We start from the raw sequence: 113,920 nt of genomic DNA on the forward strand, positions 1-113,920 counted from the left end.
AGCGTCACGCCCGGCACGGAATAGCGCAGTTTGGCAATGTACGGCGTGACTTTATCACCCGGCAGCTGACCGCCTTCACCCGGTTTAGCACCCTGAGCGACTTTAATCTGAATCACGTCGGCGTTGACCAGGTACGCAGGCGTCACGCCAAAGCGGCCGGAGGCTACCTGCTTGATACGTGACACTTTGTTGGTGCCGTAACGCGCCGGATCTTCACCGCCTTCGCCGGAGTTGGAGTTGCCGCCGATGCTGTTCATGGCTTCCGCCAGCGCTTCGTGGGCTTCCGGGCTCAGCGCGCCGATAGACATCGCTGCGGTGTCGAAGCGTTTGAACAGTTCAGTGGCAGGCTCCACCTCGTCGATGCTCACGGCCTCGTCACCCGGGTTCAGGGCGATAAGATCGCGCAGCGTCGCCGCCGGGCGGTTGTTCACCAGCTCAGCGTACTGCTGGTAATCACTGTATTCACCGCTCTGAACCGCCTGCTGCAGCGTGCGCACCACGTCCGGGTTGTAGGCGTGGTATTCACCGCCGTGAACGTATTTCAGCAGACCGCCCTGATCCAGCGGCTTACGTGCCAGCCAGGCGCGTTTGGACAGGTTCACCAGATCCTGCTGGAAGTCAGCAAAGCCGGCCCCGCCGATGCGGCTGACCACGCCCTGGAAGCAGAGATTGGCGACTTCGTCATGCAGGCCGACCGCTTCAAACAGCTTCGAACAGCGGTAGGAAGCAATGGTTGAGATGCCCATTTTGGACATGATCTTGTACAGACCTTTGTTGATGCCGTTACGGTAGTTCAGCATCACTGCGCGGTAATCTTTGTCGATCGCACGGGTGTCGACCAGACGGGCCAGCGTTTCGTAGGCCAGGTACGGGTAGATCGCCGTCGCGCCAAAACCTAACAGCACGGCAAAGTGGTGCGGGTCGCGGGCGCTGGCGGTTTCAACAATGATGTTGGCGTCGCAGCGCAGGCTCTTATCCACCAGACGCGTCTGGATAGCGCCTACCGCCATAGGGGCAGGTACCGGCAGACGGTTTTTCGCGATATTACGGTCGGACAGCACCAGCAGAACGGTACCGTTACGTACCATCTGTTCGGCTTTGTCACACAGCGCATTCACCGTCTCTTCGAGGCTCGCTTCGGTCACGTCGAAGGTAATATCGAGCGTGTCGGCGCGGTAGTGCTCCTCTTTCATGGTGGTGAGCTGTTTGAAATCGGAGTACAGCAGGATCGGCGATTTAAAGGTCAGACGGTGCGCCTGGCCTTCGGCCTCGCAGAAGACGTTCATCTCGCGACCAATGCTGGTGGCCAGCGACATCACGTGTGCTTCACGCAGCGGGTCGATCGGCGGGTTGGTGACCTGCGCGAACTGCTGACGGAAGTAATCGTAAATGATGCGTGGCTGGCTGGAGAGCACGGCAAACGGGGTATCATCCCCCATGGAGCCGACCGCTTCCTGGCCGTTTTCACCCAGTACGCGAATAACAGAGTCCAGCTCTTCTGCGCTGTAGTTAAACTGTTTCTGGAAGCTCGCAAGCATATCGTCGCCCAGTTCGCGGCGACCCACTTCTTCATCCGATAAATCTTCGAACGGCACGAGGCGACGCACGTTCTTCTCCATCCACTCTTTGTACGGGTGGCGGCTTTTCAGATCGTGATCGGTTTCGGCAGAGTGCAGAATGCGCCCACCGCGGGTGTCGATAACCATCAGCTCGCCCGGACCGACGCGGCCCTTCTCGACCACTTCGTCAGGCTGGTAATCCCAGATACCGACTTCAGAGGCGCAGGTGATGAGCTTGTCTTTGGTGATGACGTAGCGTGCCGGACGCAGGCCGTTACGGTCCAGGTTACAGGCAGCAAAACGACCGTCGGACATGACGATACCCGCCGGGCCATCCCACGGCTCCATGTGCATGGAGTTAAAGTCGAAGAACGCGCGCAGTTCAGGGTCCATATCCGGGTTGTTCTGCCAGGCTGGCGGCACAAGCAGGCGCATGGCGCGCACGATGTCCATCCCGCCTGCCAGCAGCAGTTCCAGCATGTTATCCATTGAGCTGGAGTCAGAGCCGGTTTCGTTCACAAACGGCGCGGCATCATGCAGGTCAGGGATCAGTGGCGTCTGGAACTTATAGGTACGGGCGCGGGCCCACTGGCGGTTACCGGTGATGGTGTTGATCTCGCCGTTGTGCGCCAGGTAGCGGAACGGCTGAGCCAGCGGCCAGCGTGGAACGGTGTTGGTGGAGAAGCGCTGGTGGAACAGGCAAATGGCCGATTCCAGACGCAGGTCCGCCAGGTCCAGGTAGAAGCGCGGCAGGTCAGCCGGCATACACAGACCTTTATAGATGTTCACCAGGTTAGAGAGGCTACAAACGTAGAACTCTTTATCGTCCTGGAGACGTTTTTCAATGCGGCGGCGGGCGATAAACAGACGGCGTTCCATATCACGTGGACGCCAGCCCGCAGGCGCGTTGACGAAAATCTGTTCAATACGAGGCAGCGAGGAGAGGGCGATTTCACCGAGCACCCCTTCGTTGGTTGGCACATTGCGCCAGCCGACAATCGACAGGGTTTCACGCTGAAGTTCTTCTTCGACGATGCGGCGTGAGGCGGCAGCCTTTTCAGGATCCTGATTCAGGAACAGCATGCCGACAGCGTAGTTTTTGGCTAAACGCCAGCCGCGCTCTTCCGCCACGATGCGGAAGAAACGATCCGGTTTTTGCAGCAACAGGCCACAACCGTCGCCGGTTTTACCATCGGCAAGAATAGCGCCACGGTGCTGCATTCGGGCCAGTGCGTGAATAGCAGTACGCACTACCTTGTGGCTAGGTTCGCCTTCTATGTGGGCGATCAGGCCGAAACCACAGTTATCCTTCTCAAGGGATTTATCGTACAACATATCAGTGAACCTCCCCAGGCTCGTCGGGCTTCCCACTGAACTTTACCGTGGCGCACAGGCACAGAAAGAGCATGGCGACGGGGTTTGCGTTTCATACGCGGACCTCGCATTCGCCCTCTTTTTCATCCTTTCGCGCAGGTAAACAAGTTTGAGGACTTGCTTCAGAGGGAATCTCAATTACTGCATAAATATGATGAGCAGGCCGCTCATCCAGAAAGCTTCCAGCGGATTTCCAACTTATCGGGAATTGGTACACAGGTCAAATGGCAATCTTATTTATACAAAAATGTGCTAAATAGAGTTTATATTATTGTAATTAAAGGGTATTTAACTATTTTTACATTGATTGTATGCCCTGACAGGACGTAGCGGAGTGTGATCTGACTCACTATATGAAAGCGGTATTATCAATGTAGCGTGCTGAATAGCAGTTTTATAGCAGAATAATAATCTGGCATTGACTTCAAACCCGCATAAACCCACTGTTTTTAAGTGGCGACGCTATAAATGAAAAAAACAATCAGAACATAAGGAAAAGTAATCACGCGTGGCGTGAATGAAATTGCAGTAATCCTGAGTATTTATTCATATGGATAAAGGCCGTCCAGGGCGATTGATCCAGGTCATCGCCGACAGAGGCTAAAAGTGGCAGGCTTGTCCCCTTTCTCCGGGACGGTCTATCAGATTATGCAGTTACAGAAATTAGTCAATATGTTTGGTGGGGATCTTTTGCAGCGGTACGGGCAAAAGGTTCATAAGCTGACGCTGCACGGCGGATTTAGCTGCCCGAATCGCGATGGTACCATCGGGCGTGGCGGCTGCACCTTTTGTAACGTTGCGTCCTTTGCTGACGAAGCCCAGCAGCATAAATCTATCGCTGAACAGCTTGCCCATCAGGCCAGCCTGGTGAACCGCGCGAAGCAATATCTGGCCTATTTTCAGGCCTACACCAGCACGTGGGCGGAGGTGCAGGTGCTGCGCGCTATGTATCAGCAGGCCGTCAGTCAGGCTAACATCGTTGGGCTGTGCGTGGGGACGCGCCCGGACTGCGTACCGGACGCGGTGCTGGACCTGCTCAGCGAGTACAAAGAACAAGGCTACGAGATCTGGCTGGAGCTGGGCTTGCAGACCGCACATGACAAAACGCTGCACCGTATTAACCGTGGCCATGATTTCGCCTGCTACCAACGCACCACGCGCCTCGCCCGTGAGCGCGGGCTGAAGGTCTGCTCGCATCTGATTGTTGGGCTGCCGGGAGAAGGGCAGCAGCACGGGCTGGAGACGCTGGAAAGGGTAGTGGAAACCGGCGTGGACGGCATCAAGCTGCATCCGCTACACATCGTGAAGGGCAGCATTATGGCGAAAGCGTGGGAAGCGGGGCGGTTAAGCGGTATTGAGCTTGAGGACTATACGGTGACGGCGGGGGAGATGATTCGCCATACGCCGCCGGAAATTGTCTACCACCGCATCTCCGCCAGCGCCCGCCGTCCAACGCTTCTGGCACCGCTATGGTGTGAGAACCGCTGGACGGGGATGGTGGAGATCGACCGCTATCTCCAGGAGAACGGTGTGCAGGGGTCGGCGCTTGGCCGACCGTGGGTTCCCCGTCTACCGGCGACGGCCGCCTAATAAACTTCCCAGCATGCCGCGCACTATCTGATTGGTTACCTGCCGTGCAGCGCTTTTCGCCATGGTCTGTACCACGCCGTCGCGCTTGCCGCCGCGCGGCCCGGTGCTGCCGAACAGGATGTCTTTGAGCCCCCCGAGAATACCGTCATCCACGGCGACAGACTGCCCTTTAGCGGCAGGCGCATCCTGCGATTCCGTTGTTGCCTGCACCCCTTTTTGCAGCATCTCGAACGCGGACTCGCGATCCACCTCGTCTTCGTACTTCCCGTAGACCGGAGAGTGGTTAATCAGGCCGTTGCGTTCATCGTCGGTAACCGGCCCCATTCGCGAGCACGGCGCAATCACCATGGCACGCTCCACAATAGATGGACTGCCCTTGGCATCAAGGAACGAGATCAGTGCTTCACCGGTGCCTAACGCCTGAATCGCCGCTTCGGTGTCAAAGGCAGGATTGGCGCGCATGGTTTGCGCGGCGGCTTTCACCGCTTTCTGATCCTTCGGCGTAAAGGCGCGCAGGGCGTGCTGCACGCGGTTACCGAGCTGACCGAGCACGTTATCCGGGATATCCGACGGGTTTTGCGAGACAAACCAGACGCCAACGCCTTTGGAGCGGATCAGTCGAATGACCTGTTCAATCTTATCCAGCAGTACCTGCGGCGCGTCGTTAAACAGCAGGTGCGCTTCGTCAAAGAAGAACACCAGCTTCGGTTTTTCCAGATCGCCCGCTTCCGGTAGCTGCTCGTACAGTTCGGAGAGCATCCACAGCAGGCTGGCAGCGTAGAGCTTTGGCATCTGGTAGAGCTTTTCTGAACTCAGAATGTTGATGATGCCTTTGCCGCTGCTGTCGGTGCGCATCCAGTCTTTGATATCCAGCATCGGCTCACCGAAGAAGTGCTCGGCGCCCTGTTGCTCCAGGGTCAGCAACCCACGCTGAATGGCGCCCACCGAGGCGCTGCTGATGTTGCCGTACTGATTCTGGAAGGATTTAGCGTTATCGCCGATGTACTGCGTAATGGCGCGCAGATCTTTGAAATCGAGCAGCAGCAGCCCCTGGTCGTCGGCAATACGGAAGATGATATTCAGCACGCCAGACTGTACGTCATTGAGGTTAAGGAGCCTGGCGAGGAGCAGAGGACCCAGATCGGATACGGTCGCGCGCACCGGGTGGCCTTTTTCACCGAAGATGTCCCACACGACCACCGGGTTGCTGTGCGGCGTCCAGTCCGTGATGCCAATATTCTTCAGCCGTTCGAGCAGTTTTTCAGAAGCGGTACCCTCCTGAGCCACACCGGTTAAATCGCCTTTCACGTCAGCCATAAAGACCGGTACGCCAATCTCCGAAAGTGACTCCGCCAGCTTTTGCAGGGTGACAGTTTTCCCCGTCCCGGTGGCACCTGTGATCAGGCCGTGGCGGTTCGCCATCTCGGGCAGTAAATGCAGCTCTTTTTCCAGCGTCCGGGCAATTAACAATGGTGTACTCATGATGCGCTTCCTCTCTTAGTCCTGGGTGGAGTATAGGCAACCTGGTTGCAATTTGGTTGAGTAAATTCCTGACTTTGCGGCGCATTATCCAGCGCGGACTATGCTTTTGCATACGGTTCACAAAATAGTGGGAAACTATGTCCAGATTCTTCTTTAACGATCGCAAACAGCTGGTCAACGACGCCATTGAAGGCATACTGCTTTCTGCGCCACATGCAAATCTCGTCAAGCTTGATATCGATCCGGCCATCAGGATCGTCGCACGCGGCGACTGGGATAAAAGCCGCGTGGCGGTGATCTCCGGCGGCGGCTCAGGCCACGAACCGGCGCACGCCGGGTTTGTCGGCAAAGGGATGCTCACGGCGGCAGTGTGTGGCGACCTGTTTGCCTCGCCAAGCGTCGATGCGGTGCTGAATGCCATTGTGGCGGTCACGGGCGATCGTGGCTGCCTGCTGATTGTCAAAAACTACACCGGTGACCGCCTGAACTTTGGTCTGGCGGCAGAAAAGGCCAAACGCTACGGTCTTAAGGTGGAGATGGTGATCGTGGCGGACGATATCGCGCTACCGGATAACAAACAGCCGCGCGGTATTGCCGGTACGGCACTGGTGCATAAGATTGCGGGCTATGCGGCGGAGCACGGGAAATCGTTGAGTGAGGTGCGGGATATTGCGCAACAGGCCTGCGACAACCTCTGGAGCCTGGGTGTTGCGATGCAAACGTGCAACCTGCCAGGTAGCGACGAGGAAGAGGGGCGCATTAAGCAAGGCCATGTTGAGCTGGGTCTGGGCATTCACGGCGAGCCCGGGGCTTCCGTCGTGGATACGCAAAACAGCAAAGCGATTATCGACACGCTGGTGACGCCGCTACGCGCGCAGGCGGGAGAGGGGCGCTTTGCGGTATTGATTAATAATCTTGGCGGCGTATCGGCGCTGGAGATGGCGCTGCTGACCAAAGAGCTGGCGCATTCGGCGCTGAAAGAGGAGATCGCATACCTGATAGGCCCCGCGCCGCTGGTGAGCGCGCTGGACATGAAGGGCTTTTCGCTCACGCTGCTGAAGCTTAACGATTTCTTCGAAAAAGCGATTCACGCGGAGGTCGAAACGCTGGGCTGGCAGAAGCCCGTGGCGTTTGCGCCACTGCGCACCGTGGCGCTGAGCGCCATTCAGGATCGCGTGGAATACACCCCGTCGGCCAATCCGCAGGTGAGCGAACTCGTCTCCTCGGTGACGAATACATTGATCCAGCTGGAAAACCGGCTTAACGCGCTGGATGCGAAAGTGGGCGATGGTGATACCGGCTCCACCTTTGCGCAAGGGGTGCGGGACATTGCGCAGCGTCTGGAGGAGAACAACCTGCCCCTTAACGACGTGCCGACATTACTTCTGCTGGTGGGCGAGCGACTGGCAACCGTGATGGGCGGATCGAGCGGCGTATTAATGTCGATCTTCTTCACGGCGGCCGGGCAAAAGTTGCATGACGGACAATCGCTTCCGGATGCGCTGCTGAGCGGGCTGGCGCAGATGAAGCAGTACGGTGGGGCAGATCTCGGCGATCGCACGCTGATCGATGCTCTCCAGCCGGCGCTGGAGGCGTTACAGAAAGGCAATATTCAGGCGGCAGCGCAGGCCGCGCAGCAGGGCGCCGAAGCAACGGCGAAGATGATGAAAGCCGGCGCGGGACGCTCGTCGTATGTCAACAAAGAGAACCTGGATGGCGTGATGGATCCGGGAGCGGTTGCGGTGGCGGAAGTGTTTAATATTTTGGCGCGGTAGCAAAAGTAGGCCGGGTAAGGCGAAGCCGCCACCCGGCAAACTCACATCAGAAATCCGCTTTCAACACCACGCGGTAGCGGGCTTTGCCGTCACGCACGTGCTGGATCGCTTCGTTGATTTTCGACATCGGATACAGCTCGGTGGTTGGGGCCACTTTGGTGCGTCCGGCAAACTTCATCAGCTTGCGCAGTTCGTATGGCGTACCGGTCGCGGAACCGGATACGCTGCGATCCCCGCCGATCAGGGTAAACGCCGGAACCGGCAGCGGCTTCATCACGGCACCTACGGTGTGGAAGTTACCGCCGTAGGCCAGCGCTTCAAAGTACGGCTGCCAGTCGAGATCCACGTTAACGGTGTTGATGATCAGGTCAAACTGCCCTGCCAGCGCGTTCAGCGCGTTCGGATCGCGGCTGTTCACGACTTTATCTGCACCCATCGCCAGCACTTCTTTCTCTTTCGCCGGGTTCGAGCTGAACGCCGTGACTTCACAGCCCATCGCGTGCAGCAGCTTGATGGCGATATGCCCAAGGCCGCCAATACCAATGACGCCCACGCGGCTGGTGGCGGTGATATGGTGCATCAGCAGGGGTTTGAAGACGGTGATACCGCCGCACAGCAGCGGGCCTGCAGACTCAATATCAATGCTCTCTGGAAGTGGAATGACCCATTGCCAGTCGGCGCGCAGTTTGTCGGCAAAACCGCCTTTGTTCAGAATGGTGGGAACGGCGCCTTCGAGGCAGTTGATCTGGTTGCCGCTGATACAGGCGTCGCAGTGACCACAGCTGCGTGCCGTCCAGCCAATGCCCACGCGCTGGCCCACTTTCAGGCCTTTGTCCTGCGCAGCGCTACCGAGCGCCACAACGCGGCCAATGACTTCGTGTCCGGCCACCAGCGGATAGCTCGAGAAGCCCCATTCGTTGTCGATCATCGAGAGATCCGAGTGGCAGATCCCGCAGTAATCAACCTGTACTTCGACGTCTTCTGCTTTTAGTTCGCCCGCATCGTACTCGTACAGTTCAAGTTCTGCACCCGCCTGCGGTGCGGCGTAGCTTTTTATCTTCGACATCGTGTTTCCCCCGTTATGGTGTGAACTGAGAGTGTAGAGCATTCAGTTTACAGCCGCTTAACAGAAGAGGGCAGGAACGAAAGTTACAGACTTTTCAGCATTCGGACTTCGCAATCAACGTGGCCGGTACAGCCCAGCGGTGCATCAATATGCTCAAAGCCCAGATGTTCATACAGGCCGATGGCCTCTTCGAGGAAAGCGGTCGTTTCAAGGTAGCAGCGAGTAAAACCCTGCTTGCGCGCGTGGTCCAGAGCCATCAGCGCCAGCTTTTTCGCCAGTCCTTGCCCGCGCGCCGTTGGCAGGAAATACATTTTCTGTAGTTCGCAGATATCCGGCTCGCTGCAGCTGAGGGGCGCCACGCCGCCACCGCCCACAACCTGGCCGTTCTGCTCGATTACCCAGTAGGCATGCCCTGGCTGGCTGTAGAGCTGGAAAAGCTCGTCCAGGTTCGGGTCAGCAACCGTGTAGCCTTTGTCAGCCGTCAGGCCATATTCGGCAGAAACGGTGCGGATAACGGCAGCGATAGCCGGGTTATCCTGCTCAGTGATCCGACGCATCGTTGTCGCGACGGGGGTAATCACGCTCATAGCATTACTCATTACAAAAATTGACACGTAACTGCTGTTAATAGCACCGCAGAAAGGTGAGTGCAAGCGAGGAGTTTTCAGGAAGGTTACCCCTTACGCCCTGAAGCGTAAGGGGTAAAAGCATTACAGGGCGGCAATAACCGCCTGCTGCTCAATCAGCTTGGTCTTCGCATCGGCGAAGGCAACCAGACGCTCACGCTCTTTCGCGATGACCGCTTCCGGCGCGCGGGCAACAAAGCCTTCGTTCGCCAGCTTGCTTTCGATTTTGCCAATTTCCACGTCGACTTTCGCCACTTCTTTCGCCAGACGAGCCAGCTCAGCGTCTTTGTCGATCAGGCCCGCCATCGGGATCAGCAGCTCAGCGCCATCGATGATTTTGGTCACGGAAACCGGACCTTTGTCATCCGCAGGCAGCACGGTGATGCTTTCCAGACGCGCCATAGTCTTGAGGAAGGTGTTGTTCTCGGTGACACGACGAACAGCCGCTTCGCTGCAACCGCGCAGCAGCAGCTCCAGCGGTTTGCCAGGGGCGATGTTCATTTCAGCACGGATGTTACGTACCGCAACGATCGCCTGTTTCAGCCACTCGGTATCCGCGGACGCCGCTTCATCCACTTTCGCCGCATCGAATTCCGGGAACGGCTGCAGCATGATGGTATCTGCGTTGATGCCTGCAATCACCTTCACGCGCTGCCAGATGGTTTCGGTGATGAATGGAATGACCGGATGCGCCAGGCGCAGCAGACCTTCCAGAACGGTAATCAGCGTGTTGCGCGTACCGCGCAGTTCCGCTTCAGAGCCGCCGTTCATCACCGGCTTCGCCAGCTCCAGGTACCAGTCGCAGAACTGGTTCCAGGTGAATTCATACAGGATGCCTGCTGCGATGTCGAAGCGGTAGCTGTCCAGCGCGTCGCGGAAGGCTTTCACCGTCTGGTTGAATTCCGCCAGGATCCAGCGGTCTGCCAGAGACAGGGTCATCTCGCCGCCGTTGAAGCCGCAATCCTGATCTTCGGTGTTCATCAGCACAAAGCGACTGGCGTTCCACAGCTTGTTACAGAAGTTACGGTAACCTTCCAGACGCTTCATGTCCCAGTTGATGTCACGGCCGGTAGAGGCCAGCGCCGCCAGGGTGAAGCGCAGGGCGTCGGTACCGTGAGACTCGATCCCGTTCGGGAACTGCTTCTCGGTACGCTTGCGGATTTTCTCAGCCAGCTGCGGCTGCATCATGTTGCCGGTACGTTTTTCCAGCAGGTCTTCCAGAGAGATACCGTCAACCATGTCCAGCGGGTCGATCACGTTGCCCTTGGACTTGGACATCTTCTGGCCTTCGTCGTCACGGATAAGCCCCGTCATGTAGACGGTATGGAACGGAACCTGCGGTTTGCCGTCTTCGTCTTTGATGAAGTGCATGGTCATCATGATCATGCGGGCAATCCAGAAGAAGATAATGTCGAAACCGGACACCATCACGCTGGTTGGGTGGAACTGACGCAGCGCGTCGGTGTTTTCTGGCCAGCCGAGGGTGGAGAAGGTCCACAGCGCGGAGGAGAACCAGGTGTCCAGCACGTCTTCGTCCTGACGCAGGGCGACGTCAGCACTCAGGTTGTTTTCCTGACGGACTTCGTCTTCTGTACGGCCAACGTAGACGTTGCCTTCGTTGTCGTACCACGCCGGGATACGGTGACCCCACCACAGCTGACGGGAGATACACCAGTCCTGAATATCGCGCATCCAGGAGAAGTACATGTTTTCGTACTGTTTTGGCACGAACTGGATACTGCCGTTCTCAACCGCTTCAACAGCTGGTTTCGCCAGCACGTCGGCACGAACGTACCACTGGTCGGTCAGCATGGGTTCGATAACCACGCCACCACGGTCGCCGTACGGCACGGTCAGATCGTGAGGTTTGATCTCTTCCAGCAGGCCGAGTGCGTCGACGGCAGCCACGATGGCTTTACGCGCGGCAAAGCGTTCCAGCTTCTGGAACTCAGCCGGGATGTCGCTGGAGTAAACGTCAGACTCTTCGCCTTTGGTGTCATACACTTCTGCACTTTCGCGGATATCGCCGTCGAAGGTCAGGATGTTGATCATTGGCAGGGCGTGACGACGACCGACTTCATAGTCGTTGAAGTCATGCGCCGGGGTGATTTTCACGCAGCCGGTGCCTTTTTCCATGTCGGCGTGTTCGTCGCCCACAATCGGAATACGGCGGTTAACCAGCGGCAGCACCACGAATTTGCCAATCAGATCTTTATAACGTGGATCTTCCGGGTTAACGGCCACGCCGGTATCGCCCAGCAGGGTTTCCGGACGGGTGGTTGCGACCACCAGGTAATCTTTACCGTCGGCGGTTTTGGCGCCGTCGGCCAGCGGATAGCGGATGTGCCACATGGAGCCTTTCGACTCGCGGTTTTCCACTTCCAGGTCAGAGATGGCGGTGCGCAGTTTCGGATCCCAGTTTACCAGGCGCTTGCCACGGTAAATCAGGTCTTCTTTGTACAGGCGGACGAAGACTTCTTTAACGGCGTTGGACAGGCCTTCATCCATGGTGAAGCGCTCGCGCTCCCAGTCCACGGAGTTGCCGAGACGGCGCATCTGACGGGTAATGGTGCCGCCGGATTCCGCTTTCCACTGCCAGATTTTGTCGATGAACGCGTCGCGACCGTAGTCGTGGCGGGTTTTTCCTTCTTCTGCGGCAATTTTACGCTCAACCACCATCTGGGTCGCGATACCCGCGTGGTCAGTCCCCGCCTGCCACAGGGTGTTTTTACCCTGCATGCGCTGGTAGCGGATCATGGTGTCCATGATGGTCTGCTGGAAAGCATGCCCCATATGCAAACTGCCGGTGACGTTCGGCGGCGGGATCATGATGCAGAAGGACTCTTTGCTTTCGTCGCCGTTAGGCTTGAAATAGCCCTGCTGTTCCCAGTGCTCGTAAAGCGGCTGTTCGATATCGCGTGGGTTATATGTCTTTTCCATTATTTCCAGGTTGCCGTATTCAGGTTAAAACCAGCCAGGCGGTACGCTTTATAGCGTTCGCGCGCCAGTTGTTTCAAAGATTCTTCGTAAGGGACAAAGTCTACCACTTCTGTGAAAGCGGTGGCAAAATCTGCAAAATCTATCCGCAGGCTAATCAGAATATCGCGCGCGCTGCTGTTGCGCTTTTGCGGCCAGGCAATTTCGACCGGCGCCCCGCCGCGCGGACCTTCGCCCGAGAGGTTATGCGGCACGAAACTCTCCGGCGGGCGGGCCCACAACGCTTCATCAAGGCGAATCGCCTGCTGTTCATCTTCACAGGCAATCAGAACGCGTTTACCTGCGCGCCAACGTTCTGCGGCAATTTCACACACCAGTTGTTCTACGGCGCTGAGTCCGTCCTGATGGGTGTCGTTGTCCAGAAGGTAGAACGTTGCATTCTTCATATATGGGGCTTCTTGTCGTGGATTTAAATGCAAAGCCGGGTGGCGCTACGCTTACCCGGCCTACGGTTGAGTGACGTTGTAGGCCGGGTAAGGCGAAGCCGCCGCCCGGCGTTTTACATCACTCGTCGCCGTTAAAACCCGCACGATTGAGCAGGAACTGCGACAGCAGCGCCACCGGACGACCGGTTGCGCCTTTGGCTTTACCGGAGCGCCATGCGGTGCCCGCGATATCCAGGTGCGCCCAGTTGTACTTGCGGGTGAAGCGTGCCAGGAAGCAGCCCGCGGTGATCGCACCACCAGGACGTCCGCCAATGTTCGCCATATCCGCAAAGTTAGACTCCAGCTGTTCCTGATACTCGTCACCTAACGGCAGACGCCATGCGCGGTCCCCGGCCTGCTCTGAGGCACCAATAAGCTCGTGCGCCAGCGGATTGTGGTTCGACATCAGGCCGGTGATGTGGTGGCCCAGCGCAATCACACAGGCACCGGTGAGGGTGGCAACGTCAATCACCGCTTCAGGATCGAAGCGCTCAACGTAGGTCAGCACGTCACACAGTACCAGACGGCCTTCGGCGTCGGTGTTCAGTACTTCAACGGTCTGGCCGGACATGGTGGTCAGGACGTCACCCGGACGATAAGCGCGACCACCTGGCATGTTTTCGCAGCCCGCCAGAACGCCGATCACGTTGATGGGCAACTGAAGTTCCGCGACCATGCGCATCACGCCGTAAACCGCCGCCGCGCCGCACATGTCGTATTTCATCTCATCCATACCTTCAGCAGGCTTGATGGAGATACCGCCGGAATCGAAGGTCAGGCCTTTACCGACGAGCACGACAGGACGCGCGTCTTCAGACGGGTTGCCTTTGTACTCGATGACGGACATCAGGGATTCATTCTGCGAGCCGTTACCGACCGCAAGGTAAGAGTGCATCCCCAGCTCTTTCATCTGCTGTTCGCCGATGACGCGGGTAATGACGTTTTTGCTGTAGGCGTCGGCCAACTGACGCGCCTGAGAGGCCAGGTACGCCGCATTACAGATGTTAGGCGGCATGTTGCCGAGATCTTTGGCCGCTTTAATGCCGGCTGCGATCGCCAGACCGTGCTGGATCGCGCGTTCGCCGCTGGTCAGTTCGCGACGGGTTGGCACGTTAAAGACCATTTTACGCAGCGGACGACGCGGCTCGCTTTTATTGGTCTTCAGTTGATCGAAGCTGTACAGGCTCTCTTTTGCTGTTTCAACCGCCTGACGTACTTTCCAGTAGGTGTTACGCCCTTTGACGTGCAGCTCAGTCAGGAAGCAGACGGCTTCCATTGAGCCGGTATCATTCAGCGTATTGATTGTTTTCTGAATCACCTGCTTATACTGACGTTCATCCAGCTCGCGTTCTTTGCCGCAGCCAATCAGCAGAATACGCTCTGACAGTACGTTCGGAACATGGTGCAGTAACAGCGTCTGCCCAGGTTTGCCTTCCAGTTCGCCACGGCGCAGCAGGGCGCTAATATAGCCGTCACTGATTTTATCGAGTTGCTCGGCGATCGGGGAGAGTCGGCGTGGTTCAAAGACGCCCACAACGATGCAGGCACTCCGCTGTTTCTCCGGGCTACCGCTTTTTACACTGAACTCCATGCACTACGCTCCTGAATCTTAAAGACAACGGCGGCAGCTACGGATAGAATTGAAACCTTTCGTAACTCATGTCCGCTGTTGTGGTGACTTCGTGTTAATCTTACGTTACTACGGTTTCGACACGTCAGAAAAAGTCCTGAAGCGTGAATCCGCCGGATGTTTTAATCTTAGCGATGATTTCGACGACTCAAGAGAATAAATGACGTTTAAGCCATGAAACAAGCGAAATTCCTGCAAAGAGACGGGTTTTTACGGGCGTATTTAAAGTGATAATCATAAGATATCTGGTGCGGGAGACGCTCAAAAGCCAACTGGCGATCCTCTTCATCCTGCTGCTGATTTTTTTCTGTCAGAAGCTGGTTAAGATCCTCGGTGCGGCCGTTGACGGCGAAATTCCAACAAATCTGGTGCTTTCCCTGCTTGGTTTAGGGATCCCGGAAATGGCGCAGCTCATCCTGCCGCTAAGTCTTTTCCTTGGCCTGCTCATGACGCTTGGGAAACTCTACACCGAGAGTGAAATCACGGTGATGCACGCTTGCGGCCTGAGCAAAGCGGTACTGGTGAAAGCCGCCATGATACTGGCGCTGTTCACGGGTATTGTTGCTGCGGTGAATGTGATGTGGGCGGGCCCTATGTCTTCCCGTCATCAGGACGAAGTGCTGGCCGAAGCGAAAGCAAACCCCGGCATGGCGGCGTTAGCCCAGGGGCAGTTCCAGCAGGCGACCGACGGAAACTCCGTGCTGTTTATTGAGAGCGTTGACGGCAGTAAATTCAACGACGTATTCCTGGCGCAGCTGCGTCCCAAAGGTAATGCGCGTCCGTCAGTGGTGGTTGCAGACTCCGGTCAGCTTGCTCAGCGCAAAGATGGTTCTCAGATCGTGACGCTGAACAAAGGCACCCGTTTCGAAGGCACCGCAATGCTGCGCGACTTCCGTATTACGGATTTCCAGAACTATCAGGCCATTATCGGCCATCAGGCGGTGGCGCTCGATCCAACGGATACCGAGCAAATGGACATGCGTACCCTGTGGAATACCGATACCGACAGAGCGCGTGCTGAGTTCCACTGGCGTATTACGCTCGTCTTCACCGTGTTTATGATGGCGATGATTGTCGTTCCGCTGAGCGTGGTGAACCCGCGTCAGGGACGCGTACTCTCTATGCTGCCGGCGATGCTGCTTTACCTAATCTATTTCCTGCTGCAAACCTCGATTCGTTCTAACGGCGCGAAGGGTAAGCTGGACCCTATGGTCTGGACATGGTTCGTCAACAGCCTGTACATCTTACTGGCGCTGGGATTAAACCTGTGGGATACGGTGCCTGTGCGCCGCATACGTGCCCGATTCTCGCGTAAAGGAGCCATCTAATGCAGGCGTTTGGCGTTCTTGATCGCTATATCGGTAAAACCATTTTTACCACCATCATGATGACGTTGTTCATGCTGGTGTCGCTCTCCGGCATTATCAAATTTGTCGATCAGCTGAAAAAAGCCGGGCAGGGTAGCTATGACGCGCTGGGGGCGGGGATGTATACCCTGCTCAGCGTGCCGAAAGATGTGCAGATCTTCTTCCCGATGGCGGCCCTGCTGGGTGCGCTGCTGGGGCTGGGAATGCTGGCGCAGCGCAGTGAGCTGGTCGTTATGCAGGCCTCGGGTTTTACCCGCATGCAGGTTGCGCTGTCGGTAATGAAAACCGCGATCCCTCTGGTACTGTTGACCATGGCGATTGGCGAGTGGGTCGCGCCGCAGGGCGAACAGATGGCGCGTAACTACCGTGCTCAGGCAATGTACGGCGGCTCACTGCTTTCGACTCAACAAGGTTTATGGGCCAAAGATGGTAAAAACTTCGTCTACATCGAACGGGTAAAGGGGAATGATGAACTGGGTGGGGTGAGCATCTACGCTTTCGATGACCAGCGCCGCCTGGAGTCAGTCCGCCACGCCTCTTCGGCGAAATTTGACGCCGAACATAAACAGTGGCGTTTGTCCCAGGTAGATGAGTCTGACCTGACCGATCCGAAACAGATCGCCGGTTCTCAGACGGTAACCAGTACGTGGAAGACCAACCTGACGCCCGATAAGCTCGGAGTCGTGGCGCTGGATCCTGACGCGCTCTCCATCAGCGGTTTACACAACTATGTGAAATACCTGAAGTCTAGCGGGCAGGATGCAGGACGTTATCAGCTCAACATGTGGAGCAAAATCTTCCAGCCGATGTCCGTGGCGGTGATGATGCTGATGGCGCTGTCGTTTATCTTCGGCCCGTTGCGCAGCGTGCCGATGGGCATACGCGTCGTGACCGGTATCAGCTTCGGCTTTGTGTTCTACGTGCTCGACCAGATCTTCGGTCCGTTGACGCTGGTTTATGGCATTCCGCCGATAATTGGCGCGCTGCTGCCAAGCGCCAGTTTCCTCCTGATCAGCCTCTGGCTGTTGTTGAAACGCTCCTGAGTAACCTCTCCTCGCTTCCGGTTAACCGGGAGCGAGGCTAATCTCCTGTTTCACCCCGCACTTTTTCTCACAACCTTCAACGCCTCGCCCTGAATTTGAGTATTATTGAGCGATAAAGTCGTGAAGGGATCCTCTATGAAGCAAATTCGAATGCTTGCCCAGTATTACGTCGACCTGATGATGAAGCTTGGGCTGGTGCGTTTCTCCATGCTGCTTGCGCTGGCGCTGGTCGTTCTGGCCATTGTCGTGCAAATGGCCGTCACCATGGTTCTGCATGGTCAGGTCGAGAGTATCGACGTCATCCGCTCCATCTTCTTTGGCTTGCTCATTACTCCCTGGGCGGTCTACTTCCTTTCCGTCGTGGTTGAACAGCTGGAAGAGTCCCGTCAGCGTTTGTCAAAACTGGTCGATAAACTGGAAGAGATGCGCGAGCGCGACCTGAAGCTCAACGTCCAGCTCAAAGACAACATTGCGCAGCTGAATCAGGAGATTTCAGATCGTGAGAAGGCGGAAGCCGAGCGTCAGGCCACGCTGGAGCAGCTGAAAATCGAAATGAAAGAGCGCGAGGTCACGCAGATCCAGCTTGAGCAGCAATCCTCTTTCCTGCGGTCGTTCCTCGATGCTTCGCCGGATCTGGTGTTCTACCGTAATGAAGATAAAGAGTTTTCTGGCTGTAACCGGGCGATGGAGCTGCTCACCGGGAAAAGCGAGAAGCAGCTGATTCACCTGAAGCCGCAGGACGTTTACTCTGAAGAGGCGGCGGCCAAAGTCATGGAGACGGACGAAAAAGTATTCCGCCATAACGTCTCGCTGACCTATGAACAGTGGCTGGATTACCCGGACGGACGCAAAGCCTGCTTTGAGATCCGTAAGGTGCCCTACTATGACCGCGTGGGGAAACGCCACGGCCTGATGGGCTTTGGCCGCGATATCACCGAGCGTAAGCGCTACCAGGACGCCCTGGAGCGCGCCAGCCGCGACAAGACTACCTTTATCTCCACCATCAGCCACGAGCTGCGTACGCCGCTTAATGGCATTGTCGGGCTGAGCCGTATTCTGCTGGATACCGACCTGACCGCAGAGCAGGAAAAATACCTCAAGACTATCCATGTTTCAGCGGTCACGCTGGGTAATATCTTCAACGATATTATTGATATGGATAAGATGGAACGCCGTAAAGTTCAGCTTGATAACCAGCCTGTTGATTTCACCAGCTTCCTTGCCGATCTGGAAAACCTGTCCGGCTTACAGGCGCAGCAGAAGGGGCTGAGTTTTGTCATGCAGCCAACCCTGCCTCTGCCGCATAAAGTGGTGACTGACGGCACGCGCCTGCGCCAGATCCTGTGGAACCTTATCAGCAACGCGGTGAAATTTACCCAGAAGGGGCAGGTGGCGGTGCGCATCCGCTTTGACGAAGGCGATATGTTGCACTTCGAGGTGGAAGACTCCGGGATGGGTATTCCGCAGGAGGAGCAGGACAAAATTTTCGCGATGTACTACCAGGTGAAGGACAGCAACGGCGGGAAACCGGCTACCGGAACGGGCATTGGCCTGGCGGTCTCTAAACGGCTGGCGAAAAGTATGGGGGGCGATATCACCGTTGCCAGCCAGCCGGGTAAAGGGTCAACCTTCACGCTGACGGTCCATGCGCCGGCGGTGGCGGAGGAGGTTGAGGATACCTTTGAAAACGACGACATGCCGCTGCCTGCGCTGCACGTCCTGCTGGTGGAAGACATTGAGCTGAACGTGATAGTGGCGCGCTCTGTGCTGGAAAAACTGGGTAACAGCGTGGATGTCGCGATGACCGGTAAGGCCGCGCTGGAGATGTTTAAACCGGGCGAATACGATCTTGTCCTGCTGGATATCCAGTTACCGGATATGACCGGGCTGGATATCTCGCGTGAGCTGACGCGTAAGTACGCGGCCGACGAATTGCCGCCGCTGGTGGCGCTGACGGCGAACGTACTGAAAGATAAAAAAGAGTATCTCGATGCCGGTATGGACGATGTACTCAGCAAGCCGCTGGCGGTGCCTGCTCTGACCGCCATGATTAAGAAGTTCTGGGATACCCGTGATGAAGAGGAGAGCACCATGACGTCTGTTGATAGCGCAAAAGCCCAAACGATACTCGATACCGCGATGCTGGAGCAGTACATCGATCTGGTCGGCCCGAAACTGATTACCGATGGTCTGGCGGTGTTTGAAAAAATGATGCCGGGCTATCTGAGCGTGCTGGAATCAAACCTGACGGCACGTGACCAGAAGGGCATCGTGGAAGAAGGACATAAAATTAAAGGTGCGGCCGGCTCGGTTGGATTACGCCACCTGCAGCAACTGGGTCAACAGATTCAGTCGCCTGATTTACCGGCATGGGAAGATAACGTGGGCGATTGGGTTGAAGAGATGAAACAAGAGTGGCAAAACGATGTTGCGGTGCTGAAGGCCTGGGTCGATGCCAGAAAAAAATGACCCCGGTTAAACCGGGGTGCGCGAATACTGCGCCAACACCAGGGAAATCGTGGCTGCGCCTGTTTTTTTAAAGTTATTTTCGAAAGGGCGCCGCCTGAAAAATTTAGGCCGCACGCAGATAAGATAGCAAATCTTAAATGGTTTGTTACATGAATCAGTGAAATGTGTGAAGCATAGCGTTTTAATCAAAATTATTAATGTGCTTCAGCAAGTTGCAGAAAAGGATTGTCATGATGAAAAAGATTGGTGTCGTGCTGAGCGGATGCGGTGTTTACGATGGTTCTGAGATACATGAAGCCGTAATCACGCTGCTGGCCCTGGCTAGGCAGGGTGCAGAGGTTATTTGTTTTGCGCCAGACAAAAATCAGGCGGATGTGATTAATCATCTGACCGGTGAACCGATGGCGGAAACCCGTAATGTACTGATTGAAGCCGCGCGTATTGCGCGAGGTGATATCCATCCTCTTATTCAGGCAGACCCTACAGAGCTTGATGCGCTCATTGTGCCTGGTGGGTTTGGCGCGGCCAAAAATCTCAGTACCTTTGCTGTGCAGGGGGCGGAGTGTCAGATCGATCCTCATCTAAAAGCGCTGTCGCAGGCCATGCATGCGGCAGGAAAACCGCAGGGCTTTATCTGCATCGCGCCGGCAATGCTGCCCAGGATTTTTGATTTCCCGCTGCGCCTGACTATCGGGACGGATATTGATACCGCAGAGATCGTCGAGGAAATGGGGGGTGAACACGTTCCGTGCCCGGTTGATGACATTGTGGTTGATGAAGATAACAAAATTGTCACCACGCCAGCGTATATGCTGGCGAATAATATCGCTGAGGCTGCCTCAGGTATTGAAAAGCTGGTGGCCCGCGTGCTGGTGCTGACTGAATGAGCCGTAAATTTGCCGCAGGTGCAGGGGTAAAACGTATTCTCTTGCGTATCGTTCTTGTACTGGCGGTATTCTGGGGAGGCGGGCTGGCCGTATTCAGCATTTTGCCTGTACCGTTTTCAGCCGTTATGGTTGAGCGCCAACTTAGCGCATGGTTCTCCGGCGATTTCGGCTATGTCGCCCATTCTGACTGGGTGAGCATGGACGAGATCTCACCGTTCATGGGACTGGCGGTCATCGCGGCGGAGGACCAGAAATTCCCGGAGCACTGGGGGTTTGACGTTGCGGCCATTGAGAAGGCGCTAGCCCATAACGAACGCCATGAAAACCGCGTGCGCGGTGCATCAACCTTGTCGCAGCAGACGGCCAAAAATCTGTTCCTGTGGGATGGTCGAAGCTGGGTACGAAAAGGGCTGGAAGCGGGGTTGACCCTGGGGATGGAAACGGTCTGGAGCAAAAAACGCATTCTGACCGTCTATCTCAACGTCGCTGAGTTTGGCGACGGCATATTCGGTGTGGAAGCTGCCGCACAGCGTTATTTCAATAAGCCAGCTAGCCGTCTGAGTATGTCAGAAGCAGCGCTATTGGCCGCTGTTTTACCGAATCCCATCCGCTTTAAAGCCAGTGCCCCATCAGGATACGTGCGAAGCCGTCAGGCGTGGATTATGCGCCAGATGAATCAGTTGGGAGGGGAAGGGTTTATGGAGAGCAATAAATTAATGTAGGGCGGGTAAGCGCAGCGCCACCCGCCTGAATAGCAGACCTTAATCTTCATCAAACCCTGCATTAAACAGCGCAATCACCGCCGCCAGCGCTTCCTCTTCCTGAGGGCCGGTGGCTTCTACTTCAATCTGGCGCCCTTTGGCGGAATCCAGCATCAGCAGCGCGATCACGCTGTTCGCTTCCGCTTCGGTACCTTCGTCATTTCGCAGCAGAACCTCTGCATCGAAACCCTGCATCAGCTCAAACAGTTTCATCGCCGGGCGTGCATGCATACCCAGCTTATTGGTGATCTCAACGGTTTGTTTTACGGTCATGTTTTACGTTTTTCCAGCGTGCGATGACGGGACTGAACGTTCTTTCCGCGCGAGCGGAAATAGTCGGCCAGCTGTTCGGCGATGTAAACCGAACGATGTTTACCGCCGGTACAGCCAATCGCCACCGTCAGGTAGCTACGATTGTTTGTCTCCAGCATAGGTAACCATAGCTCAAGGTAGCTTCGCGTCTGGTAGATAAAATTGTGAACTTCTGTGTGCCGGTCGAGGAAGGCCGCTACGGGTTTATCCAGACCGGTCATTGGACGCAGCTTCGGATCCCAGTGCGGGTTCGGCAGGAAGCGCACGTCGAAAACGTAATCCGCATCAATCGGAATACCGTGCTTAAAGCCGAAGGATTCGAACACCATCGTCAGTTCACGCTCGCGTTTACCCAACAACCGGGTACGCAGCATTTCCGCCAGCTCGTGAACGGACATCTCGGATGTGTCGACAATCAGGTCGGCACGAGAACGCAGCGGCTCCAGCAGGTCACTTTCTTCATCAATAGCACTTTCCAGAGAGAGGTTCTTACTGGATAACGGGTGCAAACGACGGGTATCGCTGTAGCGGCGGATCAGCGTATTGCGGTCTGCATCAAGGAACAGCAGCTGAGGTGAGAACGCATCAGGCAGGTTGCTCATGGCCTGTTCGAAGATCTCTGGCGATTCAGGCATGTTACGGACGTCGATACTGACGGCGGCAGAGGTTTGTCTCTCCGCAAGCGTGCGGGCCAGGTCGGGCAATAACACGACCGGCAGGTTATCGACGCAGTAAAAACCCATGTCTTCCAGCGCGCGCAGAGCAACGGATTTCCCCGACCCTGAACGGCCACTGACAATCATCAGCACCATGTTCCGTTTCTCCTCAGGACAACAGATGTGAAGGCCATCTCCTGGTTATGCATCATCCTGATTGCCTTCTGCTTCAGTGATAATCTGATAGAGCTCTTCATCACTTTGGGCCGAGCGCAGTCGACGGCAAATGGTTTTATCGGCCAGACGTTTTGCGACCAGCGACAGCGTATGCAGATGGGTTTTCGTCTGATCGGCAGGCACCAGCAGCGCGAAGAGGAGATCGACGGGCTGGTTATCAATGGCATCGAAGGCGATAGGTGTTTCAAGCTGCACAAACACACCAACGGCACGCAGGGTATCCTCTTCCAGTTTGCCGTGCGGGATCGCGATGCCGTTGCCGATACCGGTACTGCCCATTTTTTCACGGGTCAGAATCGCTTCGAACACCACCTGCGGCGGCAGGCCCAGCTGTTTTGCGGCCAGTTCACTGATGATCTCCAGCGCACGTTTTTTGCTCTGGCAGTGAACCGCACTGCGGGTACATTCCTGGTTAAGGACATTGCTCAGTTGAAGAGTGGAATCGTTGTTCATCATAATTTCACCTAAGCGCTAACTGTACAAATGGCCTGTTGTGTTTCACAACAGGCCGTCCTGCACCCGTTAACTGCCCGGACAATTAGTGTTGTTTCAGTTTATCTTTATGTTTATTGAGCTGTCGCGCAAGCTTATCAATCAAGCCGTCGATAGCAGCGTACATGTCTTGCCCTTCCGCACTGGCATGCAGTTCACCCCCATTAACATGCAGGGTGGCATCCGAGATATGAGTCACTTTCTCCACTTTCAACACAATATAGACCTGATTGATCCTTTCGAAATACTGCTCGAGTTTTGCAAACTTCGCGTTCACGAAGTCGCGTAAAGCCTCAGTAATTTCGACGTTTTGTCCAGTGATGTTGAGCTGCATAGTGTCTTCCTTATCGGTTGTGTCAGACCAGCTGTTTACGCTGGTTGGACGGCGGAATGGATAAAGACTCTCGATACTTCGCAACAGTACGACGTGCCACCATAATACCCTGATCGGACAGTATGGTGGTTAACTTACTGTCGCTTAGTGGCTTCGCGGGGTTCTCCGCGGCGATCAACTTCTTCACCAGGGCACGAATGGCCGTTGACGACGCTTCGCCGCCGCCCTCGGTATTCACATGGCTGGAGAAGAAATACTTAAGCTCAAAAATACCGCGCGGACTGTGCAGATACTTCTGCGTGGTGACACGGGAAATGGTTGATTCATGCATTTCGACAGCCTGGGCGATATCCGCCAGTACCATCGGTTTCATATACTCTTCGCCCTGCTCAAAGAAAGCCTGCTGCTGTTCGACAATACAGCGACTAACGCGTAGCAGCGTATCATTTCGGCTCTCCAGACTTTTGATCAACCATCGCGCTTCCTGAAGATTGCTACGAATATATTGATTATCGGAGTCGTTACGCACGCTGGTGCACATGGAGGCATACTGCTGGTTGATTTGCAGGCGAGGAATGCTGTCTGAGTTCAGTTCAACGACCCAGCGGTCATTGTGTTTTCTGACCAGCACGTCCGGGATCACGTACTCGGGCTCGCTGGTCTGGATCGACTGTCCTGGGCGCGGATCGAGCGACTGGATCAGATTCACCGCTTCTTTCAGCACCTCTTCCTTCAGGCGCGTGACGCGCATCAGGGAGCGGAAGTCATGGTTAGCCAACAGATCCAGATGATCGCTGATGATTAAGCGCGCCTCGTCGAGCCATGGCGTCTCTTTGCTGAACTGAGAAAGCTGGATCAGCAGGCAGTCGCGCAGATCTTTTGCGGCCACGCCTACCGGATCGAAACGCTGGATGCGCTTCAGTACGGCTTCGATCTCCTCAAGTTCAATCTCTTCGTCGCCCATGCTTTCCAGGATATCGTCCAGCGTGACGGTTAAATAGCCGGTGTCGTCAACGGCATCGACAATTGAGGTGGCAATCGCGCGGTCGGTATCGGAGAAGGGGGTGAGTTCCACCTGCCACATCAGGTAATCCTGCAGCGACTGGGTGGTTTCTCCCTGATAGACCGGTAGCTCATCATCCTGGTAGTCTGCACGCGTACCGGAAGGGGTTCCGGCGGTGTAGATTTCATCCCAGCTGGCATCCAGCGGTAGCTCGTCGGGCATCTCTTTTTGTTCGAGTGCGTCCGCAGTGTCGAGCGCTTCTGTATCCTGCGATTGCTGGGTATCTACCTCGCCATGAAGATCGGTTTGTTCCAGCAGGGGGTTGCTGTCCAGCGCCTGCTGGAGCTCCTGCTGAAGTTCTAACGTGGACAGTTGCAACAGGCGAATTGCCTGCTGTAGCTGCGGCGTCATCGCCAGTTGTTGGCTGAGCCTTAATTGCAAACCTTGCTTCATGTTCAGAGCATTTTTCTCCGGTTCGGCGTTACGTTACCCCTACCCTATCAGAGTCTGAAGTCTTCCCCAAGATAGACGCGCTTAACATGATCGTCTTCGAGGATCTGTTGCGGCGTACCGTGGGCGATCAGATTGCCCTGGCTCACAATATACGCGCGTTCACACACGGCCAGCGTTTCACGGACGTTGTGGTCGGTGATCAGTACGCCAAGCCCGCTGTCACGCAGGTGTTCAATGATACGTTTAATGTCGATAACCGAGATCGGGTCAACGCCCGCAAACGGTTCATCCAGAAGGATAAATTTCGGGTTTGCGGCCAGCGCACGCGCAATCTCAACACGACGGCGTTCACCCCCGGAGAGTGCCTGACCGAGGCTGTCACGCAGATGCTCAATGTGGAACTCTTCCATCAGCTCGTTAGCACGGTCCTGACGCTGTTCGCTGGTCAGGTCGTTACGAATTTGCAGGACCGCCATCAGGTTATCGTAAACGCTAAGACGACGGAAAATAGAGGCTTCCTGCGGCAGGTAGCCGATCCCGCGACGCGCGCGCGCGTGCAGCGGCAGAAGACTGATGTCTTCATCGTCAATGACAATGTTGCCGGCATCGCGCGGCACAATGCCGACGACCATGTAGAAAGTGGTGGTTTTACCCGCACCGTTAGGGCCAAGCAGCCCTACAATTTCGCCGGAGTTGACGGTCAGACTGACATCTTCTACGACACGGCGGCCCTTATAAGCCTTTGCGAGATTTTTTGCAGTTAATGTTGCCATAACGAATTAGTTACTCTTCTTCTGTGCCGGGGCCTGGCCTTTGCCTTTGTCCTGCAGCTGTGACGGAACCAGTACGGTAGTGACGCGTTTGCCTTTCTCGCTGGAGGCCTGCATTTTCTGCTCTTTCACCAGATAGGTGATCTGGTCGCCGGTAATATTGCTGTCCAGCTGTTCCAGATACGCTTTTCCGGTCAGGATGACCAGGTCCTTCGCCAGCTCATAGTGCATATGCGTGGCGTGGCCTTTCACCGGCTTGCCGTTGTCCTGCATCTGGTAGAAGGTTGCCGGGTTGCCGTAACCATCAATGATCTCTTTGCCCTGCTCGCCACCCGGACGGGTAACGACCACTTTGTCGGCGTTAATTTTGATGGTGCCCTGAGTCATGACAACGTTACCCGTGAAGGTGACGACGTTACCCTGCATATCGAGAGACTGGGTATCGGACTCGATATGGATCGGTTGGTCGGTATCGCCCGTTACAGCAAGCGCGGGGAGACTGGTCGCCAGCATCGCGCTGGCGATAATTACTTTAAGGCTGAGTTTGTTTGTTTTGAATTTCATAGGAGGTTCTAACCTTTTCAATCAGCTCGGCGTTTTTGCTGCGTAAGTTCCCGCGCATTCTCAAACCGCTGGAATTAAATGTTGTGCCATACAGTGTGACCAGATCCTGCGAGGTCACGTCCTGGGTTACCAGGTTAATCTGGGCATTATCCGTCGTAATTTTTCGCAATTGCGAGTCAGCGGTCAGGGCGTTGACTTCAACATGTCCATACAGATAAAGCATACGGTCATTTGTCAGTTTTGCCCGGTCTGACTTAATTGACCACGTCGGCACTTTGTCCTTATCAAATGTGGTCATGACAGGCTGGGTAAACCACGAAACACCGTCATCTGAAAAATATTCAACATGCTGGGCAATCAGGCGATAGTTCAGCGCGCCTTCCGGGCTGTAGACCACGGTGTCGCTGTGATCGCTTTCATAGGTTGGATCGTTATTGTTGACCACTTGCGTTTGCGTATCGTCGCGATCGGCAAGGTTCACGCCAATCAATACCAGGGCGACAAGCGAAAGCAAAATGATAATCCAACGTCTGGTTTTACTCATATCGATTGCCCTTTGGCCTCATCAAGCTTGCCCTGCGCCAGCAAAAGCAGATCGCAGACTTCACGTACGGCGCCACGGCCCCCGTTAATATGGGTAACGTAGTCAGCGCGCGGGATCAGCAGCGGATGCGCATCGGCAACGGCGATGCTCAGCCCGACTTCAGCCATCACGGGCCAGTCAATCAGATCGTCCCCGACGTAGGCCACGTTTTCCGGTGCGATAGCCAGTTTGCCCAGTAAATCATTAAACGCCGCCATCTTATCGGATTGACCCTGATACAGATGGGTAATTCCTAAGGTTTCACAGCGGTCTTCTACCAGTTTAGCCTTTCGCCCGGTGATGATAGCCACCTCAATACCCGAGGTGAGCGCACAGCGGATACCGTAGCCGTCGCGAACGTTAAACGCTTTCAGCTCTTCACCATTATTGCCCATGTAAATCAGGCCATCGGAGAGTACCCCATCCACATCCAGGATGAGCAGACGAATGTTTTCCGCCTTTGCCATCATCTGGGTACTCACCGGACCATAACAGGTTGCAAGGGATGCACCCGCATTACTCATTGTCTTATCCTTCATTACACTACGCCTGCGCGCAGCAGATCATGCATATGTATCACACCCAGCAACTGGTCGCCATCGGCAACCATAACGGAGGTGATATGGCGGGACTGCATCAGGTTCAGCACATCCACTGCCAGCGTACCCGGACGCACGCGGATACCGCCCGGCGTCATCACATCGGCAATGCCGAGCGTGCGGACATCTACACCCATGTCGAACACGCGACGCAGGTCGCCATCGGTGAAGATCCCCTGAATTTTCATCAGATCGTCGCACACGACCGTCATACCCAGATTCTTGCGGGTGATTTCCAGCAGCGCATCACGCAGGGAGGCTTCTTTACTGACGTGAGGAATCTCATCCCCGGTGTGCATAATATCGTTTACCCGAAGCAGCAGCTTGCGCCCCAGCGCGCCGCCAGGGTGGGAAAGCGCGAAATCTTCCGGCGTAAAACCACGGGCTTCGAGCAGCGCGACGGCAAGCGCATCACCCATGACCAGCGCGGCGGTGGTACTGGACGTCGGCGCCAGGCCGAGCGGACAGGCCTCCTTGGGAACTTTCACGCACAGGTGAATATCGGCCGCCCGCGCCATGCTACTTTCCGGACGGCTGGTTATGCAAATAAGCGGCACCTGCAGTCGCTTCAGTACCGGGATCAGCGCCAGAATTTCATTGGACTCACCGGAGTTGGACAGCGCGATGACGATATCCTGCGGCGTGACCATACCCAGGTCGCCATGCGCGGCTTCCCCCGGGTGTACAAAGAAGGAAGAGGTTCCGGTGCTGGCAAACGTTGCCGCCATTTTGCGTCCAATGTGGCCGGACTTACCCATCCCCATCACCACGACTTTGCCGGCACAGTAGAACATCTTCTCACATGCCAGACTAAAATCCTGATTAATGTACTGATCTAACTGCGCCAGACCTTCACGTTCAATCTCCAGAACGTCTTTGCCTGCTTTCTGAAAGTCAAAACCCGGCTGCAATTCTATTTGCGACATAATGCGTTTCCGTTTACCCAGAGAGAAGAGGCGAGAGCCAGTACAGCATCGCCATCCATACGATAAATCCACCCGTCAGCAGCGCGCCTGCGCCTTTGCCGATCTGTCGTTGCCGCCGCCAGCAGAGCAGGGCAAATATCACGCTGACCAATAACATCACGCCGTAGTCGCGTGAGAACGCCAGGGGATTAAAGGGCCCTGGCGTAATCAGGGCCGGCAGACCCATCACAATGGCGATATTAAAAATGTTAGAACCGATGATATTACCAATGGCAATGTCATCCTCACCTTTACGTGCCCCCGCAATGGCCGTGGCCAGCTCGGGCAGGCTGGTACCGATGGCAATCACCGTCAGACCAATAGTCAGTTCACTGATGGCGAAATAGTTCGCCAGCACCGTCGCGTTATCCACGACCATGCGCGTTGCCATCGGCATGATGATTAGCGCAACGCCAAGCCAGAGCAGGGCAACAGGCAGCGTGCCTTCTCGCGGAAGTTCAGCGACCTGTTCACGCGTGAGGCTATCCTGGCCCTGCTTCTCAGCCAGACGGGCGATTTTAACACTATACAGCAGCCAAATGACGGCCAGCGCCAACAAGAAAATGCCGTCGCTGTAGCTCAGTACACCATCGTAAAATACGCAGCCTGCCAGCAGGCTTACGATTAACATTAGCGGCAATTCACGGCGCAGAACATCAGAATGCACGCGAAATGGATGGAGCAGGGCGGCCAGTCCTAAAATCAAGAGTATATTGACGATGTTAGAGCCAATCGCGGTGCCTACTGCCAGGTCTAACTGACCATGCAGCGATGCCGAGACAGAGACGATGATTTCAGGAAGTGACGTTCCAACACTGACAACGGTCATCCCGATGACGACAGGCGGTACGCCCGTCAGGCGACACAGGATAGATGCAGCAAACACTAAACGGTCAGCACTGTAGACTACCAAGAGTAAACCAATTATTAACAGTGCTGTTGCTAAAAGCATCAAAAGTCCTTTCTTCAGGTATACTCGTCGGTCCATCGCGCGGGAATGGCTGGACTGCATACAGTCTGAGGCGTAACGAATTCCTAATTTTGACTTTATGCGCCGGAAAAGTAAAACAAATGCCAGCTTTCGCTAACCTCAACGGCTATTATTCTGTAAAAATGCGGAGTTGAGGGCTGATTCAGGCGGCATGCCTTAACGTGAGCAGGGTAATAAAGGAACCATAAATGAGCCAAACGATGGCGAATTTAGTCGATGTTCGCGGTGTGAGTTTTTCTCGCGCCAACAGATTGATATTTGATGATATTTCGTTGACCGTACCGCGTGGCAAGATCACTGCCATTATGGGGCCGTCCGGGATCGGTAAAACGACCCTGCTGCGCCTTATTGGTGGGCAGATCCCACCGGATAGCGGTGAAATCCTCTTTGATGGCGAAAACATCCCGGAGATGTCACGCTCGCGTCTGTATACTGTCCGCAAACGCATGAGCATGCTTTTTCAGTCGGGTGCCTTGTTCACCGACATGAATGTCTTTGATAACGTGGCTTATCCGCTGCGCGAGCATACCAGCCTGCCGCCTGAACTGCTGAAAAGCACGGTGATGATGAAGCTTGAAGCCGTTGGCTTGCGGGGCGCCGCGAAACTGATGCCTTCGGAGCTGTCCGGCGGAATGGCGCGCCGCGCCGCGCTGGCGCGAGCCATTGCATTAGAACCTGATTTAATCATGTTCGACGAACCGTTTGTTGGACAGGATCCCATTACGATGGGCGTGCTGGTGAAGCTCATCTCTGAACTGAACAGCGCGCTTGGCGTCACCTGCATTGTGGTGTCTCACGATGTACCGGAAGTATTGAGCATTGCCGATTACGCCTATATCGTGGCGGACAAAAAGATCGTCGCACACGGTAGCGCCCAGGCGCTGCAGGAAAATTGCGATCCGCGCGTGCGACAGTTCCTCGACGGTATTGCCGATGGCCCTGTGCCGTTCCGCTACCCGGCGGGCGACTATCGTGACGATTTACTGGGAATAGGGAGTTAAGCCACTCATGCTGTTAAATGCGTTGGCCGCTCTCGGACACCGTGGCATAAAAACCATCAGGACGTTCGGGCGTGCCGGATTGATGTTATTCAACGCGCTGGTCGGCAAGCCGGAATTCCGTAAGCACGCACCGCTGCTGGTGCGGCAGCTTTATAATGTCGCCGTGCTGTCGATGCTCATCATCATTGTTTCCGGTCTGTTTATCGGTATGGTGCTTGGGCTACAGGGCTATCTTGTTCTGACAACCTACAGCGCGGAAACCAGCCTCGGGATGCTGGTGGCGCTCTCGCTGCTGCGTGAACTGGGGCCGGTTGTGGCGGCGCTGTTGTTCGCCGGGCGTGCGGGGTCGGCATTAACGGCTGAAATTGGCCTGATGCGTGCGACCGAGCAGCTCTCCAGCATGGAGATGATGGCGGTCGATCCATTGCGTCGCGTCATTTCGCCGCGCTTCTGGGCTGGGGTGATCTCTTTACCGTTACTGACTATTCTGTTTGTCGCCGTGGGTATCTGGGGCGGTTCGCTGGTTGGCGTGCACTGGAAAGGCATTGATGCCGGTTTCTTCTGGTCCGCGATGCAGGACGCCATTGACCTGCGAATGGATCTGGTTAACTGCCTGATTAAAAGCGTGGTATTTGCCATTACGGTCACCTGGATTGCATTGTTCAATGGTTACGATGCCATCCCGACGTCGGCGGGCATTAGCCGTGCAACTACACGTACAGTCGTACATTCGTCGCTGGCCGTACTGGGTCTGGATTTTGTGCTCACCGCACTGATGTTTGGGAATTGAGTTCATGCAAACGAGAAAAAATGAAATTTGGGTCGGTGTATTCCTGCTTCTGGCGCTGCTGGCCGCGCTGTTTATCTGCCTGAGAGCGGCGGATATCACGTCTGTGCGCACCGAGCCGACGTATCGCATCTATGCCACCTTCGATAATATCGGCGGGCTGAAGGCGCGTTCACCGGTCCGTATCGGCGGCGTGGTGATCGGTCGCGTATCTGACATTACGCTTGATGAGAAAACCTATCTGCCACGCGTCGCGATGGATATCGAAGAGCGTTATAACCATATTCCGGACACCAGTTCCCTTTCTATCCGTACTTCCGGCCTGCTGGGCGAACAATATCTGGCGCTTAACGTCGGCTTTGAAGACCCCGAGCTGGGAACGACTATCCTTAAAGACGGTAGCGTCATTCAGGATACGAAATCCGCGATGGTTCTGGAGGATATGATTGGTCAGTTCCTTTACAGCAGTAAAGGGGATGAGAAAAAATCCGACGCTGCCCCTGCGCAGAGCGAAGGTCATACCGACGTCGCACCGACACCTGGTGCTGCGAATTAATTTCAGGAGAAGTCATTCATGTTTAAACGACTGTTAATGGTTGCCATGCTGGTCATCGCCCCTCTTACCGCCGCCCACGCTGCGGATCAGAGTAACCCGTACAAACTGATGGACGAAGCGGCGAAGAAGACCTTCGACCGTCTTACAAACGAACAGCCTAAAATTCGTGCTAATCCTGATTATCTGCGTGATGTCGTTGACCAGGAGCTGCTGCCGTACGTGCAGATTAAATATGCGGGTGCGCTGGTGCTGGGACGTTATTACAAAGACGCGACCCCTGCGCAGCGAGATGCCTACTTTGCCGCGTTCCGTGAATACCTGAAACAGGCTTATGGCCAGGCGCTGGCGATGTACCATGGCCAGACCTATCAGATTGCACCTGAGCAGCCGCTGGGCGATGCGACCATCGTGCCTATCCGTGTGACGATCAACGATCCTAACGGTCGTCCGCCGGTTCGTCTGGATTTCCAGTGGCGTAAAAACAGCCAGACCGGTCACTGGCAGGCGTATGACATGATTGCCGAAGGGGTAAGCATGATCACCACCAAACAGAACGAATGGAGCGACCTGCTGCGCACCAAAGGCATTGATGGCCTGACCGCACAGCTGCAGTCTATCTCTCGTCAGAAAATTAGCCTGGATGAGAAGAAGTAATGTCGCAGCAACTCAGCTGGTCGCGTGAAGGTGAGACATTAAAGCTGTCCGGTGAACTGGATCAGGATCTGCTGAATCCACTGTGGGACAAACGCCATGAAGCGATGCAGGGCGTGACGCTTATCGACTTAACCGACGTCACGCGGGTGGATACGGCGGGTGTTGCGCTGCTTGCCCATCTGGTTGCTGTAGGGAAAAAGCAGGGGGCTAGCGTCACGCTTCACGGCGCGAGCGATAATGTCGTTACTCTCGCGCAGCTCTACAATCTCCCTCAGGACGTACTGCCTCGTTAATATTTTCAGTGCGTTACTTCCGAAAGCCCTGACAGTTTCATCGTCGGGGCTTTTTGCTTGTTTAAGACAACGCCACTTTGCTCTAAGATGTTGGGCTTGTTTTCACTATCAGATGATTAAGAGCCCATGGAAAATCATGAAATCCAGACAGTGCTGATGAATGCACTCTCCCTTCAGGAAGCCCACGTCACTGGCGATGGTAGTCACTTCCAGGTTATTGCTGTGGGTGAGATGTTCGACGGTATGAGCCGTGTGAAGAAACAGCAGGCTGTGTACGCGCCGCTGATGGAATATATTGCGGATAACCGCATCCACGCCCTGTCGATTAAAGCGTTCACCCCGCAAGAGTGGGCACGCGATCGCAAACTAAACGGTTTTTGAGCTGAGGGCGACAGGCCCGCAGCACGGTTGAATTTATAAGAGAGCACACAATGGATAAATTTCGTGTACAGGGGCCAACGCGTCTCCAGGGCGAAGTCACAATTTCTGGCGCGAAAAACGCCGCGCTGCCAATCCTCTTTGCTGCGCTGCTCGCGGAAGAGCCGGTAGAAATTCAGAACGTACCGAAGCTGAAAGATATCGACACCACCATGAAGTTGCTCACCCAGTTGGGCACGAAAGTCGAGCGTAACGGTTCCGTCTGGATCGACGCCAGCAAGGTGAACAACTTCTCAGCCCCTTACGATCTGGTGAAAACCATGCGTGCATCCATCTGGGCGCTTGGCCCGCTGGTGGCGCGTTTTGGTCAGGGTCAGGTCTCTCTGCCGGGCGGCTGCGCCATTGGTGCGCGTCCGGTTGACCTGCACATCTTTGGACTGGAGAAACTGGGCGCAGAGATCAAGCTGGAAGAAGGTTACGTCAAAGCGTCCGTCAATGGTCGTCTGAAAGGTGCGCACATTGTCATGGACAAAGTGAGCGTGGGCGCAACGGTCACCATTATGTCTGCGGCGACGCTGGCAGAAGGTACCACTATCATCGAAAACGCCGCGCGCGAACCGGAAATTGTGGATACCGCCAACTTCCTGGTGGCGCTGGGTGCGAAGATCTCCGGTCAGGGTACCGACCGTATCACCATCGAAGGCGTTGAGCGTCTGGGCGGTGGTGTCTATCGCGTACTGCCGGACCGTATCGAAACCGGCACCTTCCTGGTCGCTGCGGCGATCTCTGGCGGTAAGATTGTTTGTCGCAATGCACAGCCTGATACTCTGGATGCGGTGCTGGCGAAACTGCGCGATGCGGGTGCGGATATCGAAATCGGTGAAGACTGGATCAGCCTTGATATGCACGGCCAGCGTCCAAAAGCGGTCAATGTACGTACGGCGCCTCATCCGGCGTTCCCAACGGACATGCAGGCGCAGTTCACCCTGTTGAACCTGGTCGCAGAAGGGACTGGCTTCATCACTGAAACTATTTTCGAGAACCGCTTTATGCACGTACCGGAGCTGATTCGTATGGGCGCGCATGCTGAGATCGAAAGTAATACCGTGATCTGCCATGGCGTTGAGAAACTGTCAGGTGCTCAGGTGATGGCAACCGATCTGCGTGCGTCTGCAAGCCTGGTGCTGGCAGGTTGTATCGCGGAAGGCACAACGATCGTGGACCGTATTTATCATATCGATCGTGGTTATGAGCGTATCGAAGATAAGCTGCGCGCGCTGGGTGCCAATATCGAGCGTGTGAAGGGCGAGTAATCGTTCCGGCAGCCCCCTGCCAGCAATGACCGGGGGGTTGCTGTTCCTGTCAAAAAAAAGCGTTATTCCTTCGGTTCTTTCTTTGCCTTTCTCTGGCGAATCATGCGCGTTCTGTCGATAAACTCATGGGTAATGGGATCGTGGTAGCGTGAAGGCCAAATTACCCACGGATGCGTATCCAGCGCCATCGCGATAATTAATTCTCCCTTGGGCCAGGGGCGGGTGAGGGCATTTGCCAGGGTTGAAGAGCTCAGTCCATGGCGGCGGGACTCTGCTGCCAGTGAAGTGCCTCTTTTGCGCAGTGCGGCAATAATATCAGCCGTGTGCCAGTCGATAAATTTCGTATCCATAACGCTGTCCTTAAGTTCGGATTCACCTACGCCGTTTCTTCTGAAACGACGAGGTTACTATACCCATTTCAAACTCTTGTTCTAAAAAGTTCGCGTTACTTGAAGGGATATTCAGAATAAGACACGCCTTTATTCATGCGGTCTCTAAGCCGATGAATTTACATGAACGCGTAGTTTAAAGGAGTGTACTGGAATCTCCCCGCCATGGTCGCGGGGAGAAACAAGGGGGATTTAACGGTCGCGCTGAACGGCGATGTGGGCAAGACCAATCAGTGCCTCGCGCCACGGGCTGTCGGGAATAACCTGGAGAGCTTCGATGGCTTTGTCGGCTTCTTCTTCCGCACGCTGACGCGTCCATTCCAGCGATCCGCAGATAGCCATGGTTTCCAGCACAGGTTCCAGAAGATGGCGGCCATTTCCCTGCTCGATCGCTTCGCGGATCATTTTCGCCTGGTCGGCCGTTCCGTTGCGCATAGCATGGAGCAGCGGCAGGGTCGGTTTGCCTTCGTTCAGGTCATCGCCCACGTTTTTGCCGAGCGTCTCCCCGTCCGCACTGTAGTCCAGTAAATCATCAATCAGCTGGAATGCCGTGCCCAGATAGCGGCCATAGTCCTGCAGGCCTTTTTCTTGTGCTTCGGTACAGTCAGCCAGAATGCCGGAACACTGGGCAGCCGCTTCAAACAGGCGTGCGGTTTTGCTGTAGATCACGCGCATGTAGTTTTCTTCGGTGATGTCAGGGTCGTTGACGTTCATCAACTGCAGCACTTCACCTTCAGCAATAACGTTTACGGCTTCGGACATCACTTCCAGCACTTTCAGAGAGCCCAGACTGGTCATCATCTGGAAGGCGCGGGTATAGATAAAATCCCCCACCAGTACGCTGGCTGCGTTCCCGAAAGCGGCGTTTGCCGTGGCTTTGCCACGACGCATATCCGATTCATCCACCACATCGTCGTGCAGAAGCGTCGCCGTGTGAATAAATTCGATGAGCGCTGCGATAGTGATGTGAGCATTTCCCTGATAGCCAACGGCTCTGGCAGCCAGAATGGCGATCATCGGACGAATGCGTTTACCGCCGCCGCTGACGATGTAATAGCCCAACTGATTGATCAGCTGAACGTCAGAGTTGAGTTGCTCCAGGATTGCTGCATTCACACCCGCCATATCTTGCGCGGTTAACTCGTTGATTTTTTCTAAATTCATCGCAAAAGCCGGGCTTTTTATCCTGTTGATCCCATTTTAAATGGGGTAACGAAGGGTTTCGGTTTATCAATAGTAGTGCTGATTGTACTGAAAAAACGGCACAGATAAACGTTACCGTACGTGTTGTGTTTTTTTTCTTCATGTATTGACGGTAGCACTTGTCAAAGGCTCGCGTTTTGCGTAATATTCGCGCCCTATTGTGAATATTTATAGCGCACTCTGATTCATACGAGGACGTGCGCGGAAGCGGAGTTTATATGTACGCGGTTTTCCAAAGTGGTGGTAAACAACACCGAGTAAGCGAAGGTCAGACCGTTCGCCTGGAAAAGCTGGACATCGCAACTGGCGAATCTGTTGAGTTCGCAGAAGTTCTGATGATCGCAAACGGTGAAGAAGTCAAAATCGGCGTTCCTTTCGTTGATGGCGGCGTTATCAAAGCTGAAGTTGTTGCACACGGTCGTGGCGAGAAAGTTAAAATCGTTAAGTTTCGTCGTCGTAAACACTACCGTAAGCAGCAGGGCCACCGTCAGTGGTTCACTGATGTGAAAATTACTGGCATCAGCGCCTAAGACCTGAGGAGAGATTTAAATGGCACATAAAAAGGCTGGCGGCTCCACACGTAACGGTCGCGATTCAGAAGCTAAACGCCTGGGCGTTAAGCGTTTCGGTGGCGAATCCGTTCTGGCGGGTAGCATCATCGTTCGTCAACGTGGTACCAAATTCCACGCTGGCAACAACGTAGGTTGCGGTCGTGACCACACTCTGTTTGCTAAAGCAGACGGTAAAGTGAAATTTGAAGTTAAAGGCCCGAACAACCGTAAATACATCAGCATTGTTGCTGAGTAAGGTTTTCTCGGTCCGGTAACGGATTAAAGCCCCGCAACCTGTTGCGGGGCTTTTTACATTGGAAACCCGGTAATTTTTTCTGTAGGGAAAACGGGCATGAAGCAGCAGGCCGGCATGGGTATTCTTTTGGCGCTCACCACCGCAATGTGCTGGGGTGCGTTGCCAATTGCAATGAAGCAGGTACTGGAAGTGATGGAGCCACCTACGGTGGTCTTTTATCGCTTTCTGATGGCAAGCATCGGCCTCGGGGCCATTCTGGCTATCAAAGGTAAGCTTCCACCCTTGCGGCTCTTCCGTAAACCGCGCTGGCTGGTATTGCTGGCTATCGCGACGGGCGGTCTGTTCGGTAACTTCATCCTGTTCAGCTCTTCCCTGCAATATCTCAGCCCCACGGCGTCGCAGGTGATAGGTCAGCTTTCACCGGTGGGCATGATGGTCGCCAGCGTCTTTATCCTCAAGGAGAAGATGCGCGGTACGCAGATTATCGGGGCGAGCATGCTGTTGTGCGGTCTGGTGATGTTTTTCAACACCAGTCTGATAGAGATTTTTACCCGCCTGACGGATTACACATGGGGTGTAATTTTTGGTGTGGGAGCAGCAACGGTCTGGGTGAGCTATGGCGTCGCGCAAAAGGTGTTATTGCGTCGACTTGCCTCACAGCAGATCCTCTTTTTACTGTACACTTTATGTACAGTAGCATTGCTGCCATTAGCAAAGCCGGGCGTGATTACCCAGCTTAGCGACTGGCAACTGGCGTGCCTCATTTTTTGTGGGCTGAACACGCTGGTCGGTTATGGCGCGCTGGCCGAAGCGATGGCGCGCTGGCAGGCAGCACAGGTGAGCGCGTTAATTACGCTTACTCCGCTGTTTACGCTGTTATTTTCAGATTTGTTATCAATGGCCTGGCCCGATGTCTTCGTCAGACCGATGCTCAACCTGTTGGGTTATCTCGGTGCGTTTGTCGTGGTTGCGGGCGCGATGTATTCCGCCATTGGTCATCGTCTTTGGGGACGTTGGCGCAAAAATGAAGCGGTTGTAGTAGTCCCCCGCTCAGGCGAATGAGTTACGGAGAGTAAAATGAAGTTTGTTGATGAAGCGACGATCCTGGTCGTGGCTGGTGATGGCGGCAATGGTTGCGTGAGCTTCCGCCGTGAAAAGTATATCCCACGTGGCGGTCCTGATGGCGGCGACGGCGGGGATGGTGGTGACGTGTGGCTGGAGGCGGATGAAAACCTCAACACGCTGATCGACTACCGTTTCGAAAAATCTTTCCGTGCCGAGCGCGGCCAGAACGGCCAGAGCCGTGATTGTACGGGTAAACGTGGTAAAGACGTCAACATCAAGGTTCCGGTCGGTACGCGTGTGATTGACCAGGGCACCGGTGAAACCATGGGTGATATGACCAAACACGGTCAGCGCCTGCTGGTTGCAAAAGGTGGCTGGCATGGTCTCGGTAACAGCCGTTTTAAATCATCGGTTAACCGTGCTCCGCGTCAGAAAACCATGGGTACGCCGGGCGATACGCGCGAGCTGCAGCTGGAACTGATGCTGCTGGCTGACGTCGGTATGCTGGGTATGCCTAACGCCGGTAAATCGACGTTCATTCGCGCCGTCTCTGCGGCGAAACCAAAAGTGGCGGATTATCCGTTTACGACGCTGGTGCCAAGCCTGGGCGTTGTTCGTATGGACCACGAAAAGAGCTTTGTTGTCGCTGATATCCCTGGTTTGATCGAGGGCGCAGCAGAAGGCGCAGGACTGGGTATTCGCTTCCTGAAACACCTTGAGCGCTGCCGCGTATTGCTGCACATCGTTGATATTAATCCAATCGATGAGTCCGATCCGGTCGAAAACGCCCGTATCATCATCGGTGAACTTGAAAAATACAGTGAAAAACTCGCAGGTAAGCCACGCTGGCTGGTCTTCAACAAGATCGACCTGATGGATAAAGCCGAAGCGGAAGCAAAAGCCAAAGCGATTGCTGAAGCGATGGGTTGGGAAGATAAATACTACCTGATCTCTGCGGCAAGCCAGGTTGGCGTGAAAGATCTGTGCTGGGATGTGATGACCTTCATCATTGAGAACCCAATCGTACAGGCGGAAGAAGCGAAACAGCCTGAAAAAGTCGAATTCATGTGGGATGACTACCACCGCCAGCAGCTCGAAGAGCTGGAAGCGGAAGAGGATGATGAAGACTGGGACGATGACTGGGATGAAGACGACGAAGAAGGCGTCGAGTTCATCTACAAGCACTAATATCTGTCCAAAGCCCCCATTATGGGGGCTTTTTTTATTCCAGCGTTGAGGGCAGCCAGCAGCTGGCGATTAAACCACCTTTAGCGGCATTCTCAAGCGTCAACCTGCCGTGGTGGAGCTGAACGATGCGCTGCACGATACTCAGGCCCAGACCGCTGCCACCGTAGCGCTGGTCAAGACGGCGGAATGGCTCAGTAATTGACTGTCGGTGCGCTTCATCAATACCAGGACCCTGATCGATAACGCTGATCTGAGTACCGCCTTCAACTCCGGTTAAGGTCAACTCAATCGTTGTCCCTGGAGGGCTGTAACGTCCGGCATTCTCAAGCAGGTTGCGCAGCATCAGACGCAGAAGCACGGCGTCTCCCTGAACCGTGAGCGCGCTTTTAGCGGGCCATATCACCGTATGGTCTTTGGCTTCATGCTCCAGGCCAAGCGGGGTGATGATATTGTCCGTCCAGTTAACGGTTTCGTAGTGGCCGCTGGCCATTGCCTGTCCGGCACGGGCCAGCATCAGAAGTTGCTCAACGGTATGCATGAGCTGATCGATACGACTAATTAACGTCGCGGCCTGTGGCGCGCCTGACTGCGCCATGAGCTCCAGATGAAGCCGGATACCGGCAAGGGGCGTTCGAAGCTCGTGTGCGGCGTCAGCGGTGAAGAGACGCTCCTGCTGAATGGTATTGTCCAGCCGGGCGAGCAACTGGTTCAGGGAGGTTGTCACCGCGCCGATTTCCTCCATGTCGGAATACATAGGAAGTGGAGTTAAGTTATCCGCCGAACGGTTAGCCAGGCTGGCACGCAATTTATTCAGGGGCCGGGTTATCCAGGTGACCGCCCAGAATGAAAACAGCAGCGTGAAACCGACCATCACCAGAGAAGGGACGAGAAGGGAAGCAATCGCCTCGCGGATCTCTTTTTCGACATGGTTATTACGGGCTTTCGCCGACAGCGTTTCATTAACCAGAAAACCAATCTGCTCACGGCTTTCATGCCACAGCCAGATGACGCTTATCAGCTGGAAAAATAAGAGAATGACCGCCAGCAGCACCATCAAACGCCGACGCATGCTGTTCATTTCTGACTCTCCAGGCGATAGCCAACGCCACGGACGGTTTTGATTCTGTCCTTGCCGAGCTTGCGACGCAGGTTGTGAATGTGAACTTCAAGGGTATTTGACCCCGGATCGTCTTGCCAGGAGTAGATATCCTGCTGGAGCGTTTCTCTGTGCACCGTTTGCCCGCTGCGCATGATCAGGCGCGTCAGCAAGGCGAACTCTTTTGGCGTCACCTCTACCGCCTGATCCTGGCGCAGTACCTGCTGGGTTTGCAGATTCAGCGTAATATCGCCGTCGGTCAGTAAGTTATCACTATGGCCCTGATAGCGGCGAATCAACGCCCGCACCCGAGCCTGCAGCTCCGCAAGCGCAAAAGGTTTCACCAGGTAATCATCCGCACCTGCATCGAGGCCGGTGATACGATCCTCAATGGCATCGCGTGCCGTCAGGATCAATACCGGGTTGGCGATACCGCGGCGTCGCCACTGGCTGAGCAGCGTGGCGCCGTCTTTATCAGGTAAGCCCAAATCGAGGATCACCAGACTGTATTCTCCGCTCTGAATCAGAGCGTCCGCCTCTGCTGCGGTACCGGCACAGTCGAGGGCATACCCTTCACTGGCCAGCCCCAGCGCCAGCCCTTCCTGCAATAACAGATCGTCTTCAACTATGAGTAGTTTCATCGCTAGTTATTCTGGTAGATGTCCTTATAAAGCCTGCTTTCGAAGCGAACAAGCGGAATACGACGATTGCGCTGGTCGGTTGGTTCGACGGCATAGCCGGAAAGATACTGCACGAATGCCATGCGTTGTCCGCTGGCGGTAGTGATGAAGCCTGCAAGGTTGTAAACCCCCTGCAGTGAGCCTGTTTTAGCGGATACTTTGCCATCCACACCGGCAGCATGAAGCCCGGCGCGGTACTGCAGTGAACCGTCATGCCCGGCCAGCGGCAGCATTGAAATAAAGTTTAGCTCAGTGTCATGCTGTGCAATGTACTGAAGCACCTGCATCATCGTGGCCGGAGAGATCAAATTATGACGCGATAATCCGGAGCCATCGACGGCGATAGTATTACCCAGCTCGATCCCGGCCTGCTGGCGCAGGATCTGACGAACGGCGTCTGAACCCGCGCGCCAGGTTCCCGGCACGCCGAAACGTGCGTGACCAATCATGCGGAACACGGTGTCGGCAATCATGTTGTCCGACTTTTTCAGCATGATTCGCAGTAAATCGTGCAGCGGCGGAGACTGTTTGCTGGCGATGACCGTGCCGGGCTGGTTGACCTGCGTCTGGCGAAGCAGCGTGCCGGAGTAGGTTATTCCCGCTTGTTTCAGTTCATCTTTCAGAATGGCGCCCGCGTAGCTGGCACCGTCCTGTATCGCAAAGGCCAGCGGCAGCGGATCGGCGCGCTGCGTCAGGCAGCCGGTAAGCGTGAAGCGGTTAAGATCGCCTGGCACGACGTCCAGCTCACAATATTGCGCATCCGGGGAGCCTTTCGCCAGCGTGCGGACCTGGCTAAACATCGTGACCGGGTAGTAGGACGCTATGCGGATAAACGCTAAATCATCTGCCTTTGGCGCGCTGTAAAGCGAAACCGAGAAGCAGTTACGGTCGACAATCGCGGCGGCAGGCGGGGCGCTAAAGCACTGGGTCATGTCGTTCCACGGCCAGCCAGGGGCTTTATCGTGGCTGGCAAAGATGGACGTATCGATCAGCACATTGCCATCAATTTTCTGCACGCCAGATTTTTTCAGCACCGCAACCATATTGCGGATATCCTGGCGCTTAAAGGTTGGATCGCCGCCAAAACGGGCGATAAGATCGCCTTTCAGCTCACCACCTTCGACGTTACCCCTGGTCTCGAGTGTGGTTGTAAAACGGAAGTCAGGCCCGAGCTGGAGCAGGGCGGCGAGGGCTGTGATCACCTTTTGGGTACTGGCAGGCAGCGCCATCTGTTGACTGTGATAGTCAATCTCGGGAGCCTGTGCGCCAACCTTCTGCACCATCAGGGCAAGGTTCGCGCCTGCGGGGAGCTGATTAATGTACTCATCAACATTCGCGGCCTGGGCGGTGAACGTTATACTGGTAGTCAATCCGATGATAAATCTGGAAAATCGCATAATCTCGCGCTAACAACCCGAAAACAAACCGTCATACTACGGTGCATGGCACTGCAAAGTAAACGATGACCCATAGTGAACTTCGCGGTAAAATGCATATCAAATTGAAAAATTGCTGCTGACCTGGGCATTGCTCCCGGGTCGGTTTTCTTTTTGCTTCTTGCCCGCTTAGGGGGGCAGGAGCAGGGAACACTGCTCCCAACAGGAATGTTTAAGAGGTATAACAAATGCAAGCTATTCCGATGACCTTACGTGGTGCCGAAAAACTGCGCGAAGAGCTGGATTTTCTGAAATCCGTGCGTCGCCCTGAAATCATCGCCGCTATCGCGGATGCGCGCGAGCATGGCGACCTGAAAGAGAATGCTGAATACCACGCCGCGCGTGAGCAGCAGGGCTTCTGTGAAGGCCGTATTAAAGATATCGAAGCAAAACTGTCCAATGCACAGGTTATCGATATCACCAAAATGCCTAACAATGGGCGTGTGATCTTTGGTTCTACCGTGACCGTGCTGAACCTGGACAATGACGAAGAGCAGACCTATCGCATCGTGGGTGATGATGAAGCAGACTTCAAACAGAACCTGATTTCAGTGAACTCTCCGATTGCTCGCGGCCTGATTGGCAAAGAGCAGGACGATGTTGTCACCATCCGCACCCCTGGCGGTGAAGTGGAATATGAAATTATTAAGGTTGAATACCTGTAATTCGCTTCTCTACTAAGATGTTGATACATTGTAAAGAAAAGAAAAAGGCCGCATAGCGGCCTTTTATCAACTCAAGGAGCATGGCATTTTGCTCGCCTGCTGACAGAAATCCCTCGTTTCACACAGAAAATGTGTTTGATTCAGGATATCCTTAGCGTGGCAGCGAGATTTTACGCTCTTTAGATGGGCGGTAGAGCACCAGCGTTTTACCGATGACCTGTACATTACAGGCGCCGGTTTCGCGCACGATGGCTTCCACGATCAGGTTTTTAGTGTCTCTGTCTTCAGAGGCGATTTTCACCTTGATCAGCTCGTGGTGTTCCAGCGCTTGTTCAATCTCGGCAAGCACCCCTTCGGTCAAACCATTGTTGCCAAGCATCACTACAGGCTTGAGCGGATGTGCCAGACCTTTAAGGTGCTGTTTTTGTTTAGTACTCAGATTCATCGTATATTTTTGCTTACGTTGGGATTGAAAACGGTTCATTCTACCGCCATCTCCCTTATATCGCCAAATAGCAGCGTAGAAATTTACGTCAAAAGTAGGCAACGATGAACCCGGACGGAAAAGTTAAATGACAGGTAAAAAGCGTTCTGCCAGTTCCAGCCGCTGGCTTCAGGAACACTTTAGCGATAAATATGTTCTGCAGGCGCAGAAAAAGGGGTTACGTTCCCGCGCCTGGTTTAAACTTGATGAAATACAGCAAAGTGACAAACTTTTTAAGCCGGGGATGACGGTTGTTGACCTCGGTGCGGCACCTGGCGGATGGTCCCAGTATGCGGTAACGCAGATTGGCGGAGCGGGTCGAATCATCGCATGCGATCTTTTACCAATGGATCCCATCGTCGGTGTCGACTTCCTTCAGGGCGATTTTCGTGATGAATTAGTGCTGAAAGCGTTACTTGAACGTGTGGGTGACAGTAAGGTTCAGGTTGTCATGTCTGATATGGCACCAAATATGTGCGGAACACCGGCGGTGGATATCCCCCGCGGCATGTATCTGGTGGAGCTAGCGTTAGAAATGTGTCGTGATGTACTAGCGCCTGGTGGTAGTTTTGTTGTGAAGGTGTTTCAGGGCGAAGGTTTCGAGGAGTATCTTAAGGAAATTCGCTCCCTGTTTGCGAAGGTTAAAGTTCGTAAGCCGGACTCTTCCCGGGCCCGTTCCCGTGAAGTGTATATTGTAGCGACCGGGCGAAAATGATAACCGGTAGATTTCAGGCGAAAGTTTGAATGAAACTGGATATAGAGTATCCTGACGCTGTTTTTAACACAGTTGTAATGTGAGGTTAATCCCTTGAGTGACATGGCGAAAAACCTAATTCTCTGGCTGGTCATTGCCGTCGTGCTGATGTCAGTATTCCAGAGCTTTGGGCCCAGCGAGTCGAATGGCCGCAAGGTGGATTATTCTACCTTCCTGCAGGAGGTCAATCAGGACCAGGTTCGCGAAGCGCGTATCAACGGACGTGAGATCAACGTTACCAAGAAAGATAGTAACCGTTACACGACTTACATCCCGGTGAACGATCCTAAGCTGCTTGATAACCTTCTGACCAAAAACGTCAAGGTGGTTGGCGAGCCGCCAGAAGAACCAAGCCTGCTGGCTTCTATCTTCATTTCCTGGTTCCCGATGCTGCTTCTTATCGGCGTCTGGATCTTCTTTATGCGCCAGATGCAGGGCGGCGGTGGCAAAGGTGCCATGTCGTTCGGTAAGAGCAAGGCGCGTATGCTGACGGAAGACCAGATCAAGACCACATTCGCTGACGTTGCCGGTTGTGACGAAGCGAAAGAAGAGGTGGGTGAACTGGTTGAATACCTGCGTGAACCGAGCCGTTTCCAGAAACTGGGCGGTAAGATCCCGAAAGGCGTGCTGATGGTTGGCCCTCCGGGTACCGGTAAAACCCTGCTGGCGAAAGCCATCGCAGGTGAAGCGAAGGTGCCGTTCTTTACTATTTCAGGTTCTGACTTCGTCGAAATGTTCGTGGGTGTCGGTGCATCTCGTGTGCGTGACATGTTCGAGCAGGCCAAGAAGGCAGCACCGTGCATTATCTTCATCGATGAAATCGACGCCGTAGGCCGCCAGCGTGGCGCAGGTCTGGGCGGTGGTCACGATGAACGTGAACAGACGCTGAACCAGATGCTGGTTGAGATGGACGGCTTCGAAGGTAACGAAGGTATCATCGTTATCGCGGCGACTAACCGTCCTGACGTACTTGACCCTGCGCTGCTGCGTCCAGGCCGTTTCGACCGTCAGGTTGTGGTGGGGCTGCCGGATGTTCGTGGTCGTGAACAGATTCTGAAAGTTCACATGCGTCGCGTACCGCTGGCACCAGATGTCGACGCGGCAATCATTGCGCGCGGTACCCCGGGCTTCTCCGGTGCGGATCTGGCGAACCTGGTCAACGAAGCTGCACTGTTTGCCGCTCGCGGTAACAAGCGCGTCGTATCGATGGTGGAGTTTGAGAAAGCGAAAGACAAGATCATGATGGGTGCGGAACGTCGCTCCATGGTGATGACGGAAGCGCAGAAAGAATCCACGGCATACCACGAAGCAGGTCACGCGATTATCGGTCGCCTGGTGCCGGAACACGATCCGGTGCATAAAGTGACGATTATTCCGCGCGGCCGTGCGCTGGGTGTGACCTTCTTCCTGCCTGAAGGCGATGCGATCAGCGCCAGCCGTCAGAAACTGGAAAGTCAGATTTCTACCCTCTACGGTGGTCGCCTGGCAGAAGAGATTATCTACGGTGTGGAACATGTTTCTACCGGTGCGTCCAACGACATCAAAGTCGCGACAAACCTGGCGCGTAACATGGTGACGCAGTGGGGCTTCTCCGACAAACTCGGTCCGCTGCTGTATGCAGAGGAAGAGGGTGAAGTCTTCCTGGGCCGTTCTGTGGCTAAAGCGAAACATATGTCCGATGAGACGGCACGTATCATCGACCAGGAAGTAAAATTGCTGGTAGAGCGTAACTATGCACGTGCTCGCCAGATCCTGAACGACAATATGGACATCCTGCATTCGATGAAAGATGCGCTCATGAAATATGAGACCATCGATGCACCGCAGATTGACGACCTGATGGCGCGTCGTGAAGTGCGTCCGCCAGCAGGCTGGGAAGACCCAGGCGCTTCCAATAATTCTGACAACAATGGCACCCCGCGTGCGCCGCGTCCGGTTGATGAACCGCGTACGCCAAATCCGGGCAACACCATGTCAGAACAGTTGGGCGACAAGTAAGTCACTGCAGTTGACGCGTTTGTCTGTACTTCAAACCCTGGAGCTTGCTCCGGGGTTTTTCATTTCTGTTTAACCATATATATCAGGGATTTCGCCATGAAATTATTTGCTCAGGACTCGCATCTCGATCTTTCACATCCCCATGTGATGGGGATCCTGAATGTTACTCCTGACTCCTTCTCTGACGGCGGCACGCATAACACGCTTATCGAGGCGGTTAAGCACGCGAATTTAATGATTAATGCGGGTGCCACCATCATTGACGTTGGTGGCGAATCGACGCGTCCTGGTGCGGCGGACGTGTCTGTGGAAGAAGAGCTGGCGCGCGTGGTGCCGGTGGTTGAAGCGATTGCGCAGCGTTTTGAAGTATGGATCTCCGTTGATACCTCTAAACCAGAAGTGATTCGTGAAGTGGCGAGTGTGGGTGCTCACATTATTAATGATATTCGTTCACTCACTGAGCCTGGCGCACTTGAAGCCGCGGCAGAGACGGGGTTACCGGTATGCCTGATGCACATGCAGGGTCAACCGAAAACCATGCAGGAAGCACCGAAGTATGACGATGTCTTTGCCGACGTTAATCGCTTCTTTATTGAGCATATTGCGCGCTGTGAACGTGCCGGTATCCCAAAAGAGAAATTGCTGCTCGACCCGGGGTTCGGTTTCGGTAAAAATCTCTCACACAATTATGCGTTGCTTGCGCGCCTGTCGGAATTCCATCACTTTGGCCTGCCGCTGTTGGTGGGTATGTCGAGAAAGTCGATGATTGGGCAGTTGCTGAACGTGGGGCCGAGCGAACGCCTGAGCGGCAGCCTGTCCTGCGCGGTGATTGCGGCGATGCAGGGCGCGCACATAATTCGTGTCCATGACGTCAAAGAAACAGTAGAAGCCATGCGTGTGGTGGAAGCCACACTGGCAGCGAAGGAAAACAAACGCTATGAGTAATCGTAAATATTTTGGTACCGATGGTATCCGTGGGCGTGTAGGCGATGCTCCCATCACCCCTGATTTTGTCCTGAAGCTCGGCTGGGCTGCTGGCAAAGTGCTGGCGCGTCATGGTTCACGTAAGATCATTATCGGTAAAGACACCCGTATTTCGGGCTATATGCTGGAATCAGCGCTGGAAGCGGGTCTGGCGGCTGCTGGACTGTCCGCCTCCTTTACGGGCCCAATGCCAACGCCTGCAGTCGCGTATCTGACGCGCACCTTCCGTGCGGAAGCGGGGATTGTCATCTCGGCTTCTCACAACCCGTTCTACGATAACGGCATTAAATTCTTCTCCATTGACGGCACCAAGCTTCCGGATGACGTGGAAGAGGCTATTGAAGCCGAAATGGAAAAAGAGATCACCTGTGTTGATTCCGCAGAGCTGGGTAAAGCGAACCGTATCGTTGATGCGGCGGGTCGTTATATCGAATTCTGTAAAGGTACCTTCCCGAATGAGCTGAGCCTGGCTCACCTCAAAATTGTGGTGGACTGTGCTAATGGCGCGACCTATCACATCGCCCCGAATGTCTTCCGCGAACTGGGTGCGAAAGTGATCACCATTGGCTGCGAGCCGGATGGCCTGAACATTAACGAGCAGGTGGGTGCAACTGACGTTCGTGCCCTGCAGGCGCGTGTTCTGGCGGAGAAAGCCGATCTGGGTATTGCGCTGGACGGCGACGGTGACCGCGTGATCATGGTCGACCACGAAGGTAACAAGGTCGACGGCGATCAGATCCTCTACATCATTGCACGTGAAGGTCTGCGTCAGGGCCAGCTTCGCGGTGGTGCGGTGGGTACGCTGATGAGTAACATGGGCCTGGAACTGGCGCTGAAACAGCTCGGTATTCCGTTTGTCCGCGCGAAAGTGGGTGACCGCTATGTGCTGGAAAAATTGCAGGAGAAGGGCTGGCGCATCGGTGCAGAAAACTCGGGTCACGTGATCCTGCTCGACAAAACCACCACCGGCGACGGTATCGTGGCCGCGCTGCAGGTGGTTGCTGCCATGGCGCGCAACCATATGAGCCTGCACGATCTGTGCAGCGGCATGAAAATGTTCCCACAGATCCTGGTGAACGTACGTTTCACTGCCGGTAAAGGCGATCCGCTGGAAAATGAGAACGTGAAAGCGGTAATGGCTGACGTTGAAGCGGCCCTGGGCAATCGTGGACGCGTGCTGCTGCGTAAGTCCGGTACCGAACCGCTGATCCGCGTGATGGTGGAAGGTGAAGACGAAGCGCAGGTTAATGAGTTTGCACACCGTATTGCGGATGCTGTAAAAGCTGCATAGTCTTGCACGCTAAATGTTTAAAAAGGCGACTTTTGTCGCCTTTGTTTTGAGCAACTAATGGCTTTTTGCTGTTTTTTTCCGCAGTTGATACAATGCGTCAAAATTGCCCTTGCGAAGGCCATTCGCTTTGGTTAGTATTCACACCCGCTTCAGTGGGAAACAAAAATCCTGCTAATTGGTCGAAGCATTGGTATGCGGCAAATCCGCAAGGAACAGGTTGATTATGTACGAAGCTCTTTTAGTTATTTTCCTTATTGTAGCCATCGCTCTCGTAGCGCTGATTATGCTGCAGCAAGGTAAAGGCGCTGATATGGGAGCCTCCTTCGGAGCAGGCGCTTCCGGTACGCTGTTTGGTTCAAGTGGTTCTGCGAACTTCATGACCCGCACAACGGCGATTCTGGCTACGCTGTTCTTCATCATCAGTCTGGTGCTTGGCAATATCAACAGCAACAAGACCAGCAAAGGAAGCGAGTGGGAAAATCTGAGCGCGCCAGCGAAAACTGAGCAGACTCAGCCAGCTGTACAGGCTAAGCCAACCAGCGATATCCCGCACTAAGTATTCTGTACCGAGGTGGTGGAATTGGTAGACACGCTACCTTGAGGTGGTAGTGCCCTAACGGGCTTGTGGGTTCGAGTCCCATCCTCGGTACCAATATTCCAGAAGAAAGACGTCGAAAGACGTCTTTTTTTTCGTCTGTATATTGTGTGGCGGGCAAAATGGCGGGTGGCGCTGCGCTTACCCGCCCTACAAACACCAAACAAAAAAGGCGCCGGTTGGGCGCCTTTTGCATGACTTACTGTCAATTATTTCTTATCGCTGTGTTCCAGGTTTTCAACCTGTGGCAGACCATTACCGGAACTGGCGGAGAGCAGGCCATTCTCAATATAGTTGAACAGCTTCTCGCGGGTATCGGTGATATCCAGGTTACGCATGGTCAACTGACCAATACGATCGTCCGGTGAGAACACGGATTCACCTTTCTCCATGGTCAGACGCTCTGCTTTATAGGTCAGGTTGTCAGACACCGTATTCAGGATGGAGTAGTCGTTACCGCGACGCAGCTCCAGGGTCACTTCACCAGTGATCGCGCTTGCCACCCAACGCTGCAGCGCATCACGCAGCATCAGTGCCTGTGGATCGAACCAGCGGCCCTGATACAGCAGTTTACCCAACTGACGGCCATGAGAGTGGTACTGCTCAATAGTGTCTTCGTTGTGAATGCCGGTCAGCAGACGCTCGTAAGCGATGTGCAGCAGCGCCATTCCCGGGGCTTCATAGATGCCACGGCTTTTCGCTTCGATGATACGGTTTTCAATCTGATCGCTCATGCCCAGACCGTGACGACCGCCAATACGGTTAGCTTCCAGCATCAGCTCAACATCATCAGAGAAGGTTTTACCGTTCAGCGCAACCGGGTGGCCGCGTTCGAAACGCACGGTCACTTCTTCTGCCGGGATCTTCACGTTCTCGTCCCAGAACTTCACGCCCATAATCGGGTTAACGATCTTCACGCTGGAGTTCAGGAATTCCAGGTCTTTCGCTTCGTGCGTCGCACCCAGCATGTTGGAGTCGGTGGAATAGGCTTTCTCGACTGACATCTTATAGTCGAAACCGCAGGCGATCATAAACTCGGACATCTCATGGCGGCCACCCAGCTCGTCGATGAAGTCGGTGTCCAGCCACGGCTTGTAGATCTGCAGTTCGGCGTTGGTCAGCAGGCCATAACGATAGAAACGTTCAATATCGTTACCTTTATAGGTGCTACCGTCACCCCAGATGTTGACGCCGTCTTCTTTCATCGCTGCAACCAGCATGGTGCCGGTGACTGCACGGCCCAGCGGGGTGGTGTTGAAATAGGTCAGGCCGCCGGTGGTGTTATGGAATGCACCACACTGAATAGCCGCGATACCTTCAGCGACCAGTTGCTTACGGCAGTCAATCAGGCGCGCGTTCTCCGCGCCATACTCTTTAGCGCGACGAGGAATGGCATCATAGTCGTCCTCATCCGGCTGACCCAGGTTCGCAGTATAGGCATACGGAACCGCTCCCTTCTGGCGCATCCACAGCAGTGCAGCGCTGGTATCCAGGCCGCCTGAGAAAGCGATGCCAATACGTTGTCCTACCGGAAGATGCTTGAGAATCGTCGTCATAGAATAAAACCCTGCTTGATTGACTGATTAGAGACCGCTTTCGCTCTCTTGTGCATTTTTATGCAAAATAAGTGAGTATTCATTTAATCATCTTTTGGCGAAGACCGGAAGAGAGTCGTGCGTTTTTTGTAAAAATTTTGGTCTGATTGATCTGGCGGAAGTCGCCTTGACAGGTGGGGTCAACTATCAATATACTAAACGCCGATTTTACGTCCCGTCTTCGGTACCAAATCCCAGCATTATTTGCAAATTCTGTCCAAAACGCGTAGAATTTGCCACGTTTCAGGCGCGGGGTGGAGCAGCCTGGTAGCTCGTCGGGCTCATAACCCGAAGGTCGTCGGTTCAAATCCGGCCCCCGCAACCACTTTCCCATAAAGTTCTTTTTCAAATATACTGTGAAGACTTAGAGTCTTCGTAGCTGGATTTGAAAAAATTCTTTCAGAAAGTGCTCCAGGCCACAGTTGTGGCTATAGGGTTCAGTTATCTAAAGCCCCGATTTATCGGGGTTTTTTGTTATCTGACTACAGAATAACTGGGCTTTACGCCCTTTTTTTATGTCTTGGGGGTGGGCTTGTCCACATTAGAGCAAAAATTAACAGAGATGATTACTGCACCGGTCGAAGCACTGGGCTACGAACTGGTCGGCATCGAATTCGTTCGCGGCCGTACATCGACGCTGCGCATCTATATTGATAGTGAAGATGGCATCAATGTTGATGATTGTGCTGATGTCAGCCACCAGGTGAGTGCGGTTCTTGATGTTGAAGACCCGATTACCGTTGCGTACAACCTGGAAGTTTCCTCACCTGGCCTCGATCGCCCGATGTTCACGGCCGAGCACTATGTGCGCTTCACCGGTGAAGAAGTGGCTCTCGTTCTGCGTATGGCCGTACAGAACCGCCGTAAATGGCAGGGAATTATCAAAGCCGTTGATGGTGAAATGATCACGGTGACAGTCGAAGGCAAAGATGAAGTGTTCGCGCTGAGTAATATCCAGAAGGCGAACCTGGTTCCCCACTTTTAACAGTCTGGATTGAGGTGAAAAGCCCGCGATGAACAAAGAAATTTTGGCTGTTGTTGAAGCCGTCTCCAACGAGAAATCACTGCCGCGCGAGAAGATTTTCGAAGCGCTGGAAAGTGCACTGGCTACAGCAACCAAGAAAAAATACGAACAAGAGATCGATGTTCGCGTAGAAATCGATCGTAAAAGCGGTGACTTCGATACATTCCGTCGTTGGGTAATCGTTGAAGAAGTGACCCAGCCGACCAAAGAGATCACGCTGGAAGCGGCGCGTTATGAAGACGAAAGTCTGAACGTGGGTGAGTACGTTGAAGATCAGATTGAATCTGTCACCTTCGACCGTATCACCACCCAGACCGCTAAACAGGTTATCGTGCAGAAAGTTCGCGAAGCCGAGCGCGCGCTGGTTGTCGATCAGTTCCGCGATCAGGAAGGCGAGATCATCACCGGCGTGGTGAAGAAAGTGAACCGCGACAACATCTCCCTGGAGATCAAATCCGAAGGGTTGCCGGGTAACGCTGAAGCCGTGATCCTGCGTGAAGATATGCTGCCGCGTGAAAACTTCCGTCCAGGTGACCGTATTCGCGGTGTTCTGTACGCCGTTCGCCCTGAAGCGCGTGGTGCACAGCTGTTCGTGACCCGTTCTAAACCAGAAATGCTGGTAGAACTGTTCCGTATCGAAGTACCGGAAATCGGTGAAGAAGTTATCGAGATTAAAGCGGCGGCTCGCGATCCGGGCTCCCGTGCGAAAATTGCGGTGAAAACCAACGACAAGCGTATCGACCCGGTCGGTGCTTGCGTCGGTATGCGCGGTGCGCGTGTCCAGGCAGTTTCTACTGAGCTGGGCGGCGAACGTATTGATATCGTTCTGTGGGATGACAATCCGGCGCAGTTCGTGATCAACGCAATGGCTCCAGCTGATGTGGCGTCTATCGTTGTTGACGAAGACAAACACACCATGGATATCGCTGTTGAAGCGGGCAACCTGGCGCAGGCAATCGGCCGTAACGGTCAGAACGTACGCCTGGCGTCACAGCTGAGCGGCTGGGAACTCAACGTTATGACCGTTGATGACCTGCAGGCTAAGCATCAGGCTGAAGCCCATGCGGCGATCGATACCTTCACTAAATACCTGGATATTGACGAAGACTTCGCCACTGTTCTGGTTGAAGAAGGTTTCTCTACGCTGGAAGAACTGGCCTATGTGCCAATGAAAGAGCTGCTGGAAATTGACGGTCTGGATGAACAGACTGTTGAAGCCCTGCGTGAACGCGCTAAAAACGCACTGACCACCCTGGCGCTGGCTCAGGAAGAAAGCCTTGGCGATAAGAAGCCGGCTGATGACCTGCTGAATCTGGAAGGTCTTGATCGTGCGATTGCGTTCAAGCTGGCTGCCCGTGGTGTTTGTACGCTGGAAGATCTCGCTGAGCAAGGCGTTGATGACCTGGCTGATATCGAAGGTTTAACCGACGAGAAAGCCGGCGAGCTCATCATGGCCGCACGTAATATTTGCTGGTTCGGCGACGAAGCGTAATAAACTGTAGCAGGAAGGAACAGCATGACTGATGTAACTGTAAAATCGCTGGCTGCTGAGATTCAGACCTCCGTGGACCGCCTGGTACAGCAATTTGCTGATGCAGGGATCCCGAAGTCCGCTGATGACTCGGTGACCGCGCAAGAAAAACAAACCTTGTTAACGCACCTGAACCGTGAACACGGTTCTACGCCTGACAAGTTAACGCTGCAGCGCAAAACGCGTAGCACGTTAAACATCCCTGGTACCGGTGGCAAAAGCAAATCGGTACAAATTGAAGTCCGCAAGACGCGCACCTTTGTAAAACGTGATCCGCAAGAGGCAGACCGCCTTGCCGCGGAAGAGCAGGCACAGCGTGAAGCGGAAGAACAAGCTCAGCGTGAGGCGGAAGCAACCGCCAAACGTGAAGCAGAATTAAAAGCTGAACGTGAGGCCGCAGAAAAAGCGAAACGCGACGCAAGTGATAAAGTGAAGCGTGACGCTGCGGAAAAAGACAAAGTGAGCAATCAACAGACAGACGAAATGACCAAAACCGCCCAGGCTGAAAAAGCCCGCCGTGAAAATGAAGCTGCCGAGCTGAAGCGTAAAGCGGAAGAAGAAGCCCGCCGTAAGCTGGAAGAAGAAGCTCGCCGCGTCGCCGAAGAAGCGCGCCGTATGGCAGAAGAAAACGAGAAGAATGGTGTGAATACCGCTGAACCGACTGAAGATACCAGCGATTATCACGTGACCACTTCTCAGCATGCGCGTCAGGCTGAAGACGACAACGACCGTGAAGTTGAAGGTGGTCGTGGTCGTACTCGCAGTACTAAAGCTGCGCGCCCTGCGAAAAAAGGCAATAAGCACGCTGAATCCAAAGCTGACCGTGAAGAAGCACGCGCTGCCGTTCGCGGCGGTAAAGGCGGTAAGCGTAAAGGTTCCGCTCTGCAGCAGAGCTTCCAGAAGCCTGCTCAGGCCGTTAACCGTGACGTCGTAATTGGCGAAACCATCACCGTTGGCGATCTGGCGAACAAGATGGCGGTTAAAGGCTCTCAGGTCATCAAAGCGATGATGAAACTGGGCGCCATGGCGACCATCAACCAGGTGATCGATCAGGAAACAGCACAGCTGGTTGCTGAAGAGATGGGCCACAAAGTTATCCTGCGTCGTGAAAACGAGCTGGAAGAAGCAGTGATGAGCGACCGTGATACTGGTGCTGCGGCTGAACCGCGTGCACCGGTTGTGACCATCATGGGTCACGTTGACCACGGTAAAACCTCTCTGCTTGACTACATTCGTTCTACCAAGGTTGCCTCTGGTGAAGCGGGTGGTATTACCCAGCACATCGGTGCTTACCACGTAGAAACCGAAAACGGCATGATCACCTTCCTGGATACCCCAGGCCACGCAGCGTTTACCTCAATGCGTGCTCGTGGTGCTCAGGCAACGGATATCGTTGTACTGGTTGTTGCCGCAGACGACGGCGTGATGCCACAGACCATCGAAGCTATCCAGCACGCAAAAGCGGCGCAGGTGCCTCTGGTTGTTGCAGTCAACAAAATCGATAAGCCAGAAGCCGATCTGGACCGCGTGAAGAACGAACTGTCTCAGTACGGCGTTATGCCGGAAGAGTGGGGCGGCGAAGCGCAGTTCATCCCAGTATCTGCTAAAGCGGGTACCGGTATTGACGACCTGCTGAACGCGATCCTGCTGCAGGCCGAAGTTCTGGAGCTGAAAGCGATCCGTAATGGTATGGCGAGCGGCGCGGTGATCGAATCCTTCCTGGATAAAGGTCGTGGTCCGGTTGCAACCGTTCTGGTTCGTGAAGGTACCCTGAACAAGGGCGACATCGTTCTGTGTGGCTTCGAATACGGCCGCGTTCGTGCGATGCGTAACGAACTGGGTCAGGAAGTCCTGGAAGCGGGTCCGTCCATTCCAGTGGAAATCCTGGGTCTGTCCGGTGTTCCGGCTGCCGGTGACGAAGTGACCGTTGTGCGTGACGAGAAGAAAGCGCGTGAAGTGGCACTGTACCGTCAGGGCAAATTCCGTGAAGTTAAACTGGCTCGTCAGCAGAAATCTAAACTCGAGAACATGTTTGCGAACATGACCGAGGGCGAAGTTCACGAAGTGAACATCGTTCTGAAAGCTGACGTTCAGGGTTCTGTGGAAGCGATTTCCGACTCCTTGCTGAAACTGTCTACCGACGAAGTGAAAGTGAAGATCATCGGTTCTGGCGTAGGTGGTATCACCGAAACCGACGCGACCCTGGCTGCTGCGTCCAACGCTATCCTGGTCGGATTCAACGTTCGTGCGGATGCATCAGCGCGTAAAGTGATTGAAGCTGAAAGCCTGGATCTGCGCTACTACTCCGTCATCTATAACCTGATCGACGAAGTGAAAGCAGCGATGAGCGGCATGCTGTCTCCTGAGCTGAAACAGCAGATCATCGGTCTGGCTGAAGTACGTGACGTGTTCAAATCACCGAAATTCGGTGCGATCGCGGGCTGTATGGTTACCGAAGGTAACATCAAGCGTCACAACCCAATCCGCGTACTGCGTGACAACGTGGTTATCTACGAAGGCGAGCTGGAATCCCTGCGCCGCTTCAAAGATGACGTTAACGAAGTCCGTAACGGCATGGAATGTGGTATCGGCGTGAAGAACTACAACGACGTTCGCGTTGGCGATATGATCGAAGTGTTCGAGATCATCGAAATTCAGCGTACCATCGCTTAATTACCGATTGTAAGCCGGGATCGCCTCGCGCCACCCGGCAATAATTTTAAAAGGGGCTTTTAGCCCCTTTTTTGTCTGGAGATTTTATTATGGCGAAAGAATTTGGTCGCCCTCAGCGCGTAGCGCAGGAAATGCAGAAAGAGATCGCACTCATTCTGCAACGTGAAATTAAAGACCCGCGTGTCGGCATGATGACCACCGTTTCCGGTGTCGAAATGTCCCGCGATCTGGCGTATGCAAAAGTGTTCGTCACCTTCCTGAACGATCAGGACGAAGCGGCAGTGAAAAACGGCATTAAAGCGCTGCAGGAAGCCTCAGGTTTCATCCGCTCTCTGCTCGGCAAAGCGATGCGCCTGCGTATCGTGCCTGAACTGACCTTCTTCTACGACAACTCGCTGGTCGAAGGTATGCGCATGTCCAACCTGGTGACCAGCGTGGTGAAACATGACGATGAGCGTCGTGTTAACCCGGCGGACGACAGCAAGGAGGACTAATGAGTCGTCCTCGTCGTCGTGGTCGCGACGTGCATGGTGTGCTGCTGCTGGATAAACCCCAGGGCGCTTCCAGCAACGACGTGCTGCAAAAAGTTAAGCGTATTTATAACGCCAACCGTGCGGGTCACACCGGCGCGCTCGATCCGCTGGCAACCGGCATGCTGCCGGTCTGCCTGGGAGAAGCGACAAAGTTTTCCCAGTACCTGCTCGACTCCGATAAGCGATACCGCGTTATCGCTAAACTAGGGCAGCGCACGGATACCTCCGACGCGGATGGCCAGGTGGTGGAAGAGCGTCCGGTGACGTTCAGCGCAGAACAGCTTGATGCTGCGCTGGAGAGCTTCCGTGGGGACACGATGCAGGTGCCGTCGATGTATTCGGCGCTGAAATATCAGGGAAAAAAACTCTACGAATATGCGCGCCAGGGCATTGACGTCCCGCGTGAGGCCCGTCCGATAACCGTGTATGAGCTGCTGTTTATTCGCCATGAAGGTGATGAGCTGGAGCTGGAAGTGCACTGTTCGAAAGGGACCTATATTCGCACCATCATCGACGACCTCGGTGAAAAACTGGGCTGCGGCGCGCATGTGATCTATCTGCGCCGTCTGGCAGTGAGCAAGTACCCGGTGGAGCGGATGGTGACCCTGGAACATCTGCGCGAGCTGGTAGAACAGGCGGAAGTGCAGGGGATCGCGCCGGCAGATTTGCTGGATCCCTTGCTGATGCCGATGGACAGTCCGGTCGCGGACTTCCCGGTAGTTAATCTTCCTTTAACATCGTCCGTTTACTTTAAGAACGGTAACCCGGTTCGTACGGCACAAGCGCCGCTGGAAGGACTGGTACGCGTGACCGAAGGTGACGAAGGGAAATTCATCGGTATGGGCGAAATGGATGGCGAAGGGCGCGTTGCGCCGCGTCGTCTGGTCGTCGAATATCCGGTCGACGCGTGACGGTGATAACGGCTCACCTTGCGATAAGCAGGGGAGACGAGTAGAATATCGCCGCTTAACGCCTGGTAAATTGTTTAACAATCTGCGGGGCGTACATTGGATTGCTGAATTAGAGATCGGCATCCTTACATTCTTTATACTTTGGAGTTTGAAAATGTCTCTAAGCGTTGAAGCTAAAGCTAAAATCGTTTCTGAGTTTGGTCGTGGTACTAACGACAGCGGTTCTACCGAAGTTCAGGTTGCACTGCTGACTGCACAGATTAACCACCTGCAGGGTCACTTTGCAGAGCACAAAAAAGATCACCACAGCCGTCGTGGTCTGCTGCGTATGGTTTCTCAGCGTCGTAAACTGCTCGACTACCTGAAACGTAAAGATGTTGCACGCTACACCGCGCTGATCGAGCGTCTGGGTCTGCGTCGCTAAGTCTTGCGAGTTTCAGAAAAGGGGGCCTGATGGCCCCTTTTTTCAACCAGACGGCAGCAATTCACTGGAAACTATTGTATTGTTGCTATAAATGATCTTCATTGCAGAGGTTCGCGCGGCTAATGAGAGGCTTCACCCATGGGGGTGTTGGTTGTCATTAGTCGCGAGGATGCGAAGAAGATCGGGTTAAATCGACAGCACACCGGTGGTGTGCTGTCAAACATTTAAGAAAGGACAGAACTTTGCTGAATCCGATCGTTCGTAAATTCCAGTATGGTCAACATACCGTCACGCTGGAAACCGGCATGATGGCTCGTCAGGCTACTGCTGCCGTTATGGTAAGCATGGATGACACTGCGGTATTCGTTACCGTTGTTGGCCAGAAAAAAGCTAAACCAGGTCAGGACTTCTTCCCGCTGACCGTTAACTACCAGGAGCGTACCTACGCTGCCGGTAAAATCCCGGGTGGTTTCTTCCGTCGTGAAGGCCGTCCAAGCGAAGGCGAAACCCTGATTGCGCGTCTGATTGACCGCCCGGTTCGTCCGCTGTTCCCGGAAGGCTTCGTTAACGAAGTACAGGTTATCGCGACCGTTGTTTCCGTTAACCCACAGGTTAACCCGGACATCGTTGCCATGATCGGCGCATCCGCTGCCCTGTCACTGTCTGGTATTCCATTCAATGGCCCAATTGGTGCCGCGCGCGTTGGCTACATCAATGACCAGTACGTGCTGAACCCAACTCAGGAAGAGCTGAAAGAAAGTAAGCTGGACCTGGTTGTTGCGGGTACTGAAGCCGCTGTACTGATGGTTGAATCTGAAGCTGAACTGCTGAGCGAAGACCAGATGCTGGGCGCTGTGGTATTTGGCCACGACCAGCAGCAGATCGTTATCCAGAACATCAACGACCTGGTGAAAGAAGCCGGTAAACCACGTTGGGACTGGCAGCCAGAAGCGGCAAACGACGCGCTGAATGCCCGCGTTGCAGCCCTGGCAGAATCTCGTCTGAGCGATGCATACCGCATCACTGACAAACAGGAGCGTTACGCTCAGGTTGACGTGATCAAGTCTGAAACTATCGCGACCCTGGTTGCTGAAGACGAAGCGCTGGACGCTAACGAACTGAGCGACATCCTGCACGCTATCGAGAAAAACGTTGTTCGTAGCCGCGTACTGGCAGGCGAGCCGCGTATCGATGGCCGTGAAAAAGACATGATCCGTGGTCTGGATGTGCGTACTGGCGTTCTGCCACGTACTCACGGTTCCGCGCTGTTCACCCGTGGCGAAACGCAGGCGCTGGTTACCGCGACCCTGGGTACTGCACGTGACGCACAGAACATCGACGAACTGATGGGCGAGCGTACTGACAGCTTCCTGTTCCACTACAACTTCCCTCCGTACTCCGTAGGCGAAACCGGTATGGTTGGCTCGCCGAAGCGTCGTGAAATTGGTCACGGTCGTCTGGCGAAGCGCGGCGTACTGGCAGTAATGCCAGAAGCAGACAAATTCCCGTACACCGTACGTGTGGTGTCTGAAATCACCGAATCCAACGGTTCCTCTTCTATGGCTTCCGTGTGTGGTGCCTCTCTGGCGCTGATGGATGCAGGCGTGCCAATCAAAGCCGCCGTTGCGGGTATCGCAATGGGCCTGGTGAAAGAAGGCGACAACTTCGTTGTTCTGTCTGACATTCTGGGTGACGAAGACCACCTGGGCGATATGGACTTCAAAGTGGCGGGTTCCCGCGACGGTATCTCTGCGCTGCAGATGGATATCAAAATTGAAGGTATCACCAAAGAGATCATGCAGGCTGCTCTGAACCAGGCTAAAGGTGCGCGTCTGCACATCCTGGGCGTGATGGAACAGGCGATTAACGCGCCTCGTGGCGACATTTCTCAGTTCGCTCCACGTATCCACACCATCAAGATCAATCCAGACAAGATCAAAGATGTTATCGGTAAGGGCGGTTCTGTGATCCGTGCGCTGACCGAAGAGACTGGCACCACGATCGAAATCGAAGATGACGGTACTGTGAAGATCGCAGCAACCGATGGCGAGAAAGCGAAATTCGCGATCCGTCGCATCGAAGAAATCACTGCAGAGATCGAAGTGGGCCGCGTCTACGCAGGTAAAGTGACCCGTATCGTTGACTTTGGCGCGTTCGTTGCCATCGGTGGCGGTAAAGAAGGTCTGGTTCACATCTCTCAGATCGCTGACAAGCGCGTTGAGAAAGTGACCGATTACCTGCAGATGGGTCAGGAAGTACCGGTTAAAGTTCTGGAAGTTGATCGCCAGGGCCGTATCCGTCTGAGCATTAAAGAAGCAACCGAGCAGTCTCAGCCAGCTGCTGCGCCAGAAGCACAGGCAGCAGAACAGCAAGGCGAGTAAGTTGCCATTTGCCCTCCGCTTTGCGGAGGGCCTATTATCAGGCAGGACGCCTTGTTAAGCCGCCGGGGGACAGGACGTTCATCCAATAGTTGTCTTCGGGAGTGGGAAATGAAGCCTTTTTTGCGCTGGTGTTTCGTTGCGACAGCTTTAACGCTGGCAGGATGCAGCAACTCTGCCTGGCGTAAGAGCGAAGTCCTCGCAGTGCCATTGCAACCGACTTTGCAGCAGGAAGTGATTCTGGCACGCATGGAACAAATACTTGCCAGTCGGGCTTTAACCGATGAAGAACGCGCACAGCTTTTATATGAGCGCGGAGTGTTGTATGATAGTCTCGGTCTGAGGGCATTGGCGCGAAATGATTTTTCACAAGCGCTGGCTATCCGACCTGATATGCCTGAAGTATTCAATTACTTAGGCATTTATTTAACGCAGGCAGGCAATTTTGATGCTGCCTATGAAGCGTTTGATTCTGTACTTGAGCTTGATCCAACTTACAACTACGCGCACTTGAATCGCGGTATCGCATTGTATTACGGCGGTCGTGATAAGTTAGCGCAAGATGATCTGCTGGCGTTTTATCAAGACGATCCTAATGATCCTTTCCGTAGCCTGTGGCTTTACATCGTTGAGCGGAAGCTCGATGAGAAGCAGGCAAAAGAGGCACTGAAACAGCGCTTCGATAAATCGGACAAGGAACAGTGGGGATGGAACATTGTCGAGTTCTACCTGGGCAACATTAGCGAAGCAACGCTGATGGAACGCCTCAAGGCGGACGCAACGGATAACACCTCGCTCGCTGAGCATCTCAGTGAAACCAACTTCTATTTAGGTAAGTACTACCTAAGTCTGGGGGATATGGACAGCGCTACGGCACTGTTCAAATTAGCGGTTGCTAACAACGTACACAACTTCGTTGAGCACCGTTATGCATTGTTGGAATTATCGCTCTTGGGCCAGGAGCATGACGACCTGGCAGAATCGGACCAGCAATAGCTGACGACATAAACATCAGCCCGTAATCTTTTGATTGCCATCACCTTAACTGGTGAGGGCGTTGTTGTTCGTCAATACACCTACTTTGAGCCGGTTCACACTTTTCAATGAAAATTGCTAATCATTTTCACGATGAGCTAAGTAGACTGGCCGCCATTAATATCGAGGCACTTGTACTACATGGCTGAATTCGAAACCACTTTTGCAGATCTGGGCCTGAAGGCTCCTATCCTTGAAGCCCTTAACGATCTGGGTTACGAAAAACCATCTCCGATCCAGGCTGAGTGTATCCCACACCTGCTTTCTGGTCGTGACGTGCTGGGCATGGCCCAGACTGGTAGCGGTAAAACTGCAGCATTCTCGCTGCCGCTGCTGAACAACATTGATCCGGACCTGCGTGCACCGCAGATCCTCGTCCTGGCTCCAACCCGTGAACTGGCTGTTCAGGTTGCAGAAGCAATGACGGAATTCTCTAAACATATGCGCGGCGTAAACGTGGTAGCCCTGTACGGCGGCCAGCGTTATGACGTGCAGTTACGCGCCCTGCGCCAGGGCCCACAGATTGTTGTCGGTACGCCGGGCCGTCTGCTGGATCACCTGAAGCGCGGTACTCTGGACCTCTCTAAACTGAGCGGCCTGGTACTGGATGAAGCAGATGAAATGCTGCGTATGGGCTTCATCGAAGACGTCGAAACCATCATGGCGCAGATCCCGGAAGGTCATCAGACCGCGCTGTTCTCTGCCACCATGCCAGAAGCGATTCGTCGTATTACCAAACGCTTCATGAAAGATCCTCAGGAAGTGCGTATTCAGTCCAGCGTAACCACTCGCCCGGACATCAGCCAGAGCTACTGGTCTGTGTACGGCATGCGCAAAAACGAAGCGCTGGTACGTTTCCTGGAAGCGGAAGATTTTGATGCGGCGATTATCTTCGTACGTACCAAAAACGCGACCCTGGAAGTGGCTGAAGCGCTGGAGCGTAGCGGCTACAACAGCGCAGCGCTGAACGGCGACATGAACCAGGCCCTGCGTGAGCAGACTCTGGAGCGTCTGAAAGACGGTCGTCTGGATATCCTGATTGCAACCGACGTGGCAGCACGTGGTCTGGACGTTGAGCGTATCAGCCTGGTTGTTAACTACGACATCCCGATGGATTCCGAGTCTTACGTTCACCGTATCGGCCGTACCGGTCGTGCGGGTCGTGCTGGCCGTGCGCTGCTGTTCGTTGAAAACCGCGAGCGTCGTCTGCTGCGTAACATCGAACGCACCATGAAGCTGACCATTCCAGAAGCGGACCTGCCAAATGCAGATCTGCTGGGCAAACGCCGTCTGGAAAAATTCGCCGCGAAAGTACAGCAGCAGCTGGAAAGCAGCGATCTTGATCAGTACCGTGCGCTGCTGTCGCAGATTCAGCCTACCGCTGAAGGCGAAGAGCTGGACATGGAAACCCTGGCAGCAGCACTGCTGAAAATGGCTCAGGGCGAACGTAGCCTGATTGTGCCACCAGATGCGCCGATGCGTCCTAAGCGTGAATTCCGTGACCGTGACGATCGCTTCGAACGTCGTGGCGACCGTAATGACCGCAATGACCGTGGCCCACGTGGTGACCGTCCAGAGCGTGGTGGTGAAGACCGTCCACGTCGTGAACGTCGTGACGCGGGTGATATGGAACTGTACCGCATTGAAGTGGGCCGTGATGATGGCGTTGAAGTTCGTCACATCGTTGGCGCGATCGCTAACGAAGGCGACATCAGCAGCCGTTACATCGGTAACATCAAGCTGTTTGGTACCCACTCCACCATCGAACTGCCGAAAGGTATGCCGGGCGAAGTCCTGCAGCACTTTACTCGCACTCGCATCCTGAACAAGCCGATGAACATGCAGCTGATGGGTGATGCACAGCCTCGCACTGACCGTGGCGGCGAACGTCGTGCCGGTGGTCGCAGCTTCGGTGGCGAACGTCGTGAAGGTGGTCGTAGCGAAGGTCGTGGTGAACCTCGTCGTTTCTCCGGCGAGCGCCGTGAAAGCCGTGGCCCACGTCGTGACGAAGGCACCAGCCGTCGCCGTGACGCGTAAGCCTTACGCAACTGACGTAAAGTAAAATATACAGCCCCGATACACGCTATCGGGGCTTTTTTTATTCCTTTTGTACTCTTGTACTGGTACAGTGCGTCGCATTAACATGCAAACCGCATGATTGACTGGAGAAAAGGCTGTATGGCGACACTAACCACCACCCAAACGTCACCTTCGCTGCTTGGCGGCGTGGTGATCATCGGCGGAACCATCATTGGTGCCGGGATGTTTTCCCTGCCTGTGGTCATGTCCGGTGCGTGGTTCTTCTGGTCGCTGGCCGCGCTGGTCTTTACCTGGTTCTGCATGCTCCATTCCGGGCTGATGATCCTTGAAGCAAACCTGAACTACCGTATTGGCTCCAGCTTTGACACCATCACCAAAGACCTGCTGGGCAAAGGCTGGAACCTGGTGAACGGGCTGTCCATCGCGTTTGTGCTCTATATCCTGACCTATGCGTATATCTCGGCAAGCGGCTCAATTCTGCATCACACCTTCTCGGAGATGTCGCTGAACGTTCCGGCGCGTCTGGCGGGGCTGTGTTTTGCGTTGGCTGTGGCGTTTATCGTCTGGATGAGTACAAAGGCGGTGAGCCGTATGACGGCGATTGTATTAGGCGCTAAGGTCATCACCTTCTTCCTGACCTTCGGCAGTCTGCTGGGGCACGTAACGCCTGCCACGCTGTTTAACGTCGCCGAAGTGAACACCTCCTACACGCCGTACCTGCTGATGACGCTGCCGTTCTGTCTGGCGTCGTTCGGCTACCACGGCAACGTGCCGAGCCTGATGAAGTACTACGGCAAAGATCCGCGCACCATTGTGAAGTGTCTGGTCTACGGCACGCTGCTGGCGCTGGGGCTGTATGTCATCTGGCTGCTCGGAACGATGGGCAACATCCCACGTCCGGAATTTATCGGCATTGCGCAGAAGGGCGGTAATATTGACGTGCTGGTGCAGGCGCTGAGCGGCGTGCTGAATAGCCGCAGCCTGGATCTGCTGCTGGTTATCTTCTCTAACTTTGCGGTGGCGAGCTCTTTCCTCGGCGTAACCCTGGGCCTGTTTGACTACCTGGCGGATCTGTTTGGCTTTGATGATTCTGCGATGGGGCGCTTCAAAACCGCGCTGCTGACCTTCCTGCCACCGATTGTGGGCGGCCTGCTGTGGCCGAACGGCTTCCTGTACGCCATCGGCTATGCCGGACTGGCGGCAACCATCTGGGCGGCGATTGTGCCGGCGCTGCTGGCACGTAAATCACGTAAACGCTTTGGTAGCCCGAAATTCCGCGTCTGGGGCGGCAAGCCGATGATTGCGCTGATCCTGGTGTTTGGTGCTGGCAATGCCCTGGTACACGTGCTGTCGAGTTTTAACCTGCTGCCTGTTTACCAGTAAATACATTGCCCGGTGGCGCTACGCTTACCGGGCCTACAGGGATCGCGTAGGCCGGATAAGGCGAAGCCGCCATCCGGCAAAAAGGCTACCCCACCAACTCTTCTTTCACCTGCATCGCCAAATCAAACGAATGCAAACGCGCCTGGTGATCGAAAATCTGGCCGTTAACCATAATTTCATCCGCCTGTGTTTCGCGCAGCACCGCGTCCAGCCCGTGACGCACTTTCGCTTTATCGCCTACCAGCGACATACTCAGCGCCTGCTGAACGCCATACTGTTCGGAGGCTGACCACAGCTGATGCATATTCTCCACTGGCGGCGGAAGCTGGCCCGTCTCACCGCGTCGCAGCTTCACAAACGCCTGCTGCATGGAGGTAAACAGGAATTCCGCGTCGCGATTGCTGTCGGCGGCAATGATGTTGATACATACCATCGCGTACGGCTTCTCCAGACGCTCGGACGGTTTGAAGTTCGTGCGGTAAAGATGCAGCGCCTGATGCAGCATATCTGGTGCGAAGTGCGAGGCAAACGCAAATGGCAGCCCCAGCTGTGCGGCGAGCTGTGCGCTGTAAAGGCTTGAGCCTAACAGCCACACCGGGATCTTCTCACCGTATCCAGGTACGGGGCGCACGTGGGGGTTCGGGTCACGCGCGTCGAACCAGTCCACCAGCTCAGCCACATCGCATGGGAAGTTGTCGATATCGCCGCTCATATGGCGGCGCAGGGCACGCATGGTTGGCTGGTCACTACCAGGTGCACGACCAAGACCCAAATCAATACGCCCCGGATAGAGGGTATTCAGGGTGCCAAACTGCTCGGCAATCACCAGCGGGGCGTGGTTAGGCAACATCACGCCACCCGAACCAAGGTGTAAAGTCGTGGTGTTTGCAGCCAAATAGCCAATCAGTACCGAGGTGGCGGCGCTGGCGATGCCCACCATGTTGTGGTGCTCGGCCAGCCAGTAGCGGTGATAGCCACGCTTTTCGGCCAGCTTAGCCAGATCCAGAGAGTGCGAAAAGGCTTCTCGTGCCGAGGAGCCTTGTGGGATCGGCGCCAGATCCAGCACCGAAAACGGAATGGTTTTGTCAGTCATAACAGCTCACTTTGTCGACGGTGAATCTTTAATACTGCATTAAAAAATGATAACCGTTGTTAACAAAGTGAGCCTTTTTTACGCCTGCAATTCCAGCCCGGCGAGCCGTCTCCAGTAGCCGTTGCAGTCGCTGTTTGCCGTCAACGGTAGCGGAGCGGCACCGTTTTCATTGGCGCGGAAGGCGTCCAGCATCGCGAACACGCCGGTATCCAGCGGCGACAGCCGAACCATATCCACCAGCCCGTCCATCGACGCCAGCTCGTTGCCGAGGTTATAGACATAGCCGCTCATGGTTTGAATACCGTTCAGGACAAACACCTGCTGATTCTCCTGTGACAACATGCTGCGTCCGTTCGGGTACTTGATGCAGCAGGTTTCGCACTCGTCTTTCGGGCGGTCTTCCGATCGCGCGGTAAAGCAGCGGGCGGAGTAGGCCAGCGGCAGATGACCATAGCTCAGCACTTCCACTTCAAACTGATTACGAATGCCCAGCTCTTCGCACTGAGTCAGCAGGTTTGCCAGCCAGTCGCGGGAGAGCTCTACCGGCATACACCAGCGCGTCATCCCCTGTTTGAGCAGCAGACGCAGGGTCACGGCGTTGTAGCAGTTCAGGGCATGACCCGCGACAAACGGCAGTTTACGCTCGGCGCACATGTTCACCACGCCCAGGTCGCTCGCCTCCAGCAGGAACTCGCCGTTCTCAACGTAGCGCTTCAGCTCGCCCAGTTCGGAAGAAGCCTGCACCAGCGCAAGCGTGGAGAGCACCACCTGCTTGCCGCTCCCCGCCAGGCTTTTCGCCATATCCAGCCAGTCGCCCACTTTGGTGGCGCGGCGCTTGCTGCACACCGCTTCGCCGAGGTAAATCACATCGGCGCTGCTGGTGGCGGCCTGTTGGTAAAAATCTTCCAGCGTCTCTTTTGGCCAGTAGTAGAGCACCGGTCCTAATGAATATTTCATGATTATCTCACTGCCATTTACGGTGATACGCGCCCAGCGTGGTTTGCGTGCCTTCGGACATCGATCCGAGCGTCTCCATCCAGGACTGCTGTGGAGCGTAGTTCTGCGGATCCGCCATGCAGCGGTCGATGGCCTGACGCCAGACTTTGGCTACCTGGCTCACGTAGGCCGGGCTGCGCTGACGACCTTCGATTTTCACCGAGGCAATATTGGCCGCCAGCAGCTCCGGCAGCAGCTCCAGCGTGTTGAGGCTGGTGGGCTCCTCCAGCGCGTGGTAGCGCTCGCCGTCGACCAGATAGCGGCCTTTACACAGAGTTGGATAACCGGCGTTTTCACCGTCCTGATAGCGGTCAATCAGTACCTCATTCAGGCGAGACTCCAGCCCCTGAGGGGTCTGCTGCCAGCGGACAAAGCGGGCAGGGGAGCAGGCCCCGACGGTATTCGGCGATTCACCGGTTAAATAAGAGGAAAGATAGCAACGCCCTTCGGCCATGATGCACAGGCTGCCAAAGGCAAAAACTTCCAGCGGCACTGGCGTGACGCGCGCGAGTTGCTTAACCTGATGAATAGAGAGCACGCGCGGCAGCACCACGCGGGCCACGTCAAAGTGTTGATGATAAAAACGTACGGCCTCTTCGTTGGTGGCGGATGCCTGAACAGAGACGTGGCGCTCAATATGGGGATAGCGTTCTGCCGCATACTCAAGCATGGCGAGGTCGGCCAGGATCAGCGCATCGGCACCCAGCTGTGCTGCCATATCCACCGCGCGCTGCCAGCGGGCATAGCCGTCAGGATGAGCAAAGGTGTTGATGGCGATATGCAGTTTGCGGCGGTGCTGGTGAACGAAGTTAACGGCTTCCTGAAGCTTTTTCTCCGTAAAGTTGAGGCCAGCAAAATGGCGGGCATTGGTGTCATCTTTCAGCCCGATATAGACCGCATCGGCCCCATTTTCGATGGCCGCCTTAAGCGCCGGAAGATTTCCGGCAGGGCAGAGCAGCTCCATAATTTATCCTGATGTAGTCGATCGCAAAATTGTTAACGAGCTGGGATTTTAATTAACCCATACGCGACAATTTTTGATTTAAGGCAGCTAATGGCGTATTGATGGCACCAATAATGAGGGTTAACGGACGACGGTTTGTTGATTTACGCCGCTATGTTGCGCTTCGGATATGGCAAAATAGCAGGACTATAGATATCAGGGAGTAAAGCTCGTGCTGGATAAACTGCGTTCACGTCTCGTACAATTTGGTCCATCAATGCTGAGCGTGCCGGTCAAGCTGGCGCCGTTCGCGCTCAAACGCCAGGTGCTGGAGCAGGTCCTGAGCTGGCAGTTCCGCCAGGCGCTGCAGGATGGCGAGCTGGAATTCCTCGAAGGCCGCTGGTTAAGCATTGAAGTGCGTGACATCGGGCTGCGCTGGTTTACCTCCGTTGAGAATGACCAGCTGATCGTACGCGAATCCGCCGAGGCGGACGTGAGCTTTAGCGCCAACGCCAGCGATCTGCTGATGATCGCCGCGCGTAAGCAGGATCCGGATACGCTCTTCTTCCAGCGCCGTCTGGTGATTGAAGGCGACACGGAGCTGGGCCTGTACGTTAAGAATTTAATGGATGCCATTGAGCTGGAGCAGATGCCGAAAGCGCTGCGCGTGATGTTAATGCAAATGGCAGATTTTGTTGAGGCCGGGCTTAAAACCCCGCCGGACGGTAAACACACTTCAGTAGGTGAGCCATGCTGATTCGAGTCGAAATTGGGATTGATGCGCCGGGGATCGATGCGTTGTTACGCCGCGCCTTTGCGAGCGATGCCGAAGCCCAACTGGTCCACGACCTTCGCGAAGACGGCCTGATTACGCTGGGGCTGGTTGCCACCGATGACGAAGGTCAGGTGGTGGGCTATGTTGCCTTCAGTCCGGTCATCGTTCAGGGCGAAGATCTGCAGTGGGTAGGCATGGCACCGCTTGCGGTAGATGAAAGCTATCGCGGGCAGGGGCTGGCACGTCAGCTGGTCTATGAAGGGCTGGACTCGCTCAATGAGTTTGGCTATGCCGCTGTGGTAACGCTGGGCGATCCAGCGTTCTATGGCCGATTGGGCTTTGAGCAGGCCGCGCATTACGATCTGCGCTGCCGCTGGCCGGATACGGAATCCGCTTTCCAGGTCCATCGTCTGGCGGACGATGCGCTCAACGGCGTCAATGGTCTGGTCGAGTACCACGACCATTTCAATCGCTTTTAATCAGGCTCTCGCGTAGCGCCTCAAAGGAGCCGTCTCCGGTCACGAGGCGCTCTTTCTGGCGCTTCGTCAGCTGCTTGATGCGGTATTCCAGCCTGAGCGCCAGCGATCGGTCGCCCACCGCGGCTGAAAATGCCAGTTGCAGTTCCCCTTTACCCCGCAGTGCCTTTGCCCCTTTCCCCGTTTGATGTTGTAAAAAACGCCGCGCCACATCGGTGGTGATCCCGGTGTAGAGTGCGTTATCAGCGGTTCGGATAAGATAGAGAAACCAGCACACGGTAAACAGATTCAGTATGTTAAGGTGAACGCACCATAGCATGAGAGAGAACGAAAATGGAAACACTGGCCGCCATTAACCGCTGGCTGGCGAAGCAGCATGTTGTCACCTGGTGCGTCTATGACGAGGGGGAGATGTGGTGCGCAAACGCGTTTTACTACTACGACCCTGAGCGCGTGGCTTTTTATGTCATGAGTGAAGACAAAACGCGTCATGCGCAGATGACCGGCCAGCAGGCAAAGGTGGCAGGCACGGTGAATGGTCAACCGAAAACGGTCGCGCTGATCCGCGGCGTACAGTTCAAAGGGGAGATCCGTCGTCTGGACGGCGAAGAGAGCGACGCGCGCCGTAAGCACTATACGCGCCGCTTTCCCGTTGCCGCTGCGCTAAAAGCCCCGGTGTGGGAAATCCGCCTCGATGAGCTGAAATTTACCGACAACACCCTGGGCTTTGGCAAGAAGCTGCACTGGTTACGCGCCGAGCAGGCGTAGCGCTTCGCGGTTAAACGCCGGGAGATCGTCCGGGGTTCGGCTGGTGATCAGCTGGTCTTTGTCGTTGACCACCTCCTGATCGTAAAACTCGGCCCCCGCATTTTTCAGATCGATAACGATCGGTTTCACAGCGGTCAGCTTACGTCCGCGGACCACTTCTGCGCTGATGAGCAGCTGCGGGCCGTGACAGATGGCAAAGACCGGTTTGCCGGTAGAGACAAAGTCCCGGGTGAAGGTCACGAAGCGCTCGTCCCCGCGCAGGGAATCCGGGGAATGGCCGCCGGGTAACAGCAGAGCGTCGAAATCTGAGGGGCTAACGTTATCAATGGTCTCATCAATGGTCACGGTCGCCTCGCCCTTATGGCCTGTCACCGTTTTGCCCGCTTCTTTCTCAATGGTGATGACCTCATGTCCCGCCTTGCGGAACGCCTCGGCGGGAGAGGTGAATTCTGAATCTTCAAACTCGTCGGTAATCAAGACTGCGATTTTCTTGCCCATGCTTCCTCCGTTGTTTTGGCTTCAGACTGATTTTTCTCCGCTTGTGGTAAATACTTACCTGTAACAGACTTCTAAGTGTGGTCGACGACGCTGAGTTCGCAAACGGACAATTCTGTAAAGGGGATAAGATGAGTCAGGTATTGATTACGGGTGCTACCGGGTTAGTGGGCGATCATCTGCTGCGGCTGCTGATTCAGGATCGCCGCGTGAACTACATCGCCGCCCCGACGCGTCGACCGCTGGCGGACTTATCTGGCGTCTTTAATCCGCACGATCTTCAGCTGACGGATGCGCTGGCGCAGGTGCAGGATCCCATTGATATCGCCTTTTGCTGTCTGGGCACCACGCGGCGGGAGGCGGGCAGCAAAGAGGCATTTATCCATGCCGACTATACGCTGGTGGTGGACACTGCGCTCACGGCGAAAAAGCTGGGGGCCAGACATTTTCTGGTGGTCAGCGCGCTCGGCGCCAATGCCGGATCGCTTTTCTTCTACAACAAGGTGAAGGGCAAGATGGAGGATGCACTGATTGCGCAGAAATGGGAGCAGCTGACGATTGTGCGCCCTTCGATGCTGATCGGCCACCGGGATGAACGCCGATTTAACGAGTCGATACTGGCCCCGCTGTTTCGGATCCTTCCCGGCAACTGGAAATCCATCGAGGCGCGGGATGTCGCCCGCGCGATGTTAAAAGAGGGACTGGCCCCGTCGAAAGCGGGCGTAAACATTATCCCCTCGGCAAAACTGCGTGAAATCGCGCAGGGCGAGGCGTAAACTCCCCCGGCTAATAACCTAATACTCTCCGGGGAATGCTATGACTGGTCAGTCTTCATCTCAGGCGGCAACACCTGTTCAATGGTGGAAGCCCGCACTCTTCTTTCTCGTGGTCATTGTTGGCCTCTGGTATGTGAAATGGCAGCCGTACTACGGTAAAGCCTTCACCGCCGCTGAAACGCACAGCATCGGTAAATCTATTCTCGCGCAGGCCGATTCCAGCCCGCTTCATGCGGCGTGGGATTATGCCATGGTCTACTTCCTTGCCGTCTGGAAGGCTGCCGTCTTAGGCGTGATCCTGGGTTCACTGATTCAGGTGCTGATCCCGCGTAACTGGCTGGTAAAAACCCTCGGACAGCCGCGCTTTCAGGGCACGCTGTTGGGCACGATTTTCTCCCTGCCGGGCATGATGTGCTCCTGCTGTGCCGCGCCTGTGGCTGCAGGGATGCGTCGTCAGCGCGTGTCGATGGGCGGCGCGCTGGCGTTCTGGATGGGGAACCCGCTGCTCAACCCGGCAACGCTGGTGTTTATGGGCTTTGTGCTGGGCTGGCATTTTGCCGCGATCCGCCTGGTTGCGGGTCTGGTGACGGTGTTGGTGGTAGCGACGCTGGTGCAACATATGGTGAAGGACAACGCGCCTGAGTCTGCGTCTGTAGAGCTGGACATCAGCGAGCCGCAGGGCGGATTCTTCGCCCGCTGGGGTAAAGCGCTGTGGCAGCTATTCTGGAGCACCATCCCGGTCTATATCCTGGCGGTACTGGTTCTGGGCGCGGCGCGCGTCTGGCTCTTCCCGCATGCGGATGGCGCTATCGACAACACGCTGATGTGGGTCATTGCGATGGCCGTTGCAGGCTGCCTGTTTGTGATCCCAACGGCGGCGGAGATCCCGATTGTTCAGACCATGATGCTGGCCGGTATGGGCACCGCACCGGCGCTGGCACTGCTGATTACGCTGCCGGCGATCAGCCTGCCGTCGCTTATCATGCTGCGTAAGTCGTTCCCGGCGAAAGCGCTGTGGCTGACCGCAGGGCTGGTGGCGTTGAGCGGGGTGATGGTGGGGAGTATTGCGTTGATGTAAAAAAAAGCCCGGTGGCGCTAGCGCCTACCGGGCCTACAGTCAGGTGTGGATTACTTAATGTAAGTAAACGCGGTGGTGACGTGCTTCACGCCGCTCACCCGGCTGGCGATATCGGCCGCCGCTTTCCCTTCACGGTCGGTCACCAGACCCAGCAGGAACACTTCGCCGTTTTCAGTCGTCACTTTCACGTTGGAGGATTTCACCTGGTCCGAGCCCAACAGCTGGGAACGCACTTTGGTGGTGATCCAGGTATCGGAAGAGGCGTCACCCAGGCCAATTGGCTTGCCCTGACGCACTTCGTTAAACACCTCTGTTGTCCCTTCAACGCCCATCGCAATCTGTTTCGCGCGAGAGGCGAGCTCCAGATTCGGGGCCTGGCCTGCCAGCAGCACTTTGCCCTGATAAGCCGTCACGTTGATACGCGCTTCTTTCTTGATCTGTTCGTCTTTCGACAGCGCACTGTTGACGCGCAGTTCCAGCGTACCGTCATCCACCTGCGTCCCCACAGTGCGTGGATCGGTTGCCGCTTTGGTGCCTACCGCCGCAGTACCCACAACGGCCGCTGCGATACATCCCTGAAGCAGTAATGCAGACATAAGGACTGCGAGGGTCGATAAAGCCTTCATAAGAACTCCTTAATCATCCTGGTGAGGGAAAAGCGTGTTATCGATCAAATCACATAAGCAGTTCACCGTGAGCATATGCATTTCCTGAATACGTGCGCTCCGGTGAGAAGGAATGCGGATTTCCACATCCTGCGGCCCAAGCAGACCCGCCAGCTCACCACCGTCATAGCCGGTTAAGGCCACGATTGTCATGTCGCGGGTGACGGCGGCTTCAACGGCTTTGACAATGTCCCGGCTATTGCCGCGCGTGGAGATGGCCAGCAGCACATCTCCGGCGTGACCCAGGGCTCGCACCTGCTTTGCGTAAATTTCGTCATGCAGACGATCGTTAGCAATCGCCGTTAAGACCACATTATCGGTATTAAGTGCAATGGCAGGTAAACTTGGGCGTTCTGTTTCAAAGCGATTGATCATGCTGGCAGCAAAATGCTGTGCGTTGGCGGCTGACGTGCCGTTGCCACAACAGAGGATTTTGTTGCCATTAAGCAGGGATTGCACCAGCGTCATTGCGGCACGCGAGATAGCATCCGGAAGGGCTTCCGCCGCGGCAATCTGAGTCTGGATGCTTTCTGTGAAGCACACTTTAATTCTTTCGAGCACGTTATCCCTTTTAAATCTTAATTATGCGTCTTCGCCAAAAGCGTTTTTAAGCCATTCGATCTCATTTCCGGTGAAGGCTATCACATCGAACCGGCAATCCACAGTATCAAAGCTCCCATTATGGCGGGCAAGCCACAAGTGGGCAGTCTGTAATAATTTATGTTGTTTGGCGAGCGTCACGCTGGCGGCAGCACCGCCAAAACGGGAGGACTGTCGAAAGCGGACTTCTACAAACACGATGACCTGACCGTCTTTCATGATCAGATCAATTTCGCCACCGCGCCCGCGGACGTTAGCGGCGATAAAGCGCAATCCTTTGCCTTCAAGCCAGCGACGCGCCTTTAACTCCCACGCATCGCCGGTCTCTTTACGGCTTAACTGGCCGGGACGATTTGCCCCTGCTGGTATTTGAGCCATGATAACTTCCTGTTGATGACGCAGTCCTGAGTTGCGGTCAGATCGCCGGTGTTGCCGTTAAGCTCAAAGCCCGGTACCTGACGCATCTGGGTAAAGTGGTTCGCCAGCGCCCATGCATCGACACCCATCGCATACAGACGCGCCAGCGAGTAATCGTTACGTACGGTACTCAGCGCCTGCTGCATCAGCGCCGGGTTGCTGCCTGCCAGCATCGGGATTTCACTGTACTGCAGACCGTCCATTTCCAGACGGAAATCCGGGCCTGCGGTGCCCTGCGCGCTGCGTGAGCTGGCGTAGAGGGTTGCGCCACTCTGGCTGCCGTTACGCATCGCGATCATCGGTTTGATAAAGGCGATCTCCTGCGGCGTGGCAACGATATAGGCCGCATCCACTTTACCGCCACCGCTAATCTGCGCGTCGGTAGGTGGGGCAGGGATCGTCAGGCCGCCAATCGTCACGCCCTGCTGCTGTGGCAGGCTCGCGGTGACAGGACTACCGTTAAGCGCGATACCCGCTCCACCGTTGACGCCAGCGCGCAGTTCAGAGACGGAACCGAATTTCTGCTGCAGCACCACGCCGCCGCCCAGCTTCTGCCACTCATCGGCAAAAGCATTGGCCACGCGATCGCCCAGCGCGCTGCGTGGGATGAGCAGCAGCGGAGCCTGTTTACCCTGCTCGTGAATATGACGCGCCGCATCGCGGGCTTCATCTTCAGGGGAAAGCGCGAAGTAGCAAATATTGGCCCGGTTCTGAACCTGCTCAGGCTGGTTGAGTGCCAGCACGTTCAGCGTGGTATTGCTCTTCATCAGCTCTTCCACGTTGTTTTTCAACAGCGGACCGACAACGATGCTTGCACCGTCCTGTTGAACCTGCGCCAGAACCTGATCAAGCGGTTGCGAGCTGGTGTCGTAGATTTTCAACTCAGCGCCCGGGTTGGCGCTGGTGGTTGCCACGGCCTGCGGCTGCGCAGCAGGTTGGGCTGCGGGTTGTGCAGGCTGCTGTTGAGGCTGTTCTGCCGTTGTGCCAGGAGCAGGTGCCGCTTGCGTCTCGGCCGGAGCCTGGGTCGCAGGTGCTGCTGTAGCCGGCGGCGTCGTCGGAGCCGTCACCGGGTTTTGCATCGTACCTTGCGCTGGAGCTTGTGCCGTGGTCAGGTCGCTGGTCTCTGCTGCTGACGGGCTGACAACATCATTCACGTTAGCCGCCTGGGCCGCCTGCGCGGGAACTGCGCTGCCGGTTACCGACGCAGTGCCGTTTTTCGCTGCTTCAAAGCCCTGCTGAATGGTACGGCCGAACACCGCCGCCTGGCCGTTGAGCGGCAGAAGCAGGGCGATTTTGCTGGTCGAGGCGGGCTTAAAGTTCTGCACGTTCACCAACTGGGTTGGCAGCATTTTCGCACCCGGGTTTTGCGGGTAGCGTGTCTGCCAGTCCGTAATACCGGCCTTCAACATTTTTGGATCGCTGCGGTTGTTAAACCACATCTGCTGCAGATCCAGCCAGCCCTGCAGGACGTTTTCATCGGCGTTGATGACCAGTGCCTGCGCCTGTTCCTGGGTCATAGAGGCAAGCGCTTGCCAGGTGGCATCAATATTTTTCTGCTTATCGGCACCGCCGAGCAGCGGCTCTTGCGCGACGAGGGCGCGGAGCAGCGTCAGGGAAGGACGCCCCTGCTCTGCGGTAATGCCCGCCTGCCAGAAGCGAGCCTGCTGATTTTTATCCAGCGCGCTCACGTCAATGTCACCGAGGATCTTCTTCGCGGCGGCGTAATCTTTCAACGCGACTTTCAGCTCGGCAGAGAGCAGGCTCTGCTCACGACGCTGGGTGTCGTTAAGATCTTTCGGCAACTGGTTAAACAGTTCGGCAGCCTGCTGGGTTTTACCTTCTTTCAGCAGTGCACGAATGGCGAGTAATTGCCAGTTGGTCTTGGTATCATTTGAACTCTGCGACATTTGTTGCAGATAAAAGCCAGAATCAGCCTGAGCAGAACCCTGAAGATGGGCGGTGCTCTGGTCAGGTGCCTGGGTGCCACAGCCTGCAAAGATCAGGGCTGCCAGCAGAAGCGGCACGCTGCGCGTGGCTTTTTTTCGAAGAAACGTTAACGGTACCATACTGTATCCAGTGATTTTTTTTACGCAATGCTCAATATTAAATCGGCAATACGGACGAAACAATGAAACAACACGAAACGGCAGATAATTCTCAAGGCCAGCTTTATATTGTACCTACTCCTATCGGGAATTTGTCTGATATTACCCAACGTGCGCTCACTGTACTGCAAGCTGTTGATTTAATTGCTGCTGAAGATACCCGCCACACTGGCCTACTGCTGCAACATTTCGCGATTAACGCCCGTTTGTTTGCTCTGCACGATCACAATGAGCAACAAAAAGCCGAAACGCTGGTGGCGAAGCTGAAAGAGGGGCAGAACATTGCGCTGGTCTCCGACGCCGGGACGCCGCTGATCAACGATCCTGGCTATCACCTGGTGCGTACCTGTCGCGAAGCCGGTATTCGCGTTGTGCCGCTGCCGGGTCCGTGCGCCGCGATTGCTGCGTTAAGTGCCGCAGGTCTGCCGTCCGACCGTTTCTGCTATGAAGGTTTCCTGCCTGCCAAATCCAAAGGCCGTCGCGACGTGTTAAAAGAACTGGAAGCGGAACCGCGCACCCTGATTTTTTACGAATCCACTCATCGCCTGCTGGAAAGTCTGGAAGACATGGTGACCGTCTGGGGCGAAGCCCGCTACGTGGTGCTGGCGCGCGAGCTGACCAAAACCTGGGAAACCATCCACGGCGCGCCGGTGGGCGAACTGCTGGCGTGGGTGAAGGAAGACGAAAATCGCCGCAAGGGTGAAATGGTGCTGATTGTCGAAGGACATAAGGCGCAGGAAGACGCGCTGCCTGCCGACGCGCTGCGCACGCTGGCGCTGCTGCAGGCGGAACTGCCGCTGAAGAAAGCGGCAGCATTAGCGGCGGAGATCCACGGTGTGAAAAAGAATGCGCTCTATAAGTATGCGCTGGAGCAGCAGGGGGAGTAATCCAAATGAGCTGCTATCAGCCTCCGTTCACCATCACACCCTTTATCCTCAATCAGGTGGTTGAGATTGGTGAGCTATTGGGGCATTGGGCGGCACATTCAGGTAGAACGTCTCCACTTCTCCGTAAAGAGAACCGTATTCGAACCATTCAGGCATCGCTAGCCATTGAACACAACTCGCTGACGACAGGGCAGGTGACGGCAATCATGGATGGCAAGCGCGTGCTTGCACCTGAAAAAGATATTCAGGAAGTACGCAACGCTATCCTGGCATATGAAAAATTGCCCGAATGGAAGCCCTGGAAGCTCAATGACTTACTCAATGCACACCGATTATTGATGATGGGTCTGGTCGATCATCCCGGAAAGCTCAGAAATGGAGACGTAGGGGTGTACCGTGGAAACCAGTTAGTCCACATGGCTCCGCCAGCCTCGCAGATGAACCGCCTTATCGACGATCTTCTTTCCTGGCTTAAGCAAACCGATCTTCACCCGCTGATTGCCAGCTCGGTATTTCATTACGAGTTTGAGTTTATTCATCCCTTTTCGGATGGAAATGGCCGCATGGGGCGGCTGTGGCAAACGTTGATCTTAAGCCAGTGGCGTGCAGAGCTTGCATGGCTGCCCGTGGAGACACTCATTCACTTCCAGCAAGCGCGCTATTACCAGATTTTAGGACAATGCGATCGGGCCAGTGATTGCACGGCCTTCGTGGCGTTTATGCTGCAAAATTTGGCCGAAGCTTTGCGGGAAGGCATCGATATGACATCCGTCATGTCGGAAAAAATGTCGGAAGAATTGTCGGAAAAGGAAAATACGATCCTTGAGCTTCTTACCGTTCAACCGCAAATGACCGCGGTGATGCTGGCCTCTGCACTGGGCGTGACTTCGCGCACTGCGGAACGTTATCTCCGTTCTTTGCAAACAAAAGGTAAATTAAAACGCCTGGGGGCAAGGAAAGGGGGAAGCTGGCAGGTCATGGCTTAACCTGCCAGCTGAACACTTTTTATTTTCCTGGCATCGCCTCAAACACCAGCGTTTCCAGCGGCTGCAGCGTAATCACCACCGCGTTTTTGTACTCTTCCGGTACGGTTGAATTACTGCCGTACACCGCTTTCAGACGAAACTGCGCCGCGTTTCCTGTCGGAATTTCGAAATCTTTCGCTAAATCCAGGTAGTAGCTTTGCGGTTTATCCGACGGGTTACGCAAGCCGAGAATCGCTTTGTCCTTGCTCCAGGATGCCCAGCCGTAAACCTGCAGTGCGGTCGGGTCCCCGCCGATCCAGTGGGTATCCACCAGCACGCTGGCGTTATCCCGCGACCATTTCGCCGCCTGTGCCAGGGTATCCCACTTCGCCTTGTTGAGCATGGATGGGGTGATATACAGCTCCTGCAACTGGGTGCCGGTCGCGAAGTAGCTCCAGACCTGATCGGCAAAATCGCTGTCCGTTTGCACTTTCTCCAGTCCGTAATAGGCATTTTCCGCGCTGACGATCCCGTGGTACATCAGTGAGTTCAGCGGGAACAGCGGGCCTTTGCGCACAATGGAGCGGTACGTTTCTGCATCGCGGTAGGTCATCCACTGCTGCACCGGCGTGCCGGGGCCGTACAGGTTGATGTCATCGCCCTGGCGCCAGATAGAATCAGCGTAGAACAGCCAGGATGGGCTGGCATTGGTACCGGTCGTCAGGTTGATAAACAGATTTGGGTTGGCGCTGCGCATGTTGTGCAGTAGAGCGATGGAAGCGTCAAAATCCGAGGCATAGGGACTGCCCTTGATATGTGAATTGGCATTACCCATCCCGTCCAGCTTGAATGAGGTAATGTGTTCGTTTTTGATAAGCTTAACGATCTGCTCATTGAAGTTCTTAAAGTAGTTCGGCCCTGACAGCGCCAGCTTCCCGTCGACGGTTTCGAACCCATACTCTTTTGCATGCGAGACGCGAACGTCGCGCGGCTTGTTGTAACCTCCCCACGGTGAGAGCCACAGTCCTACCGAGCTGTGCAGGCTGTCGGCTTTCACCCGTACCTTGCCAAAACCGTTGCTAAAAGCCGGGCCAAACAGCCAGCGCCCGGTCAGGTCATCCCAGCCATCGTCAAGCAGGAAGGCATCCAGCGCCACGCCGCGCCCGGTGATAAATTCCTTATTCCATTCATCCATCCGCCCCAGCACGTCCTGCTCGGAGTACGGGGTAAAGAAGCCGATATCCATCCAGCTGTTGTAGTGTAAATAAGGCTTATATGGGCGAGGACGCACGGCATCGATGAACTGGTTCACGCTGCGGCGTAGCTGGTTGGTCTCCGGGAAGGTACCGAAATACATGGTGTAGCTGACCGGCGTTTCAGGCTGAATGGGGGTTTTCAGCTCTACGTTGAGATTGGTGGTCGCTTCATAGGCGTAAGTATTAACGATGGGCTTGTCCGGCAGAATAAAGAACGAATCAGCAACGATCGGTGAGCTGTTGATTGCCCCGTTAACATAGGGTGCCTGAGACTGCTTTTTCGTCGGGAAGAAGGTCATTTTCGCCACGTCTCGCGGCTGGCCGACTGCGGCAACGGTGTAGTCGATGCTGGCGTATTTCCCCTTCACCAGGTTCAGCTTCACCGTCACGTTAAAGTCCGGATGGGTGAAATCAATGACAATCCCGCTGTTCTGCTTTTCGACATGCTTGATTTTAAAATCAGCGGTGTGGATTTTTGTCTCGTCCGGCAGCGTCAAAAAGAACAGCTCCTGCGGCGTGAGCGGATGGTTAGCCTTGCTGTCCTTAACCACTACCGTTGAGTTTGCGTCATCAAATGACAGGGCAATATTGTCGTTATTGAGCACGTAGTTCGCGGCCACCGCGCTATGGGAAACGCACAGGGCAAGCATAGAGAGTGCGAGGATTTTTTTCATCAGGATAAGCTCCTTTTTAATCAGGCTTCTGCCGGAAGCAGCAATCGGTTTGCCGAGCCGCACACGGTAATTTTGCTTCTGACCACCTCTTTCATGGCGTCCATTCCGACCCGCATGTAGAAACGCGGATCGTTACCCTGCGGGTTTTCGGCAAACCAGGCTTTAACCGCGTCAGAGAAGGCAATTTTCAGCTCGGTCGCCACGTTGACTTTGCACACGCCCAGCTCGATGGTGCGGCGCACAAACTCATCCGGCACATCGCTCGCGCCGTGCAGCACCAGCGGCACGGTGACCACTTCGCGGATTTCCGCCAGCCGCTGGAAGTCGATTTTCGGGCGTTTGGTATACAGGCCGTGCGCGGTGCCGATGGCGACGGCGAGGCTATCGACACCGGTCAGTTCGACGAAGCGTTTGGCTTCCTGCGGATCGGTGAGGAACGCGCTTTCGGCGTCCACGCTCATGTCATCCTCCACGCCGCCCAGGCGGCCCAGCTCGGCTTCGACGCTGCAGTCGTTGAGGTGGCAGAAATCGACTACCGACTTCACCAGCTTCACGTTCTGTTCAAACGGATAGTGGCTACCGTCTATCATCGCGCTGCGCACGCCCGCGTTGACCTTGCGACGAATATCGTCCAGCGATTCGTGGTGATCGAGATGCAGCGCCAGCGGCATGTCGTAGGTTAACGAGTACGCGCTGCACAGGGCGTAGATCTCTTCCAGCGCAATGTGCTTAAAGGTGCCCGGCGTGCCCGCGAGGATCACCGGCGATCGCATTTCGCTGCACACTTCGAGGATCGCCTGGATCGTCTCCGCGTTGTGGATGTTGAACGCCGGAACGGCGTAGCCTTTTGCCTGCGCGTCCTGCAGAAGATATTTCGTCGAGATAATACTCATAATCAGATCCTCTTAAGCCTGCCACGGATGAATAACAACGCCCTGCACCACGCGGTTGACCGTCCCACTGGCAGATGGCGTATCGGGCGTATTGCCTACGCTGAGTGACTGTGTGAGTGCAAAGACCTGGGCATACATCAGGAAGCAGAACGCCTGTTCCATATCGATAAACCGACGTGAAGGCGGCAGCAGAATGTGCGGACCCGCTTCAATGACCGGATCGTTTTCAGCGGCGATGGCGACGACGCGCAGGGCCTGGCGATCGCGGCGCAGCTCGGCCAGCAGATCCAGATCGTACTGACGCGTGTACGGATGGCTGGAGATAAACACCACCACCAGCGTTTCGTTATCGACCAGCGACTTAGGCCCGTGACGGAAGCCCGTCGGGGAATCGTAAAATGCCGCCAGCTTGCCCGCGGTGAGCTCCAGCACCTTCAGCGCCGATTCGCGCGCCGCGCCCTGCAGGCCGCCGCTTCCCAGATACACGATACGTTTCCACGGTTCGCTGCCAAAGACGCCGTGGCTGAAATCGCCGAGCGTAGTGAGGATCGCCTGACAGCGTTCGGCGACGTCGCGAAAGGTGTGGCTATTGATCGTTTCCGGGGCGAACACCGCCAGACAGCTCGCCATCATGGTGGTGATGCTGCTGGTCATGGCAAATCCGCGATCGTGCGTTTCGGCAGGCATCAGCAGGGCACAGGCGTTATCGCTGTCGACGGCGTTCTGGTACAGACTCCCCGCCTCGTTGCAGGTAATCGACAGGTGGTAGCACTCCGGCACGAACTGGTTTGCCAGCTCAACGGCCGCGACGCTTTCCGGGCTGTTGCCGGAGCGGGCAAACGAAATCAGCAGCAGCGGATGCGCAGGGCTGAAGTAGTCCATCGGGTTTGTGACCAGATCGGTTGTCGGAACGGCAGTGAAGTTTTTCCCGGTGTGGCTCGCGAGCCAGGGAGAAACGATATCGCCGATAAAGGCGGACGTGCCCGCGCCGGTCAGGACGATCCGCAGATCGTCCTTGCGCAGCAGCGGCGTCAGGAAACTGTCGATCGAAGCACGCAGGTTATCAATATTGTTGAGCGAGCGGATCCAGCTGGCAGGCTGCTGGCGGATCTCTTCCTCGGTCCAGGTGCCGGTTGTGGCGGCGGTAGTGGTTTGTGGCATAACTCAGTCCTTAGTCGTGTGAATTCCACATCAGACGCTGGCAATCGTGTCGCTATCTTTCGTTTCGTTTCACTTGTTCGCTTAAGCAGTTAAATAAAATCTATAGAAAAGAAATCGAAACTTCAATGAAAGAAAAGAAATAAAACGAAAAGTGTGATCGTGAAAGGAAAGGGAAAGTTTAAGGAAAGGAAAAGAAAGGCCTTACGATCGGGTGCCGTAAGGCCAACAGGAGACACAATGAAAGGGCTAAAGGGGGAGAGCCTGGCCCTGAATCCAGATCTGCTGGAGGTGTAAACCACCGTCCAGCGCAATGACATTGGCGCGTTTACCCGGGGCTAAGGATCCGAGCTGACCGTTAATGCCCAGCAGCCGGGCTGGGTGCAGCGAGGCCATATGGATAGCGTCTTCGGCGGTTACGCCCGCATGCTCCACCATATTCCTGACCGCGGCATCCAACGACAGCGTGCTACCCGCCAGTCCGCCGGAGCCGGTTCGAACCACGCCGTTTTGCATCGAGACCTCTTCACCGCACAGGGTATACCGTCCGTCCGGCATACCTGCCGCCTGCATGGCATCGGTAATCAGCACCACGCGATCCTGCGCGCAGCAGCAGCATAAGCGCATCGCCCCCGGATGAACGTGGTGGCCGTCGGCAATCAGCTCAAGCCACGCCCGTTTGTCCGTCAACCCTGCGCCGACCATGCCGGGCTCTCTGTGATGCAGCCCCGTCATGCCGTTGTAGCAGTGAACCAGCCCGTCGGCACCCGCATCAAACGCGGCGACGGTTTGCTCGTAAGTTGCAGCGCTGTGGCCCAGAATCACGCGTATACCGCGCTGTTTAAGATGGTGAATTGCCTGCAGCGCGCCGGGTTTTTCTGGCGCGAGCGCCACTACCCGTAGCGTGCTCTGTGAAACGTCAATCAGCCTGTTCAGCTCGGGGATATCCAGCTCCCGGAACAGCTCCGGCGGATGCGCCCCTTTGTTCTGAGGCGTAAAGTACGGTCCTTCCAGATAACTGCCCAGGATTTGCGCACCGGGTCCGCCAGACCGACAGCGCGCAGCAATTCGCATGAGCGCGCCGTGAATAGCCTCCAGTGGCGCGGTCACGGTGGTGGGTAAAAATGCGCCCACGCCTTCGCATGCTTTATGCACTGCCAGAGTGTCCAGCACGTCAGGCGCATCATCCATGACGTCCACGCCAGCGCCGCCGTGGACGTGAGTATCGATATAAGCCGGGCAAAGCAGTTCCGTGTCGCGCGTCGTCACGCCCGCCGGGATGGGTTCAATCGCCACAACCGCGCCGTTTTCAATGCGTAGCTGGTGGTCATCCAGCCAGCCCAGTTCGGTAAGAATCCGTCGCGCGCGCAGCAGTTGGCTCATATCCCTTCCTCGGCAGGGGCTTCCTCGCGACAGCGCCCCAGCTCGTCCACCAGGCTCGTCAGGCCGCGGTGTCCGCACTCCAGCGCCTGCAAACGAAACGCTTCACTGCTTAATCCGTCGCGCTCCAGCACCATCTCCAGCAGCAGCTGCAGGTTGGTGCCGGTAATCACTTCGCTGCCCGGCCTTTGCATGGCGAGCGTTGACGCCACGCGGAACGGCGTGCCGCCGAGCAGGTCGGTGAGAAACACAATATCGTGCTGCGCATCAAGTTCGCTCACCGCCTGCTCAAGCTGAGCGGTCAGCCGCGCGGTGGTAGACGTTTCAGGAAAATCGATGGCGATAAACTGCGGCTGCTCGCCAAGGATCTGCTTCATTGCCTGTTCAAGCCCGCTGGCAAAACCGCCGTGACCCGTCAAAATAATGCCTAACATCGCAACCTCTTTGCTTTTACAGGAAGTGACAGAATTTACCGACAACGCCCAGCAGCACGGTGATACCGATAAGCCGCAGCGGGCTCCAGCCGCGGCGTACCAGCCAGAACATCGTCAGGGTGTAGACCAGCGGCAGGAATGCGGGCATCAGCTTGTCGATAACGTCGGCCTGCAGTTTGACAACGGCATCACCCGCCTTGATTTCGAGCGTGGTATTGAGGCGGACGTAGGTTGCCACCAGCGCGCCGATTACCGTCATCCCGACGATAGACGCCGCGTGGCCGACTTTTTTGGTGTTGGCCTTTATCAGCGGAATGGCCGCGACGCCCATCCGGTAAGCGTAGTGCGCAAGACCAAAACGCAGGCCGAGGTGTACCACGTTAAACAGCACGATAAAGACCACTGCGCCCAGAATCGACCCTTGCAGCGCCAGGCTGGCACCAATACCGCCGCAGATGGGTAACAGGGTTAGCCAGAACATGGCGTCGCCAATACCGCCAAGTGGCGCGCCGACGGCAATTTTAGTGCTCTGGATGCTGTTCACATCCTGCTTGGATCGCTCCATCGCCAGAATGATGCCAATAACAAAGGTCACCAGGAACGGGTGGGTGTTAAAGAAGCCCATATGGCCTTTCATCGCCCGCGCCAGGTCCCGCTTGTTGGTGTGGATCTTTTTCAATGCAGGCAGTAACCCATACAGCCAGCCGGAGGCCTGCATACGTTCGTAGTTAAACGAGGCCTGAAGCAGCATGGAACGCCAGGCCACACGGTTAATATCCTTTTTCGTCAGCTCGGCACCGATGCTTTGGTCTTCGTAGACGTTTTCATTCACGCCGGTTAGCAGCGTCTCTTCGCTTTCAGACACGCCCGGCAGGGTGGTTTGGTTAGATGCCATCTTCGAATTCCTCTTTCTGAGCTGCTGGAGCCGTCGGTTCAGGTGATTTACGCATCAGGTCGATCAGCGCCATGGCCAGCGCGGCCGCCGCAATCGCCAGCACCGGAAGCTTGAGCCAGGCCGCAGCGACAAAACCGATAATGAAGTAAGGGATGTAGACGTTTTTCATCATGATCTTCAGCAGCACGGCGAAGCCGATGGCTGGCATGATGCCGCCCGCAACGCCGAGGCCGTCAATCAACCGTGCTGGCAGAACATCAATGGCGGTTTTCGCATGTTCCGCACCGAAGTAGATCGGCAGGAACGCGCACAGAAAATAGAAGATGCCGAGCGCCAGCAGCGCCAGATAGTTAACCCGTTCAATACCGTGAGTATCTGCATTAGCCGCCATGCGATCGCAGCGTGACATCACGCCGGACATCACCGAGAAGAGGAACGTAATCCCCATCTGAACCGCAACGGCAAACGGCACGGCGACGCCAACCGCAACCTCTGGCTTCACGCCCGTGCTGATGGCAAATGCGGTACCCACGATGGTGCCGATAATGACGTTAGGCGGTTGGGCTCCGGCGAGTGGGGCCAGCCCCATCCAGACCAGCTCTAACGTACCGCCGGTCAAAATGCCGGTGTGCAGATCGCCCAGAATCAGGCCGACCAGTGGCCCGAGTACCACCGGGCGGTGCATGTGCGTTAACCCGTTAAACATATCCAGACCGGCGATAAAGGCGAGTATGCCCAACCCTAGCGCCTGCAACAGACTGATTTCCATTGTGAATCCCTCAGAGCAGTTTAAAGAGATCCAAAGCAGTTTCTGTTGGAACGCCCTGAACGAAGCATTCCACTCCGGCCGCTTTCAGGCCGTTGAACGCGGCGATATCGTTCGCGTCGACAGAGACCGTTTTGGCAATTTGTTGTTTGCCACTGGCGTAGTGCATGTTTCCGACGTTGATACGGGTGATGGGCACGCCGCCTTCAACCAGCTTCAGAAAATCGGCGGGTGATTTGCAGACCAGCAGGATTTTCTGGCGGTCAGCGGCGCGGTGAATGTTGTCGATCACTTTTTGCAGCGACCAGAAGCGCACGGCGATCCCTTCCGCGAGCACCATTTCCATCAGGTTCTGTTGAACCGGATCCTCAGCGACCTCATCGTTAGCGACCAGTACCAGGTTTGCCCCCGCAAACCCTACCCACTGCACGCCGACCTGACCGTGGATCAGGCGTTCGTCGATGCGGCATAAAACAATGTTTGGCATAGCGTTTTCCTCTTTTTTAATTATGCGTTTTGAGTCGTTACGCCTTCGCAGGCGGCGTGGTACTGCTGGAGTATGTCCTGAATGTGGTCGATGATGAGTTCCCGTGGCGCTGACTTGAGAGCGCCCTCGCGAACTTTGCTGTACTGCAACGGCAGGTACTGGCTGATCAGCGGCAGAGGAACAGGCTCGTCTGCCAGATTGCGCACCAGCCGTTCAAAGGCGTCGTCGATCTGGCTGTCCGGCCAGTAGTAGCGCACGCGGTCAGAGTAGCTGTAGCCACGCGCCAGGCGACGCGCATTGCCGTCACCGTGGTAATGGCTTTGCCAGTATTCCGGGCGATCGAGCATGACGTTTTCCAGCACGTGACGCAGGCCCGAGCTGGCTTTTGCCGGCAGCAGCTCCTCTTCTATGGCGGCCAGCGAGAACAGCGCTTCGCGCAGGGCGAAGGTCAGGGCAGGGCCAACTTTCAGAATGGCAAAGTGATCGTTGACCAGCTGGCGCAGCGCCTGCGGCGTCTGGTAGTCGGTGGAGTGCGCTTCAAACACCAGCGTATCGTAGGCTTCAACCATTTTGCTCAGGGCAACGGCTTTCTGCGGCTGATAGTCGCAGACGTGCGCATGGTCGAACTCCACGCCAGGCTGGACCACCAGGCCAATAATGCGCGGCCAGATGTCGCTTAAGCCTTCCTTTTCGAACGCGTGGCGGTGCGCTTCAAGCGTGGCGCGGGCCGCGTCCGGCGTGGTGATGGCAAGTTCGGTGAGCGTCTCGTGCGCGCCACCGGGAACCGGCACTTCCGTGCCGATAACGTAGACCAGATCGGATTCACCAAACTGCTCACGACAGGTCGATTCGGCAATCTTCGCCAGACGTGCGGCGCGCCCGGCGACGATCGCGTCGGTCAGGGGAACCGGGTCGTCCTCGCATGACATGCTGCAGTCGAGGTGGATCTTTTTGAATCCGGCAGAAACATAGCTTTTGATCAGATCGTCGGCATTGGCCATCGCCTGTTCCGAAGGTAGATTTTGCCAGCGGTTAGGGCCCAAATGATCGCCGCCGAGGATCAGCTGCGACGTCGGGAAACCGAGTGACTCGGCCAGCTGGCAGACAAACCCGTGAAAATCCGCAGGCGTCATGCCGGTATAGCCGCCAAATTGATCCACCTGGTTGGAGGTGGCCTCGATCAGCAGCGGCGACTGATGCGAATGCGCGTAACGAATTGCAGCTTCAAGTACCAGCGGATGTGCGGAACAGACGGCATAGATCCCGTATGTATTCCCCCGTTTATGGTGTTCCACCATTTCTGTCAGATGTTTCACTTTCCTCTCCATTTCGGATGGTAATGATATCTATCTTTCGTTTTGTTTCATTTAATCCTGCATCATGGTGGTATAAAAATAAAACGAAAGATAATAGATTTCCGATCTGTTTCACAAAAGAAACATAATGAAAGGTTTCAGCGCAGTGCCGTCTTGCGTAGGGTCGCCAGACAGGGGTTGCATTCCCGTAAAGGAAAGGCCTTAATAGACAAAAAGAAATGAAACGAAAGACTATTTATTAAGGAGCTCGTATGAGCAGCACCGATTCATCCTCGGAAAAGCGCATCACCGGCACCAGTGAAAGGCGAGAGCAGATCATTCAGCGGTTGCGGGCGCAGGGAAGCGTGCAGGTTAACGATCTGTCTCATCTTTATGGCGTATCGACGGTGACGATCCGCAACGACCTGGCGTTCCTGGAGAAGCAGGGCATTGCCGTTCGCGCTTACGGCGGGGCACTGATTTGTGAAGGCAACATGCCGGGCGCTGAGCCTTCGGTGGAGGATAAAAGCTCGCTGAATACGGCGGTTAAGCGCAGTATCGCGCAGGCCGCTGCCGCGCTGATCAAACCCGGGCACCGTATTATTCTGGACTCCGGCACCACGACGTTTGAAATCGCCCGCATGCTGCGCCAGCACACAGACGTCATTGCGATGACCAACGGGATGAACGTGGCGAATGCGTTGCTGGAAGCGGAAGGGGTGGAATTGCTGATGACCGGCGGGCATCTGCGTCGTCAGTCGCAATCCTTCTACGGTGACCAGGCAGAACAGTCGCTACAGAATTACCATTTTGACCTGCTGTTCCTGGGCGTTGACGCCATCGATCTCGATCGAGGCGTGAGCACGCACAACGAGGATGAAGCCCGTCTGAATCGCAAAATGTGCGAGGTGGCGGAGCGTATTATCGTTGTCACTGACTCCAGCAAGTTTAACCGCTCAAGTTTGCATAAAATCATTGATACACAGCGGATTGATATGATTATTGTCGATGAAGGTATTCCGGCGGAGAGTCTGGAAGGATTACGGAAAAGCGGGATTGATGTGGTGTTGGTTTAAGTTTTTTACCCTCTCCCCGATGGGGAGAGGGCAGGATGAGGGAAATCACGTCACCGGTGCCGGGTTAAACACCGCCAGCTGGTTATGTAATCCCCATTGATCGGAGAAGGTTTTCTTCCGTCCGCTCGCCACGTCAAGAATGAAGTGGAACAGTTTCCAGCCCACATCCTCAATGCTCTCTTCTCCGGTGGCGATGGTGCCCGCGTTGATGTCCATTAAGTCATACCAGCGGTTTGCCAGCTCGGTGCGGGTCGCCATTTTAATCACCGGAACCGCCATCAGGCCATACGGCGTGCCGCGCCCTGTGGTAAAGACCTGTACCGTAATGCCGGATGCCACCTGCTGCGTGCCGCAAACGAAATCGCTGGCAGGTGTTGCGGCGTAGATCAGGCCGCGCTTGGTCGGTCGCTGGCCCGGAGAGAGCACTTCCACAATCGCGCTCTGACCGGATTTGGCAATCGACCCGAGGGCTTTTTCCACCACGTTTGCCAGGCCGCCTTTTTTGTTCCCCGGAGAGGGGTTGGCGCTGCGGTCGGTTTTGCCCATATCGAGATAGTTATCGTACCAGGCCATCTCTTCCAGCAGGCGTTTGCCCACCTCTTCATTAACGGCGCGTGGCGTGAGCAGATGGATGGCGTCACGCACTTCTGTCACCTCGGAAAACATCACCGTGGCGCCGCAGCGAACAAGCAGATCGGACGCATAGCCCACCGCCGGGTTGGCCGTCACGCCGGAAAATGCATCGCTGCCGCCGCACTGAGTGCCCACCACCAGTCCCGAAGCCGGGCACGTTTCACGCTGGCGGCGGTTAAGTTTGTCGAGATGGCGCTCTGCCACCTGCAGAATATCGTCGACCATTGAGCGGAAACCAACGTGGCGTTCGTCCTGCAGGCGCACGATGCTGGCCTCGTCTGCCGGAATGGCTTTGACATCTTCGGTGCCCTGCAGCAGGCGCTCTGGCTGCAATTTTTCACACCCCAGACCGATGACCATCACCTCGCCGCCAAAGTTCGGGTTCAGGGCGATATTGTGAATGGTACGGATAGGCACCACGGCAGCGGGTGCGTTAATCGCCACGCCGCAGCCGTAGAGGTGGTTCAGGCCCACCACGCCGTCGACGTTCGGGTATTTCGGCAGCAGATCGCGTTCGATGATTTTCACCACGTAATCCACTACGCCCGCCACGCAGTGCACGCTGGTAGTGATGCCGAGCAGATTCTTGGTGCCGACGCTGCCGTCCGCATTGCGGTAGCCTTCGAAGGTATAGCCCTCCAGCGGAGGAAGCGGTTCCGGCACGCGGGTCGCCAGCGGAAGCGTGTTCAGCGGCGGCGCTTCTGGCAGCGTCACCAGTGATTCCTCAACCCAGGTGCCCTGTGGTATAGAGCGAACGGCATAGCCGATGACTTCACCGTAACGTACGATTTCGCTTTTAGCAGGGATATCCACCAGGGCGACTTTATGTCCCTGTGGAATATGCTCACTCAGTTCCAGCCCGTCCGGGAAGCGGGTACCCGCCTTTAAGCCATTGTCGTTGACAATAATCGCCACATTATCGGTGTCGTGTACTTTTATATAAAACGCCGTCGGCGATGCCTGTCGAATTTCAATGTCGGCCATTGTTCAGTATTCTCCAGCAAAGTGTCTGATAATAAATTCAGCCAATTTTCTAATGGTAGAAATAAATACGCGGCTTTCAGAAATAAAGCATGTCAGCATAGGGGGCATGAAAATGTGATCTCGATCGCTCCCGAACCAGTAATCCCTGATTCTGTGCATTAGCGCCCAGTGCCTTGTGCATATGCAAAAATTTTTATCAAAATGTACCGCAATGCTTGAGCATTAAAACAATGTGCGGGCGTGGATTGCGTCTTATACTGAATGACGATTTTATAACGCCAAAATACGTCAGAATAATAAATATAATGCTGGCGCGGTGTCTGAATAAATAAAATGATACTGAAAAAGGCTGCGGAATAAAAAAGGTAAATACGATGAGTAACGATATCTTCCCGAATAAATTTAAAGCGGCCCTCGCGGCGCACCAGATTCAGATTGGCTGCTGGTCCGCGCTGGCAAATCCTATCAGTACCGAAGTGCTGGGCCTGGCCGGTTTCGACTGGCTGGTGCTGGACGGTGAACATGCGCCGAACGATATCAGCACGTTTATTCCGCAGCTGATGGCGCTGAAAGGCAGCCACAGCGCCCCTGTGGTGCGTGTTCCAACCAACGAGCCGGTGATCGTCAAGCGACTGCTGGATATCGGCTTCTACAACTTCCTGATCCCGTTTGTGGAAACGGAAGAACAAGCGGCACTGGCCGTAGCCTCAACGCGCTATCCGCCAGAAGGGATCCGCGGCGTTTCCGTTTCGCATCGCGCCAATATGTTTGGCACCGTGCCGGACTACTTCGCGCAGTCTAATAACAACATCACCATTCTGGTTCAGATTGAGAGCCAGCAGGGCGTTGATAACGTCGACGCCATTGCAGCCACAAACGGCGTGGACGGTATCTTCGTCGGCCCAAGCGATCTGGCTGCCGCCTTTGGCCATCTGGGTAACGCCAGCCATCCTGACGTGCAGCGTGCGATCCAGCACATCTTTGCCCGCGCTAAAGCACACGGCAAACCCTGCGGCATTCTGGCGCCGGTTGAGGCTGATGCCCGTCGCTATCTGGAGTGGGGAGCCACGTTTGTTGCCGTCGGCAGCGACCTCGGCGTATTCCGCTCGGCCACGCAGAAATTAGCGGACGCTTTTAAAAAATAACCATCATTGAGGAAACAGATTATGACGCTGAAAGTGGGTTTTATTGGCCTGGGGATCATGGGTAAACCAATGAGTAAGAACCTCATCAAAGCGGGTTACTCACTGGTGGTATCCGATCATAATTCGCAGGCCGTGGCGGAGGTGATGGCGGCGGGTGCAGAAACGGCCACCACCGCCAAAGCCATTGCCGAGCAGTGCGACGTCATCATCACCATGCTGCCAAACTCCCCGCATGTTAAAGAGGTTGCGCTGGGTGAAAACGGTATTATCGACGGTGCGAAGCCGGGCCTGGTGTTAATCGATATGAGCTCTATTGCGCCGCTCGCAAGCCGTGAAATCAGCGAGGCGTTAAAAGCGAAGGGCGTCGATATGCTGGATGCGCCGGTCAGCGGGGGGGAGCCGAAAGCGATCGACGGCACGCTGTCGGTGATGGTAGGCGGTGATAAAGCCGTTTTCGATAGATTTTACGACCTGATGAAAGCCATGGCGGGTTCCGTGGTGCATACCGGGGACATCGGGGCGGGTAACGTGACCAAGCTGGCAAACCAGGTGATTGTGGCGCTGAACATTGCCGCCATGTCTGAAGCGCTGACGCTGGCAACCAAAGCGGGCGTAAACCCGGATCTGGTCTATCAGGCCATTCGCGGTGGTCTGGCGGGCAGTACCGTGCTGGATGCCAAAGCGCCAATGGTTATGGACAGAAATTTCAAACCCGGTTTCCGCATCGACCTGCATATCAAAGATCTGGCGAACGCGCTGGATACGTCACACGGCGTGGGCGCTCAGCTGCCGCTGACCGCGGCGGTCATGGAGATGATGCAGGCGCTGCGCGCCGATGGCCTGGGCACGGCCGATCACAGCGCGATTGCATGCTACTACGAAAAGCTGGCGAAGGTGGAAGTGGCGCGTTAATCACGTCTGGCCCACACCTGAGGGTGACAGCGGCGCGCAAACCCTCTATACTGCGCGCCGAAGCTGACCAGACAGTCGCCGCTTCGTCGTCGTCCCTTTCGGGGGAGACGGGCGGAGGGGAGGAAAGTCCGGGCTCCATAGGGCAGGGTGCCAGGTAACGCCTGGGGGGGAAACCCACGACCAGTGCAACAGAGAGCAAACCGCCGATGGCCCGCGCAAGCGGGATCAGGTAAGGGTGAAAGGGTGCGGTAAGAGCGCACCGCGCGGCTGGTAACAGTCCGTGGCACGGTAAACTCCACCCGGAGCAAGGCCAAATAGGGGTTCACATGGTACGGCCCGTACTGAACCCGGGTAGGCTGCTTGAGCCAGTGAGCGATTGCTGGCCTAGATGAATGACTGTCCACGACAGAACCCGGCTTATCGGTCAGCTTCAACTTCTTAGAAAACCCCGCTTCGGCGGGGTTTTTGCTTTCTGGGGTTGTAGACCAGGGTAAGCGCAGCGCCACCCGGCACCGGACAAACGACATCAATTCTCATATTTGCGATGTTAAGCACATTTCACTGTTTTTATCCCTTCAGTATCGCTCCTGCATCTGTAGACGATCGCCATCACAAAATTTCACGCTAAAAAACAGACGATTTTCAGTATTGGTAATTTGTTATGATTGTTACTTTAATGATCGCGAAACTTTTCTCGTTTGATATGCATATATTGAATTCAGATACATTTCTCCCGTGAATATGTGACGTATTCCACTCTTTTCCGTCAGCCTGAAAATTCGCGTCGGAAAAAATTGATAAATTGAAAGAATGTTTCAAACAAATAGCGGTTATTTATTGGCCTTTAATTGCCTGAAATATCGTCTTTATTGATTTTTTCCAGACGGTAAAATTTATCCGGGTTATCGCCATAAAATAAATTTATTACCGCTATTTTTGTTGATCAATATCAGCGTGGTAGCATATTTATTACTATGTATCTTTTTGATAGGTAAGGGTTTTAATGGTTTATTGCTGTGCGGGGTAAGGGTCCTGGAAAGCAAATTGTGAGTAACAGCACATACCCCTTCAAACATTATTTAGTAGAATTCACCCCGTCATAGGGAAATAAGCGCAGAATATTATGAACACTATTATTCTACCGAAAACACAGCACCTCGTGGTATTTCAGGAAGTCATTAAAAGTGGCTCCATAGGTTCTGCAGCAAGACAGCTGGGCCTGACGCAGCCCGCCGTCAGCAAAATCATCAGCGATATTGAGTCCTACTTCGGCGTGGAAGTGATGGTGCGTAAAAATACCGGCGTAAAACTCACTGCCGCGGGCCAGGTTCTGCTCTCGTACTCAGAGTCGATCACCCGCGAAATGAAAAATATGGTGAGTGAGATTAACAGCCTGAGTTTCAGCACCGTTATGGACGTCTCCTTTGGTTACCCGTCGCTGATCGGCTTTACCTTCCTGTCTGAGATGATCAAAAAATTTAAGGAAGTGTTCCCGAAAGCACGCGTCTCGATGTATGAAGCCCAGCTCTCATCTTTCCTTCCGGCCATTCGCGACGGTCGTCTGGATTTCGCTATCGGCACGCTGAGTGATGAAATGCTGTTGCAGGATCTGCACGTCGAACCGCTGTTTGAGTCCGAGTTTGTGCTGGTCGCCAGCAAAACGCGAACGTGCACCGGCCCGACGACACTGGCATCACTCACGCACGAGCAGTGGGTGATGCCGCAAACCGATATGGGCTACTACAAAGAACTTCTGACCACCCTACAAGACAACCACATCAGCATCGAAAACATCGTCCAGACCGATTCCGTCGTCACCATTTATAACCTTGTGCTGAATGCCGATTATCTGACGGTCATTCCCCGCGACATGATTGCTCCATTCGGTTCTGACCAGTTTATTGTGCTGCCTGTGGAAGATGAATTACCCGTGGCGCGTTATGCCGCCGTGTGGTCAAAAAATTACAGGATTAAGAAATCGGCGTCAGTATTAGTTGAGCTGGCAAAACAATATTCGTCGATGAATATCGAAAGACGACGATGAATAATTAGTATCCATTTTAAAAACACCCAGAGCGTTAATGTGTTAACGCGCTGATACCCTGACTTTGCCTGAAAAGAATGAATTATTATAACGAGGATATTATGCATATTACCTACGATCTCCCGGTAACGATTGAAGATATTCAGGACGCCAGAAAACGACTGGCAGGTAAAATATATAAAACCGGTATGCCACGCTCAAATTATCTCAGCGAACGTTGTAAGGGCGAAATATTCCTGAAGTTTGAGAACATGCAGCGTACCGGCTCGTTTAAGATCCGCGGCGCGTTTAACAAATTAAGCTCGCTGACCGACGCTGAAAAACGCAAAGGCGTTGTCGCCTGCTCCGCAGGAAACCACGCTCAAGGTGTATCCCTCTCCTGCGCCATGCTTGGTATCGACGGCAAAGTGGTGATGCCGATGGGCGCGCCGAAATCCAAGGTTGCTGCGACGCGCGACTACTCGGCGGAAGTGGTGCTGCACGGCGAGAACTTCAACGACACCATCGCCAAAGTCAGCGAAATCGTCGAGATGGAAGGGCGTATTTTTATTCCACCTTATGATGATGCCAAAGTGATCGCCGGGCAGGGCACCATTGGTCTGGAAATTCTCGAAGATTTATACGACGTGGATAATGTCATTGTGCCTATCGGCGGTGGTGGTTTAATTGCCGGGATTGCGACGGCAATTAAATCCATCAACCCCACCATTAATATCATCGGCGTGCAGTCAGAAAATGTTCACGGCATGGCGGCATCGTATCAGGTCGGAGAAATAATGAGCCATCGCGTTACCGGCACGCTGGCCGACGGTTGTGATGTTTCTCGTCCCGGTAATTTACCGTTCGAAATTGTTCGCGAGCTGGTTGATGACATTGTGCTGGTCAGCGAAGACAACATTCGCGACAGCATGATCGCGCTTATTCAGCGAAATAAAGTGGTGACGGAAGGGGCCGGCGCGCTGGCCTGTGCCGCGTTATTAAGCGGCAAACTTGATCACTATATTCAGGGGCGTAAAACCGTCTGCATTATTTCCGGCGGCAATATCGACCTTTCCCGTGTTTCCCAAATTACCGGCTTCGTTGACGCATAAAGGTGACCTATGAGCAACACAGAAAGCATTATCGTTGGCCAGACAAAAACGTCCTCCTGGCGTAAGTCTGATACCACCTGGACGCTTGGCCTGTTTGGTACCGCCATTGGCGCAGGCGTGCTGTTCTTCCCCATTCGCGCAGGCTTTGGTGGATTGATCCCTATCCTGCTGATGCTGGTTCTCGCGTTCCCGATTGCGTTTTACTGCCACCGCGCGCTGGCGCGTTTGTGTCTGTCCGGCAGCAACGTCTCCGGCAACATCACCGAAACGGTGGAAGAGCACTTTGGTAAAACCGGCGGGGTGGTGATCACTTTTCTCTACTTCTTCGCCATTTGCCCGCTGCTGTGGATTTACGGCGTCACCATTACCAACACCTTTATGACCTTCTGGGAAAACCAGCTCCAGATGCCTGCGCTGAACCGCGGCGTGGTGGCGCTGTTCCTGCTGCTGCTGATGGCCTTTGTTATCTGGTTTGGTAAAGACCTGATGGTGAAGGTCATGAGCTTCCTGGTGTTCCCGTTTATTGCCAGCCTGGTGCTGATTTCCCTGTCGCTGATCCCTTACTGGAACTCGGCAGTGCTCGACCAGGTCAACCTGAGCGATATCGCCTTCACCGGTCATGACGGCATTCTGGTCACGGTGTGGCTGGGTATCTCCATTATGGTCTTCTCCTTCAACTTCTCGCCTATCGTCTCCTCGTTCGTGGTCTCCAAGCGCGAAGAGTACGAGCCGGAGTTCGGGAAAGAGTTCACCGAGCAGAAATGTTCCAAAATCATCGGTCGCGCCAGCCTGCTGATGGTGGCCGTGGTGATGTTCTTCGCCTTTAGCTGTCTGTTTACGCTCTCTCCGCAGAACATGGCGGACGCCAAAGCGCAGAACATTCCGGTGCTCTCTTACCTGGCAAACCACTTTGCGACAATGTCGGGAACCAAATCGACGTTCGCGACGGTACTGGAATACGGTGCCTCCATCATCGCGCTGGTGGCTATCTTCAAATCCTTCTTCGGGCACTACCTGGGCACCCTGGAAGGGCTGAATGGCCTGATCCTCAAGTTCGGCTACAAGGGCGATAAGAAGAAAGTCTCTGTTGGCAAACTGAATACCATCAGCATGGTGTTCATCATGGGCTCCACCTGGGTTGTGGCCTACGCCAACCCGAACATTCTGGACCTTATTGAAGCCATGGGCGCACCAATCATCGCCTCTCTGCTGTGCCTGCTGCCGATGTATGCCATCCGCAAAGCACCGGCGCTGGCGAAATACAAAGGGCGTACCGAGAACATTTTTGTTACCGCGGTCGGCCTGCTGACCATTCTGAATATCGTTTACAAACTGTTCTAACCCATTGCTCAGGAAGAGCGGAGTCACATGATGATTGAGTTTCCGGTTGTACTGGTTATTAACTGCGGATCGTCCTCTGTTAAGTTTTCGGTGCTCGACGCCAGCAGCTGTGATGCCCTGATGACGGGCATTGCAGACGGTATCAATACTGAAAAGGCCTTTATTTCCGTGAACGGGGGTGAGCCAGCCAGACTGGCTCACCAGGACTACGAAGGGGCGCTGGCTGCCATCGCCCTGGAGCTGGAGAAGCGGAACCTGATGAGCAGCGTGGCCTTAATTGGCCACCGCATTGCGCACGGCGGCGACCTCTTCAGCGAGTCGACCCTGATCACAGAACAGGTTATCGAGCAGATCCGCCAGGTCTCACCGCTGGCACCACTGCATAACTACGCCAACCTGAACGGCGTGGAAGCGGCAGAGCGCCTGTTCCCGGGCGTGCAGCAGGTGGCGGTATTTGATACCAGCTTCCACCAGACGCTGCCGCCGCAGGCGTATCTGTACGGATTGCCGTACCGCTATTTTGAAGCGCTGGGCGTGCGTCGCTACGGTTTCCACGGGACCTCTCACCGTTACGTGGCCGCGCAGGCGCATACGCTTCTCGGGCTGTCCCCCGATGACAGCGGCCTGGTGATTGCCCATCTCGGCAACGGGGCGTCCATCTGCGCGGTGCGCAATGGCGAAAGCGTCGATACCTCTATGGGGATGACGCCGCTGGAAGGGCTGGTGATGGGTACGCGCTGCGGCGACGTGGACTTCGGCGCGATGGCGTGGATTGCCCAGCAGACCGGCCAGTCGTTCGAGGATCTGGAGCGCGTGGTCAATAAAGAGTCCGGGTTGCTGGGGATCTCCGGCATCTCCTCCGATTTACGCGCGCTGGAGAAAGCCTGGCACGAAGGCAATGAGCGGGCGCAGCTGGCTATCCATACCTTCGTTCACCGCATTGCGCGACATATCGCCGGGCACGCGGCGTCGCTGCACCGCCTGGATGGGGTGGTCTTTACCGGCGGCATTGGCGAAAACTCGAAACTTGTCCGCGGGCTGGTGGCGGAGCATCTGAAAGTGTTCGGCATCCGCCTCGACGACGCCAAAAATGCCCTGCCGGGCAGCGCGGGTGAGCGCGTGATCTCCACCGAGTCGTCCCGCGTGGCCTGCGCGGTTATCCCTACCAACGAAGAAAAAATGATCGCGCTGGACGCCCTCCGTCTTGGGAAGGTTACTCCGGCCGCGGCTTACGCCTGATAAAGCGAGAATCAAATGAAAGTTACAATCGATACGGGCGTCGCGCCCTACAGCGACGCATGGGCCGGGTTTCGCGGTGAAGAATGGAAAAATGCCGTCAACGTCCGCGATTTTATTCAGCATAACTACACCCCTTATGAAGGCGATGAAGCTTTCCTCGCGCAGGCGACGCCAGCAACGACGGCGCTGTGGCAGAAGGTAATGGTTGGCATTCGCCAGGAGAACGCCACCCACGCCCCGGTGGATTTTGACACCAACATTGCCACCACCATTACGGCCCACGGGCCGGGCTATATCGACCAGGATCTGGAGACGATCGTCGGCCTGCAAACCGATAAGCCGCTCAAGCGCGCGCTCCATCCGTACGGCGGGATCAACATGATCCGCAGCTCGTTCGAAGCCTATGGTCGGGAGATGGATCCGCAGTTCGAATACCTGTTTACCGACCTGCGCAAAACCCACAACCAGGGCGTGTTTGACGTCTATTCGCCGGAGATGATGCGCTGTCGTAAATCCGGCGTGCTGACCGGTTTGCCGGACGGCTACGGACGCGGACGCATCATCGGTGACTATCGCCGCGTGGCGCTGTACGGGATCGCTTATCTGGTGCGCGAGCGGGAACTCCAGTTTACGGATCTGCAGGGCAGGCTGGAGCGCGGTGAAGATCTGGAGGCGACGATCCGCCTGCGTGAAGAGCTGGCGGAGCACAAACGCGCGCTGCTGCAGATCCAGCAGATGGCGGCGAACTATGGCTTTGATATCTCGCGCCCGGCGATGAACGCCCAGGAAGCGGTGCAGTGGGTCTATTTTGCCTACCTTGCCGCGGTGAAATCCCAGAATGGCGGTGCGATGTCGCTGGGGCGCACGGCCTCGTTCCTCGATATCTACATTGAACGCGATATGCAGGCGGGGCGGCTGAATGAAGTCCAGGCCCAGGAGCTGATCGACCACTTCATCATGAAGATCCGCATGGTACGCTTCCTGCGCACGCCTGAGTTCGACACGCTCTTCTCCGGCGATCCGATCTGGGCAACGGAAGTGATCGGCGGGATGGGGCTGGACGGGCGCACGCTGGTGACCAAAAACAGCTTCCGCTATCTGCATACCCTGCACACCATGGGGCCTGCACCGGAGCCGAACCTGACGATCCTCTGGTCTGAACAACTGCCGATCGCGTTCAAGAAATACGCCGCGCAGGTGTCGATCGTCACCTCGTCGCTGCAGTACGAGAACGACGATCTTATGCGTGCGGACTTCAACAGCGACGACTACGCCATTGCCTGCTGCGTCAGCCCGATGGTGATCGGCAAGCAGATGCAGTTCTTTGGCGCGCGTGCCAACCTCGCCAAAACGCTGCTGTACGCGATCAACGGCGGGGTGGACGAGAAGCTGAAGATCCAGGTCGGCCCAAAAACCGAGCCGCTGCTGGATGACGTGCTGGAATACGACACCGTGATGGCGAGCCTCGATCACTTTATGGACTGGCTGGCGGTGCAGTACATCAGCGCCCTGAATCTCATTCACTACATGCATGATAAGTACAGCTACGAAGCCTCGCTGATGGCGCTGCACGACCGGGACGTCTTTCGCACCATGGCCTGCGGCATTGCCGGGCTGTCGGTGGCGGCGGATTCCCTGTCGGCCATTAAATATGCCACGGTGAAGCCGGTGCGCGACCATACCGGTCTGGCGGTCGATTTCGTGATTGAAGGGGACTATCCGCAGTACGGCAACAACGACGACCGCGTGGACAGCATCGCCTGCGACCTGGTGGAGCGCTTTATGAAGAAAATTCAGGCGCTGCGGACCTACCGCAACGCGGTGCCAACCCAGTCGATCCTGACCATCACCTCCAACGTGGTTTATGGTCAGAAGACCGGGAACACGCCGGACGGACGACGCGGCGGCACGCCGTTTGCGCCAGGTGCGAACCCGATGCATGGCCGCGACAGAAAAGGGGCGGTGGCCTCGCTAACGTCGGTCGCCAAACTGCCGTTTACCTATGCGAAAGACGGGATCTCCTACACCTTCTCCATTGTGCCGCAGGCACTGGGCAAGGACGAGCTGGTGCGCAAAACCAACCTGGTGGGGTTGCTGGACGGGTACTTCCATCACGAAGCGTCCATTGAGGGGGGGGCAGCATCTGAACGTCAACGTCATGAACCGGGAAATGCTCCTCGATGCCATCGCGCATCCCGAGCATTACCCGAACCTGACGATCCGCGTTTCAGGCTATGCGGTGCGTTTTAATGCGCTGACGCGCGAGCAGCAGCAGGATGTGATTTCGCGAACGTTTACCCAATCCATCTAAAAGTGAGTTCTCATGCCCCCTCAACGCAGGGGGCATTTTTTTGCCCGCTAAACATACAAAATTGTTTATATAATTACTCACACATATTCATCCGCTCTTGAAAAACAATACGTCTGCTTTTCCCTATAACAGCATGTAAGGACAGTAAGATGATGAAAATGACCCGTATTGCGCTGGTCGCCGCCTCGCTGGCAGTGTGCAGTTTTACGGCACAGGCCGCGAACGTTGAGGCTGCCCCGTCTCCATCCCAGGATCCGCTGGTACAGCACCTTAAGCTCAGCAATGAGCAGGTTAAGAAGATTGAAGATCTGCATAAGCAGCTGGAACAAAATGTCAGCAAGATCCCGATGACGGGCGTGAAGGACGGCGCGCTGATCGACATGTTCCAGGCGGGTAAATGGGACGAAAGCACGGTGAAAAGCCAGCTTACTGCCTTTAGCAAAATTGAAGAGCAGACCCGTTATTACCGCGTGAAATATTACTTTGACGTCAGTCAGGTATTGACGCCGGAACAGCGTAAGCAAATTAGAACGGATATGGCTAACGCGCTGGCTGAGTGATCCAGGAATCAATCATTTAAAATGAAACCTCACAGAATCGCTTCAATTGGATTCTGTGAGGAATTATCCTGATCATCATGCCGATGCCCGTTCATTCCATGCATCAGAGAATTGAATATTCCCGTCACAATAGGTCCAGGTCGCTTTTTCGTAGCGCAATTGAATAGATTCAAGGTGACCAGTACCAGGGCAGTTACGAGTATCGTTAACAATAGGGGAGATAGAGACGACTTTCACCCCTTCCAGAACTGTTCTAAAATATTCGACCTCCCAGCCCGCATCGTTAATTTGGTAATATTTAATCTCAACTTTTTTAAGGTTTTGCCCTGTAGCGACTGCCTTATAAAGGTATGGAGATGAGCTATCAATTTCTTTCTCGAAAAGGAAAGGTGCGTGTTTTCGCGTTCCGGCTAATCTTCCGGAGAGTGGATCGGTTGGAATAGTCAAATTATGGGTTAAACCTCTAATTTCAACACTCCCTTCACGATCCTGAACATCACATGAACCTTTAATGAGTGAGCCACCGTCGTCATAGAACCAAATGTGAACAGGTACGGCCATTATAAAAACTCCTTCTATAAATCAATCGTGTATCCATTTACCTGCTTTTACCGCTTCAGCAAACATTCTTACGGTCAATGGTTTTGATGTTTGCTCAACAGCTTTTTTTGTAAACCATTTTCGGAAAAACCATGTTTGAGTCCATGGGAAATAGTTCTCCGTATTGACTTCGATAAGGTATTTTTTCTCAAATCTCTCAATTGCATACACAACATCGTCCAGATCGGTGTAATCCTGTAAAACATCATCCAACTCGAGGGGGATTCTTTTACCCGTAAATGTCCCTTGTTCAGGTAAGTTGTCCCTGAAGAATTCCAAAACATCAGATTCACTGTTCATCTTTACCAAATCCGATCTTTAGGGTGAGCAATCGTGTTATAGCGCGACAATGTTTTGTAACTTATTATTATAACATCAGCAGCAAGGATAGTTATCCCCAACGTGGGGATCCATCGACCAATGAAAGCCCCTAAGTTGCGTGTATACATAGGTTTCCTGTATTTGAAACTTACAAGCGTGATGGTTGGCAATCGGTGTGGTAGGTTTACGTTCAGGATATCTCGAAGGTATTTAGATGCCACGGATGTCCCTATTGTTGCTGTTTCCGGTTTAGTCCTGGTTTCAAGTATTGGTAAACCCAGGATAATCGTAGCCATCATTACTACATCCTTTAATCCACCGAACTGTTCATCGGTAGTATCAAGGAAAATCCAAAAAAAAAGCTCAGATGCTGAGATATTACATATACCTTTGTAGAAATATGTTCCATTAAGCTCTTCAACTGTGTCCACAGTATAGCCATTTTTAGAGTGTGGTTATTGGTGATCTCATCTTATAAAATATAGGGAAGAGAGAGTAGTGCCTTAATCTTTATAAATTCCGAAAAATGTACTCTTTTCTTCTGAGGGCATCATTCTTTGAACTCGATCTCTTTTAGAAAAAAACACGCATAATATCTCAACCAAGAAGTAAATTTTTCTCCAACATCAGAAAAACCATATGAAACTTGTGACTTTTTTCTCCCTCTCTCCGGATATGATCTTCTCACACCAATAACACACACCTGCTGCTCCCTGAATCGCCATCACTGGCGATCGGAAACCTATAAAAACAATTGTTTACCCTACAAAATAAGCGAGTGCCCAATGGATACGGCAACAAACAGCAGTGTGATTATGAGTGATTCCCCCGCGGCAAGGCGGGCAGGAATGAGCGAAAGCGAGTGGCAAGAGGCCATTAAATTCGACAGCACCGACACGGGCTGGGTCATCATGAGTATCGGGATGGCTATTGGCGCGGGGATTGTTTTTCTCCCGGTGCAGGTGGGATTAATGGGGCTGTGGGTATTTTTGCTCTCATCAATAATCGGCTATCCGGCTATGTATTTATTCCAGCGTCTGTTTATTAATACGCTGGCGGAATCGCCGGAGTGCAAAGATTACCCGAGCGTAATTAGCGGTTATTTGGGTAAGAACTGGGGCATCTTATTAGGCGCGCTCTATTTCGTGATGCTGGTGATCTGGATGTTTGTCTATTCCACGGCCATCACCAACGACAGCGCCTCGTATTTGCACACCTTCGGCGTAACCGACGGTTTACTCTCGGAAAATCCGTTTTACGGTTTATTCCTGATTTGCATTCTGGTCGCCATTTCTTCACGCGGTGAAAAGCTGCTGTTTAAAGTCTCCAGCCTGATGGTGTTGACCAAATTATTCGTGGTTGCGGCGCTGGGGCTGTCGATGATTGGCCTCTGGCATTTAGCCAACGTCGGCATGCTGCCGCCGATGGGGCTGCTGATTAAAAACGCCATCATTACGTTGCCCTTTACCTTAACCTCCATTCTGTTTATTCAGACCCTGAGCCCGATGGTGATCTCGTACCGTTCACGGGAAAAATCCGTGGAGGTCGCGCGCCATAAAGCGCTGCGGGCGATGAATATCGCCTTTGGGGTGCTGTTTGTGACGGTCTTTTTCTACGCCGTCTCTTTCACCCTGGCGATGGGGCATGACGAGGCGGTTAAAGCCTACGAACAGAATATTTCTGCCCTGGCAATTGCGGCGCAGTTTATTAGCGGCGACGGCGCGGGCTGGGTCAAAATCGTCAGCGTGATCCTCAATATTTTCGCCGTGATGACCGCGTTCTTCGGCGTCTATCTCGGCTTCCGCGAGGCTACGCAGGGGATCGTGATGAACATCCTGCGCCGCAAAATGCCGACGGAAAAAATCAATGAAAACACTGTCCAGCGCGGGATCATGCTGTTCGCCATTTTGCTGGCCTGGAGCGCGATTGTGTTAAACGCGCCGGTGTTGAGCTTCACCTCCATTTGCAGCCCTATCTTCGGCATGGTGGGTTGTCTGATCCCTGCATGGCTGGTCTACAAGGTACCGGCCCTGCATAAATATAAAGGCGTATCGCTGGTGATTATCGTCATCACCGGGCTGCTGCTTTGTGTTTCTCCTTTCCTCGCATTCTCCTGAGGGTAATTAAGGTCGTAACGATGTCTGAGCAAACTCATCCTTTATGGAATCAATTTATTCGCGCGGTGCAGGAAGAAGTGAAGCCTGCCCTTGGGTGCACTGAGCCTGTCTCTCTGGCATTGGCCTGTGCGATGGCCGCAGACCTTCTGCCGGGGGAGGTCACGCAAATTGAGGCGTGGGTATCGCCAAACCTGATGAAAAACGGGCTGGGCGTGACGGTGCCGGGCACCGGCATGGTCGGGTTACCCATTGCGGCGGCGCTGGGCGCGATTGGCGGTAACGCAAACGCCGGGCTGGAGGTGTTGAAAGATGCCACCGCCGGTGCGCTGGTTCGCGCCAAAGCTCTGCTTGCGGCAGGGCGAGTGCAGGTAAAATTGCAGGCGCCGTGCGCTGAGATCCTTTACTCCCGCGCCTGCGTTCACGCAGGAGATGCCTCGGCGATGGTGACCATTGCCGGTGGGCATACGCGTGTTGTGGAAGTGGTGTGCCAGGGCGAAACGCGTTTCACGCTGGGTGAGCAATTGACCGGGGAAAGTGACGATCCGCTGGCAGTGCTATCAAACGCCACGCTGTCGCAAATCCTTGAGTTTGTGGAACAGGTTCCCTTTGAGGCGATCCGTTTTATTCTGCAAGCAGGGAAACTGAACGATGCGCTCTCCCGTGAAGGGCTTAGCGGTAAATGGGGGCTGCACATCGGCGCGACGCTCAATAAACAGCGCGCACGCGGATGGATGGCGCAGGATGTTGGCTCAGACATTGTTATTCGTACCAGCGCAGCTTCGGATGCCCGGATGGGCGGCGCAACGCTGCCAGCGATGAGCAACTCTGGCTCCGGGAATCAGGGGATCGCTGCCACGATGCCGGTGGTGGTGGTGGCTGAGCACGTTCAGGCCAATGACGAACGGCTGGCGCGAGCGCTGATGCTTTCGCATCTTTCGGCGATCTATATCCATCACCAGCTTCCGCGTCTGTCGGCGCTGTGTGCGGCGACAACGGCAGCGATGGGCGCTGCGGCGGGGATGGCGTGGCTGATGGGGGGGTCATACCAGACCATTTCAATGGCGATAGGCAGTATGATCGGTGACGTCAGCGGGATGATCTGCGACGGGGCGTCTAACAGCTGCGCCATGAAGGTTTCAACCAGCGTCAGTAGCGCCTGGAAAGCGGTGATAATGGCGCTGGATGATTCGGCCGTGACGGGCAACGAGGGGATTGTGGCGCACGATGTGGAGCAGTCGATCGCGAACCTGTGCGCGCTGGCGTGCCGCTCAATGCAGGAAACGGACCGGCAGATTATTGAGATTATGGCGAATAAGGTGTAGCGCGTTTCCCTCTCCCACAGGGCTGAGGGTTCCCCAGTAATTTTTTTACCTGAAGCGATGAACGTTGCATCAGTAAAATTAATGACTTACAGCGATGCCCTGGTCCGGCTGTAAATCGCCGAAGCGTTTCCGCAAGGCCGGGGCGAGGCGCAGGGATGCGCCGAGAGGGCGTGGCCTGCAGGGATGCAGGCTCATGCCCGACCCGATAGCCTGAAGGAATAAGCTGAGGGCACCGCGAAGCGGCGATTTACCGCCGGGAGCCCGGGTCGCCAGGGTGGTGGCGATTGAGCCACCCTGGCACGTTCACCGGTCAAGTCGTTACAGAGTAGCAAGAAACATAAAGTGAACGGAATGACCACAACAGCCGTATGTTCCCCCTCACCCCAGCCCTCTCCCTCAAGGGAGAGGGGGTTGTCCGTGCAGGCATTATTTTGTGGGGAACCCTCAGCCCTGTGGGAGAGGGTATTCTTTAAACCGGCAAATCAATCAGCAGCGCGCGCAGCGGCGTATCTGCCACCAGGGTGATATTCGCTTCATCACGAATAAACGCCCCGTCGCCGCAGGTGAGCGCTTCTTTCTCTTCCGTGTGCGTCACCGCATGCACCGTACCGTGAATAGACTGCAAATAGGCGCGCGGACCATGAAGCTGGAAGCTCGCCTGTTCACCTTTCTTCAGCTCGATATGGTGCAGCCACACCTGCTGACGCAGTTGCAGACTATCTTTGCTGCCGTCTGGCGATGCAATCAGCTGCTGCTTATCGCCCGTTAAATCTAACTTCTGTACCAGCGGATTTTCCCGCTCGGGGCACGCGTCCAGCCACAGCTGCATACGGGTCAGCGTTTTGTCTTTGCTGAGGTTATGCTCGCTGTAGCTGATGCCCGGCTGCGTGGAAATTAACAACGCTTCGCCAGCCTTTGCCTGGACATGATTGCCCTCGCTATCGCGGTATTCTGCCTCGCCTTCCAGGATCAGGTTCAGGATATCGACTTTCGGGTACGTACGCGGCTGGAAGGAGGCGCCCGGGGCGAGCACTTCCTGGTTCAACACGCGCAGTGAAGCGTAACCGAGGAGTTTAGGGTCAAAGTAGTGTCCAAAGGAAAAGGTGTAGCGGGCCTGCAGCCAACCGAAATCGGCTTGTCCGCACTGTTTAGCTGTTCTTGTCGTAATCATAAACTTGACCTCTCTTTACACTAAAACAATGGTAAAGGTATGGACGCTGCATTGTTAGCCAGATATTCTGCCTGGTATGTTCAAATTTCCTGAATGAGAACGAGATGGCTAAAGAGAGAGCATTGACGCTTGAGGCGCTTCGCGTCATGGACGCAATTGACCGACGCGGCAGTTTTGCTGCGGCGGCAGATGAGCTGGGGCGCGTTCCGTCTGCGCTGAGCTACACCATGCAGAAGCTGGAGGAAGAGCTGGACGTGGTGCTGTTTGACCGCTCCGGTCATCGAACTAAATTCACCAACGTGGGGCGAATGCTGCTGGAGCGCGGCCGCGTGCTGCTGGAAGCGGCGGACAAGCTCACGACGGACGCCGAAGCGCTGGCGCGCGGCTGGGAGACCCATCTGACGTTAGTTACCGAAGCGCTGGTGCCGACTGAAGCGCTGTTCCCGCTGGTAGACCGCCTGGCAGCCAAAGCCAATACGCAGCTGTCAATCATCACCGAGGTGCTGGCAGGCGCGTGGGAGCGTCTGGAGACGGGCAGGGCGGACATCGTCATCGCGCCGGACATGCACTTCCGTTCTTCATCGGAAATCAACTCGCGCAAGCTTTACAGTGTGATGAACGTCTATGTTGCCGCACCCAATCACCCGATTCACCAGGAGCCGGAGCCGCTCTCTGAAGTGACGCGCGTGAAGTATCGCGGCGTGGCGGTAGCGGATACCGCGCGTGAGCGTCCAGTGCTGACGGTGCAACTGCTGGATAAACAGCCGCGACTAACCGTTACGTCTCTGGAAGATAAGCGCCAGGCGCTGCTGGCGGGGTTAGGCGTGGCGACCATGCCGTACCCGTTTGTCGAAAAAGATATTGCTGAAGGACGGCTGCGCGTTGTCAGCCCGGAATATACCAGCGAAGTGGATATCATTATGGCGTGGCGTCGCGACAGCATGGGCGAAGCCAAATCATGGTGCCTGCGCGAAATACCTAAACTCTTCGCCCACCACAATAAATAAACGGGTAGGCCCGGTAAGCGTAAGCGCCACCGGGCGTTATTTTACGCGCCGATCTTAGGATCGGGACCAAAGCGGTTTTCGCCCGGCGTCCCGCTCTGGCAGTTGAAAATCAAAATCACGATCCAGCCCACGATCGGGATCAACAGCAGCAGTAACCACCATGCCGAACGATCGGTGTCGTGCAGTCGACGGAACAGCACCGCCCATGATGGCAGCAGGACTAACAGGCCATAGATGGTAGTCAGCACGCCTTCACCACCAGCCCGCTCCCAGCCAAGAATTTTATCCACAATACCCAGCACCATGATGAGGATGAAGTTCACCAGAACGAACATCCAGTACTCTTTGCGGCGGGCACGGCCACCAAATCCAATGTAGTTGCGCAGTACTTTTAAATACCAGTCCATTTTCCTTGCCTCATTAGTCAGTCAATCACTTGTTTTCTAAGCGATCGAGGTAAGGATAGATGGAGATTGTGAATTAAAAAAGGGCATCTATTGATGCCCTTAATATTTATCCAAAACGGACGTCGCGCCCGTGAGGTTCATCCAGATCCTGCCACGGCCCAATGGAGATAATGCCCGTTGGGTTAATGGTCTTGTGGCTGCGGAAATAATGGGTGCGGATATGGTCGAAATCGACCGTGTCGGCGATGCCCGGCATCTGGTAGATGTCACGCAGGAAACCATACAGGTTCAGGTAATCGCTGATGCGGTGCTTGTCGCACTTAAAGTGGGTGACATAGACCGGATCAAAGCGAACCAGCGTGGTCCACAGGCGAATGTCCGCTTCCGTCAGGCGATCGCCCGTCAGGTAGCGATGCTTGCCCAGGAGCTGTTCCAGACGCTCCAGCGATTCAAACACCTTTCCAACCGCTTCGTCATACGCTTCCTGGCTGGTGGCGAAACCGGCCTTGTAGACGCCGTTGTTGACGTTGTCGTAAATCCAGCTGTTCAGCTCATCAATCTTTTCGCGCAGTTCAGGCGGGTAGTAATCCCCGGCGCGAGCGCCGTGCGCGTCAAACGCGGTATTGAACATGCGGATAATTTCCGCAGACTCATTGCTGACAATCGTCTGGTTTTTCTTGTCCCACAGCACCGGCACGGTAACGCGCCCGGTGTAGTGGGGATCGGCGTGCAGATAGAGCTGGTAAAGGAAATCGTGGTGGTAAAGATCGTCGCCGGTCGCCGCAGGGAAATCACTGTCAAACGTCCAGCCGTTTTCCAGCATCAGCGGGTTCACGACCGAAACCGGAATTAGGGATTCAAGACCTTTAAGCTTGCGCACAATCAGCGTGCGGTGTGCCCACGGGCAGGCAAGCGAAACATAAAGATGATAACGGTCTTTCTCAGCCGCGAAGCCGCCTTCGCCGCTCGGGCCTGGCGCACCGTCGGCGGTCAGCCAGTTACGGAAGGCCGAAACTGAGCGCTTGAAGCGACCTCCGGTGGATTTGGTGTCATACCAGACATCCTGCCATACGCCGTCTACGAGTTGTCCCATTTTTTCTCCTCCGTCAGATAGCAAAAGCGAGGAGATGTCTCCTCGCTTTGTGTTCATTCAGTATAGCGTGCTTACCACTTCTTATTCAGAACTCGGTCGATGCTGTATGCGCCCGGGCCAGTGACGGCCAGCAGCAGGAAGCCACCCGCGATGGTCAGGTTTTTCATGAACATCAGAGAGTTCACGCCTTCCGCAAAGTTGCTGTGGAAGATGAACGCCGTCAGCACGGTGAAGCCTGCGGTAAACAGCGCGGTGGTACGGGTCAGGAAGCCGAACAGTACCGCCAGGCCGCCGCCGAACTCAAGAAGAATGGTCAGTGGCAACAGGAACCCCGGAACGCCCATGGCTTCCATATACTGCTGGGTACCCGCATAACCGGTGATTTTCCCCCAACCTGCCACGATGAACAGAATTGGCATCAGAATACGCGCGACCAGTACACCAACATCTTCTAATTTTTTCATTTTACTCTCCAGGAAACCACATGTGCGGCTGAACTTTATTTGTCTGCAATTCCGGGTAGATACCGCGGTATTGCTGTCGATGGAGAGCATCATAAACGGGGCGGGTGGCAATTGTTAGCAAGGAAAACTGTCAATCTCTTTCAAAGATATTGAGCAAGGGGGCATGCGCGCTGGTGCCCTCACCCCAACCCTCTCCCACAGGGAGAGGGCGCAAAAACAAAAAACGGTAACCAGGGTTACCGTTTTGCTTTTATCACCGCAGCTGCTGCTGCCGCAACGTTGCTTTCACCAGCCGCCAGGCGCTCCAGGCGCCAAATCCACGGCGTGCCCAGCGGATCAGCATATTCGGATGACGAACGGACCAGATAGCCATCACGCTGCTGCCGACCAGCGCCCATGAACGCAGGCTCAGGACGGTATTCCAGCCCCGGTCAAACCGTCGCGTCGCGTCAATCCAGTCGCGACGACTGGCAGACAGATCCAGCCGTTGCTGCTGGATCTGGCTTAACAGGTACGCTTTTCGCTTTTGACGTTCGGCTTTACCGCTCACGGCTAGTCATCCTCCAGCAGGGCGCGATCGTTCGCCAGCTCCTGACGCGTATGGCGCAGGAAAGTGGACTTGCGCGCTTTACGCAGCGTCCAGATACCGCCTATCAACGCTGCGACCAGCAGAACGACGGTGGTGGCAATCATCGCGTTAAGACGATACTGCGGATCAATGGCCCAGATGATTAACACCATCAGGCTCATCAGACCAAACGCGGCGAAGAGCATAGTCAGCCCGAGCATCAGCAGCATCTGGAAGAGGTTCGCTTTCTCCTCCTCCAGCTCGACCACTGCCAGCCGGACGCGCGTTTCGGCAATCCCGACCAGCGTCGTTAGAATACGCTGGCCGATGCCAAGGACGTTGTTGGCAGGCCCTTGTGCGTGACGAGGATCTTCCATATTAACGACGCGTCAGAAGGACACCCAGTACCACACCTACTGCGGCACCAATCCCTACACCCGTCCATGGATTATCACGCACATATTCGTCCGCGCGCGCAGCCGCTTCGCGGGTCTGCTTCGCCAGTGCATCACCGGTTTCACCCAGGCGATAGCGGCTCTCTTTCAGCGCCTGCTCCGCCTTGCTGCGCAGCTTGCTGACCTCTTCTTTTGACTTATCAGCAGAGGAGTTCAGCACCTCTTCAAGGGTATCGGCCAGGGATTTCAGTTCAGCGCGCAGATGTTCAGACGTCGTATCTTTTGACATGATTCTCTCTCCTGTTGAGATTTCCGTTAACTCAATAATCGCGAGCTTCCAGCGCTTTCAGGTCGTCCTGCGCTTCTTTCAACTTCTTCTCGCGCTTAGCAATTTTTTCCGCATCCCCTTTCTCTTTCGCTTCCTGCAGGTCGCGACGGCGCTCGGCTATCTCGTCCTTCTGTTCAGCGATTTTCTTCTGGTGGTCGGCACGAAGCTTGCTGTCTGAACAGTTCGCTTTCACTTCGCTCAGCGCTTTTTTAAGACCATCAACACGGTGCTGATTGTTATGCTTTTCGGCATAACCGATCTCACGCTGAATATCCTGTTCTTTCTCCTGACAGAGAGAGTTTGCGAAGGATGCTGTGCTTAAAGAAAAAAGGGCCAGAGCCAGAGTCATGCGGAATTTCATTATCGAAACCTTCCATTGTGTGGCGGCATAAGCCGCTATCCAAAGTTATGCGGAGTACATTGAGGGGTGCTCCGCGTACTTAAGCATAGTAAGTAAACGGGGGATTCACCAAAGTGAGTGAAAAGATTCGGAATCCTGGAAGTTATCCAAAACGATGCGACGTATCGCGAATCAATGACAGCCAGGCTGCAGGCTGGTTGTCATCTTCCTGCTGAGCAATGATATACCCGTGCGGCAGCGTACGGTCGAGAACCACTTTCGCGGCGGCACTTTGCGCACGGGAATCAAACTTGATCAGTAAAACATCGTCCTGCGGGGTGATGCTCTTAAAGCGGATCCCGTTCGCATCCAGATGATGCCAGACAGAAAAACCGTCAGGCACGCTGGCACCCTGGTTTACCGGGCGGATGGCCAGCGTCGATTCCTGATGCGAAAGCGCGCTCCATGCCAGCAGCAGGGCGCTGAGTACCACCAGTGTAATCACGGCAAAGGCAAAACGGCGCAGAGCGAGCGGTGAGATTGCCATCGTCAGCCTCTGGCTCCGTATTTCTTTTTCCACAGGACAACCAGTGAGCCAATCAGGCCGAAGACCAGCAGAACCACAGGCAGCAGCATCAGGCAGGACATCAGCTGATCTTCATATTTCATAAAGACCGGCGTTTTACCCAACGCATAGCCCAGCGTCGTCAGAATAAGCACCCATAACAGACCGCTCATCCAGTTAAAGAACTGGAAGCGCGCGCTGCTCAACCCCGACAGACCGGCAATGGTGGGCAGCAGGGTACGAACAAAGGCGATAAAGCGGCCAATCAGCAGCGCGGAAAGCCCGTGCTTGTGGAAAAGGTGGTGCGCCCGCTGATGATAATGCGCAGGAAGATGAGAGAGCCAGTTCTGGACGATCCGGGTATTTCCCAGCCATCTTCCCTGGATATAGCTCACCCAGCAGCCGAGGCTGGCCGCAACGGTCAGTAATAAAATGGTGTGTGGAAACGCCATCGCCCCTTTGGCACACAGCACGCCGACAAGTACCAGCAAACTGTCACCGGGCAGGAAGGCAGCAGGCAGCAAACCGTTCTCAAGGAACAGGATCATAAACAAGACGAAATAGAGCATGCCAATCATGGAAGGGTTGGCCAGCGTTTCAAAATCCTGCGCCCAGAGGGCATGCAGTAGTTGGGTCAAAAGTTCCATTCAGTGTTCCTGGAAATCGGTTAACGTCACGCCTGTTATCCGGGACAAACAGCACGGCGACATTGTTGTGATTTCATTATGGTCGCTCGCGGACACATTGCGGTGTGGCCAACACTGTTCCCTGTTAATTGGCTGGTTAGCAAGCACTAACTTACAAAATAAGGAATTGAATCCAATTGTAACAAAGCCCAACGTTCTGCGTCACAGAATTTGCAGGGGTGAGTTGATTTTGGCGTAAGCCCGGGAAGTGAGCGAGGGGATTTACAAAGGCTGACACTATATATGTTTTGCTTACCCATGTAAGCCGGAAGGCGCAATGTAGCGCCTGCCAGCAGATAAGGTCATCTATTTTGCGGCACTGGGTGCCGTATCGAGATGAACAACCGGATTATCGGCAAAAAGATAGCGGTCAGCGTTAAATTCGAAGTCATCGCTGGTTTCGTTGAACAGCATCTGCTTGGTGTTTTCCAGGTGCTGCCACATCGCCAGTTTAGCGGCATGCGGATCTTTACGAATCAGCGCCTTAAGGATTTGGTCGTGATCGTCGCACCAGTTGTCGACGGTACGGGAATCGATATGGTCGTGCAGTTTTTTCCAGTACGGGTTGTGAACGCGCTGAGTCCACATTTTTTCAACAATTGCCGCCAGCGCCGTATTTTGGGTTGCCAGGGCGACCTGAACGTGGAACTGCAGATCCCACTCTGAGTCGCGGAAACATTTTTCCTTACGGGCATTCTCCTGGATCTCCATCAACTTCATGATGTCCTGCTTGGTCACCTGCGTCGCCGCAAATTCGGCAATATTGCTTTCGATCAGCTGGCGAGCCTGGAGCAGCTCAAACGGGCCATAGCTGGCGAATTCCAGACTTTCGTCCGCGACGGGAGAGTGTTTCGGCAGATTAGAAATCACGTGAATGCCGGAGCCTTTGCGTACCTCAACGTAGCCTTCTACTTCCAGCATGATAATCGCTTCACGCACCACGGTACGGCTCACGCTTTTTTCATCCGCGATAAAGCGCTCGGCGGGAAGTTTATCACCGACAAGATAGACCCCTTGCTCGATGCGATCTTTCAGCTCCGCAGCAAGTTGTTGATATAAACGACGTGGTTCGGTGATTTCCATATGCGCTCCAGGCAGGGTACGGCAGATGATTTGTTATACCACTTTTGCGTGCCACTCTCCAGATTTTGCCATTAAAAAAGCCGCTACTGAGCGGCCTTTAAATGCCCGGCGGCACGGGCCTACGGGTTTTGTAGGCCGGGTAAGCGTAGCGCCACCCGGCGGAAAAATGGTTGCTAACTCTGCGTAGCCGGTTTCCCGAGGGACTCTTTCGCCAGCTCCTCTGCGGATTTGCTTTTCAGCACCGTCCAGATAACCACTGCACCCATCAGGTCGAAGATCGCCAGCACCGCGAACAGCGGGCTGAAGCCGATGGTATCCGCCAGCGCGCCGACCACCAGCGCGAACATTGTACTCGCGGTCCAGGCGGCCATGCCGGTCAGACCGTTGGCGGTTGCCACTTCGTTACGACCAAAGACGTCAGACGAGAGCGTAATCAGCGCGCCGGACAGGGACTGGTGCGCAAAGCCACCGATGCACAGCAGACCAATTGCAACGTAAGGGCTGGTGAAGAGACCGATCATGCCCGGGCCAATCATCAGCAGTGCACCCATGGTGACGACCATCTTACGGGAAACAATCAGGTTCACACCAAACCAGCGCTGGAACAGAGGGGGCAGATAGCCGCCCACGATACAGCCCAGGTCAGCGAACAGCATTGGCATCCAGGCGAACATTGCGATCTCTTTCAGGTTAAAGCCGTAGACTTTAAACATGAACAGGGGGATCCAGGCGTTAAAGGTACCCCAGGCCGGTTCAGCCAGGAAACGTGGCAGGGCGATACCCCAGAACTGACGGGTGCCGAGGATCTGCCAGACGGTCATTTTTTTGCCGTTGTTGGTCTGATGCTGCGCTTCCTGACCACCAATGATGTATTCGCGTTCTTCTTCGGAGAGTTTTTTCTGATCCCGTGGGTGTTTATAGAAAATCAGCCACGCCATCGCCCAGGCAAAGCTCAGCACGCCAGAGATGATGAACGCCATCTGCCAGCTGTGCATCACGATAGCCCACACCACCAGCGGCGGCGCAATCATCGCCCCGATGGACGAGCCCACGTTGAAGTAGCCGACAGCAATGGAACGCTCTTTCGCCGGGAACCACTCGGAGCTGGCCTTCAGGCCCGCCGGTATCATTGCAGCTTCTGCCGCACCGACCGCACCACGAGCCAGCGCCAGGCCGCCCCAGCTGCCTGCCAGCGCGGTTGCCCCACAGAAAATCGCCCAGGCGATGGCGAAGAAGGCATAACCGATTTTGGTACCGAGAATATCCAGCACATAGCCAGCAACAGGCTGCATGATGGTATACGCCGCGGAATAGGCGGCAATGATGTAGGAGTATTGCTGCGTGGAGATATGCAGCTCTTCCATCAACGTTGGCGCTGCTGCTGCCACGGTGTTACGCGTCAGGTAGCCCAGCACGGTGCCTAACGTCACCAGTGCGATCATATACCAACGTAACCCTTTAATTTTACGCATCTAAAACCTCATCGTTATGTTATTTCCGCGCCAGAGCACGGCAACCTCTCAACCGTTTCCGGGAGCAGTTGTGTAACGGGAGGGGCGTAGCCGGGAGCATGTCCCGGAACGGCCCGAACCTTGCTATAAGTAAGCGTGCATAAGTCGGTATCCGTACCGTTAAACCCGATGTCTCTCACACCGGTAATGCATTCCGTCGGCTGAGTGTTTGCGA

General features: G+C 55.0%; 112 protein-coding genes, 2 tRNA genes, 1 other RNA gene and 1 pseudogene (1 of these 116 running past the window's edge). 57 read left to right on the forward strand and 59 right to left on the reverse strand.

The annotated features are described in order from the left end of the window. Positions 1-2,894: the 5' portion of a glutamate synthase large subunit gene (gltB, locus tag FU672_RS11285; protein ID WP_148243314.1), read on the reverse strand. It extends 1,567 nt beyond the left edge of the window; only the first 2,894 of its 4,461 coding nucleotides appear in the window; the start codon lies at positions 2,892-2,894; the stop codon falls past the left edge of the window. Between the two features lie 687 nt (positions 2,895-3,581). Between gltB and mnmL the strand changes: the two genes are divergently transcribed. Continuing rightward, positions 3,582-4,523 (forward strand): tRNA modification radical SAM protein MnmL/YtqA, encoded by a 942-nt coding sequence (mnmL, locus tag FU672_RS11290; RefSeq protein ID WP_148243315.1) that lies wholly within the window; start codon positions 3,582-3,584, stop codon positions 4,521-4,523. Here mnmL and FU672_RS11295 read toward each other — a convergent pair. After that, positions 4,503-6,005, reverse strand: coding sequence for a helicase HerA-like C-terminal domain-containing protein (locus FU672_RS11295; protein WP_148243316.1), 1,503 nt, complete (start codon positions 6,003-6,005; stop codon positions 4,503-4,505). The two genes, mnmL and FU672_RS11295, sit on opposite strands and share 21 nt — an antisense overlap. Positions 6,006-6,142: 137 nt before the next feature. On the opposite strand from FU672_RS11295, the gene FU672_RS11300 reads away from it, so the two are divergent. Then, positions 6,143-7,780: a dihydroxyacetone kinase subunit DhaK gene (locus FU672_RS11300; RefSeq protein ID WP_148243317.1), complete on the forward strand. Its 1,638-nt coding sequence runs from the start codon at positions 6,143-6,145 to the stop codon at positions 7,778-7,780. Positions 7,781-7,826: 46 nt separating this feature from the next. Here FU672_RS11300 and ahr read toward each other — a convergent pair whose 3' ends face one another. The 5 genes from ahr to pepA form a co-directional block, all read right to left on the reverse strand. Then, positions 7,827-8,846: an NADPH-dependent aldehyde reductase Ahr gene (ahr, locus tag FU672_RS11305; protein ID WP_148243318.1), complete on the reverse strand. Its 1,020-nt coding sequence runs from the start codon at positions 8,844-8,846 to the stop codon at positions 7,827-7,829. 83 nt (positions 8,847-8,929) lie between these two features. Next, positions 8,930-9,433, reverse strand: a complete 504-nt coding sequence (locus tag FU672_RS11310; protein ID WP_148243319.1) for a GNAT family N-acetyltransferase — start codon at positions 9,431-9,433, stop codon at positions 8,930-8,932. A gap of 123 nt (positions 9,434-9,556) precedes the next feature. Next, entirely contained in the window at positions 9,557-12,412 is a 2,856-nt protein-coding gene (locus tag FU672_RS11315; protein WP_148243320.1) for a valine--tRNA ligase, read from the reverse strand. Beyond that, a complete protein-coding gene (gene holC / locus FU672_RS11320; protein ID WP_008502815.1) occupies positions 12,412-12,855 on the reverse strand; it encodes a DNA polymerase III subunit chi in 444 nt (147 codons plus the stop codon). Before holC ends, FU672_RS11315 begins: the two co-directional genes overlap by 1 nt. Before the next feature lie 118 nt (positions 12,856-12,973). Continuing rightward, complete coding sequence (pepA, locus tag FU672_RS11325; protein WP_148243321.1) at positions 12,974-14,485, reverse strand: leucyl aminopeptidase; 1,512 nt, start codon at positions 14,483-14,485, stop codon at positions 12,974-12,976. A gap of 266 nt (positions 14,486-14,751) precedes the next feature. On the opposite strand from pepA, the gene lptF reads away from it, so the two are divergent. From lptF to mtgA, 5 genes are all read left to right on the forward strand, one after another. Next, positions 14,752-15,852, forward strand: coding sequence for an LPS export ABC transporter permease LptF (gene lptF / locus FU672_RS11330; protein ID WP_148243322.1), 1,101 nt, complete (start codon positions 14,752-14,754; stop codon positions 15,850-15,852). Beyond that, complete coding sequence (gene lptG, locus FU672_RS11335) at positions 15,852-16,934, forward strand: LPS export ABC transporter permease LptG (protein WP_148243323.1); 1,083 nt, start codon at positions 15,852-15,854, stop codon at positions 16,932-16,934. The genes lptF and lptG overlap by 1 nt, the downstream gene beginning before the upstream one ends. A 135-nt stretch (positions 16,935-17,069) precedes the next feature. Then, positions 17,070-19,403: an aerobic respiration two-component sensor histidine kinase ArcB gene (arcB, locus tag FU672_RS11340; RefSeq protein ID WP_148243324.1), complete on the forward strand. Its 2,334-nt coding sequence runs from the start codon at positions 17,070-17,072 to the stop codon at positions 19,401-19,403. A gap of 233 nt (positions 19,404-19,636) precedes the next feature. Then, the gene (gene elbB, locus FU672_RS11345) at positions 19,637-20,290 is read left to right on the forward strand and encodes an isoprenoid biosynthesis glyoxalase ElbB (protein ID WP_148243548.1); all 654 of its coding nucleotides are present in this window, start codon (positions 19,637-19,639) and stop codon (positions 20,288-20,290) included. Beyond that, entirely contained in the window at positions 20,287-21,012 is a 726-nt protein-coding gene (gene mtgA, locus FU672_RS11350; protein WP_148243325.1) for a monofunctional biosynthetic peptidoglycan transglycosylase, read from the forward strand. Before elbB ends, mtgA begins: the two co-directional genes overlap by 4 nt. Positions 21,013-21,051: 39 nt before the next feature. On the opposite strand, the gene npr is transcribed toward mtgA, so the two are convergent. The 11 genes from npr to FU672_RS11405 all read right to left on the reverse strand — a co-directional run bounded on the left by npr (position 21,052) and on the right by FU672_RS11405 (position 28,971). Then, positions 21,052-21,324 (reverse strand): PTS phosphocarrier protein NPr, encoded by a 273-nt coding sequence (gene npr / locus FU672_RS11355; RefSeq protein WP_003861872.1) that lies wholly within the window; start codon positions 21,322-21,324, stop codon positions 21,052-21,054. Beyond that, a complete protein-coding gene (gene rapZ / locus FU672_RS11360; RefSeq protein ID WP_014885397.1) occupies positions 21,321-22,175 on the reverse strand; it encodes an RNase adapter RapZ in 855 nt (284 codons plus the stop codon). Before rapZ ends, npr begins: the two co-directional genes overlap by 4 nt. Before the next feature lie 45 nt (positions 22,176-22,220). Beyond that, positions 22,221-22,712, reverse strand: a complete 492-nt coding sequence (gene ptsN, locus FU672_RS11365) for a PTS IIA-like nitrogen regulatory protein PtsN (RefSeq protein WP_148243326.1) — start codon at positions 22,710-22,712, stop codon at positions 22,221-22,223. 82 nt (positions 22,713-22,794) lie between these two features. Beyond that, entirely contained in the window at positions 22,795-23,082 is a 288-nt protein-coding gene (gene hpf / locus FU672_RS11370; protein WP_008501444.1) for a ribosome hibernation promoting factor, read from the reverse strand. 22 nt (positions 23,083-23,104) lie between these two features. Continuing rightward, entirely contained in the window at positions 23,105-24,538 is a 1,434-nt protein-coding gene (gene rpoN / locus FU672_RS11375; RefSeq protein ID WP_148243327.1) for an RNA polymerase factor sigma-54, read from the reverse strand. Between the two features lie 47 nt (positions 24,539-24,585). Beyond that, on the reverse strand, positions 24,586-25,311 hold the full coding sequence (gene lptB / locus FU672_RS11380) for an LPS export ABC transporter ATP-binding protein (RefSeq protein WP_025756692.1): 726 nt from the start codon (positions 25,309-25,311) through the stop codon (positions 24,586-24,588). Between the two features lie 6 nt (positions 25,312-25,317). Then, the gene (gene lptA, locus FU672_RS11385) at positions 25,318-25,872 is read right to left on the reverse strand and encodes a lipopolysaccharide ABC transporter substrate-binding protein LptA (protein ID WP_148243328.1); all 555 of its coding nucleotides are present in this window, start codon (positions 25,870-25,872) and stop codon (positions 25,318-25,320) included. After that, complete coding sequence (gene lptC, locus FU672_RS11390; RefSeq protein WP_148243329.1) at positions 25,841-26,416, reverse strand: LPS export ABC transporter periplasmic protein LptC; 576 nt, start codon at positions 26,414-26,416, stop codon at positions 25,841-25,843. The genes lptA and lptC overlap by 32 nt, the downstream gene beginning before the upstream one ends. After that, complete coding sequence (kdsC, locus tag FU672_RS11395) at positions 26,413-26,979, reverse strand: 3-deoxy-manno-octulosonate-8-phosphatase KdsC (RefSeq protein ID WP_025756695.1); 567 nt, start codon at positions 26,977-26,979, stop codon at positions 26,413-26,415. Before kdsC ends, lptC begins: the two co-directional genes overlap by 4 nt. A gap of 14 nt (positions 26,980-26,993) precedes the next feature. Continuing rightward, the gene (kdsD, locus tag FU672_RS11400) at positions 26,994-27,980 is read right to left on the reverse strand and encodes an arabinose-5-phosphate isomerase KdsD (RefSeq protein WP_148243330.1); all 987 of its coding nucleotides are present in this window, start codon (positions 27,978-27,980) and stop codon (positions 26,994-26,996) included. 13 nt (positions 27,981-27,993) lie between these two features. Then, on the reverse strand, positions 27,994-28,971 hold the full coding sequence (locus FU672_RS11405) for a calcium/sodium antiporter (RefSeq protein ID WP_023309354.1): 978 nt from the start codon (positions 28,969-28,971) through the stop codon (positions 27,994-27,996). Positions 28,972-29,198: 227 nt separating this feature from the next. Here FU672_RS11405 and mlaF point away from each other — a divergent pair, with 227 nt between their 5' ends. The 7 genes from mlaF to murA all read left to right on the forward strand — a co-directional run bounded on the left by mlaF (position 29,199) and on the right by murA (position 33,992). Next, complete coding sequence (gene mlaF, locus FU672_RS11410; RefSeq protein WP_024906354.1) at positions 29,199-30,011, forward strand: phospholipid ABC transporter ATP-binding protein MlaF; 813 nt, start codon at positions 29,199-29,201, stop codon at positions 30,009-30,011. 7 nt (positions 30,012-30,018) lie between these two features. Further along, positions 30,019-30,801 carry a lipid asymmetry maintenance ABC transporter permease subunit MlaE gene (gene mlaE / locus FU672_RS11415; RefSeq protein WP_023333605.1) on the forward strand — a complete coding sequence of 261 codons (783 nt, stop codon included), beginning with the start codon at positions 30,019-30,021 and terminating at the stop codon, positions 30,799-30,801. A 4-nt stretch (positions 30,802-30,805) separates the two neighbouring features. Next, a complete protein-coding gene (mlaD, locus tag FU672_RS11420; protein ID WP_148243331.1) occupies positions 30,806-31,354 on the forward strand; it encodes an outer membrane lipid asymmetry maintenance protein MlaD in 549 nt (182 codons plus the stop codon). Between the two features lie 18 nt (positions 31,355-31,372). After that, positions 31,373-32,008, forward strand: a complete 636-nt coding sequence (gene mlaC / locus FU672_RS11425; RefSeq protein WP_148243332.1) for a phospholipid-binding protein MlaC — start codon at positions 31,373-31,375, stop codon at positions 32,006-32,008. Further along, on the forward strand, positions 32,008-32,301 hold the full coding sequence (gene mlaB, locus FU672_RS11430) for a lipid asymmetry maintenance protein MlaB (RefSeq protein ID WP_032639716.1): 294 nt from the start codon (positions 32,008-32,010) through the stop codon (positions 32,299-32,301). Before mlaC ends, mlaB begins: the two co-directional genes overlap by 1 nt. Before the next feature lie 126 nt (positions 32,302-32,427). Beyond that, positions 32,428-32,682 (forward strand): BolA family iron metabolism protein IbaG, encoded by a 255-nt coding sequence (ibaG, locus tag FU672_RS11435; protein WP_008501458.1) that lies wholly within the window; start codon positions 32,428-32,430, stop codon positions 32,680-32,682. Between the two features lie 50 nt (positions 32,683-32,732). After that, positions 32,733-33,992 (forward strand): UDP-N-acetylglucosamine 1-carboxyvinyltransferase, encoded by a 1,260-nt coding sequence (gene murA / locus FU672_RS11440; RefSeq protein ID WP_023309349.1) that lies wholly within the window; start codon positions 32,733-32,735, stop codon positions 33,990-33,992. A gap of 62 nt (positions 33,993-34,054) precedes the next feature. Here murA and sfsB read toward each other — a convergent pair whose 3' ends face one another. After that, positions 34,055-34,342 (reverse strand): DNA-binding transcriptional regulator SfsB, encoded by a 288-nt coding sequence (gene sfsB / locus FU672_RS11445; RefSeq protein WP_148243333.1) that lies wholly within the window; start codon positions 34,340-34,342, stop codon positions 34,055-34,057. A gap of 231 nt (positions 34,343-34,573) precedes the next feature. Further along, complete coding sequence (ispB, locus tag FU672_RS11450) at positions 34,574-35,545, reverse strand: octaprenyl diphosphate synthase (RefSeq protein ID WP_024906360.1); 972 nt, start codon at positions 35,543-35,545, stop codon at positions 34,574-34,576. A gap of 257 nt (positions 35,546-35,802) precedes the next feature. Between ispB and rplU the strand changes: the two genes are divergently transcribed. The 4 genes from rplU (at position 35,803) to cgtA (ending at position 38,644) form a co-directional block, all read left to right on the forward strand. Continuing rightward, positions 35,803-36,114 (forward strand): 50S ribosomal protein L21, encoded by a 312-nt coding sequence (gene rplU / locus FU672_RS11455; RefSeq protein WP_003025032.1) that lies wholly within the window; start codon positions 35,803-35,805, stop codon positions 36,112-36,114. 19 nt (positions 36,115-36,133) lie between these two features. Further along, the gene (gene rpmA, locus FU672_RS11460) at positions 36,134-36,391 is read left to right on the forward strand and encodes a 50S ribosomal protein L27 (RefSeq protein WP_004385076.1); all 258 of its coding nucleotides are present in this window, start codon (positions 36,134-36,136) and stop codon (positions 36,389-36,391) included. Between the two features lie 96 nt (positions 36,392-36,487). Then, positions 36,488-37,453 (forward strand): DMT family transporter, encoded by a 966-nt coding sequence (locus FU672_RS11465; protein ID WP_148243334.1) that lies wholly within the window; start codon positions 36,488-36,490, stop codon positions 37,451-37,453. 15 nt (positions 37,454-37,468) lie between these two features. Further along, positions 37,469-38,644 (forward strand): Obg family GTPase CgtA, encoded by a 1,176-nt coding sequence (gene cgtA / locus FU672_RS11470; RefSeq protein WP_010436018.1) that lies wholly within the window; start codon positions 37,469-37,471, stop codon positions 38,642-38,644. A 34-nt stretch (positions 38,645-38,678) separates the two neighbouring features. On the opposite strand, the gene pmrB is transcribed toward cgtA, so the two are convergent. From pmrB to dacB, 3 genes are read right to left on the reverse strand one after another with little or no spacing between them, the layout of a single operon-like run. Continuing rightward, complete coding sequence (pmrB, locus tag FU672_RS11475) at positions 38,679-39,722, reverse strand: two-component system sensor histidine kinase PmrB (RefSeq protein WP_148243335.1); 1,044 nt, start codon at positions 39,720-39,722, stop codon at positions 38,679-38,681. Further along, positions 39,719-40,381 carry a two-component system response regulator PmrA gene (gene pmrA / locus FU672_RS11480; protein ID WP_148243336.1) on the reverse strand — a complete coding sequence of 221 codons (663 nt, stop codon included), beginning with the start codon at positions 40,379-40,381 and terminating at the stop codon, positions 39,719-39,721. The genes pmrB and pmrA overlap by 4 nt, the downstream gene beginning before the upstream one ends. A 2-nt stretch (positions 40,382-40,383) precedes the next feature. After that, positions 40,384-41,817, reverse strand: a complete 1,434-nt coding sequence (gene dacB, locus FU672_RS11485) for a serine-type D-Ala-D-Ala carboxypeptidase (protein ID WP_148243337.1) — start codon at positions 41,815-41,817, stop codon at positions 40,384-40,386. 227 nt (positions 41,818-42,044) lie between these two features. On the opposite strand from dacB, the gene greA reads away from it, so the two are divergent. Next, positions 42,045-42,521, forward strand: a complete 477-nt coding sequence (gene greA, locus FU672_RS11490) for a transcription elongation factor GreA (RefSeq protein WP_014171793.1) — start codon at positions 42,045-42,047, stop codon at positions 42,519-42,521. 151 nt (positions 42,522-42,672) lie between these two features. Here greA and yhbY read toward each other — a convergent pair whose 3' ends face one another. Next, the gene (gene yhbY, locus FU672_RS11495) at positions 42,673-42,966 is read right to left on the reverse strand and encodes a ribosome assembly RNA-binding protein YhbY (RefSeq protein ID WP_003861814.1); all 294 of its coding nucleotides are present in this window, start codon (positions 42,964-42,966) and stop codon (positions 42,673-42,675) included. 127 nt (positions 42,967-43,093) lie between these two features. Here yhbY and rlmE point away from each other — a divergent pair, with 127 nt between their 5' ends. The 6 genes from rlmE (at position 43,094) to FU672_RS11525 (ending at position 48,684) form a co-directional block, all read left to right on the forward strand. Then, positions 43,094-43,720: a 23S rRNA (uridine(2552)-2'-O)-methyltransferase RlmE gene (gene rlmE, locus FU672_RS11500; protein ID WP_010436004.1), complete on the forward strand. Its 627-nt coding sequence runs from the start codon at positions 43,094-43,096 to the stop codon at positions 43,718-43,720. Positions 43,721-43,822: 102 nt separating this feature from the next. After that, entirely contained in the window at positions 43,823-45,757 is a 1,935-nt protein-coding gene (gene ftsH / locus FU672_RS11505) for an ATP-dependent zinc metalloprotease FtsH (RefSeq protein ID WP_148243338.1), read from the forward strand. A 96-nt stretch (positions 45,758-45,853) separates the two neighbouring features. Further along, positions 45,854-46,702, forward strand: coding sequence for a dihydropteroate synthase (folP, locus tag FU672_RS11510; protein ID WP_148243339.1), 849 nt, complete (start codon positions 45,854-45,856; stop codon positions 46,700-46,702). Then, entirely contained in the window at positions 46,695-48,032 is a 1,338-nt protein-coding gene (gene glmM / locus FU672_RS11515; RefSeq protein ID WP_148243340.1) for a phosphoglucosamine mutase, read from the forward strand. The genes folP and glmM overlap by 8 nt, the downstream gene beginning before the upstream one ends. A 223-nt stretch (positions 48,033-48,255) precedes the next feature. Then, positions 48,256-48,588 carry a preprotein translocase subunit SecG gene (gene secG, locus FU672_RS11520; RefSeq protein WP_148243341.1) on the forward strand — a complete coding sequence of 111 codons (333 nt, stop codon included), beginning with the start codon at positions 48,256-48,258 and terminating at the stop codon, positions 48,586-48,588. Positions 48,589-48,597: 9 nt separating this feature from the next. Further along, positions 48,598-48,684 (forward strand) — tRNA-Leu (locus FU672_RS11525). 152 nt (positions 48,685-48,836) lie between these two features. Here the strand turns inward: FU672_RS11525 and argG are convergent. Then, on the reverse strand, positions 48,837-50,183 hold the full coding sequence (argG, locus tag FU672_RS11530; protein ID WP_148243342.1) for an argininosuccinate synthase: 1,347 nt from the start codon (positions 50,181-50,183) through the stop codon (positions 48,837-48,839). A gap of 287 nt (positions 50,184-50,470) precedes the next feature. Between argG and FU672_RS11535 the strand changes: the two genes are divergently transcribed. From FU672_RS11535 to mtr, 12 genes are all read left to right on the forward strand, one after another. Next, a tRNA-Met gene (locus FU672_RS11535) sits at positions 50,471-50,547 on the forward strand. 207 nt (positions 50,548-50,754) lie between these two features. After that, a complete protein-coding gene (rimP, locus tag FU672_RS11540; RefSeq protein WP_014833432.1) occupies positions 50,755-51,207 on the forward strand; it encodes a ribosome maturation factor RimP in 453 nt (150 codons plus the stop codon). 28 nt (positions 51,208-51,235) lie between these two features. Beyond that, positions 51,236-52,738, forward strand: a complete 1,503-nt coding sequence (gene nusA / locus FU672_RS11545; RefSeq protein ID WP_131635319.1) for a transcription termination factor NusA — start codon at positions 51,236-51,238, stop codon at positions 52,736-52,738. A 24-nt stretch (positions 52,739-52,762) separates the two neighbouring features. Next, positions 52,763-55,450, forward strand: coding sequence for a translation initiation factor IF-2 (gene infB / locus FU672_RS11550; protein ID WP_148243343.1), 2,688 nt, complete (start codon positions 52,763-52,765; stop codon positions 55,448-55,450). 89 nt (positions 55,451-55,539) lie between these two features. After that, positions 55,540-55,944 (forward strand): 30S ribosome-binding factor RbfA, encoded by a 405-nt coding sequence (rbfA, locus tag FU672_RS11555; protein ID WP_003024988.1) that lies wholly within the window; start codon positions 55,540-55,542, stop codon positions 55,942-55,944. Then, entirely contained in the window at positions 55,944-56,894 is a 951-nt protein-coding gene (truB, locus tag FU672_RS11560) for a tRNA pseudouridine(55) synthase TruB (RefSeq protein ID WP_148243344.1), read from the forward strand. The genes rbfA and truB overlap by 1 nt, the downstream gene beginning before the upstream one ends. Before the next feature lie 154 nt (positions 56,895-57,048). After that, entirely contained in the window at positions 57,049-57,318 is a 270-nt protein-coding gene (gene rpsO / locus FU672_RS11565; RefSeq protein WP_003861789.1) for a 30S ribosomal protein S15, read from the forward strand. A 242-nt stretch (positions 57,319-57,560) separates the two neighbouring features. Continuing rightward, the gene (gene pnp / locus FU672_RS11570) at positions 57,561-59,699 is read left to right on the forward strand and encodes a polyribonucleotide nucleotidyltransferase (RefSeq protein ID WP_148243345.1); all 2,139 of its coding nucleotides are present in this window, start codon (positions 57,561-57,563) and stop codon (positions 59,697-59,699) included. 108 nt (positions 59,700-59,807) lie between these two features. Further along, the gene (gene nlpI, locus FU672_RS11575; RefSeq protein ID WP_023309331.1) at positions 59,808-60,692 is read left to right on the forward strand and encodes a lipoprotein NlpI; all 885 of its coding nucleotides are present in this window, start codon (positions 59,808-59,810) and stop codon (positions 60,690-60,692) included. Positions 60,693-60,799: 107 nt separating this feature from the next. Further along, entirely contained in the window at positions 60,800-60,880 is an 81-nt protein-coding gene (gene yrbN / locus FU672_RS11580) for a protein YrbN (RefSeq protein WP_097397692.1), read from the forward strand. Then, the gene (locus FU672_RS11585) at positions 60,873-62,768 is read left to right on the forward strand and encodes a DEAD/DEAH family ATP-dependent RNA helicase (protein WP_148243346.1); all 1,896 of its coding nucleotides are present in this window, start codon (positions 60,873-60,875) and stop codon (positions 62,766-62,768) included. The genes yrbN and FU672_RS11585 overlap by 8 nt, the downstream gene beginning before the upstream one ends. 141 nt (positions 62,769-62,909) lie before the next feature. Further along, positions 62,910-64,154, forward strand: coding sequence for a tryptophan permease (gene mtr, locus FU672_RS11590; RefSeq protein WP_063143618.1), 1,245 nt, complete (start codon positions 62,910-62,912; stop codon positions 64,152-64,154). 85 nt (positions 64,155-64,239) lie between these two features. Here mtr and FU672_RS11595 read toward each other — a convergent pair whose 3' ends face one another. The 3 genes from FU672_RS11595 to ubiU all read right to left on the reverse strand — a co-directional run bounded on the left by FU672_RS11595 (position 64,240) and on the right by ubiU (position 67,207). Further along, positions 64,240-65,247: a luciferase-like monooxygenase gene (locus FU672_RS11595; RefSeq protein ID WP_148243347.1), complete on the reverse strand. Its 1,008-nt coding sequence runs from the start codon at positions 65,245-65,247 to the stop codon at positions 64,240-64,242. A 78-nt stretch (positions 65,248-65,325) separates the two neighbouring features. After that, positions 65,326-66,204, reverse strand: a complete 879-nt coding sequence (locus tag FU672_RS11600; protein WP_148243348.1) for a U32 family peptidase — start codon at positions 66,202-66,204, stop codon at positions 65,326-65,328. A 7-nt stretch (positions 66,205-66,211) separates the two neighbouring features. Beyond that, on the reverse strand, positions 66,212-67,207 hold the full coding sequence (ubiU, locus tag FU672_RS11605; protein ID WP_148243349.1) for a ubiquinone anaerobic biosynthesis protein UbiU: 996 nt from the start codon (positions 67,205-67,207) through the stop codon (positions 66,212-66,214). A gap of 211 nt (positions 67,208-67,418) precedes the next feature. Here ubiU and ubiT point away from each other — a divergent pair, with 211 nt between their 5' ends. Beyond that, a complete protein-coding gene (gene ubiT / locus FU672_RS11610) occupies positions 67,419-67,943 on the forward strand; it encodes a ubiquinone anaerobic biosynthesis accessory factor UbiT (RefSeq protein ID WP_023333580.1) in 525 nt (174 codons plus the stop codon). After that, positions 67,937-68,440 (forward strand): GNAT family N-acetyltransferase, encoded by a 504-nt coding sequence (locus FU672_RS11615; RefSeq protein ID WP_148243350.1) that lies wholly within the window; start codon positions 67,937-67,939, stop codon positions 68,438-68,440. The genes ubiT and FU672_RS11615 overlap by 7 nt, the downstream gene beginning before the upstream one ends. Here FU672_RS11615 and FU672_RS11620 read toward each other — a convergent pair. After that, positions 68,427-68,756, reverse strand: coding sequence for a GIY-YIG nuclease family protein (locus FU672_RS11620; protein ID WP_148243351.1), 330 nt, complete (start codon positions 68,754-68,756; stop codon positions 68,427-68,429). The genes FU672_RS11615 and FU672_RS11620 overlap by 14 nt on opposite strands. A gap of 14 nt (positions 68,757-68,770) precedes the next feature. On the opposite strand from FU672_RS11620, the gene FU672_RS11625 reads away from it, so the two are divergent. Beyond that, complete coding sequence (locus FU672_RS11625) at positions 68,771-69,205, forward strand: YhbP family protein (protein ID WP_148243352.1); 435 nt, start codon at positions 68,771-68,773, stop codon at positions 69,203-69,205. On the opposite strand, the gene FU672_RS11630 is transcribed toward FU672_RS11625, so the two are convergent. Continuing rightward, positions 69,185-69,703 carry a type 1 glutamine amidotransferase domain-containing protein gene (locus tag FU672_RS11630; RefSeq protein WP_023333577.1) on the reverse strand — a complete coding sequence of 173 codons (519 nt, stop codon included), beginning with the start codon at positions 69,701-69,703 and terminating at the stop codon, positions 69,185-69,187. The genes FU672_RS11625 and FU672_RS11630 overlap by 21 nt on opposite strands. Positions 69,704-69,831: 128 nt before the next feature. Here FU672_RS11630 and FU672_RS11635 point away from each other — a divergent pair, with 128 nt between their 5' ends. Beyond that, on the forward strand, positions 69,832-70,476 hold the full coding sequence (locus FU672_RS11635; RefSeq protein WP_148243353.1) for an NAD(P)H-binding protein: 645 nt from the start codon (positions 69,832-69,834) through the stop codon (positions 70,474-70,476). Between the two features lie 40 nt (positions 70,477-70,516). Beyond that, a complete protein-coding gene (locus tag FU672_RS11640) occupies positions 70,517-71,554 on the forward strand; it encodes a permease (protein WP_148243354.1) in 1,038 nt (345 codons plus the stop codon). 50 nt (positions 71,555-71,604) lie between these two features. Here the strand turns inward: FU672_RS11640 and dolP are convergent, their stop codons facing one another. From dolP to FU672_RS11660, 4 genes are read right to left on the reverse strand one after another with little or no spacing between them, the layout of a single operon-like run. Continuing rightward, positions 71,605-72,180, reverse strand: coding sequence for a division/outer membrane stress-associated lipid-binding lipoprotein (gene dolP, locus FU672_RS11645; RefSeq protein WP_029739641.1), 576 nt, complete (start codon positions 72,178-72,180; stop codon positions 71,605-71,607). A 9-nt stretch (positions 72,181-72,189) separates the two neighbouring features. After that, positions 72,190-72,780, reverse strand: a complete 591-nt coding sequence (diaA, locus tag FU672_RS11650; RefSeq protein WP_003861754.1) for a DnaA initiator-associating protein DiaA — start codon at positions 72,778-72,780, stop codon at positions 72,190-72,192. Between the two features lie 21 nt (positions 72,781-72,801). Further along, entirely contained in the window at positions 72,802-73,197 is a 396-nt protein-coding gene (locus FU672_RS11655) for a YraN family protein (protein WP_028014533.1), read from the reverse strand. Next, the gene (locus tag FU672_RS11660; protein WP_148243355.1) at positions 73,155-75,302 is read right to left on the reverse strand and encodes a penicillin-binding protein activator; all 2,148 of its coding nucleotides are present in this window, start codon (positions 75,300-75,302) and stop codon (positions 73,155-73,157) included. Before FU672_RS11660 ends, FU672_RS11655 begins: the two co-directional genes overlap by 43 nt. 62 nt (positions 75,303-75,364) lie before the next feature. On the opposite strand from FU672_RS11660, the gene rsmI reads away from it, so the two are divergent. Further along, positions 75,365-76,228: a 16S rRNA (cytidine(1402)-2'-O)-methyltransferase gene (rsmI, locus tag FU672_RS11670; protein WP_148243356.1), complete on the forward strand. Its 864-nt coding sequence runs from the start codon at positions 75,365-75,367 to the stop codon at positions 76,226-76,228. 5 nt (positions 76,229-76,233) lie between these two features. After that, on the forward strand, positions 76,234-77,214 hold the full coding sequence (locus FU672_RS11675) for a Fic family protein (protein WP_148243357.1): 981 nt from the start codon (positions 76,234-76,236) through the stop codon (positions 77,212-77,214). A gap of 19 nt (positions 77,215-77,233) precedes the next feature. On the opposite strand, the gene FU672_RS11680 is transcribed toward FU672_RS11675, so the two are convergent. From FU672_RS11680 to kbaZ, 9 genes are all read right to left on the reverse strand, one after another. Next, positions 77,234-79,123: an alpha-galactosidase gene (locus FU672_RS11680; RefSeq protein ID WP_148243358.1), complete on the reverse strand. Its 1,890-nt coding sequence runs from the start codon at positions 79,121-79,123 to the stop codon at positions 77,234-77,236. A 20-nt stretch (positions 79,124-79,143) separates the two neighbouring features. Further along, positions 79,144-80,016, reverse strand: a complete 873-nt coding sequence (gene kbaY, locus FU672_RS11685) for a tagatose-bisphosphate aldolase subunit KbaY (protein ID WP_148243359.1) — start codon at positions 80,014-80,016, stop codon at positions 79,144-79,146. 12 nt (positions 80,017-80,028) lie between these two features. Beyond that, entirely contained in the window at positions 80,029-81,177 is a 1,149-nt protein-coding gene (locus FU672_RS11690) for an SIS domain-containing protein (RefSeq protein WP_148243360.1), read from the reverse strand. Between the two features lie 246 nt (positions 81,178-81,423). Beyond that, positions 81,424-82,557: an N-acetylglucosamine-6-phosphate deacetylase gene (gene nagA / locus FU672_RS11695; RefSeq protein ID WP_148243361.1), complete on the reverse strand. Its 1,134-nt coding sequence runs from the start codon at positions 82,555-82,557 to the stop codon at positions 81,424-81,426. Continuing rightward, a complete protein-coding gene (gene agaF, locus FU672_RS11700; RefSeq protein ID WP_023333563.1) occupies positions 82,554-82,988 on the reverse strand; it encodes a PTS galactosamine/N-acetylgalactosamine transporter subunit IIA in 435 nt (144 codons plus the stop codon). The genes nagA and agaF overlap by 4 nt, the downstream gene beginning before the upstream one ends. 16 nt (positions 82,989-83,004) lie before the next feature. Continuing rightward, positions 83,005-83,883: a PTS N-acetylgalactosamine transporter subunit IID gene (agaE, locus tag FU672_RS11705; protein WP_024906386.1), complete on the reverse strand. Its 879-nt coding sequence runs from the start codon at positions 83,881-83,883 to the stop codon at positions 83,005-83,007. Continuing rightward, positions 83,873-84,652 carry a PTS N-acetylgalactosamine transporter subunit IIC gene (gene agaW, locus FU672_RS11710; RefSeq protein WP_024906387.1) on the reverse strand — a complete coding sequence of 260 codons (780 nt, stop codon included), beginning with the start codon at positions 84,650-84,652 and terminating at the stop codon, positions 83,873-83,875. The genes agaE and agaW overlap by 11 nt, the downstream gene beginning before the upstream one ends. 10 nt (positions 84,653-84,662) lie before the next feature. After that, positions 84,663-85,136 carry a PTS N-acetylgalactosamine transporter subunit IIB gene (gene agaV, locus FU672_RS11715; RefSeq protein WP_023333561.1) on the reverse strand — a complete coding sequence of 158 codons (474 nt, stop codon included), beginning with the start codon at positions 85,134-85,136 and terminating at the stop codon, positions 84,663-84,665. Positions 85,137-85,156: 20 nt separating this feature from the next. Then, positions 85,157-86,464: a tagatose-bisphosphate aldolase subunit KbaZ gene (gene kbaZ / locus FU672_RS11720; RefSeq protein ID WP_148243362.1), complete on the reverse strand. Its 1,308-nt coding sequence runs from the start codon at positions 86,462-86,464 to the stop codon at positions 85,157-85,159. 239 nt (positions 86,465-86,703) lie between these two features. Here kbaZ and FU672_RS11725 point away from each other — a divergent pair, with 239 nt between their 5' ends. After that, positions 86,704-87,507: a DeoR family transcriptional regulator gene (locus FU672_RS11725; protein ID WP_148243363.1), complete on the forward strand. Its 804-nt coding sequence runs from the start codon at positions 86,704-86,706 to the stop codon at positions 87,505-87,507. Between the two features lie 45 nt (positions 87,508-87,552). Here FU672_RS11725 and garD read toward each other — a convergent pair whose 3' ends face one another. Beyond that, positions 87,553-89,124 carry a galactarate dehydratase gene (gene garD / locus FU672_RS11730; protein ID WP_148243364.1) on the reverse strand — a complete coding sequence of 524 codons (1,572 nt, stop codon included), beginning with the start codon at positions 89,122-89,124 and terminating at the stop codon, positions 87,553-87,555. A gap of 374 nt (positions 89,125-89,498) precedes the next feature. On the opposite strand from garD, the gene garL reads away from it, so the two are divergent. From garL to FU672_RS11775, 9 genes and pseudogenes are all read left to right on the forward strand, one after another. Then, positions 89,499-90,269, forward strand: coding sequence for a 2-dehydro-3-deoxyglucarate aldolase (garL, locus tag FU672_RS11735; RefSeq protein WP_148243365.1), 771 nt, complete (start codon positions 89,499-89,501; stop codon positions 90,267-90,269). A gap of 21 nt (positions 90,270-90,290) precedes the next feature. After that, the gene (gene garR / locus FU672_RS11740; protein WP_032640454.1) at positions 90,291-91,181 is read left to right on the forward strand and encodes a 2-hydroxy-3-oxopropionate reductase; all 891 of its coding nucleotides are present in this window, start codon (positions 90,291-90,293) and stop codon (positions 91,179-91,181) included. A 59-nt stretch (positions 91,182-91,240) separates the two neighbouring features. Next, an RNA gene (rnpB, locus tag FU672_RS11745) (RNase P RNA component class A) lies at positions 91,241-91,617 on the forward strand. Between the two features lie 687 nt (positions 91,618-92,304). After that, positions 92,305-93,225, forward strand: coding sequence for a transcriptional regulator TdcA (tdcA, locus tag FU672_RS11750; protein ID WP_008501504.1), 921 nt, complete (start codon positions 92,305-92,307; stop codon positions 93,223-93,225). Positions 93,226-93,326: 101 nt separating this feature from the next. Then, on the forward strand, positions 93,327-94,316 hold the full coding sequence (tdcB, locus tag FU672_RS11755) for a bifunctional threonine ammonia-lyase/L-serine ammonia-lyase TdcB (RefSeq protein WP_148243366.1): 990 nt from the start codon (positions 93,327-93,329) through the stop codon (positions 94,314-94,316). Between the two features lie 9 nt (positions 94,317-94,325). Next, complete coding sequence (tdcC, locus tag FU672_RS11760; protein WP_148243367.1) at positions 94,326-95,657, forward strand: threonine/serine transporter TdcC; 1,332 nt, start codon at positions 94,326-94,328, stop codon at positions 95,655-95,657. A 30-nt stretch (positions 95,658-95,687) separates the two neighbouring features. Next, on the forward strand, positions 95,688-96,896 hold the full coding sequence (gene tdcD / locus FU672_RS11765) for a propionate kinase (RefSeq protein ID WP_148243549.1): 1,209 nt from the start codon (positions 95,688-95,690) through the stop codon (positions 96,894-96,896). Positions 96,897-96,911: 15 nt separating this feature from the next. Continuing rightward, positions 96,912-99,207 (forward strand): annotated as a pseudogene (pflB, locus tag FU672_RS11770) (formate C-acetyltransferase). 149 nt (positions 99,208-99,356) lie between these two features. Next, positions 99,357-99,767 (forward strand): Spy/CpxP family protein refolding chaperone, encoded by a 411-nt coding sequence (locus FU672_RS11775; RefSeq protein ID WP_148243368.1) that lies wholly within the window; start codon positions 99,357-99,359, stop codon positions 99,765-99,767. A gap of 75 nt (positions 99,768-99,842) precedes the next feature. On the opposite strand, the gene FU672_RS11780 is transcribed toward FU672_RS11775, so the two are convergent. The 3 genes from FU672_RS11780 to FU672_RS11790 are packed head-to-tail and all read right to left on the reverse strand — an operon-like array spanning position 99,843 to position 101,119. Further along, positions 99,843-100,328 (reverse strand): Hcp family type VI secretion system effector, encoded by a 486-nt coding sequence (locus tag FU672_RS11780; protein WP_148243369.1) that lies wholly within the window; start codon positions 100,326-100,328, stop codon positions 99,843-99,845. Positions 100,329-100,349: 21 nt separating this feature from the next. Further along, on the reverse strand, positions 100,350-100,667 hold the full coding sequence (locus FU672_RS11785; RefSeq protein WP_148243370.1) for a DUF1493 family protein: 318 nt from the start codon (positions 100,665-100,667) through the stop codon (positions 100,350-100,352). A 2-nt stretch (positions 100,668-100,669) separates the two neighbouring features. Beyond that, positions 100,670-101,119: an STM2901 family protein gene (locus FU672_RS11790; protein ID WP_148243371.1), complete on the reverse strand. Its 450-nt coding sequence runs from the start codon at positions 101,117-101,119 to the stop codon at positions 100,670-100,672. A 354-nt stretch (positions 101,120-101,473) separates the two neighbouring features. On the opposite strand from FU672_RS11790, the gene FU672_RS11795 reads away from it, so the two are divergent. Further along, complete coding sequence (locus FU672_RS11795; protein ID WP_148243372.1) at positions 101,474-102,805, forward strand: SLC5/6 family protein; 1,332 nt, start codon at positions 101,474-101,476, stop codon at positions 102,803-102,805. 20 nt (positions 102,806-102,825) lie between these two features. After that, positions 102,826-104,127, forward strand: a complete 1,302-nt coding sequence (locus FU672_RS11800; protein WP_148243373.1) for an L-cysteine desulfidase family protein — start codon at positions 102,826-102,828, stop codon at positions 104,125-104,127. A gap of 469 nt (positions 104,128-104,596) precedes the next feature. On the opposite strand, the gene FU672_RS11805 is transcribed toward FU672_RS11800, so the two are convergent. Beyond that, entirely contained in the window at positions 104,597-105,298 is a 702-nt protein-coding gene (locus tag FU672_RS11805) for a pirin family protein (protein WP_025759872.1), read from the reverse strand. Positions 105,299-105,402: 104 nt separating this feature from the next. Between FU672_RS11805 and yhaJ the strand changes: the two genes are divergently transcribed. Continuing rightward, the gene (yhaJ, locus tag FU672_RS11810) at positions 105,403-106,305 is read left to right on the forward strand and encodes a DNA-binding transcriptional regulator YhaJ (RefSeq protein ID WP_008503135.1); all 903 of its coding nucleotides are present in this window, start codon (positions 105,403-105,405) and stop codon (positions 106,303-106,305) included. A 41-nt stretch (positions 106,306-106,346) separates the two neighbouring features. Here the strand turns inward: yhaJ and FU672_RS11815 are convergent, their stop codons facing one another. The 11 genes from FU672_RS11815 to FU672_RS11865 all read right to left on the reverse strand — a co-directional run bounded on the left by FU672_RS11815 (position 106,347) and on the right by FU672_RS11865 (position 113,706). Further along, on the reverse strand, positions 106,347-106,712 hold the full coding sequence (locus tag FU672_RS11815) for a DUF805 domain-containing protein (protein ID WP_023294635.1): 366 nt from the start codon (positions 106,710-106,712) through the stop codon (positions 106,347-106,349). Positions 106,713-106,818: 106 nt separating this feature from the next. Next, a complete protein-coding gene (locus FU672_RS11820) occupies positions 106,819-107,805 on the reverse strand; it encodes a glutathione S-transferase family protein (RefSeq protein WP_148243374.1) in 987 nt (328 codons plus the stop codon). A 71-nt stretch (positions 107,806-107,876) separates the two neighbouring features. Beyond that, on the reverse strand, positions 107,877-108,269 hold the full coding sequence (locus FU672_RS11825) for a DoxX family protein (RefSeq protein ID WP_023309292.1): 393 nt from the start codon (positions 108,267-108,269) through the stop codon (positions 107,877-107,879). A 253-nt stretch (positions 108,270-108,522) separates the two neighbouring features. Then, positions 108,523-108,819 carry a YqjK-like family protein gene (locus FU672_RS11830; protein WP_024906403.1) on the reverse strand — a complete coding sequence of 99 codons (297 nt, stop codon included), beginning with the start codon at positions 108,817-108,819 and terminating at the stop codon, positions 108,523-108,525. A gap of 2 nt (positions 108,820-108,821) precedes the next feature. Beyond that, entirely contained in the window at positions 108,822-109,214 is a 393-nt protein-coding gene (locus tag FU672_RS11835) for a phage holin family protein (protein ID WP_023333540.1), read from the reverse strand. A gap of 1 nt (position 109,215) precedes the next feature. Beyond that, complete coding sequence (locus FU672_RS11840) at positions 109,216-109,521, reverse strand: ElaB/YgaM/YqjD family protein (protein ID WP_008503141.1); 306 nt, start codon at positions 109,519-109,521, stop codon at positions 109,216-109,218. Positions 109,522-109,552: 31 nt separating this feature from the next. Next, the gene (locus tag FU672_RS11845; protein WP_008503142.1) at positions 109,553-109,921 is read right to left on the reverse strand and encodes a DUF1090 domain-containing protein; all 369 of its coding nucleotides are present in this window, start codon (positions 109,919-109,921) and stop codon (positions 109,553-109,555) included. A gap of 142 nt (positions 109,922-110,063) precedes the next feature. Continuing rightward, the gene (gene mzrA / locus FU672_RS11850; RefSeq protein WP_148243375.1) at positions 110,064-110,447 is read right to left on the reverse strand and encodes an EnvZ/OmpR regulon moderator MzrA; all 384 of its coding nucleotides are present in this window, start codon (positions 110,445-110,447) and stop codon (positions 110,064-110,066) included. 2 nt (positions 110,448-110,449) lie between these two features. Further along, positions 110,450-111,112 carry a DedA family general envelope maintenance protein YqjA gene (yqjA, locus tag FU672_RS11855; protein WP_023309289.1) on the reverse strand — a complete coding sequence of 221 codons (663 nt, stop codon included), beginning with the start codon at positions 111,110-111,112 and terminating at the stop codon, positions 110,450-110,452. Between the two features lie 345 nt (positions 111,113-111,457). Further along, the gene (gene exuR, locus FU672_RS11860) at positions 111,458-112,234 is read right to left on the reverse strand and encodes a transcriptional regulator ExuR (protein ID WP_023615584.1); all 777 of its coding nucleotides are present in this window, start codon (positions 112,232-112,234) and stop codon (positions 111,458-111,460) included. A gap of 173 nt (positions 112,235-112,407) precedes the next feature. Beyond that, positions 112,408-113,706 (reverse strand): MFS transporter, encoded by a 1,299-nt coding sequence (locus FU672_RS11865; protein ID WP_148243376.1) that lies wholly within the window; start codon positions 113,704-113,706, stop codon positions 112,408-112,410. Between the last annotated feature and the right edge of the window lie 214 nt (positions 113,707-113,920).

The sequence above is a fragment of the Enterobacter asburiae genome, from assembly GCF_008080435.1.
Lineage (GTDB): Bacteria > Pseudomonadota > Gammaproteobacteria > Enterobacterales > Enterobacteriaceae > Enterobacter > Enterobacter asburiae_C.

Bases quoted from the DNA above. Each gene is read 5' to 3' on its own strand.
- lptC (WP_148243329.1), bottom strand. From the start codon at position 26,416: ATGAGTAAAACCAGACGTTGGATTATCATTTTGCTTTCGCTTGTCGCC.
- npr (WP_003861872.1), bottom strand. From the start codon at position 21,324: ATGACCGTAAAACAAACCGTTGAGATCACCAATAAGCTGGGTATGCAT.
- FU672_RS11640 (WP_148243354.1), top strand. From the start codon at position 70,517: ATGACTGGTCAGTCTTCATCTCAGGCGGCAACACCTGTTCAATGGTGG.
- garL (WP_148243365.1), top strand. From the start codon at position 89,499: ATGAGTAACGATATCTTCCCGAATAAATTTAAAGCGGCCCTCGCGGCG.
- FU672_RS11630 (WP_023333577.1), bottom strand. From the start codon at position 69,703: ATGGGCAAGAAAATCGCAGTCTTGATTACCGACGAGTTTGAAGATTCA.
- rapZ (WP_014885397.1), bottom strand. From the start codon at position 22,175: ATGGTGCTGATGATTGTCAGTGGCCGTTCAGGGTCGGGGAAATCCGTT.
- FU672_RS11795 (WP_148243372.1), top strand. From the start codon at position 101,474: ATGGATACGGCAACAAACAGCAGTGTGATTATGAGTGATTCCCCCGCG.
- ubiU (WP_148243349.1), bottom strand. From the start codon at position 67,207: ATGGAGCTGCTCTGCCCTGCCGGAAATCTTCCGGCGCTTAAGGCGGCC.
- agaF (WP_023333563.1), bottom strand. From the start codon at position 82,988: ATGTTAGGCATTATTTTGACGGGTCACGGCGGTTTTGCCAGCGGGCTT.
- agaV (WP_023333561.1), bottom strand. From the start codon at position 85,136: ATGCCAAACATTGTTTTATGCCGCATCGACGAACGCCTGATCCACGGT.
- arcB (WP_148243324.1), top strand. From the start codon at position 17,070: ATGAAGCAAATTCGAATGCTTGCCCAGTATTACGTCGACCTGATGATG.
- tdcD (WP_148243549.1), top strand. From the start codon at position 95,688: ATGATTGAGTTTCCGGTTGTACTGGTTATTAACTGCGGATCGTCCTCT.
- exuR (WP_023615584.1), bottom strand. From the start codon at position 112,234: ATGGAAATCACCGAACCACGTCGTTTATATCAACAACTTGCTGCGGAG.
- garR (WP_032640454.1), top strand. From the start codon at position 90,291: ATGACGCTGAAAGTGGGTTTTATTGGCCTGGGGATCATGGGTAAACCA.
- ibaG (WP_008501458.1), top strand. From the start codon at position 32,428: ATGGAAAATCATGAAATCCAGACAGTGCTGATGAATGCACTCTCCCTT.
- truB (WP_148243344.1), top strand. From the start codon at position 55,944: ATGAGTCGTCCTCGTCGTCGTGGTCGCGACGTGCATGGTGTGCTGCTG.
- greA (WP_014171793.1), top strand. From the start codon at position 42,045: ATGCAAGCTATTCCGATGACCTTACGTGGTGCCGAAAAACTGCGCGAA.
- FU672_RS11675 (WP_148243357.1), top strand. From the start codon at position 76,234: ATGAGCTGCTATCAGCCTCCGTTCACCATCACACCCTTTATCCTCAAT.
- rlmE (WP_010436004.1), top strand. From the start codon at position 43,094: ATGACAGGTAAAAAGCGTTCTGCCAGTTCCAGCCGCTGGCTTCAGGAA.
- FU672_RS11835 (WP_023333540.1), bottom strand. From the start codon at position 109,214: ATGGAAGATCCTCGTCACGCACAAGGGCCTGCCAACAACGTCCTTGGC.
- secG (WP_148243341.1), top strand. From the start codon at position 48,256: ATGTACGAAGCTCTTTTAGTTATTTTCCTTATTGTAGCCATCGCTCTC.
- FU672_RS11680 (WP_148243358.1), bottom strand. From the start codon at position 79,123: ATGAAAAAAATCCTCGCACTCTCTATGCTTGCCCTGTGCGTTTCCCAT.
- FU672_RS11405 (WP_023309354.1), bottom strand. From the start codon at position 28,971: ATGCTTTTAGCAACAGCACTGTTAATAATTGGTTTACTCTTGGTAGTC.
- FU672_RS11725 (WP_148243363.1), top strand. From the start codon at position 86,704: ATGAGCAGCACCGATTCATCCTCGGAAAAGCGCATCACCGGCACCAGT.
- pmrA (WP_148243336.1), bottom strand. From the start codon at position 40,381: ATGAAACTACTCATAGTTGAAGACGATCTGTTATTGCAGGAAGGGCTG.
- FU672_RS11815 (WP_023294635.1), bottom strand. From the start codon at position 106,712: ATGGACTGGTATTTAAAAGTACTGCGCAACTACATTGGATTTGGTGGC.
- yqjA (WP_023309289.1), bottom strand. From the start codon at position 111,112: ATGGAACTTTTGACCCAACTACTGCATGCCCTCTGGGCGCAGGATTTT.
- rbfA (WP_003024988.1), top strand. From the start codon at position 55,540: ATGGCGAAAGAATTTGGTCGCCCTCAGCGCGTAGCGCAGGAAATGCAG.
- FU672_RS11600 (WP_148243348.1), bottom strand. From the start codon at position 66,204: ATGAAATATTCATTAGGACCGGTGCTCTACTACTGGCCAAAAGAGACG.
- mlaF (WP_024906354.1), top strand. From the start codon at position 29,199: ATGAGCCAAACGATGGCGAATTTAGTCGATGTTCGCGGTGTGAGTTTT.
- tdcA (WP_008501504.1), top strand. From the start codon at position 92,305: ATGAACACTATTATTCTACCGAAAACACAGCACCTCGTGGTATTTCAG.
- kdsC (WP_025756695.1), bottom strand. From the start codon at position 26,979: ATGAGTAATGCGGGTGCATCCCTTGCAACCTGTTATGGTCCGGTGAGT.
- ahr (WP_148243318.1), bottom strand. From the start codon at position 8,846: ATGTCGAAGATAAAAAGCTACGCCGCACCGCAGGCGGGTGCAGAACTT.
- FU672_RS11615 (WP_148243350.1), top strand. From the start codon at position 67,937: ATGCTGATTCGAGTCGAAATTGGGATTGATGCGCCGGGGATCGATGCG.
- FU672_RS11300 (WP_148243317.1), top strand. From the start codon at position 6,143: ATGTCCAGATTCTTCTTTAACGATCGCAAACAGCTGGTCAACGACGCC.
- kbaZ (WP_148243362.1), bottom strand. From the start codon at position 86,464: ATGGAGAGGAAAGTGAAACATCTGACAGAAATGGTGGAACACCATAAA.
- argG (WP_148243342.1), bottom strand. From the start codon at position 50,183: ATGACGACGATTCTCAAGCATCTTCCGGTAGGACAACGTATTGGCATC.
- tdcC (WP_148243367.1), top strand. From the start codon at position 94,326: ATGAGCAACACAGAAAGCATTATCGTTGGCCAGACAAAAACGTCCTCC.
- sfsB (WP_148243333.1), bottom strand. From the start codon at position 34,342: ATGGATACGAAATTTATCGACTGGCACACGGCTGATATTATTGCCGCA.
- FU672_RS11625 (WP_148243352.1), top strand. From the start codon at position 68,771: ATGGAAACACTGGCCGCCATTAACCGCTGGCTGGCGAAGCAGCATGTT.
- yhbY (WP_003861814.1), bottom strand. From the start codon at position 42,966: ATGAATCTGAGTACTAAACAAAAACAGCACCTTAAAGGTCTGGCACAT.
- pmrB (WP_148243335.1), bottom strand. From the start codon at position 39,722: ATGAACAGCATGCGTCGGCGTTTGATGGTGCTGCTGGCGGTCATTCTC.
- FU672_RS11595 (WP_148243347.1), bottom strand. From the start codon at position 65,247: ATGACTGACAAAACCATTCCGTTTTCGGTGCTGGATCTGGCGCCGATC.
- elbB (WP_148243548.1), top strand. From the start codon at position 19,637: ATGAAAAAGATTGGTGTCGTGCTGAGCGGATGCGGTGTTTACGATGGT.
- FU672_RS11660 (WP_148243355.1), bottom strand. From the start codon at position 75,302: ATGGTACCGTTAACGTTTCTTCGAAAAAAAGCCACGCGCAGCGTGCCG.
- mlaC (WP_148243332.1), top strand. From the start codon at position 31,373: ATGTTTAAACGACTGTTAATGGTTGCCATGCTGGTCATCGCCCCTCTT.
- FU672_RS11465 (WP_148243334.1), top strand. From the start codon at position 36,488: ATGAAGCAGCAGGCCGGCATGGGTATTCTTTTGGCGCTCACCACCGCA.
- FU672_RS11845 (WP_008503142.1), bottom strand. From the start codon at position 109,921: ATGAAATTCCGCATGACTCTGGCTCTGGCCCTTTTTTCTTTAAGCACA.
- ftsH (WP_148243338.1), top strand. From the start codon at position 43,823: ATGGCGAAAAACCTAATTCTCTGGCTGGTCATTGCCGTCGTGCTGATG.
- mlaB (WP_032639716.1), top strand. From the start codon at position 32,008: ATGTCGCAGCAACTCAGCTGGTCGCGTGAAGGTGAGACATTAAAGCTG.
- FU672_RS11620 (WP_148243351.1), bottom strand. From the start codon at position 68,756: ATGCTATGGTGCGTTCACCTTAACATACTGAATCTGTTTACCGTGTGC.
- ptsN (WP_148243326.1), bottom strand. From the start codon at position 22,712: ATGATGAACAACGATTCCACTCTTCAACTGAGCAATGTCCTTAACCAG.
- FU672_RS11825 (WP_023309292.1), bottom strand. From the start codon at position 108,269: ATGAAAAAATTAGAAGATGTTGGTGTACTGGTCGCGCGTATTCTGATG.
- FU672_RS11310 (WP_148243319.1), bottom strand. From the start codon at position 9,433: ATGAGCGTGATTACCCCCGTCGCGACAACGATGCGTCGGATCACTGAG.
- hpf (WP_008501444.1), bottom strand. From the start codon at position 23,082: ATGCAGCTCAACATCACTGGACAAAACGTCGAAATTACTGAGGCTTTA.
- garD (WP_148243364.1), bottom strand. From the start codon at position 89,124: ATGGCCGACATTGAAATTCGACAGGCATCGCCGACGGCGTTTTATATA.
- FU672_RS11780 (WP_148243369.1), bottom strand. From the start codon at position 100,328: ATGGCCGTACCTGTTCACATTTGGTTCTATGACGACGGTGGCTCACTC.
- folP (WP_148243339.1), top strand. From the start codon at position 45,854: ATGAAATTATTTGCTCAGGACTCGCATCTCGATCTTTCACATCCCCAT.
- yhaJ (WP_008503135.1), top strand. From the start codon at position 105,403: ATGGCTAAAGAGAGAGCATTGACGCTTGAGGCGCTTCGCGTCATGGAC.
- nlpI (WP_023309331.1), top strand. From the start codon at position 59,808: ATGAAGCCTTTTTTGCGCTGGTGTTTCGTTGCGACAGCTTTAACGCTG.
- FU672_RS11800 (WP_148243373.1), top strand. From the start codon at position 102,826: ATGTCTGAGCAAACTCATCCTTTATGGAATCAATTTATTCGCGCGGTG.
- FU672_RS11295 (WP_148243316.1), bottom strand. From the start codon at position 6,005: ATGAGTACACCATTGTTAATTGCCCGGACGCTGGAAAAAGAGCTGCAT.
- FU672_RS11865 (WP_148243376.1), bottom strand. From the start codon at position 113,706: ATGCGTAAAATTAAAGGGTTACGTTGGTATATGATCGCACTGGTGACG.
- FU672_RS11585 (WP_148243346.1), top strand. From the start codon at position 60,873: ATGGCTGAATTCGAAACCACTTTTGCAGATCTGGGCCTGAAGGCTCCT.
- rpoN (WP_148243327.1), bottom strand. From the start codon at position 24,538: ATGAAGCAAGGTTTGCAATTAAGGCTCAGCCAACAACTGGCGATGACG.
- tdcB (WP_148243366.1), top strand. From the start codon at position 93,327: ATGCATATTACCTACGATCTCCCGGTAACGATTGAAGATATTCAGGAC.
- FU672_RS11315 (WP_148243320.1), bottom strand. From the start codon at position 12,412: ATGGAAAAGACATATAACCCACGCGATATCGAACAGCCGCTTTACGAG.
- mlaE (WP_023333605.1), top strand. From the start codon at position 30,019: ATGCTGTTAAATGCGTTGGCCGCTCTCGGACACCGTGGCATAAAAACC.
- rplU (WP_003025032.1), top strand. From the start codon at position 35,803: ATGTACGCGGTTTTCCAAAGTGGTGGTAAACAACACCGAGTAAGCGAA.
- FU672_RS11820 (WP_148243374.1), bottom strand. From the start codon at position 107,805: ATGGGACAACTCGTAGACGGCGTATGGCAGGATGTCTGGTATGACACC.
- agaE (WP_024906386.1), bottom strand. From the start codon at position 83,883: ATGGCATCTAACCAAACCACCCTGCCGGGCGTGTCTGAAAGCGAAGAG.
- nagA (WP_148243361.1), bottom strand. From the start codon at position 82,557: ATGAGCCAACTGCTGCGCGCGCGACGGATTCTTACCGAACTGGGCTGG.
- lptB (WP_025756692.1), bottom strand. From the start codon at position 25,311: ATGGCAACATTAACTGCAAAAAATCTCGCAAAGGCTTATAAGGGCCGC.
- mzrA (WP_148243375.1), bottom strand. From the start codon at position 110,447: ATGGCAATCTCACCGCTCGCTCTGCGCCGTTTTGCCTTTGCCGTGATT.
- glmM (WP_148243340.1), top strand. From the start codon at position 46,695: ATGAGTAATCGTAAATATTTTGGTACCGATGGTATCCGTGGGCGTGTA.
- rpmA (WP_004385076.1), top strand. From the start codon at position 36,134: ATGGCACATAAAAAGGCTGGCGGCTCCACACGTAACGGTCGCGATTCA.
- rsmI (WP_148243356.1), top strand. From the start codon at position 75,365: ATGAAACAACACGAAACGGCAGATAATTCTCAAGGCCAGCTTTATATT.
- infB (WP_148243343.1), top strand. From the start codon at position 52,763: ATGACTGATGTAACTGTAAAATCGCTGGCTGCTGAGATTCAGACCTCC.
- FU672_RS11655 (WP_028014533.1), bottom strand. From the start codon at position 73,197: ATGGCTCAAATACCAGCAGGGGCAAATCGTCCCGGCCAGTTAAGCCGT.
- kdsD (WP_148243330.1), bottom strand. From the start codon at position 27,980: ATGTCGCAAATAGAATTGCAGCCGGGTTTTGACTTTCAGAAAGCAGGC.
- FU672_RS11775 (WP_148243368.1), top strand. From the start codon at position 99,357: ATGATGAAAATGACCCGTATTGCGCTGGTCGCCGCCTCGCTGGCAGTG.
- rpsO (WP_003861789.1), top strand. From the start codon at position 57,049: ATGTCTCTAAGCGTTGAAGCTAAAGCTAAAATCGTTTCTGAGTTTGGT.
- FU672_RS11805 (WP_025759872.1), bottom strand. From the start codon at position 105,298: ATGATTACGACAAGAACAGCTAAACAGTGCGGACAAGCCGATTTCGGT.
- kbaY (WP_148243359.1), bottom strand. From the start codon at position 80,016: ATGAGTATTATCTCGACGAAATATCTTCTGCAGGACGCGCAGGCAAAA.
- FU672_RS11840 (WP_008503141.1), bottom strand. From the start codon at position 109,521: ATGTCAAAAGATACGACGTCTGAACATCTGCGCGCTGAACTGAAATCC.
- FU672_RS11690 (WP_148243360.1), bottom strand. From the start codon at position 81,177: ATGCCACAAACCACTACCGCCGCCACAACCGGCACCTGGACCGAGGAA.
- mtgA (WP_148243325.1), top strand. From the start codon at position 20,287: ATGAGCCGTAAATTTGCCGCAGGTGCAGGGGTAAAACGTATTCTCTTG.
- lptA (WP_148243328.1), bottom strand. From the start codon at position 25,872: ATGAAATTCAAAACAAACAAACTCAGCCTTAAAGTAATTATCGCCAGC.
- mtr (WP_063143618.1), top strand. From the start codon at position 62,910: ATGGCGACACTAACCACCACCCAAACGTCACCTTCGCTGCTTGGCGGC.
- dacB (WP_148243337.1), bottom strand. From the start codon at position 41,817: ATGCGATTTTCCAGATTTATCATCGGATTGACTACCAGTATAACGTTC.
- pepA (WP_148243321.1), bottom strand. From the start codon at position 14,485: ATGGAGTTCAGTGTAAAAAGCGGTAGCCCGGAGAAACAGCGGAGTGCC.
- ispB (WP_024906360.1), bottom strand. From the start codon at position 35,545: ATGAATTTAGAAAAAATCAACGAGTTAACCGCGCAAGATATGGCGGGT.
- FU672_RS11635 (WP_148243353.1), top strand. From the start codon at position 69,832: ATGAGTCAGGTATTGATTACGGGTGCTACCGGGTTAGTGGGCGATCAT.
- mnmL (WP_148243315.1), top strand. From the start codon at position 3,582: ATGCAGTTACAGAAATTAGTCAATATGTTTGGTGGGGATCTTTTGCAG.
- mlaD (WP_148243331.1), top strand. From the start codon at position 30,806: ATGCAAACGAGAAAAAATGAAATTTGGGTCGGTGTATTCCTGCTTCTG.
- dolP (WP_029739641.1), bottom strand. From the start codon at position 72,180: ATGAAGGCTTTATCGACCCTCGCAGTCCTTATGTCTGCATTACTGCTT.
- agaW (WP_024906387.1), bottom strand. From the start codon at position 84,652: ATGGAAATCAGTCTGTTGCAGGCGCTAGGGTTGGGCATACTCGCCTTT.
- holC (WP_008502815.1), bottom strand. From the start codon at position 12,855: ATGAAGAATGCAACGTTCTACCTTCTGGACAACGACACCCATCAGGAC.
- lptG (WP_148243323.1), top strand. From the start codon at position 15,852: ATGCAGGCGTTTGGCGTTCTTGATCGCTATATCGGTAAAACCATTTTT.
- cgtA (WP_010436018.1), top strand. From the start codon at position 37,469: ATGAAGTTTGTTGATGAAGCGACGATCCTGGTCGTGGCTGGTGATGGC.
- murA (WP_023309349.1), top strand. From the start codon at position 32,733: ATGGATAAATTTCGTGTACAGGGGCCAACGCGTCTCCAGGGCGAAGTC.
- yrbN (WP_097397692.1), top strand. From the start codon at position 60,800: ATGAAAATTGCTAATCATTTTCACGATGAGCTAAGTAGACTGGCCGCC.
- FU672_RS11785 (WP_148243370.1), bottom strand. From the start codon at position 100,667: ATGAACAGTGAATCTGATGTTTTGGAATTCTTCAGGGACAACTTACCT.
- nusA (WP_131635319.1), top strand. From the start codon at position 51,236: ATGAACAAAGAAATTTTGGCTGTTGTTGAAGCCGTCTCCAACGAGAAA.